The organism is Alloalcanivorax gelatiniphagus, assembly GCF_005938655.1.
Classification (GTDB): domain Bacteria; phylum Pseudomonadota; class Gammaproteobacteria; order Pseudomonadales; family Alcanivoracaceae; genus Alloalcanivorax; species Alloalcanivorax gelatiniphagus.
This window is the reverse complement of record NZ_VCQT01000036.1, coordinates 1-111,183: the sequence shown is the minus strand read 5'-3', so window position 1 is coordinate 111,183 and position 111,183 is coordinate 1. Positions and strand designations below refer to the sequence as shown.

110 protein-coding genes, 1 tRNA gene, 1 other RNA gene and 1 riboswitch (1 of these 113 only partly in view) are annotated in these 111,183 nt (G+C 65.9%); of the genes, 46 read left to right on the top strand and 66 right to left on the bottom strand.

What is annotated here, in order from left to right; translation table 11 throughout:
- The 5 genes from FGS76_RS11925 to leuS form a co-directional block, all read right to left on the bottom strand.
- Nucleotides 1-836 carry the 5' portion of a class I SAM-dependent methyltransferase gene (locus FGS76_RS11925; protein ID WP_138772868.1) on the bottom strand. 16 nt of this gene lie to the left of the window's left edge, so 836 of the gene's 852 nt are visible here — the first part of the coding sequence; its start codon is at nt 834-836; its stop codon lies beyond the left edge, outside the window.
- A 203-nt stretch (nt 837-1,039) separates the two neighbouring features.
- Nucleotides 1,040-1,351: a hypothetical protein gene (locus FGS76_RS11920; protein WP_138772867.1), complete on the bottom strand. Its 312-nt coding sequence runs from the start codon at nt 1,349-1,351 to the stop codon at nt 1,040-1,042.
- Between the two features lie 150 nt (nt 1,352-1,501).
- The gene (gene holA / locus FGS76_RS11915) at nt 1,502-2,503 is read right to left on the bottom strand and encodes a DNA polymerase III subunit delta (protein WP_138772866.1); all 1,002 of its coding nucleotides are present in this window, start codon (nt 2,501-2,503) and stop codon (nt 1,502-1,504) included.
- A 3-nt stretch (nt 2,504-2,506) separates the two neighbouring features.
- A complete protein-coding gene (locus tag FGS76_RS11910) occupies nt 2,507-3,001 on the bottom strand; it encodes an LPS-assembly lipoprotein LptE (RefSeq protein ID WP_138772865.1) in 495 nt (164 codons plus the stop codon).
- 2 nt (nt 3,002-3,003) lie between these two features.
- A complete protein-coding gene (gene leuS / locus FGS76_RS11905) occupies nt 3,004-5,454 on the bottom strand; it encodes a leucine--tRNA ligase (RefSeq protein WP_138772864.1) in 2,451 nt (816 codons plus the stop codon).
- A gap of 77 nt (nt 5,455-5,531) precedes the next feature.
- Here leuS and FGS76_RS11900 point away from each other — a divergent pair, with 77 nt between their 5' ends.
- On the top strand, nt 5,532-6,158 hold the full coding sequence (locus FGS76_RS11900) for a YdcF family protein (RefSeq protein WP_138772863.1): 627 nt from the start codon (nt 5,532-5,534) through the stop codon (nt 6,156-6,158).
- Nucleotides 6,159-6,311: 153 nt separating this feature from the next.
- Here the strand turns inward: FGS76_RS11900 and FGS76_RS11895 are convergent, their stop codons facing one another.
- The 10 genes from FGS76_RS11895 to cysW form a co-directional block, all read right to left on the bottom strand.
- Nucleotides 6,312-8,039 (bottom strand): SulP family inorganic anion transporter, encoded by a 1,728-nt coding sequence (locus FGS76_RS11895; RefSeq protein ID WP_138772862.1) that lies wholly within the window; start codon nt 8,037-8,039, stop codon nt 6,312-6,314.
- 10 nt (nt 8,040-8,049) lie between these two features.
- On the bottom strand, nt 8,050-8,391 hold the full coding sequence (locus tag FGS76_RS11890; protein WP_138772861.1) for a protein tyrosine phosphatase family protein: 342 nt from the start codon (nt 8,389-8,391) through the stop codon (nt 8,050-8,052).
- A 14-nt stretch (nt 8,392-8,405) separates the two neighbouring features.
- Nucleotides 8,406-9,299, bottom strand: a complete 894-nt coding sequence (locus FGS76_RS11885) for an MBL fold metallo-hydrolase (protein WP_138772860.1) — start codon at nt 9,297-9,299, stop codon at nt 8,406-8,408.
- 113 nt (nt 9,300-9,412) lie between these two features.
- Nucleotides 9,413-10,900 (bottom strand): apolipoprotein N-acyltransferase, encoded by a 1,488-nt coding sequence (gene lnt / locus FGS76_RS11880; RefSeq protein ID WP_138772859.1) that lies wholly within the window; start codon nt 10,898-10,900, stop codon nt 9,413-9,415.
- A gap of 117 nt (nt 10,901-11,017) precedes the next feature.
- A complete protein-coding gene (locus FGS76_RS11875) occupies nt 11,018-11,887 on the bottom strand; it encodes an HlyC/CorC family transporter (RefSeq protein WP_138772858.1) in 870 nt (289 codons plus the stop codon).
- Nucleotides 11,887-12,408 carry an rRNA maturation RNase YbeY gene (gene ybeY, locus FGS76_RS11870; protein ID WP_138772857.1) on the bottom strand — a complete coding sequence of 174 codons (522 nt, stop codon included), beginning with the start codon at nt 12,406-12,408 and terminating at the stop codon, nt 11,887-11,889. The genes FGS76_RS11875 and ybeY overlap by 1 nt, the downstream gene beginning before the upstream one ends.
- Nucleotides 12,380-13,369, bottom strand: a complete 990-nt coding sequence (locus tag FGS76_RS11865; RefSeq protein WP_138772856.1) for a PhoH family protein — start codon at nt 13,367-13,369, stop codon at nt 12,380-12,382. Before FGS76_RS11865 ends, ybeY begins: the two co-directional genes overlap by 29 nt.
- A 183-nt stretch (nt 13,370-13,552) precedes the next feature.
- Entirely contained in the window at nt 13,553-14,512 is a 960-nt protein-coding gene (locus FGS76_RS11860; RefSeq protein WP_138772855.1) for a quinone oxidoreductase family protein, read from the bottom strand.
- A 73-nt stretch (nt 14,513-14,585) separates the two neighbouring features.
- Entirely contained in the window at nt 14,586-15,680 is a 1,095-nt protein-coding gene (locus FGS76_RS11855) for a sulfate/molybdate ABC transporter ATP-binding protein (RefSeq protein WP_138772854.1), read from the bottom strand.
- Complete coding sequence (gene cysW / locus FGS76_RS11850) at nt 15,677-16,510, bottom strand: sulfate ABC transporter permease subunit CysW (protein WP_138772853.1); 834 nt, start codon at nt 16,508-16,510, stop codon at nt 15,677-15,679. The genes FGS76_RS11855 and cysW overlap by 4 nt, the downstream gene beginning before the upstream one ends.
- A gap of 452 nt (nt 16,511-16,962) precedes the next feature.
- Here cysW and FGS76_RS11845 point away from each other — a divergent pair, with 452 nt between their 5' ends.
- The 3 genes from FGS76_RS11845 (at nt 16,963) to FGS76_RS11835 (ending at nt 20,329) form a co-directional block, all read left to right on the top strand.
- The gene (locus FGS76_RS11845) at nt 16,963-18,966 is read left to right on the top strand and encodes an NHL repeat-containing protein (protein ID WP_138772852.1); all 2,004 of its coding nucleotides are present in this window, start codon (nt 16,963-16,965) and stop codon (nt 18,964-18,966) included.
- Between the two features lie 62 nt (nt 18,967-19,028).
- Nucleotides 19,029-19,655, top strand: coding sequence for an RNA polymerase sigma factor (locus FGS76_RS11840; RefSeq protein WP_138772851.1), 627 nt, complete (start codon nt 19,029-19,031; stop codon nt 19,653-19,655).
- On the top strand, nt 19,652-20,329 hold the full coding sequence (locus FGS76_RS11835) for an anti-sigma factor (RefSeq protein ID WP_138772850.1): 678 nt from the start codon (nt 19,652-19,654) through the stop codon (nt 20,327-20,329). The genes FGS76_RS11840 and FGS76_RS11835 overlap by 4 nt, the downstream gene beginning before the upstream one ends.
- A 238-nt stretch (nt 20,330-20,567) precedes the next feature.
- Here the strand turns inward: FGS76_RS11835 and cysT are convergent, their stop codons facing one another.
- The 3 genes from cysT to miaB form a co-directional block, all read right to left on the bottom strand.
- Complete coding sequence (gene cysT, locus FGS76_RS11830; protein WP_240692526.1) at nt 20,568-21,398, bottom strand: sulfate ABC transporter permease subunit CysT; 831 nt, start codon at nt 21,396-21,398, stop codon at nt 20,568-20,570.
- A gap of 6 nt (nt 21,399-21,404) precedes the next feature.
- The gene (gene cysP / locus FGS76_RS11825) at nt 21,405-22,406 is read right to left on the bottom strand and encodes a thiosulfate ABC transporter substrate-binding protein CysP (protein ID WP_138772848.1); all 1,002 of its coding nucleotides are present in this window, start codon (nt 22,404-22,406) and stop codon (nt 21,405-21,407) included.
- 270 nt (nt 22,407-22,676) lie between these two features.
- Nucleotides 22,677-24,020: a tRNA (N6-isopentenyl adenosine(37)-C2)-methylthiotransferase MiaB gene (miaB, locus tag FGS76_RS11820; protein WP_138772847.1), complete on the bottom strand. Its 1,344-nt coding sequence runs from the start codon at nt 24,018-24,020 to the stop codon at nt 22,677-22,679.
- Between the two features lie 158 nt (nt 24,021-24,178).
- Between miaB and FGS76_RS11815 the strand changes: the two genes are divergently transcribed.
- The 3 genes from FGS76_RS11815 to FGS76_RS11805 all read left to right on the top strand — a co-directional run bounded on the left by FGS76_RS11815 (nt 24,179) and on the right by FGS76_RS11805 (nt 25,729).
- Nucleotides 24,179-24,760: an SCO family protein gene (locus tag FGS76_RS11815; RefSeq protein ID WP_138772846.1), complete on the top strand. Its 582-nt coding sequence runs from the start codon at nt 24,179-24,181 to the stop codon at nt 24,758-24,760.
- Entirely contained in the window at nt 24,738-25,181 is a 444-nt protein-coding gene (locus FGS76_RS11810; RefSeq protein ID WP_138772845.1) for a copper chaperone PCu(A)C, read from the top strand. The genes FGS76_RS11815 and FGS76_RS11810 overlap by 23 nt, the downstream gene beginning before the upstream one ends.
- Before the next feature lie 101 nt (nt 25,182-25,282).
- Nucleotides 25,283-25,729, top strand: coding sequence for a copper chaperone PCu(A)C (locus FGS76_RS11805; RefSeq protein WP_138772844.1), 447 nt, complete (start codon nt 25,283-25,285; stop codon nt 25,727-25,729).
- 160 nt (nt 25,730-25,889) lie between these two features.
- Here the strand turns inward: FGS76_RS11805 and FGS76_RS11800 are convergent, their stop codons facing one another.
- The 3 genes from FGS76_RS11800 to FGS76_RS11790 form a co-directional block, all read right to left on the bottom strand.
- Entirely contained in the window at nt 25,890-26,591 is a 702-nt protein-coding gene (locus tag FGS76_RS11800) for a TorF family putative porin (RefSeq protein WP_138772843.1), read from the bottom strand.
- 243 nt (nt 26,592-26,834) lie between these two features.
- The gene (locus FGS76_RS11795) at nt 26,835-27,314 is read right to left on the bottom strand and encodes a hypothetical protein (protein ID WP_138772842.1); all 480 of its coding nucleotides are present in this window, start codon (nt 27,312-27,314) and stop codon (nt 26,835-26,837) included.
- A gap of 134 nt (nt 27,315-27,448) precedes the next feature.
- Nucleotides 27,449-28,489, bottom strand: a complete 1,041-nt coding sequence (locus tag FGS76_RS11790; RefSeq protein WP_138772841.1) for a M14 family zinc carboxypeptidase — start codon at nt 28,487-28,489, stop codon at nt 27,449-27,451.
- Between the two features lie 167 nt (nt 28,490-28,656).
- On the opposite strand from FGS76_RS11790, the gene FGS76_RS11785 reads away from it, so the two are divergent.
- Nucleotides 28,657-29,367, top strand: a complete 711-nt coding sequence (locus tag FGS76_RS11785) for a C40 family peptidase (RefSeq protein WP_138772840.1) — start codon at nt 28,657-28,659, stop codon at nt 29,365-29,367.
- Here FGS76_RS11785 and FGS76_RS11780 read toward each other — a convergent pair.
- Entirely contained in the window at nt 29,267-29,770 is a 504-nt protein-coding gene (locus FGS76_RS11780) for a methyltransferase family protein (protein WP_240692520.1), read from the bottom strand. The genes FGS76_RS11785 and FGS76_RS11780 overlap by 101 nt on opposite strands.
- Before the next feature lie 249 nt (nt 29,771-30,019).
- Here FGS76_RS11780 and FGS76_RS11775 point away from each other — a divergent pair, with 249 nt between their 5' ends.
- Nucleotides 30,020-31,477, top strand: a complete 1,458-nt coding sequence (locus tag FGS76_RS11775) for a PhoH family protein (RefSeq protein WP_138772839.1) — start codon at nt 30,020-30,022, stop codon at nt 31,475-31,477.
- 306 nt (nt 31,478-31,783) lie between these two features.
- Here the strand turns inward: FGS76_RS11775 and FGS76_RS11770 are convergent, their stop codons facing one another.
- From FGS76_RS11770 to FGS76_RS11740, 7 genes are all read right to left on the bottom strand, one after another.
- On the bottom strand, nt 31,784-32,794 hold the full coding sequence (locus FGS76_RS11770) for a hypothetical protein (protein WP_138772838.1): 1,011 nt from the start codon (nt 32,792-32,794) through the stop codon (nt 31,784-31,786).
- 95 nt (nt 32,795-32,889) lie between these two features.
- Nucleotides 32,890-33,216 (bottom strand): thiosulfate sulfurtransferase GlpE, encoded by a 327-nt coding sequence (gene glpE, locus FGS76_RS11765; RefSeq protein ID WP_138772837.1) that lies wholly within the window; start codon nt 33,214-33,216, stop codon nt 32,890-32,892.
- A gap of 11 nt (nt 33,217-33,227) precedes the next feature.
- The gene (gene rhlB / locus FGS76_RS11760) at nt 33,228-34,451 is read right to left on the bottom strand and encodes an ATP-dependent RNA helicase RhlB (RefSeq protein ID WP_138772836.1); all 1,224 of its coding nucleotides are present in this window, start codon (nt 34,449-34,451) and stop codon (nt 33,228-33,230) included.
- 130 nt (nt 34,452-34,581) lie between these two features.
- The gene (locus FGS76_RS11755) at nt 34,582-35,163 is read right to left on the bottom strand and encodes a DUF938 domain-containing protein (protein WP_138772835.1); all 582 of its coding nucleotides are present in this window, start codon (nt 35,161-35,163) and stop codon (nt 34,582-34,584) included.
- Nucleotides 35,164-35,183: 20 nt separating this feature from the next.
- Nucleotides 35,184-36,017 carry an SDR family NAD(P)-dependent oxidoreductase gene (locus tag FGS76_RS11750; protein ID WP_138772834.1) on the bottom strand — a complete coding sequence of 278 codons (834 nt, stop codon included), beginning with the start codon at nt 36,015-36,017 and terminating at the stop codon, nt 35,184-35,186.
- 105 nt (nt 36,018-36,122) lie between these two features.
- Nucleotides 36,123-36,863, bottom strand: coding sequence for a lysophospholipid acyltransferase family protein (locus FGS76_RS11745; RefSeq protein ID WP_138772833.1), 741 nt, complete (start codon nt 36,861-36,863; stop codon nt 36,123-36,125).
- 103 nt (nt 36,864-36,966) lie between these two features.
- On the bottom strand, nt 36,967-37,698 hold the full coding sequence (locus FGS76_RS11740) for an START domain-containing protein (protein WP_138772832.1): 732 nt from the start codon (nt 37,696-37,698) through the stop codon (nt 36,967-36,969).
- A 209-nt stretch (nt 37,699-37,907) separates the two neighbouring features.
- On the opposite strand from FGS76_RS11740, the gene FGS76_RS11735 reads away from it, so the two are divergent.
- Together FGS76_RS11735 and FGS76_RS11730 are read left to right on the top strand one after the other, a co-directional pair.
- Nucleotides 37,908-39,209, top strand: coding sequence for a sialidase family protein (locus FGS76_RS11735; protein WP_240692519.1), 1,302 nt, complete (start codon nt 37,908-37,910; stop codon nt 39,207-39,209).
- Complete coding sequence (locus tag FGS76_RS11730) at nt 39,206-39,832, top strand: hypothetical protein (protein WP_138772831.1); 627 nt, start codon at nt 39,206-39,208, stop codon at nt 39,830-39,832. Before FGS76_RS11735 ends, FGS76_RS11730 begins: the two co-directional genes overlap by 4 nt.
- Here FGS76_RS11730 and FGS76_RS11725 read toward each other — a convergent pair whose 3' ends face one another.
- Entirely contained in the window at nt 39,833-41,353 is a 1,521-nt protein-coding gene (locus FGS76_RS11725; RefSeq protein ID WP_138772830.1) for a sodium:solute symporter family protein, read from the bottom strand. It lies immediately after the preceding gene.
- Nucleotides 41,350-41,952 carry a cold shock domain-containing protein gene (locus FGS76_RS11720; protein ID WP_138772829.1) on the bottom strand — a complete coding sequence of 201 codons (603 nt, stop codon included), beginning with the start codon at nt 41,950-41,952 and terminating at the stop codon, nt 41,350-41,352. Before FGS76_RS11720 ends, FGS76_RS11725 begins: the two co-directional genes overlap by 4 nt.
- 205 nt (nt 41,953-42,157) lie before the next feature.
- Here FGS76_RS11720 and FGS76_RS11715 point away from each other — a divergent pair, with 205 nt between their 5' ends.
- Nucleotides 42,158-43,243 (top strand): GNAT family N-acetyltransferase, encoded by a 1,086-nt coding sequence (locus FGS76_RS11715; RefSeq protein WP_138772828.1) that lies wholly within the window; start codon nt 42,158-42,160, stop codon nt 43,241-43,243.
- Here FGS76_RS11715 and FGS76_RS11710 read toward each other — a convergent pair.
- The 7 genes from FGS76_RS11710 to FGS76_RS11680 form a co-directional block, all read right to left on the bottom strand.
- Nucleotides 43,189-43,581 carry a hypothetical protein gene (locus FGS76_RS11710; RefSeq protein ID WP_138772827.1) on the bottom strand — a complete coding sequence of 131 codons (393 nt, stop codon included), beginning with the start codon at nt 43,579-43,581 and terminating at the stop codon, nt 43,189-43,191. The two genes, FGS76_RS11715 and FGS76_RS11710, sit on opposite strands and share 55 nt — an antisense overlap.
- Nucleotides 43,582-43,665: 84 nt before the next feature.
- Nucleotides 43,666-45,453 (bottom strand): M48 family metalloprotease, encoded by a 1,788-nt coding sequence (locus FGS76_RS11705; RefSeq protein ID WP_138772826.1) that lies wholly within the window; start codon nt 45,451-45,453, stop codon nt 43,666-43,668.
- An 11-nt stretch (nt 45,454-45,464) separates the two neighbouring features.
- Nucleotides 45,465-46,052: a LemA family protein gene (locus tag FGS76_RS11700; RefSeq protein ID WP_138772825.1), complete on the bottom strand. Its 588-nt coding sequence runs from the start codon at nt 46,050-46,052 to the stop codon at nt 45,465-45,467.
- A gap of 89 nt (nt 46,053-46,141) precedes the next feature.
- Entirely contained in the window at nt 46,142-47,062 is a 921-nt protein-coding gene (gene cyoE, locus FGS76_RS11695) for a heme o synthase (protein WP_138772930.1), read from the bottom strand.
- A gap of 54 nt (nt 47,063-47,116) precedes the next feature.
- A complete protein-coding gene (locus tag FGS76_RS11690) occupies nt 47,117-48,187 on the bottom strand; it encodes a COX15/CtaA family protein (protein ID WP_205717250.1) in 1,071 nt (356 codons plus the stop codon).
- A 33-nt stretch (nt 48,188-48,220) separates the two neighbouring features.
- Nucleotides 48,221-48,832, bottom strand: a complete 612-nt coding sequence (locus FGS76_RS11685; RefSeq protein WP_138772824.1) for an SCO family protein — start codon at nt 48,830-48,832, stop codon at nt 48,221-48,223.
- Between the two features lie 6 nt (nt 48,833-48,838).
- Nucleotides 48,839-49,570, bottom strand: coding sequence for an SURF1 family protein (locus FGS76_RS11680; protein WP_138772823.1), 732 nt, complete (start codon nt 49,568-49,570; stop codon nt 48,839-48,841).
- A gap of 100 nt (nt 49,571-49,670) precedes the next feature.
- Between FGS76_RS11680 and FGS76_RS11675 the strand changes: the two genes are divergently transcribed.
- On the top strand, nt 49,671-49,922 hold the full coding sequence (locus FGS76_RS11675; protein ID WP_138772822.1) for a twin transmembrane helix small protein: 252 nt from the start codon (nt 49,671-49,673) through the stop codon (nt 49,920-49,922).
- 146 nt (nt 49,923-50,068) lie between these two features.
- Here FGS76_RS11675 and FGS76_RS11670 read toward each other — a convergent pair whose 3' ends face one another.
- The 4 genes from FGS76_RS11670 to coxB are packed head-to-tail and all read right to left on the bottom strand — an operon-like array spanning nt 50,069 to nt 54,411.
- Nucleotides 50,069-50,950: a cytochrome c oxidase subunit 3 gene (locus FGS76_RS11670; protein WP_138772821.1), complete on the bottom strand. Its 882-nt coding sequence runs from the start codon at nt 50,948-50,950 to the stop codon at nt 50,069-50,071.
- 30 nt (nt 50,951-50,980) lie between these two features.
- The gene (locus tag FGS76_RS11665) at nt 50,981-51,565 is read right to left on the bottom strand and encodes a cytochrome c oxidase assembly protein (RefSeq protein WP_138772820.1); all 585 of its coding nucleotides are present in this window, start codon (nt 51,563-51,565) and stop codon (nt 50,981-50,983) included.
- Nucleotides 51,566-51,586: 21 nt separating this feature from the next.
- The gene (gene ctaD, locus FGS76_RS11660; protein WP_138772819.1) at nt 51,587-53,188 is read right to left on the bottom strand and encodes a cytochrome c oxidase subunit I; all 1,602 of its coding nucleotides are present in this window, start codon (nt 53,186-53,188) and stop codon (nt 51,587-51,589) included.
- Nucleotides 53,189-53,202: 14 nt separating this feature from the next.
- Nucleotides 53,203-54,411 (bottom strand): cytochrome c oxidase subunit II, encoded by a 1,209-nt coding sequence (gene coxB / locus FGS76_RS11655; RefSeq protein ID WP_138772818.1) that lies wholly within the window; start codon nt 54,409-54,411, stop codon nt 53,203-53,205.
- Between the two features lie 403 nt (nt 54,412-54,814).
- On the opposite strand from coxB, the gene FGS76_RS11650 reads away from it, so the two are divergent.
- Nucleotides 54,815-55,147 (top strand): DUF1820 family protein, encoded by a 333-nt coding sequence (locus FGS76_RS11650; protein WP_138772817.1) that lies wholly within the window; start codon nt 54,815-54,817, stop codon nt 55,145-55,147.
- A 598-nt stretch (nt 55,148-55,745) separates the two neighbouring features.
- Here the strand turns inward: FGS76_RS11650 and FGS76_RS11645 are convergent.
- Nucleotides 55,746-55,940 carry a hypothetical protein gene (locus tag FGS76_RS11645; protein ID WP_138772816.1) on the bottom strand — a complete coding sequence of 65 codons (195 nt, stop codon included), beginning with the start codon at nt 55,938-55,940 and terminating at the stop codon, nt 55,746-55,748.
- A 203-nt stretch (nt 55,941-56,143) separates the two neighbouring features.
- Between FGS76_RS11645 and FGS76_RS11640 the strand changes: the two genes are divergently transcribed.
- The gene (locus FGS76_RS11640) at nt 56,144-56,875 is read left to right on the top strand and encodes a dienelactone hydrolase family protein (RefSeq protein ID WP_138772815.1); all 732 of its coding nucleotides are present in this window, start codon (nt 56,144-56,146) and stop codon (nt 56,873-56,875) included.
- Between the two features lie 51 nt (nt 56,876-56,926).
- Here the strand turns inward: FGS76_RS11640 and FGS76_RS11635 are convergent, their stop codons facing one another.
- The 3 genes from FGS76_RS11635 to FGS76_RS11625 form a co-directional block, all read right to left on the bottom strand.
- Nucleotides 56,927-57,577, bottom strand: coding sequence for an alpha/beta hydrolase (locus tag FGS76_RS11635; RefSeq protein WP_138772814.1), 651 nt, complete (start codon nt 57,575-57,577; stop codon nt 56,927-56,929).
- Nucleotides 57,578-57,600: 23 nt separating this feature from the next.
- A complete protein-coding gene (gene rapA / locus FGS76_RS11630) occupies nt 57,601-60,480 on the bottom strand; it encodes an RNA polymerase-associated protein RapA (protein ID WP_138772813.1) in 2,880 nt (959 codons plus the stop codon).
- 239 nt (nt 60,481-60,719) lie between these two features.
- Nucleotides 60,720-61,496: a helix-turn-helix domain-containing protein gene (locus FGS76_RS11625; RefSeq protein WP_138772812.1), complete on the bottom strand. Its 777-nt coding sequence runs from the start codon at nt 61,494-61,496 to the stop codon at nt 60,720-60,722.
- 270 nt (nt 61,497-61,766) lie between these two features.
- On the opposite strand from FGS76_RS11625, the gene FGS76_RS11620 reads away from it, so the two are divergent.
- The 4 genes from FGS76_RS11620 (at nt 61,767) to murI (ending at nt 63,951) form a co-directional block, all read left to right on the top strand.
- The gene (locus FGS76_RS11620) at nt 61,767-61,946 is read left to right on the top strand and encodes a hypothetical protein (RefSeq protein ID WP_138772811.1); all 180 of its coding nucleotides are present in this window, start codon (nt 61,767-61,769) and stop codon (nt 61,944-61,946) included.
- 1 nt (nt 61,947) lies between these two features.
- Nucleotides 61,948-62,139, top strand: coding sequence for a DUF1272 domain-containing protein (locus FGS76_RS11615; protein ID WP_138772810.1), 192 nt, complete (start codon nt 61,948-61,950; stop codon nt 62,137-62,139).
- Entirely contained in the window at nt 62,136-62,996 is an 861-nt protein-coding gene (locus FGS76_RS11610) for an alpha/beta hydrolase family protein (RefSeq protein ID WP_138772809.1), read from the top strand. Before FGS76_RS11615 ends, FGS76_RS11610 begins: the two co-directional genes overlap by 4 nt.
- A gap of 118 nt (nt 62,997-63,114) precedes the next feature.
- Nucleotides 63,115-63,951 (top strand): glutamate racemase, encoded by an 837-nt coding sequence (gene murI / locus FGS76_RS11605; protein ID WP_138772808.1) that lies wholly within the window; start codon nt 63,115-63,117, stop codon nt 63,949-63,951.
- A 61-nt stretch (nt 63,952-64,012) separates the two neighbouring features.
- On the opposite strand, the gene FGS76_RS11600 is transcribed toward murI, so the two are convergent.
- The 11 genes from FGS76_RS11600 to FGS76_RS11550 all read right to left on the bottom strand — a co-directional run bounded on the left by FGS76_RS11600 (nt 64,013) and on the right by FGS76_RS11550 (nt 75,574).
- Entirely contained in the window at nt 64,013-64,978 is a 966-nt protein-coding gene (locus tag FGS76_RS11600; protein WP_205717249.1) for an alpha/beta hydrolase, read from the bottom strand.
- Nucleotides 64,979-65,049: 71 nt separating this feature from the next.
- Nucleotides 65,050-68,643, bottom strand: coding sequence for an urea carboxylase (gene uca / locus FGS76_RS11595; protein WP_138772807.1), 3,594 nt, complete (start codon nt 68,641-68,643; stop codon nt 65,050-65,052).
- Between the two features lie 88 nt (nt 68,644-68,731).
- On the bottom strand, nt 68,732-69,367 hold the full coding sequence (locus FGS76_RS11590) for an urea amidolyase associated protein UAAP2 (protein ID WP_138772806.1): 636 nt from the start codon (nt 69,365-69,367) through the stop codon (nt 68,732-68,734).
- A gap of 55 nt (nt 69,368-69,422) precedes the next feature.
- Complete coding sequence (locus FGS76_RS11585; RefSeq protein WP_138772805.1) at nt 69,423-70,169, bottom strand: urea amidolyase associated protein UAAP1; 747 nt, start codon at nt 70,167-70,169, stop codon at nt 69,423-69,425.
- A gap of 36 nt (nt 70,170-70,205) precedes the next feature.
- Nucleotides 70,206-70,991, bottom strand: coding sequence for an ABC transporter ATP-binding protein (locus FGS76_RS11580; protein WP_138772804.1), 786 nt, complete (start codon nt 70,989-70,991; stop codon nt 70,206-70,208).
- Between the two features lie 10 nt (nt 70,992-71,001).
- On the bottom strand, nt 71,002-71,817 hold the full coding sequence (locus FGS76_RS11575) for an ABC transporter permease (RefSeq protein ID WP_138772803.1): 816 nt from the start codon (nt 71,815-71,817) through the stop codon (nt 71,002-71,004).
- Nucleotides 71,818-71,842: 25 nt separating this feature from the next.
- Complete coding sequence (locus FGS76_RS11570) at nt 71,843-72,913, bottom strand: putative urea ABC transporter substrate-binding protein (protein ID WP_138772802.1); 1,071 nt, start codon at nt 72,911-72,913, stop codon at nt 71,843-71,845.
- A 56-nt stretch (nt 72,914-72,969) separates the two neighbouring features.
- Nucleotides 72,970-73,069, bottom strand: a riboswitch (guanidine-I (ykkC/yxkD leader).
- Between the two features lie 198 nt (nt 73,070-73,267).
- Nucleotides 73,268-74,041 carry a dienelactone hydrolase family protein gene (locus tag FGS76_RS11565; protein WP_138772801.1) on the bottom strand — a complete coding sequence of 258 codons (774 nt, stop codon included), beginning with the start codon at nt 74,039-74,041 and terminating at the stop codon, nt 73,268-73,270.
- 60 nt (nt 74,042-74,101) lie between these two features.
- On the bottom strand, nt 74,102-74,425 hold the full coding sequence (locus FGS76_RS11560) for a hypothetical protein (protein WP_138772800.1): 324 nt from the start codon (nt 74,423-74,425) through the stop codon (nt 74,102-74,104).
- A 57-nt stretch (nt 74,426-74,482) separates the two neighbouring features.
- A complete protein-coding gene (locus tag FGS76_RS11555) occupies nt 74,483-75,043 on the bottom strand; it encodes a glutathione peroxidase (RefSeq protein ID WP_138772799.1) in 561 nt (186 codons plus the stop codon).
- Between the two features lie 117 nt (nt 75,044-75,160).
- Nucleotides 75,161-75,574, bottom strand: coding sequence for a hypothetical protein (locus FGS76_RS11550; RefSeq protein ID WP_138772798.1), 414 nt, complete (start codon nt 75,572-75,574; stop codon nt 75,161-75,163).
- 78 nt (nt 75,575-75,652) lie between these two features.
- Here FGS76_RS11550 and FGS76_RS11545 point away from each other — a divergent pair, with 78 nt between their 5' ends.
- The 8 genes from FGS76_RS11545 (at nt 75,653) to FGS76_RS11510 (ending at nt 81,211) form a co-directional block, all read left to right on the top strand.
- Nucleotides 75,653-75,976 carry a GIY-YIG nuclease family protein gene (locus tag FGS76_RS11545; RefSeq protein ID WP_240692518.1) on the top strand — a complete coding sequence of 108 codons (324 nt, stop codon included), beginning with the start codon at nt 75,653-75,655 and terminating at the stop codon, nt 75,974-75,976.
- Nucleotides 75,973-76,563, top strand: coding sequence for a LemA family protein (locus FGS76_RS11540; protein ID WP_138772797.1), 591 nt, complete (start codon nt 75,973-75,975; stop codon nt 76,561-76,563). Before FGS76_RS11545 ends, FGS76_RS11540 begins: the two co-directional genes overlap by 4 nt.
- Nucleotides 76,564-76,582: 19 nt before the next feature.
- Nucleotides 76,583-77,323, top strand: a complete 741-nt coding sequence (locus tag FGS76_RS11535) for a TPM domain-containing protein (protein WP_138772796.1) — start codon at nt 76,583-76,585, stop codon at nt 77,321-77,323.
- Nucleotides 77,324-77,935 carry a TPM domain-containing protein gene (locus FGS76_RS11530; RefSeq protein ID WP_138772795.1) on the top strand — a complete coding sequence of 204 codons (612 nt, stop codon included), beginning with the start codon at nt 77,324-77,326 and terminating at the stop codon, nt 77,933-77,935.
- A gap of 150 nt (nt 77,936-78,085) precedes the next feature.
- Nucleotides 78,086-78,571, top strand: a complete 486-nt coding sequence (locus FGS76_RS11525) for a hypothetical protein (RefSeq protein ID WP_138772794.1) — start codon at nt 78,086-78,088, stop codon at nt 78,569-78,571.
- Nucleotides 78,572-78,637: 66 nt separating this feature from the next.
- Nucleotides 78,638-79,300 carry an ion transporter gene (locus FGS76_RS11520; protein WP_138772793.1) on the top strand — a complete coding sequence of 221 codons (663 nt, stop codon included), beginning with the start codon at nt 78,638-78,640 and terminating at the stop codon, nt 79,298-79,300.
- Between the two features lie 239 nt (nt 79,301-79,539).
- Complete coding sequence (locus tag FGS76_RS11515; RefSeq protein WP_138772792.1) at nt 79,540-80,157, top strand: c-type cytochrome; 618 nt, start codon at nt 79,540-79,542, stop codon at nt 80,155-80,157.
- On the top strand, nt 80,150-81,211 hold the full coding sequence (locus FGS76_RS11510) for a c-type cytochrome (RefSeq protein WP_138772791.1): 1,062 nt from the start codon (nt 80,150-80,152) through the stop codon (nt 81,209-81,211). Before FGS76_RS11515 ends, FGS76_RS11510 begins: the two co-directional genes overlap by 8 nt.
- A gap of 149 nt (nt 81,212-81,360) precedes the next feature.
- Here the strand turns inward: FGS76_RS11510 and FGS76_RS11505 are convergent.
- Nucleotides 81,361-81,437: transfer RNA gene (locus tag FGS76_RS11505), tRNA-Met, on the bottom strand.
- Between the two features lie 194 nt (nt 81,438-81,631).
- On the opposite strand from FGS76_RS11505, the gene iscR reads away from it, so the two are divergent.
- On the top strand, nt 81,632-82,096 hold the full coding sequence (gene iscR / locus FGS76_RS11500; RefSeq protein ID WP_138772790.1) for a Fe-S cluster assembly transcriptional regulator IscR: 465 nt from the start codon (nt 81,632-81,634) through the stop codon (nt 82,094-82,096).
- Between the two features lie 22 nt (nt 82,097-82,118).
- The gene (locus tag FGS76_RS11495) at nt 82,119-83,282 is read left to right on the top strand and encodes an aminotransferase class V-fold PLP-dependent enzyme (RefSeq protein ID WP_138772789.1); all 1,164 of its coding nucleotides are present in this window, start codon (nt 82,119-82,121) and stop codon (nt 83,280-83,282) included.
- 6 nt (nt 83,283-83,288) lie between these two features.
- Here the strand turns inward: FGS76_RS11495 and FGS76_RS11490 are convergent, their stop codons facing one another.
- The 7 genes from FGS76_RS11490 to sufB all read right to left on the bottom strand — a co-directional run bounded on the left by FGS76_RS11490 (nt 83,289) and on the right by sufB (nt 89,681).
- On the bottom strand, nt 83,289-83,741 hold the full coding sequence (locus FGS76_RS11490) for a SufE family protein (protein WP_138772788.1): 453 nt from the start codon (nt 83,739-83,741) through the stop codon (nt 83,289-83,291).
- A gap of 104 nt (nt 83,742-83,845) precedes the next feature.
- Entirely contained in the window at nt 83,846-84,412 is a 567-nt protein-coding gene (sufT, locus tag FGS76_RS11485) for a putative Fe-S cluster assembly protein SufT (protein ID WP_240692517.1), read from the bottom strand.
- A gap of 1 nt (nt 84,413) precedes the next feature.
- Nucleotides 84,414-84,782, bottom strand: coding sequence for a HesB/IscA family protein (locus FGS76_RS11480; protein WP_138772787.1), 369 nt, complete (start codon nt 84,780-84,782; stop codon nt 84,414-84,416).
- Nucleotides 84,783-84,925: 143 nt separating this feature from the next.
- Nucleotides 84,926-86,140, bottom strand: a complete 1,215-nt coding sequence (locus tag FGS76_RS11475) for an aminotransferase class V-fold PLP-dependent enzyme (protein WP_138772786.1) — start codon at nt 86,138-86,140, stop codon at nt 84,926-84,928.
- Nucleotides 86,137-87,396 carry a Fe-S cluster assembly protein SufD gene (sufD, locus tag FGS76_RS11470; protein WP_138772785.1) on the bottom strand — a complete coding sequence of 420 codons (1,260 nt, stop codon included), beginning with the start codon at nt 87,394-87,396 and terminating at the stop codon, nt 86,137-86,139. Before sufD ends, FGS76_RS11475 begins: the two co-directional genes overlap by 4 nt.
- Nucleotides 87,393-88,172, bottom strand: coding sequence for a Fe-S cluster assembly ATPase SufC (gene sufC, locus FGS76_RS11465; protein ID WP_138772784.1), 780 nt, complete (start codon nt 88,170-88,172; stop codon nt 87,393-87,395). Before sufC ends, sufD begins: the two co-directional genes overlap by 4 nt.
- A gap of 51 nt (nt 88,173-88,223) precedes the next feature.
- Nucleotides 88,224-89,681: a Fe-S cluster assembly protein SufB gene (gene sufB, locus FGS76_RS11460; protein ID WP_138772783.1), complete on the bottom strand. Its 1,458-nt coding sequence runs from the start codon at nt 89,679-89,681 to the stop codon at nt 88,224-88,226.
- A gap of 217 nt (nt 89,682-89,898) precedes the next feature.
- On the opposite strand from sufB, the gene ndk reads away from it, so the two are divergent.
- From ndk to FGS76_RS11400, 12 genes are all read left to right on the top strand, one after another.
- Nucleotides 89,899-90,330 carry a nucleoside-diphosphate kinase gene (ndk, locus tag FGS76_RS11455; RefSeq protein WP_138772782.1) on the top strand — a complete coding sequence of 144 codons (432 nt, stop codon included), beginning with the start codon at nt 89,899-89,901 and terminating at the stop codon, nt 90,328-90,330.
- Between the two features lie 27 nt (nt 90,331-90,357).
- Complete coding sequence (gene rlmN / locus FGS76_RS11450; protein WP_138772781.1) at nt 90,358-91,545, top strand: dual-specificity RNA methyltransferase RlmN; 1,188 nt, start codon at nt 90,358-90,360, stop codon at nt 91,543-91,545.
- The gene (gene pilW, locus FGS76_RS11445) at nt 91,542-92,339 is read left to right on the top strand and encodes a type IV pilus biogenesis/stability protein PilW (protein ID WP_138772780.1); all 798 of its coding nucleotides are present in this window, start codon (nt 91,542-91,544) and stop codon (nt 92,337-92,339) included. The genes rlmN and pilW overlap by 4 nt, the downstream gene beginning before the upstream one ends.
- A complete protein-coding gene (locus tag FGS76_RS11440; protein ID WP_138772779.1) occupies nt 92,336-93,262 on the top strand; it encodes a RodZ domain-containing protein in 927 nt (308 codons plus the stop codon). The genes pilW and FGS76_RS11440 overlap by 4 nt, the downstream gene beginning before the upstream one ends.
- A 58-nt stretch (nt 93,263-93,320) precedes the next feature.
- Nucleotides 93,321-94,439 (top strand): flavodoxin-dependent (E)-4-hydroxy-3-methylbut-2-enyl-diphosphate synthase, encoded by a 1,119-nt coding sequence (gene ispG, locus FGS76_RS11435; RefSeq protein ID WP_138772778.1) that lies wholly within the window; start codon nt 93,321-93,323, stop codon nt 94,437-94,439.
- 100 nt (nt 94,440-94,539) lie between these two features.
- On the top strand, nt 94,540-95,817 hold the full coding sequence (hisS, locus tag FGS76_RS11430) for a histidine--tRNA ligase (RefSeq protein ID WP_138772777.1): 1,278 nt from the start codon (nt 94,540-94,542) through the stop codon (nt 95,815-95,817).
- Between the two features lie 12 nt (nt 95,818-95,829).
- Nucleotides 95,830-96,465, top strand: coding sequence for a YfgM family protein (locus FGS76_RS11425; RefSeq protein WP_138772776.1), 636 nt, complete (start codon nt 95,830-95,832; stop codon nt 96,463-96,465).
- A gap of 10 nt (nt 96,466-96,475) precedes the next feature.
- Nucleotides 96,476-97,633: an outer membrane protein assembly factor BamB gene (gene bamB / locus FGS76_RS11420; protein ID WP_240692516.1), complete on the top strand. Its 1,158-nt coding sequence runs from the start codon at nt 96,476-96,478 to the stop codon at nt 97,631-97,633.
- Between the two features lie 280 nt (nt 97,634-97,913).
- Nucleotides 97,914-99,323 (top strand): ribosome biogenesis GTPase Der, encoded by a 1,410-nt coding sequence (gene der / locus FGS76_RS11415; protein WP_138772775.1) that lies wholly within the window; start codon nt 97,914-97,916, stop codon nt 99,321-99,323.
- A gap of 105 nt (nt 99,324-99,428) precedes the next feature.
- Nucleotides 99,429-101,555 carry a TonB-dependent receptor plug domain-containing protein gene (locus tag FGS76_RS11410; protein WP_240692515.1) on the top strand — a complete coding sequence of 709 codons (2,127 nt, stop codon included), beginning with the start codon at nt 99,429-99,431 and terminating at the stop codon, nt 101,553-101,555.
- Nucleotides 101,556-101,697: 142 nt separating this feature from the next.
- Nucleotides 101,698-102,543, top strand: coding sequence for a type 1 periplasmic-binding domain-containing protein (locus FGS76_RS11405; protein ID WP_170214459.1), 846 nt, complete (start codon nt 101,698-101,700; stop codon nt 102,541-102,543).
- Between the two features lie 10 nt (nt 102,544-102,553).
- Nucleotides 102,554-104,425, top strand: coding sequence for an ATP-binding protein (locus FGS76_RS11400; protein WP_138772773.1), 1,872 nt, complete (start codon nt 102,554-102,556; stop codon nt 104,423-104,425).
- A gap of 178 nt (nt 104,426-104,603) precedes the next feature.
- On the opposite strand, the gene xseA is transcribed toward FGS76_RS11400, so the two are convergent.
- On the bottom strand, nt 104,604-105,950 hold the full coding sequence (gene xseA / locus FGS76_RS11395; protein WP_138772772.1) for an exodeoxyribonuclease VII large subunit: 1,347 nt from the start codon (nt 105,948-105,950) through the stop codon (nt 104,604-104,606).
- Between the two features lie 393 nt (nt 105,951-106,343).
- Between xseA and guaB the strand changes: the two genes are divergently transcribed.
- From guaB to FGS76_RS11370, 5 genes are all read left to right on the top strand, one after another.
- Nucleotides 106,344-107,813, top strand: coding sequence for an IMP dehydrogenase (gene guaB / locus FGS76_RS11390; RefSeq protein ID WP_138772771.1), 1,470 nt, complete (start codon nt 106,344-106,346; stop codon nt 107,811-107,813).
- Between the two features lie 182 nt (nt 107,814-107,995).
- On the top strand, nt 107,996-109,567 hold the full coding sequence (gene guaA / locus FGS76_RS11385; protein ID WP_138772770.1) for a glutamine-hydrolyzing GMP synthase: 1,572 nt from the start codon (nt 107,996-107,998) through the stop codon (nt 109,565-109,567).
- A gap of 243 nt (nt 109,568-109,810) precedes the next feature.
- Nucleotides 109,811-109,874: hammerhead ribozyme type II (locus FGS76_RS11380), an RNA gene on the top strand.
- Between the two features lie 319 nt (nt 109,875-110,193).
- Entirely contained in the window at nt 110,194-110,463 is a 270-nt protein-coding gene (locus FGS76_RS11375; protein ID WP_138772769.1) for a hypothetical protein, read from the top strand.
- 110 nt (nt 110,464-110,573) lie between these two features.
- On the top strand, nt 110,574-111,164 hold the full coding sequence (locus FGS76_RS11370; RefSeq protein ID WP_138772768.1) for a toll/interleukin-1 receptor domain-containing protein: 591 nt from the start codon (nt 110,574-110,576) through the stop codon (nt 111,162-111,164).
- Nucleotides 111,165-111,183 lie beyond the last annotated feature (19 nt).

The following is a 111,183-nucleotide window of genomic DNA, read 5'->3' as shown; positions in this document are numbered from 1 at the left end:
TCAAGAATCCGCACCATGGGCGTGCCCCGGGTGCGCGGGATCGGCAGGCTGGCGTAGTAATCCGCCGGGTCGTGCACGGTCAGGCCGCTGAAACCCAGCCCCCGGAAATGCGCCTCGGTGGCCCGGTCGGAATCGAAATGGAAGGTCACGTGGCTGCGCGACACGGCGCCGAGCAGGCCGCCCAGGGCCTTGAGCGTGCGCTGGAAGCGCATATTGGCGTAGAGCGGATAGTTGTCGGTCAGGTAGATGCCCCGGGGAAACGCTTCCAGTGCCCCCGCCAGCCGGGCCCAGAACGGGCTGAGGCTGGCCAGCTCGAAATAGTTGATCAATCCCTCGGTGACCACCGCCACCGGCCGGGCCGGATCGAGCCGGCCGAGCAGGGTGGCCACGCTCTGCTCGCCGTGCTCCGCCAGAATGTTCACCACCTCCACCCGGTGGCGCCCGTCCAGCAGCCCCAGGCCGGCCAGCAGCCGCTGCTTGCGCCGCGCCATATCCGGCAGGTCCGCCTCCACATAGGTGATGCCCGCATGGCGCCGGCACAGCCGCTGACCCCGGGGGCTCAGACCGCAGGCCAGCTCCAGGATCTGCAGATCCGGGTGGTCGGCGATCAGCGCTTCCAGGCGGGCGTCGATCAGATGGTGCCGCTGCAGCAGAAAGGTGCGGATATTGCCGCCCATCAGCCGCTTGCCGGCGGCCTCGAAGGGCGTCATGGCGCCGTACAGCAGCGCCCCCGAACGGGTGCGGAAGCCCGGCCCGGACAGGCCGTTGCGCACCCACACCTGGCCGGTATAGAGGGCGGTAAAGCTGATCGACGAGGTATCCAGACGTTGGGCCATAGGGTGCTTCGCGGGGCAGCGGGTATTCCCGCGACCCTAGCAAAGCCGCCGCCTCCGCGCGGGCCAATAAAAACGGCGAGTTTCAACCCGTGAGGGCGCGCGCTATCCGTGCTGCGACTCGGTATGGGCTCTGGAAGGTGTGTAGGAGCGACTTCAGTCGCGATGGGGGCCGGCAGCGCCGTTGATCGCGACTGAAGTCGCTCCTACTGGGGAGGGTAATGCGGCGCCAGTTCGGGGAAGTACCAGGGTTCGGCGTGCTCGGGGATGGCCCACTGTAGCGGCGAGCGGTTGTTGGTTTCACTGAGCAGTCCCTCGTCGCGGAGCTGGCTGATCAGGCGCCGGTTGTTTCGCTCGGAGTTCTGACCGGCCAGTTCCAGCGCTTCGGCGCGGTCCAGTTGGCCCTCCAGGGCGGCGGCTTGCCGGTTCAACACCAGGGCCTTATCCGCAAGCCCGCTTTGCCCCAGTTGCTGATCGCTGGGGATAAAGGGCGTGAGGTCCAGAAGGCTGCTGATCATGGGGCTATTTTGGCCGGTTTATTGGCCGGTTGGGTGGGGATCGCGGCTGAAGCCGCTCCTACGATAGCGACACCTATAATCGCGGCTGAAGCCGCTCCTACGGGGGGGGCGCTTATCTGTAGGAGCGGCTTTAGCCGCGATAGGGGGTAGCTACTTTTCCAGGATCGCGGGCAGGGGCCGGCCGCACAGGCGCAGCACCAGGCCGGACAGGTACTGCCAGGGGTCGCCGGGGCCCATGCCCTTGATCGCCTGGTCGGCGCGGATCGCCAGGGCCTGGGCGCGGTGCAGCTGGCGCGGCGGCAGTTGCCGGGCGCGGGCTTCCAGGGCGCGCAGCCGCTGGGGCGGCAGGCGCGGCGGCGGGCCGCCGGTGGCCAGGGCGTCCAGGGCGCGGATATCCCGGCCCAGGGCCCACAGCACCACCGGCGCTTCCACGCCTTCGGCGCGCAGGGTGCGCAGAATGCGCAGGGCCCGTTCCGCGTCGCCACGGCCGGTGGCATCGGTCAGGTCGAAGGGGGTGTAGCGGCTGGAGTCGCCCACCGCCTGCTGCACGGTGTCGGCGTTGACGCGGCCGTCGGTGCTGAGCAGGGCCAGCTTGTCCACTTCCTGGGCGGCCGCCAGCAGATTGCCTTCGCTGCGCTGGATCAGCAGTTCCAGGGCGTCGTCATCGATGTTCAGGCCACGGCTGGCGAGCCGGTCGCGCAGCCAGTGCTGCAGCTGTTTGCCTTCCACCGGCCAGATTTCCAGCACCGCGCCACAGGCGTCCAGCGCCTTGACCCAGGCGCTGTTCCAGTCCTTGCGGCGGTCCAGCTTGGAACAGCGGATCAGCAGCAGGGTGTCCGGGGAAGGGGGATCGAGCAGTTCGCGCAGGGTCTCGCTGCCGGCCTTGTCCGGCCGCTTTTCGCCCAGCACCACTTCCAGGATACGGCGGCCGCCGAACAGGCTCAGGCTCTGGGCCTCGTTGCGCACGGCGTTCCAGTCGATGCCGGTGTCGGCGCTGAAGCGGTGGCGTTCGTCAAAGCCCTGCTGGCGGGCGCTGGCGCGCAGGGCGTCCAGCGCTTCGTCCTGCTGCAGGGGCTCGTCGCCGGCCACCAGATAGACCGGCAGCAGCTCCCCTTGCAGGTGTTTGGCCAGATGCTCCGCGCGCAGCCGCATGGCTTAGTCCTGGATCTTGCGCGAGGCGTTGGCGAGCTGGTTGACCAGCCGGTAGCTGATGTCCTCGATCAGGTCGGTGCGCACCAGGTCCTCTTCGTCGGAGGTGGCGGTCACGTTGTCCGGCGAGTAGGCGAAGCTGCGGATCGCGGTGAGGCGGCGCGGCGGGTTGAGCATGGCGCCGGTGTCCCGGTCGATCAGCTGCCAGGTGACTTCGTAGCGCAGTTCACGCTCGGCGGCGCGGCCCCGGTCGTCCACCGCGGCGGTGCGCTGGTCCCATTCCTCGTCGATGATCTGCACCACATGAGGGGACTGGTTGTGCACCAGCACGCCATTGGGTTCGAGCAGGTCTTCCAGGGTGTAGCGCAGGCGCGCGCTGGCCCCTTGCAGGGTGATGCTCTCGAAACTGGGCACCGAGGTCTGGCCGCGCAGCTGCCAGCCGGAGCAGGAGGACAGCAGCAGGGCGGCGAGCAGCAGCGTGAGCGCGGAACGAATGGACATGATCAGTTGGCCACGATATTGACGAGTTTGCCGGGAATCACGATCACCTTGCGCACCGTCTTGTCTTCGGTGAAACGCTGCACATTGGGCTCTTCCCGGGCCAGTTGTTCCAGGGTGTCCTTATCGGCATCGGCGGGCACTTCCAGCTTGGCGCGCACCTTGCCATTCACCTGCACCACCAGTTCGAGGGTGTCTTTTACCAGGGCGCTTTCGTCCACCGCCGGCCAGGGCGCGTCGATGGCGGCCTGGTCGTGGCCCAGTGACCGCCACAAAGTGTGCGCGGCATGGGGAATGATCGGCGAGAGCAGCAGCACTGCCGCTTCCAGGGCTTCCTGCACCGCTGCCCGGCCGGCGTCGTCGGCGGGCTGGAAGCGGCTGATCTCGTTGCACAGTTCCATGGCGGCGGCGATGGCTGTGTTGAAGGTGTAGCGGCGGCTGATGTCGTCGCTCACTTTCTGGATGGTTTCGTGGGTCTTGCGGCGCAGGGCCTTGCCCGCGTCGTCCAGGGCCGCCGAGTCCAGGGCCGGCGCGGCGCCGCCCTCCACATGGTCGGCCACCAGCCGCCACAGACGCTTGATAAAGCGATGGGCGCCTTCCACGCCGGCATCGTTCCATTCCAGGGACTGTTCCGGCGGCGCCGCGAACATCATGAACAGGCGCACGGTGTCGGCGCCGTATTCCTCGATCATCGCCTGCGGGTCCACGGTGTTGCCCTTGGACTTGGACATCTTGGCGCCGTCCTTAAGCACCATGCCCTGGCACAGCAGGCGCTTGAACGGCTCGTCGGAGTTCACCAGCCCGGCGTCACGCAGCAGCTTGTGGAAGAAGCGCGAATACAGCAGATGCAGAATGGCGTGCTCGATACCGCCCACATACTGATCCACCGGCAGCCAGTAGTTGGCGCGCTCCGGGTCGAGCATGGCGGTGTCGTTGTCCGGGCAGGTAAAGCGGGCGGCGTACCAGCTGGACTCCATAAAGGTGTCGAAGGTGTCGGTTTCGCGCAGGGCGGGCTGGCCGTTGTACTCGGTTTTGGCCCACTCCGGGTCCGCCTTGATCGGCGAGGTCACGCCGTCCATTTCCACATCTTCCGGCAGCACCACCGGCAGCTGGTCCTCGGGCACCGGCACCTGGGTGCCGTCTTCCAGGGTCAGCATGGGGATCGGCGCGCCCCAGTAGCGCTGGCGGGATACACCCCAGTCGCGCAGGCGGTAGTTGACCTTCGTCTCGCCCAGGCCCCGTTCCTTCAGCCAGACGGCGATGGCATCAAAGGCTTCGGCGGAGCTGAGCCCGTCGAACTGACCGCTGTTAACCAGTTTGCCCTTGGCGGTGAAGGCCTCGCTGGCCAGGTCGATGGACTCGTCGCCGGTGGGCTCGATCACCTGCTTGATCGGCAGGTCATATTTTTGCGCGAACTCGAAGTCGCGTTGGTCATGGGCGGGCACCGCCATTACCGCGCCGGAGCCGTAGTCCATCAGCACGAAGTTGGCGATCCACACCGGCACTTGCTCGCCGCTGATCGGATGGATCGCATGGCGGCCGGTGAACACGCCTTTCTTCTCCATGGTGGCGAGATCGGCCTCGGCCACCTTGGTGTGGGCGCACTCCTCGATAAAGGCGGCGATCTCCGGGTTGCCCTCGGCGGCCTGCTGGGCCAGCGGGTGCTGGGCGGCCACCGCCACATAGCTCACCCCCATCAAGGTGTCCGGGCGGGTGGTGTAGACGCTCAGCGCCTGGTCCTGATCCTGGAGCGCGAAGTCCAGTTGCACGCCTTCGGAGCGGCCGATCCAGTTGCGCTGCATGGCCTTGACCTGTTCCGGCCAGCCGTCCAGCTGGTCCAGGTCTTCCAGCAGTTCATCCGCATAGGCGGTGATCTTCACGAACCACTGGGGGATATCCTTGCGCTCCACCAGGGCGCCGGAGCGCCAGCCCCGGCCGTCGATCACCTGCTCGTTGGCGAGCACGGTCTGGTCCACCGGGTCCCAGTTCACCGTGGACATTTTTTTGTAGACCAGGCCCTTCTCGTAGAGCTTGGTGAAGAACCACTGCTCCCAGCGATAGTACTGCGGGGTGCAGGTGGCCAGTTCCCGATCCCAGTCATAGCCAAAGCCAAGCTGCTTGAGCTGGCCCTTCATGTACTCGATGTTTTCGTAGGTCCAGGCCGCCGGGGCGCTCTTGTTCTTCACCGCCGCGTTTTCCGCCGGCAGGCCGAAGGCATCCCAGCCCATGGGCTGCAGCACGTTCTTGCCCTGCATGCGCTGGTAGCGGCTGATCACGTCGCCGATGGTGTAGTTGCGCACATGGCCCATATGCAGTCGCCCGGACGGGTACGGGAACATGCTCAGGCAGTAGAATTTCTCCTTGCCGGGCTGCTCGGTGACCTTGAAGCTACCGGATTCTTCCCAGTGCTTGCGGGCTTCATCTTCTACCTGCTTGGGCTGATACTGTGCGTCCATCGGTTCTCTATGAGTCGGGTGTGGTCAGGTGTGGAAAGCCCTATAGGATACATGAGCCAACGGCGGGCAGACAGCGGATGCGCGGAGTGTTGATCACGGTGGTGCTGGGCCTGGCACTGGCGGCGGCGACGCTGCCGGTGGTGGTGCGCCAGTTCTATCCGCCGCTGCCGGCGGCCCGGGTGGACGGCCCCGGCCCGCGGGCGGTGGTGGTGCCCGGCGCCGGCCGCCAGCGTCACGGCGATGGCTACCGCCTCACCGCCGCCGGGCTGCGGCGCCTGCACCGGGGCGTGGAGGAAGCGCGCCGGCTGGGCCTGCCGCTGCTGCTGACCGGCGGTGCCGGGGACCGCACGCCCCGGGACCCGGACGACTCCGAGGCGGCGATGATGGCGGACCAGGCCCGGCGGCTGTGGCCGGAGGCCCGGCTATGGATCGAGCCGCGCAGCCGCAGCACCTGGGAGAACGCCCTTAACAGCGCGCCCCTGCTGCGCCGCCACGGCATCCAATCGGTGCTGCTGGTCACCGACCGCGCCCACCTGCCCCGGGCCACCCTCAGCTTCCGTCGCCAGGGCCTCACCGTCACCCCGCTGGCGGTGGAGACCCTGCCCCGCGACGCCTGGCTGCCCTCCGCCGGCGCCCTGGCGGAGGTGCCGGTGATCTGGCGGGAGTGGGTGGCGTTGGTTTGGTATCGGGTTCGGTATTTCTGAGAGTCAGTTGAAAGTTAAAAGTTGAAAGCGCGGGAGGGGCCGCCTCACCTTATGGGCCGTGCCCGCGCCTTTACCTTGCAAGGATGCAAGGCCACCCTGCAAATCGCACAAACCCGGAAGATGGCGCCCCTTTTAACTTTCAACTTTCAACTTTCAACTCGCTTCCCTTGTCGTCTCCCCGTCCAACGTCTCCAACGCCTGATAGTGGCTGAGAAAAACCTCCCCCGTCAGTTGCTGGAGGAAATCGCTGCGTTGCAGTTGGTCCATCACCGGGCCTTTGACCTCCGACAGGTGCAGGGTGACGCCGGCGTCGGCGAGGCGGCGGTTGAGGGCTTGCAGGCTGTCCAGGGCGCTGGCGTCGATATGGTTGATGGCGGAGCACAGCAGCACCACGTGGCGGCGGCCGTCGCAGTGCAGGGCGCGGTCGTAGATGGCGTCCTCGGTGCGCCGGGCGTTGGCGAAGTAGAGCGATTCGTCCACCCGGATCGACAGCACCCGGGGTGAGGTGATCACCCGGTGGCGGAGCACATTGCGAAAGTGCTCGGTGCCGGGCATCTGGCCCAGTTCGGCCATGTGCGGCTGGCTGGTGCGCCATAGATGCAGGGCCACCGCCGCCACCACCCCGGCCAGCACGCCGGCCTCCACGCCGGCGCCCAGCACCCCCAGCACGGTGATCAGCATGGCGGTGAAGTCCGCCTTGGAGTAGCGCCAGGCCCGGGTCAGGGCCGGCAGGTCCACCAGGGTCAGCACCGCCACGATAATGGTGGCGGCCAGGGTGGCCTTGGGTAGGAACTGGAACCAGGGGGTGAAGAACAGCGCCACCACGGCGATGCCGGCGGCGGTGAACACCCCGGCCAGGGGCGTGCGGGCGCCGGCCTCGAAATTGACCACCGAGCGGGAGAAGCCGCCGGTGACCGGGATGCCGCCGCTGACCCCGGAGGCCAGGTTGGCGGCCCCCAGGCCGATCAGTTCGGCGTTGGAGTCGATCCGCTGGCGGCGCTTGGCGGCCAGGGTCTGACCCACCGACACGGATTCCACGAAGCCGATCAGGCTGATCAGCGCCGCCGGCAGCCACAGGGCCTGCCACAGGCCGGCGTCGAAGGGCGGCAGGGTGGGGGCCGGCAGGCCACCGGGCACCGGGCCCACCACCGCCACGCCGCGGGCGGCCAGACCGCCGGGGCCGGCGGCCAGGGTGGTGACGATCACCGCCACCACCGGCCCGGCCTTGGCCAGCAGTTCCGCCAGCCAGGGCGGCAGGGCGGTGCGCGCCAGGGCCCGTTTCAGCGGCCCCCGGGCCCACAGCAGGAACAGCACGGTGACGGCGCCGAGCAGAAGGGTAAGGCCGTGGATGCCGCCGAGCTGGCCGGCGGCGGAGAGCGCCAGCTGCCACAGGGTGTCGCCGTGCATGGGGATGCCGAGCAGATATTTGAGCTGGCTGGCGGCGATCAGAATGCCGGAGGCGGTGATAAAGCCGCTGATCACCGAGTGGCTGAGCAGGTTTGCGATCCAGCCCAGGCGCAGCACTCCCATGATCACCAGCAGCCCGCCGGACATCAGCGTCAGCGCCACCGTGGCGGCCAGATAGCGGGCGCTGTCCCCGCCGGCCACCTGACCGGCGGCGGCGGCGGTCATCAGTGACACCACCGCCACCGGGCCCACCGCCAGGGTGCGGCTGGAGCCGAACAGGGCATAGGCCACCAGCGGCAGGATGCTGGCGTACAGCCCCACCTGCGGCGGCACCCCGGCGAGCAGGGCATAGGCCAGGCTCTGGGGGATCAGCATCAGGGTGACGATCAGCGCCGCCATGCCGTCGGCGGCGGCGTCGTCACGGCGGTAGCCAGCCAGCCAATCGATGGCCGGCAGCCAGCGGCTCAGAGCCATGGGGCGGGACTCATGGGTTCAGGTTCTGGGCCCGTTCCCACAGTTTGCCGCAGCGGTTGCCGGTGCGGCAGAACGCCAGCACCGGTCCCGGTTGCTGGCGGACCAGCTCGGCGAACCGGCGGGCATCGTCGTCGTTGATCTCGCTGGCCACCACCGGCTGGTAGTGGTAGCTGAGGCCGGCCTGGCGGGCCGCCTGTTCCATCACTTGATGGTCGGGCTGGTCCTCGCCTTCGCCGTCCGGCCGGTTGTTGATGACCACCCGGAAGCCGGCTTCGGCCAGCCCGGCCATGTCCTCGGGACGCAGCTGCGGTGATACCGCCAGGTCGGGGGTCAGTTGGGTGTAGTCGGCCATGGAGCCTCCCGGAATCAGAGTACGTTAAGAGGGATTTTCAGGTACTGGGTGCCGTTGTTCTCCGCCGGCGGCAAATGCCCGGCGCGCATATTCACCTGCACCGAGGGCAGGATCAGACGCGGCATGCCCAGGGTGGCGTCACGCTTCTCGCGCATGGCCACGAACTCCGCCTCGCCGACGCCCTGGTGCACATGAATATTGTCACGGCGCTGTTCGCCCACGGTGGTCTGCCAGTGGAACTCCTGGCGGTTGTCGGGCAGGTAATCGTGGCACAGGAACATGCGGGTGTCGTCGGGCAGGGCCAGCAGCTTCTGGATCGAGCGATACAGGGTGCGGGCGTCGCCGCCGGGGAAGTCACAGCGGGCGGTGCCGTAGTCCGGCATGAACAGGGTGTCGCCCACGAACACGGCGTCGCCGATCAGATGGCTCATGCAGGCCGGGGTGTGGCCGGGGGTGTGCAGGGCGCGGCAGGTCAGCTCGCCGAGCTGGTATTGCTCGCCGTCCCGGAACAGATGGTCGAACTGGCTGCCATCCCGGGGGAAATCCGGGCCGGCGTTGAACACCGTGCCGAAGGTCTCCTGCACGGTGCGGATCTGGTCACCGATGGCCAGCTTGCCGCCCACCCGGGCCTGAATCCAGGGCGCCGCCGACAGGTGGTCGGCATGCACATGGGTTTCCAGCAACCATTCCACGGTCAACGACCGGGCCTGTACGAAGTCCACCAGACGCTGGGCGCCCTGGTGGCTGGTGCGGCCGGAGTGGGGGTCGTAATCGAGCACCGAGTCGATGATGGCGCAATGGTTGGTTTGCGGATCGATCACCACATAGCTCACCGTATTGGTGTCGGTGTCGAAGAAGCTTTCCACCTGCGGCCGGGCTTCCCGGGGATGGGACGGAGCTGTGCTCATGACGGGCCTCCTGGAATGATGGCGGCCGCGCCTGGATAGCGCCGGCCGGACTCTTGTTATAGAGCCCGGCCAGTGGAAAGTCAAATTAAGTTATAAGCATATAACCAAAAAGTCTATGGGCGCGGAAAGGTATCCAGCAAAGCCCGTGCCCGGCGGCCCCGGTTCAGTACCACCAGCGCCAGGGCCAGCAGCAGGGTGGGCCAGGCGCCGGCCACCATGAACGGGGTTTCGCCCTGGCGGGGCTGGTATTCGCTGATCAGCAGGCCGCGCTCGAACTGGGGCAGGCGGTCGCGCACCTGGCCATGTTCATCGACCACGGCGGTGATGCCGTTATTGGTGTCACGCAGCAGCCAGCGGCCGGTTTCGATGGCGCGCAGCCGGCTCATCTGAAAATGCTGATGGGGCCCGGCGGAGGTGCCGAACCAGGCGTCGTTGCTGATGGTCAGCAGCACATCGGCGCCGGCGCTGCGGGTGGCCACCAGATCCGGATAGAGAATCTCATAGCAGATAAAGGGCGCGATCTCGTGGCCCAGGGCGTGCAGGTTGGGCTGGTTGGGATCACCCGGGGTAAAGCTGGACATGGGCAGATCGAAGAACGGAATCAGCCCGCGCAGCAGGTCCTGGAACGGCACGTACTCACCGAATGGCACCAGCTTCTGCTTATGGTAGACGCCGTCGTCGTGGTCGGTGCCGACCACCGCCACGCTGTTGTGGTAGGTGGTGGGCAGGTGGCGGTCGTCGCGCCAGGGCAGGCCGCTGATCAGCGCGCCGCCACGGGCGGCCAGGGCCTCGCCTTCACCGTCCACGAAGCCGCGAATGTCCTGGTAGAACTCGATCATCGCCGACTCCGGCCAGATCACCAGGGTGTCGTCGGGCACCTGGTCGGTGAGGCCGGCGTAGATCTCGCGGGTTTCCTGGCGCATGGTGGCCAGCCACTTGAGATCCTGGGGCACATTGCCCTGGGCCAGGGCCACCTTCTGGCGCTCGCCGCTGGGATGGGTAAAGGTCATTTGGCCGCCCACCAGGGCCGCCACCACCAGCAGCGCCGACAGCACCAGCGGGCCGGTGGCGCGCCCGCGCCGGGCGATCAGGTCGATGCCGGTGGCCGACAGCAGCACCGCCGCCAGGGTCATCGCCCAGATGCCGCCCAGCGGCGCCAGCCCGGACAGCGGTGTGTCGATGGTGGCGTAGCCGGCGTACAGCCAGGGGAAGCCGGTGAACAGCCAGCCGCGCACCCAGTCCAGCAGCACCCAGACCCCGGCGAACATCAGCGCGCCGCCGCCCAGCCGCCGGGTCAGCCAGAAGGTGGCGCCGTAGAACAGGGCCATCAGGGCGGCAAAGGCGCCGGTAAAGGGAATCGCCATCCACAGCGGCATAAAGCCGTAGTCGGTCATCGACACATGCAGCCAGCTGATCCCGAAGCCGAACAGGCCCACCCCGTACAACCAGCCGTACAGCAGGGCCCGGCGCGGCGTGGGCGCGCGCACCAGGGTCAGATAACCAAGGGCCAGGCTCACCGGCAGCAAGGGCCACAGGTCATAGGGGGCGAAGGCAAGGGGAAACAGAAGCCCGGCGATCAGGGCAAGCAGCAGGTTGAGCATGGGTGTGGTCGGTCCCGGTGCTGGATGGCGAAACGGGGCGGGGCCCCGGGCTGATGACGCCACGTTATACGCAAATTCAGTCGGTCACGCCATCGGCTGGTGGCCCGGAGGCCGGCGCTAGTCCGCGCCGGCGGTGGCGTTGGCGTCCAGCGGCGTGACCCGCAGCAGCCGGATGGTGCGCCCGTCGGCGCTCAGCACGGTAAAGCGGAAGCCGCCCATTTCCACCGCCTCTTCCCGTTGCGGAAGATGGCCGAAGGCCTGCATCACCAGGCCGCCGATGGTGTCGAATTCCTCGTCGCTGAAGCCGGTTTTGAAGTGTTCGTTGAACTCGTCGATGGGGGTCAGCGCCTTGACGGTGAAGTCGTCGCCTTCCAGATCCTTGATCAGGTAATCGTCGTCCTCGATGTCGTGCTCGTCCTCGATCTCGCCGACGATTTGTTCCAGCACGTCCTCGATGGTCACCAGGCCGGCCACGCCGCCGTATTCATTGACCACGATGGCCATATGGTTCTTGGTGATGCGGAATTCCCGCAGCAGCGAGTCCAGGCGCTTGGATTCCGGCACCACCATGGCGGAGCGCACATGGTCCTTGATCGAGAAACGTTCCATCTTGGCCGGTTCCAGGATCAGGGCCAGCAGGTCCTTGGCCAGCAGGATGCCGATGATTTCGTCCGGGTCGTCGCCCAGCACCGGAAAGCGGGAGTGGGCGCAGTCGATGATGGTGGGCAGGAAGTCACGGGGATCATCCGAGGCGCGGATGCTGACCATCTGCGAGCGCGGAATCAGAATTTCCCGCACCTGCATATCGGAGACGCAGATGGCGCCTTCGATAATGCCCAGGGTGTCGCCGTCGATCACGTCGCTGTCGCGCATGGAGCGCATCAGAGCCAGCAGTTCTTCCCGGGAGCCGGGGGTGGAGGTGAAAAACTGGCCGACGCGCTCCAGCCAACTTCGGCCGGTACCGCTATCGGAATAATCGTCCGACATCAGGGATTGAGCTCCATGCTTTCTGTGGAAAGTTGATCGTTAAAGGATTGATAGGGGTCAGGATAGCCCAATTCGGCCAGGGCGCGGACTTCCAAAGCTTCCATCAGCTCCGCGTCCTGGTCGTCGATATGGTCGTAGCCCAGCAGGTGCAGCACGCCGTGGGTGACCATGTGGGCCCAGTGGGCGTCCAGGGTTTTGTTCTGCTCGGCGGCTTCGCGGCGCACCACCGGCGCGCTGATCACGATATCGCCAAGCAGCGGTTCCAGGGCGTCCTCGGGCAGGCCCTCGGGCATGTCGAACGGAAAGGACAGCACATTGGTGGGCTTGTCCTTGCCCCGGTATTCCCGGTTCAGCGTGCGGATTTCCTGGTCGTCCACCACCCGCAGGGTGATGTCGCCGACCACGCCGCCGGCCACTTCGGCCGCTTTCAGGGCCCAGGCCCGCAAATCCGCTTCTTCAGGGGTGTCATCGGCGTTGCTGGCCCATTGGACCTCAACGCTGGGTGTCGGTATCCCGCTCATGACGGTCGTAGGCCTCTACTATGCGTTGCACCAGCGGGTGGCGGACCACGTCGCGGCTGTCGAAACGAGTGACGCCGATCTCGGCCTCGCCGTCCAGAACCTCCATGGCGTTGACCAGCCCGGAGCGCTGATGGCGGGGCAGATCCACCTGGGTCACGTCACCGGTGATCACCGCCTTGGAGCCGAAGCCGATGCGCGTCAGAAACATCTTCATCTGCTCCGGCGTGGTGTTCTGCGCCTCGTCCAGGATCACGAAGCTGTTGTTCAGGGTGCGCCCGCGCATATAGGCCAGCGGCGCCACCTCGATGACCATGCGGTCCATCAGCTTGGCCACCTTCTCGAAGCCGAGCATTTCATAAAGGGCGTCATAAAGGGGGCGCAGATAGGGGTCGATTTTTTCCGCCAGGTCGCCGGGCAGGAAGCCCAGCTTCTCGCCGGCCTCCACCGCCGGGCGCACCAGCAGAATGCGCTGCACCTCGGCTTTTTCCAGGGCGTCCACGGCACAGGCCACCGCCAGCCAGGTCTTGCCGGTGCCGGCCGGGCCGATGCCGAAATTGATATCGAAGCGGCGCACCTTTTTGACGTATTCCCGCTGATGGGCGCCGCGCGGTTTGATGCGCGCGCGCTTGGTGCGGATCACCACTTCATCGCTGGGGAAGGCCACGGTGTTGTCCGCCTTTTCCGCCAGCCCGGACTGCTGCAACTGCAGGTGCACCATCTCCGGGGTCAGGTCTTCCACTTCGGCGGTCTGCTCGTAAAGGTCACTGAGCACCGAGGAGGCGGCTTCCACCGCCTGGGAATCGCCGGACAAATGGAACACATTGCCGCGGTTGCGGATGTCCACCTTGAGGCGTTCGGCGATTTGTTTGATGTGCTCGTCCAGGCGCCCACAGAGGCTGGCCAGGCGACGGGAGTCGTAAGGTTCGAGACTGACTTGCTGGGAAGCGGCTGGTGTGTCCAAGTTGGGAAAGGGGGCCCCGCGGGCTGTTGACGATGAATTTGAGCATACCCCTAAGCCAGGCCCGGGGAAAGCGCTTGGAGACCGGTGCGCCGGCCTCACTTTCACGCGCACTCTAGCCGCCCGGTCAGGTCCGGGGCAAGAGGCGCGGGCCCGGTTGTCGGACAGTGCCGGCCGGCGGCCGCCTCAGTCCGGGATCAGCGCCCGTTTCTTGCTGCTGCCGGCGTCGATCTGATGGTAGGCGTCAATGGCGTCGGAGAACCGGATTTCCTGGAATTCCAGCGGTGCCGGCACCTCGCCGCTTTCAAAAAAAGCACCGATCCGGTCCAGCATGGCGGCGCTGGCGGGCAGCTCGTGGAGCATGGAATTGATGCCCACGATACTGCCACCCCGGCGGTACAGATTAATGATCGGTGTATCCACCCGGCCGCTGGTGGGCGCCGCGATCACCGCGATGCGCCCGAACGGGGCCAGGGTTTCCACCGCCGCCGGCAGCCAGAAACCGGTGGTGTCGAGGATCACTTCCGGGGCCTCGCCCAGCAGGGCGCGCACCTCGTCGGCCAGATTGTTAGCCTGCGGCAGGGTCAGGGCGCGCAGCCCCTGGTCGCCAAAATGCTCCACCTGGTCGGCGCGCCGCGCCGCCAGGATCACCCGGGCACCCAGCGCCCGCGCCAGCCCCGCCGCCGCCCGTGCCACCGCGCCGGCGCCGATGATCAGCATCGCGGTGCCGGCCTTTACCTGGCAGCGCTCCAGGGACTCCAGGGCGGTCAGGTAGGGCACGCCGCTGACCGCCGCCTGGGCGAAGGAGAGGGCCGCCGGCTTGCGGCTGACGCCGTTCGCCGGCACCACCAGATACTCCGCGTGGCTGCCGTCCCGGGTAAAGCCCGGGCCCTTGCCGCTGCCCCACACTTCCAGGCCGATCATGTGAGCCGGGCCGGCATCGATGACGCCGGCGAAATCGCGGCCGGGAATGCGTGGGGTGGTGGTGTAGGGAAAGCGGCCGAGCACGTTTTTCACGTCACTGGGGTTAAGGCCGGCGGCGCGGACCGCCACCCGCACCTCGCCCTCGCCCGGCTCCGGGTCCGGTCGCTCGGTGAGGGTCAGGTTGCCGAGGCTGCCGGTGGCGGAAAAAATCAGTGCTCGCATGGAGACTCCTTGGGATTCAGACCGCAGTGTAACCCGTGAGGCGCCGCGCTTTTACCGATTTTACAAAGGTCGATCAGGCCGGCCGCACCCGGGGGCCCAGGTCGCCGTCGCAGGTCACCGTCTGCAGATCCCGGGGCAGCAGGAACAGCGGTTCGTCCCGTTGCGGGTCCAGGTCGCGCCAGGCTTCCCGGTCCACTTCCACTTCCAGAATGCCCTGGCCCCAGCCGCGCGGCTCCAGTTCCACGGTGACGGTGCCGCCGAACACGCTGCGGCCGGCCACCCGCACCGGCAGCGAGGCGCTGTCGCTGGGCTGGCGGGCCAGCTCCGCTTCGTGGGGACGCAGATACAGGGTCAGGTCGCCGTTGGGGCAGGCGCCCCGGGTGTCCAGACGCAGATAGGCGTCGCCGTCACGCCATTGGTGGCCGTCGTAGCGGCCTTCCAGGGCATTGATATGGCCGAGAAAGTCGAACACGAAGCGGCTGGCCGGCTGCTCGTAGACCTGCAGCGGCGTGCCCACCTGCTCGATATGGCCCTGGCTCATGACTACCACCCGGTCGGAGACCTCCATGGCCTCTTCCTGGTCGTGGGTGACGAACAGGCTGGTCACGTCGATCTGCTCGTGCAGATGGCGCAGCCAGCGGCGCAGCTCCTTGCGCACCTTGGCGTCCAGGGCGCCGAACGGTTCGTCCAGCAGCAGTACCTCGGGCTTCAGCGCCAGGGCCCGGGCCAGGGCCACCCGTTGCTTCTGGCCGCCGGACAGCTGGGCCGGATAGCGGCCGCTCATGGTGTCCATCTGCACCAGTTCCAGTAGCTCGCGGACCCGGGCGCGGATAGCGTCCCGGCCGGGGCGCTCGCCGCGGGGCAGCATGCGCAGGCCGAAGGCCACGTTGTCGGCCACGGTGAGATGGCGGAACAAGGCGTACTGCTGGAACACGAAGCCCACCCGGCGGCGGCGGGCGTCCAGGGTGGTCACGTCCCGGTCGTTGAAGAACACCCGGCCCCGGTCCGGCTGTTCCAGGCCGGCGATGATGCGCAGCAGGGTGGTCTTGCCGGACCCGGACGGGCCCAGCAGGCCCACCAGCCCGCCGTCGGAGATGTCCAGGTTGATGTCGTCCAGCGCGGTGAAGCCGCCGAAGCGTTTGCGGATCGACTCGACGCGGATACTCACGGGGTTACCTCCTGGGCGGCATCGATTTTGTGGCGCTGGCGCCATTCCAGCACGGTTTTCAGCAGCAGGGTGATCAGTGCCAGGGCGGCCAGCAGGCCGGCGGCGGTGAACGCGCCCACGGTGTTGTAGTCCTCGTTGAGCATTTGGATCAGCAACGGCAGGGTCAGGGTCTCGCCGCGAATCAGCCCGGACACCACGCTCACCGCGCCGAACTCGCCCACCGCCCGGGCATTGGTGAGCACCACGCCATAGAGCAGCGCCCAGCGGATCTTCGGCAGGGTCACGTACCAGAACGCCTGCCAGCCGGAGGCGCCCAGCAGAATCGCCGCTTCCTCCTCCTCGGTGCCCTGGGACTGCATCAGCGGAATCAGTACCCGGGCCACATAGGGGCAGGTGACGAACACGGTGACCATGATCATGCCGGGCAGGGCGAACATCAGTTGCAGGCCCAGGGTGTCGTCCAGCCACTGGCCCACCACGCTCTGGCCGCCGTAGACCACCAGATAACAAAGGCCGGCCACCACCGGCGACATGGCGAACGGAATATCGATCAGGGTGGTAAGCAGCTTGCGGCCACGGAATTCGTAGCGGGTCACGCACCAGGCCAGCAGCACGCCGAACACCAGGTTCACCGGCACCGTCACCAGCGCCACGATCAGGGTCAGCTTGATGGCGCTGATCATATCGGTGCTGGTCAGGTTCTCCGCCACCACGGTGGCGCCCTGGGAAAACGCCTGGCTGAAGATCAGCACCAGCGGCAGCACCAGCAGCACCGCCACGGCGCCGAAGGCGGCCAGGATCAGGGCCCATTGGTGCCAGTGTCGGGGCATGGGGTGGTGACTCCGTTTCGGGGGTAAAAAGCCGGGCCCCGATTCTATATTCCGTATCAGCAAAATAAAGCGCTGTTTTAGAACATCTGGGTCTTCGGTTAGATCACCGGCCACCTTTCGCTTCGTTTGCGGTTCATCGCGCGTTAACGGCAATACTGCCTGCGACGCCCTTCCGCCCCCTCTCTGTAGGAGCGACTTTAGTCGCGACAAACGACGGCGCCACCGTCATCGCGGCTAAAACGGAGTGCCGCCCAGCCGCTCCTACCCCCCAACCCACACAGATCCGCGCCCCGGATAAAAGCGTCCCGCTAAAGAGCGACGAACATTTTTTTACCCTCGGTTACATCCAAAGTCCGCCCGGCTGCGTATCACCCCGGGAACCAGAGCGGTTCCAAACGGGCGCGAAGCCCGACTTCACAGTGATGCATTCCTGGTGGAACAAGGAGAAAAGCATGAACGCGAAAGGCAAAGGTTTGGGGTGGATGACGCCCCTGGCGATGGCGGTGGCCCTGGCCGCCTGTGGCGGCAACAGCGACAGCCGGCGGGCGCCGGGGGGCGGCGACGCGGCCCCGCGCGGCACGCCCCTGCTGGTGATGCACAACGGCGGCGGCATGGTCGGCCAGGTGGACCGCCTGGACGCCAATCTGAACGTGGTCTCCACCTTCGCGGCGGACGCCAACGAAGGCATCGCCCTGGACCTGCTGGGTAACCTGTACGCCGCCAACGACAGCGGCGGCGCCCCCAGCAGCCTGCAGGTGCTGGACCGCATCGCCACGCGCGCCGACGGCGCCAGCCCCGATGCCAGCCTGGACCGTGGCATTCCGGCGGACGGCTCCATGACCCTGAAGGGCATCGCCATCGCCCACCGGGCGGGCCTGGTGATGGCCGCCAACGTGGGCGGTAACAGCCTGGAGGTATTCGGCACCGCCACCGGCGAGAACGCCGTGCCCCTGGCCAGCACCGCCTTGCCGGCCAACGCCTGGGACCTGGTCTATGACGAAGACGCGGACCGGGTGTTCCTGGCGCTGACCAACGGCACCGTGCTGGTAATCGACGACTACGTGGCCGGCGGTTTCATGGCCACCCCGTCGCGCACCATCACCCCGGACAGCGCCGGCACGCCCTCCAACATTCATGGCATCGACTACCGCGCCGCCACCGATACCCTGGTGATCACCGACGTGGGCGACGCCGCCAGCGCCGATGACGGCGCCCTGTACGTGATCGAGAACGCCTCCACCGCCAGCGGCTCGGTGACCCCGGCGCGCACCGTGGCCGGCCCGGCCACCCGCCTGGGCAACCCGGTGGATCTGGTTCTCGACGGCACCACCGCCTATATCGCGGAAAAATCCAACGACGCGGTGCTGGTCTATCGCAACGTGTTCAGCGGCGCCAGCGGCAATGTGGCCCCCAGTCTGGCGGTGGACAGCGTCAAGCCGGAATCCCTGGCGCTGATCCTGGAGCGCGATGAGCGGGCCGGCCTGTCCGACATCGACAGCACCGGCGTCACCTTCACCGGGGTCGCGGTGACCAGCAACCCGCCGGCGCTGCCCGACGACCCGGACGTGGTGATCCTGGACACCGGCCTGACCAGTGAGCTGCGCGGCTTCTCCACCGGTCAGGATCGGGAAAGTCTGGCGTTCAACCAGATGGGCGATGCCTACCTGACCTTTGATACCGGGCTGGCGGTGCTTAACCGTCTGGCCACCGACCGCGACGGCGACACCGCCAACGACAGCCGCGACCGGGCCATCCAGGGGGCCAGCACCGGTCTGGTGGCGCCCAAGGGCTTCGACGTGGCCGACGGCCGGGGTTGGGTACTGGTCACCGACCAGGGCGACCCGGCGGTGCGGGTATTCGGCGCCCAGGCCGGCGGTGACGCCGAGCCCCTGTTCGTCACCGATCTGACCGTGGCGCCCTGGGACCTGGATTACGACCCGGCGGCGGACCGCCTGTATGTGGCGCTGACCGATGGCACCGTGGCGGTGTTCGATAACTACAGCAGCGAGCGCGGAGCCTCCGGCGCCGACCGCATCATCACCCCCGCCGAGGGTGGCGTTGCCTTCGCCGCGCCCACCAACCTGCACGGCATCGTCCATGTGGCCGCCACCAACCAGCTGATCCTGTCCGACGTGGGCAGCGGCGCCAACCCCACCGACGGCAAGCTGTATGTGCTGAACGGCGCGTCCACCGCCGCCGGCATCACCAATGTGGCGGTGCGCATCGACAACGGCGACAACAACAGCGTGGGCAACACCATGCTGGGCAACCCGGTGGACATCGCCTTCGACGGGGAGCACCTGTACGTGGCCGAGAAGTCCCAGGGCAAGGTACTGCGCTTCGACAACATCCTGGACTCCGCCGGTGGCGACATCGCGCCGTCACTGAGCTATGACCAGGCGTCGCCGGAATCCGTATCCCTGATCGCCGACTACCTGGGCCGCGCGCCCGAATAAGGACCGGCGGGCCGACCCTTCCGGATCAAGGAAGGGCGGCCCGCGCTTCCGGGGGTGATGCAATGACCGCCTTGACAGTCTCTTCTCGTCTTTACCGGCACGATCACGTCAACGCCTCCCACCCGGACCCCGCCATGGATGACGGCCAGCAAGACCTGGAACACGGTAATACCCTGCTGATGGCCAGTGCCGGCGGAGATCGCGGCGCCTTCCATCGGCTCTATCTTCGAGAAGCACCGCGACTTCTGGCCCTGGCCCGCCGGTTCACCGGCGACAGCGGGGCCGCCGAGGACGCGGTGCAGGAAACCTTCGTGCAGGCCTGGAGCAATGCGGATCGCTTCCACAGCGAACGGGGCAGCGCCCGGGCCTGGCTGCACGGCATTCTGCGGCTGCGCCTGCTCAGTCAGTATCGGGGCGCGCGGCACCAGCGCCATGACGACCTGCCCGGCGACGACTGGCCCGACCCCGGGCCCTCCCCGGAGCAGTGCTCCCTGGATGAGCGCCGCGACCGGGCCCTGCGCCTGTGCCTGCGTGGCTTGCGTGGCGAACGCCGGCGGCCGATCCTGATGGCGTTCTATCTGGGCTATACCTATGAACAGATCGCCGAACACCTGGCGGTGCCCCTGGGCACCATCAAAAGCCGGATTCGCTCCGGCCTGAAGGGCCTTGAGGAGTGCCTGAGGCTATGATTCCCGACCACCCTCAAGAGCGCCGGCTGCTGATCGCCGAGTACGTGCTCGGCTTGCATCAGGGCGAGCGTGTGCAGGAAATCGAACGCTGGCTGGCGCTGGACGCGGAGGCGGCCCGGCTCGCCCAGCACTGGCGCGAAGCCTGGACCGGCGCCGCCGAATTGCTGCCGGAGGAGCGCCTGCCGCCCCATCTTTGGCGGCGGGTGGCGCGCCAGGCCGGCCTGGCCCAGCCCTGGTGGCGGGCCGGCTGGGCCAGTGCCTCGCTATGGCGCACGGTGAGTGCCGCGCTGCTGGTGGCGGTGGTGTTGCTGGCCGGGCCCCTGCGCGCCCCGGCGCCGGTCTACACCGTTGTGCTGCAGGCCCCCGGTGAGGCGGCCAATCCGGGCTGGCGCGTTACCGTCTCCGACAACGGCGACCTGCGGCTTACGCCCCTGGTGGAAGGCCAGTACGCCAGCGACCGCAGCGTGCAGTTCTGGACCCTGGAAAACAACGCCCCCGGCCCCCGCTCCCTGGGCCTGGTGCAACCGGGCCGCACCCTGGTGATCCCCGCCAGCCAGGTGGGCGGCGTGGAAAGCGGCCAACTGTTCGAACTGACCCTGGAACCGCAGGGCGGCTCGCCCAAGGATCGTCCCACCGGGCCGGTGTTGTTTATCGGGCGGGCGGTGGAGATATAGGGGAGAGCTTTAAGCTGCAGGCTTCAAGCTACAAGCAAAACACCTCCAGAGAGGCTTGACGGGCTTTTAGGGGGTGTCACGCTGTTCTGGCTTGCAGCTTGCAGCTTGCAGCTTGCAGCTTGCAGCTTGCAGCTTGCAGCTTGCAGCTTGCAGCTTGCAGCTTGCAGCTTGCAGCTTGCATCGCGGCTGAAGCCGCTCCTACGTGGATTAGCGGTTGTAGGAGCGGCTTCAGCCGCGATCAGCCCCCCTGCCAGCGCTTGATCATCCGCCCCTGCACCACCTGAATCCCGAACAACAGAACCAGCGATGCGCCGAGGATCACCGATGCCAGGGCGCTGGCGGCGGCGAAGTCGTATTCTTCCAGACGGATGTTCACCAGCAGCGAAATGATTTCGGTTTCGAACGGCATGTTGCCGGCGATAAAGATCACCGCGCCGTATTCGCCCAGGCTGCGGGTAAACGCCAGGGCGGTGCCGGTGAGCAGGGCCGGCATCAGTTGCGCCAGCACCACCTTGAAGAACGACGCCATGGGTGAGGCGCCCAGGGTGGCGGCGGCTTCTTCCACGTCCGGGGTCAGGTCTTCCAGCACCGGCTGCACCGCGCGCACCACGAACGGCAGGCTGGTGAAGCTCATGGCGATCATGATGCCCAGCGGCGTGTAGGCCACCGGAATGCCGACGGCCTCGAACCACTGGCCGAGCCAGCCGTTGGCGGCGAACAGGGCCGACAGGGTCAGGCCGGCCACGGCGGTGGGCAGGGCGAAGGGCAGGTCCACCAGGGCGTCCATGACCCGGCGGCCGGGGAAGCGGTAGCGCACCAGCACCCAGGCCAGCAGCATGCCGACCACGGCGTTGATCAGGCTGGCGCCGGCGGCGGCCAGCACCGTGACCTTGAAGCTGGCCAGACTGCGCGGGTTGCTGATCACCGACCAGTAGCGGTCCCAGCTCATATCACTGACATGCAGCACCAGCCCGGACAGCGGCACCAGGATCACCAGAGAGATAAACAACACGCTCAGCGAGAAGCTGAGCGTGAAGCCGGGCAGAACCGAATGTCGGGTGCGCAGGATCGCCAATTAACGCAGGCTCCGTGCCTTGGCCTGAAGTTTGTCGAGTTCGCCGCCGGAGGCGAAGTGGGTCTGCTGGGCGTTTTCCCAGGAACCGAAGTAATCCTCGACCTTGAGCAGCTTCACCGGCGGGAACTGGTCCTCGGTGGCCTTCACCACTTCCGGATTGTGCACCCGGTAGTTGAAGGTGGTGAGCAGCTGCTGAATGTTCTTGCTGTACAGGTATTCCAAGTACTCGGTGGCCACCTCGCGGGTACCGCGCTTGTCCACCACCTTGTCCACCACGGTGACCGGGAATTCCGCCAGCACGGACGTCTTGGGTACCACCACCTCGTAGTCGCCGGTGCCGTACTGTTTGCGGATGTTGTTGACCTCGGACTCGAAGCTGATCAGCACGTCGCCGATTTCCCGGTCGGCGAAGGTCACGGTGGCGCCCCGGCCGCCGGAGTCGAACACCGACACATTGGCCAGGAAGTGGGCCATGTAGTCGCGGATTTTTTCCTCGTCGCCGTCGAACCGTTCCTCGGCGGCCATCCAGGCGGCCAGGTAGGTGTAGCGGCCATTACCGGAGGTCTTGGGGTTGGGGAACACCACGTTCACCCCGTCCTTGGCCAGATCGGCCCAGCCCTGGATGTTCTTGGGGTTGCCCTTGCGCACCAGGAAGGCGGTGGTGGAGTAGTAGGGGCTGGAGTTGTTCGGCAGCCGGGTGTTCCAGTCCGCCGGAATCAGGTTGCCCTTGTCGTGGAGCACGTTCACGTCGGTGACCTGGTTGAAGGTCACCACGTCCGCGTCCAGACCCTGAAGGATGGCGCGGGCCTGCTTGGAGGAGCCGGCGTGGGACTGCTTGATGGTGATGTCCTCACCGGTTTTTTCCTTCCAGTGGGCCTGGAATTCCGGGTTATAGGCCTGGAACAGTTCCCGGGCGATATCGTAGGAACTGTTGAGAATGGTCTGCTGGGCACCGGCCAGGGAGGCCAGGGACAGCAAAGCGGCGGTCAGCCAAACACGCATTTGTCGGCTCCTTGCGGAAAGAGTGGAATGGACGCCAGTTTATATAACCGCCGGTTTAAATAAAGAACACGCTTAAACGAATTTGGAATTTCAATATGAGCAACGGATGCCGCCCGCCGGCGGCGACTCCCCGGGCCGGACCGCGCTGTGTAGGAGCGACTTCAGTCGCGATGGCCCGGCGCCATCTTCAGGCGGGTCGCGGCGTTCGCCACCGTTGATCGCGACTGAAGCGGAGTGCCGCCCAGTCGCTCCTACAACAATCCCAAGCCTTCAGCCGGCTTCGGAAAACGCTTTCAAGCCGCCGCGCAGGGAGTTGGGCAGCGCTTCCAGGATCTCCACGTCCACGAAATCGCCGATCAGGTCGATATCGTCACTGGTGAAGTTCACCACCCGGTTGTTCTCGGTGCGGCCCTTGAGCTGGCCCGGGTCCTTCTTGGAGAAGCCGTCCACCAGGATGCGCTGGGTGGTGCCCACCATCTTGCGGGAAATATCCAGGGCCTGCTGGTTGATGCGCTGCTGCAGAATGCGCAGGCGCTCCTTCTTGACCTCCATGGGCACGTCGTCCGGCAGGTCCGCCGCCGGGGTGCCGGGGCGCGGGCTGTAGATAAAGCTGAACGAGGCGTCGTAGCCGATGTCGGCGATCAGGTTCATGGTCGCCTCGAAATCCGCGTCGGTTTCGCCGGGGAAGCCGATGATGAAATCGGAGCTGTAGGAGATGTCCGGGCGGATGCGGCGCAGCTTGCGCAGCTTGGCCTTGTACTCCAACGCGGTGTGGTTGCGCTTCATCAGCGCCAGAATCCGGTCGGAGCCGGACTGCACCGGCAGATGCAGGTGATCCACCAGTTCCGGAATCTCCCGGTACACCTCGATCAGGGCGTCGGAGAATTCCATCGGGTGGCTGGTGGTGTAGCGGATGCGGTCGATGCCGTCGATCTGACGCACCAGCAATAACAGCTCGGCGAAATCCAGGGTCTCGCCGTTGGCGCCCCGGCCCCGGTAGGCGTTCACGTTCTGGCCCAGCAGGTTGACCTCGCGCACCCCCAGGTCGGCGAGATGGCGGATCTCGTCGAGCACCGGCTGCACCGGACGGCTCACTTCCTCGCCCCGGGTGTAGGGCACCACGCAGAAGGTGCAGTACTTGGAGCAGCCTTCCATGATCGACACGAAGGCGCTGGGGCCGTCCACGCTGGGTTCCGGCAGATTGTCGAATTTCTCGATTTCCGGGAAGGTCACGTCGATGGCCAGGGACCGGGTGCTGGCGGCCTGGGTGATCAGGCCGGGCAGGCGGTGCAGGGTCTGCGGGCCGAACACCACGTCCACATAGGGGGCGCGCTCACGGATCGCCTCGCCTTCCTGGCTGGCCACGCAGCCCCCCACGCCGATAATCAGGTCCGGGTTGCGGTCCTTCAGACGCTTCCAGCGGCCCAGCTGATGGAACACCTTCTCCTGGGCTTTCTCGCGGATCGAGCAGGTGTTGAGCAGCAACACGTCCGCCTCTTCCGGATTGTCCGTGGGCTGCAGATCGTGGCTCGACCCCAACAGATCCGCCATGCGGGTGGAGTCGTATTCGTTCATCTGGCAGCCGTGGGTCTGGATAAACAGCTTGCGGGCCATGGGGAACACCGTCGATCGCTGGAAAATGGGCGCCGATTGTACCGCCGGAGGGGGCAAACTGCGAACCCCGGCCGTGGCAAAACGCCACAGCGGCGCCCTGGGCGGGACCCGCCCGGCGCGGTATCATCCGGCGCGCCGTTCCTGATCCGGAGCCAACCATGACTTTGCTGCCCGCCCTGGCCGGCCGGCTGGGCCTGCCGGGCCTGTTACTGGCCCTGGCCGCCTGCGCCGAGCCGCCGCCGGAATTACCGGTGAACACCCGCCTGGGCGGGGATTTCACCCTCACCGACCACCGTGGCGAGCCGTTCCAACTGGCCGACCAGCGCGGCCGTGTGGTGCTGATGTTCTTCGGCTATACCCATTGCCCGGACATTTGCCCGGCGACCCTGGCCCGGGTCTCCCAGGTGTACCGCAACCTGAAGGAGGCCGGTGACGCGGAGCGGGTGCAGCCCCTGTTCATTACCTTCGACCCGCGACGGGATACCCCCGAGCACCTCAGCGAGTACGTGCCCTGGTTCAAGGCCAATGTGATCGGCCTGACCGGCGACGAGGAGCAAATCCGCGCGGTGGCGGAGCAGTATGGCGTGGTCTATCTGCAATCCGCCGACGACGGCTCGGGCTACGACTTTACCCACAGTGACTACGTTTACCTGCTGGACCAGCAGGGGCGGGTGCGCAAGCTGTACCCGTCGGACTTCGACATCGACGAGGTGATCCATGATGTACAAAGCCTTCTTTAACGCCCTCACCGGCGCGGCGCTGCTGGCCCTGGCCGGCGCCGCCGCCGCCGACGATCTGGTACTGGAAGACGCCTGGCTGCGCGCCGTGCCGCCGGTGTCGCCGACCATGGCCGGCTACTTCACCCTGCGCAACGATGGCGACCAGGCGGTGGAACTCATCGGCGCCAAAACCGACATCGCCGGCATGGCCATGCTGCACGACACCGAAACCACCGATGACGGCCAGGCGCGCATGGTGCATCTCAGTGGCATCACCCTGGAGCCCGGTGACGAGGCCACCTTCGCCCCCGGTGGCAAGCACCTGATGCTGATGAAGGTGGACACCATTCCGGAAGCCGGCGAAAGCGTGGAAATCTGCCTCACTTTCCGTGACCGCGAAGACCTCTGCGGCGACTTCCCGGTGCGCCGCGAAGCGCCCTGAGCGCCCCCTCCGCCGCGCCCGCAGGGTTGACCGCGGGCGCGGCCCTTTCTGTTAGCCTGGACCCCACTCCTACACACTCCGACTGATCAGGGAGAGGGACCATGCTGTTTGCTCCGCGCGCCTGGCGCGCCGTGCTCGCCGCCGCCGGCCTGGCGTTGGCCAGTGGCGCCAGCTCCGACGATGTCATTCTTGAAAACGCCTGGCTGCGCGCCGTGCCGCCGGTGGCCCCGGCCATGGCCGGCTATTTCGAACTGCGCAACAACGGCAACCGCTCGGTACGCCTGGAAGGCGCCGAGGCCCGTTCCGCCACTGGCGCCGCGCTGTTGGAAACGCGCACCGGCAAGGATGGCCGGCGCCGGGATCGGGCGTTGGATTCGGTGCGGCTGGACCCCGGCGACCGGCTGCGTTTCCGGCCCGGCCGGCGCTTTCTGCAATTGACCGGGCTCACCGATGTGCCGCGCGCCGGCGACCGGGTGGAGGTGTGCCTGACGTTCAGCAATCACGACGATGTGTGCGGGGACTTTCAGGTACGTCACAGCACCCCGTGAGTGGGGCGGACGGTTGCGGGAAAATCAGGGAAGGGAATTAAAAAACACCGTGGGGCCTGCTTGCGTTTCCAGCGAGGACCAGGGAGGGCCCCACGGTGTGAAAAAGGTTGGGCGGGGGGAGATGGCCCGCCCGAAGATCGTGACTTACAGAATGGCTTGCTTAGAAAGACAGCGCATAGGAGACCACGAACAGGGTGTCGTTGGCGTCGTCCATGTTGTCGTCATCGGAGTCGACAATCTTGGAGACGGTGAAGCCCAGCTCGTCGGTCATGGCATAGGTCAGGTCCACGTGGGTGTAGTCGGATGAATCCGCGTCGAAGTCGAAGTAGCCCACGTTGATGCCGAACTGATCGTAGCTGTAGCCCAGGTTGTAGTAGTTGTCCTTGTTGTCCACGGCGCTGCTGCCGTGGCCGTAGTCGCCCACGCCGATATAGGCGGCGGCGGAGAAGCCAGCCAGGCCGAAGGCGGCGACCACTTCCTGGAAGTCGGCGTCAGTGGCGTTCGGGTAGTTGTAGTCGACGAAGGACAGGTCGTAGGAGAAGTCACCCACGGCGCCGCCGTAGCCGGCGTACAGGTCATATTCCATGCCGCCGGTGCTGGCATCGCCGTCAGCGTCGCTGTCGTTCTCGGAGCTGCCCCACACACCGGCGTACAGGCCGGAAGAATGCGCGTAGTCCAAGCCACCGAAGACCTGGGCATTACCGGCGGACAGATCCTGACCACGCCACAGGTAGATGTTGGCCACACCCACGTTGCCGCTGACTTCGGCGGCGGCCATGGACGGAGCGATCAGGCCGGTGGCGGCGGTGGCTGCCACGGTGGCGGCCAAAACGGTCTTCTTCATCTTAGATACGTGTTTCATGTGCAACCCTCTTTGCAAATAACTGTTCTAAGTTGTGCGCTCCTGGCGCACGGCCTGGGAGGCTGAACGTTATTTAGCAGGGAGCGTGCCAAAAATAGAAAAGCGTGCTGTATCAGGGGGTTGGAGAAAGGCGGGAGAGAAGGGAAAGGTAAAATAACGAAAACGGGAAATGGCTTTGGCCCTGTTTTGGTGCGCGGCACCATAATGGGGCGGCACTGATGCGCGCCGCCCCGCTGGCGGGTCTCAGTCCGGGCACTGCCAGTCCACCGGCACGGCCTCGGCGCGGGCGCCGTCCTCGCCACGGATCTCCAGGCCGCAGGCGCCGGTGTCGGTGCGGGTGAAGTGGGCCTTGTAGCGTTCCCCGGCACGGGCCTGGAACTGGGCCGCCACCCGGCAGCGGTCGCGGCCACCGCCGGCGCGGGTTTCGCTGAACACCACGCCCACCCGGGCCTGTTCCGATGGCGTCACCGCCACGGTTACCGCCTCGCTTTTCTTCATGGTCTGGAACAGCTTGTCGAAGGCGTTGGTTTCCCAGGGTTTCACGGCCACCGCCTCGCGGGTGTCCTTGAAGCCCTGGCCGGGCACGCACACCGCCGGCTGCGCGGCGGCATCGCCGGTGAAGGTGACGGTGGCGGTTTGCGAGCCGGTGGGTTCCTGATAGGTGAACATCTGGCAGCCGCTGAGCAGCGCCAGCGGCAGCAGAGCGGTAGTTATTCTGATCATGTTGGTCCTCCTGAACGATTGAAACGAGTGTACGGATGCAAGAGGAGGGCCACCAGCGGGATTATGGAGGGCCACCAGCGGGATTGAGGCAAGCCACCAGCCGGATTGAGCAAAGCCACCAGCGGGTAGGGAGGTTATTCTTCGAACCAATGCCGGACCGCGTCCCGCGCCAGGGCGCGGCGGCGCTCGCCGGTGGGCAGCCAGTTGCCGGCGTTGGCGGTGGCGGCGATCAGAAAATCACACAGCGGCAGATGCTGGCGTAATACCCGGTCGTGGCGGTGGCCGATGATCGGGTTGAAGTAACCGAAGAAATCCAGCATCTGGCGGGGGTTTTTACGCACCCACAGCCAGGACCCCATTTCCAGGGTGAGCGGCAGGAAGGTGCGCTCCGGGTGCTGCTCCAGGGCCTGGTCGTACAGATAATCCCAGAGGTCGCCGTGGGTGGTGTAATTCAGCGACTGGGGTTCGATCAGGTAGGGATGATGGTGCGGGTAGGTGTTTTCCAACAGCTGCTTGAGCCGGAACACCTCGGCGAGATGCTCAATGGGTTTGTGGGTGCGCGCATAGCAGCACCAGATCCGGTCGCGGCGGCCGAAGCCGCTGTGGCAGTCCAGGCTCAGGGAAACCGGCGCATTGAGCAGCCGCTCGCGCACCACCTGGATCAGCGCCTGGGCCTCCGCCTCCATGGGCGCGCCGGCCCGGCCCCGGTACCAGGGCAGCCGCCGGCTCAGGCGCTGGCCGCCGACCAGAAACGATACCTGGCCATCGGCGTCCACCGGGGCATTGCGCATCAGGTCCACGCCGTTGGGGTTGCTGCGGGTGCGCCGCCAGATGCCGCCCGGGTTGACCATGGGCATGAACACCAGGCGCACGCTCTCCAGCCGCCGGTGCATCTGATCGTCCCATTGCAGCCGGTGAATCAGGCTGTGCAGCAGCGACAGGATCACCTGGGTACCGATCCGTTCCACCCCGTGCACGCCACCGAAGAAACCGATCACCGGCGCCCCCGGCGACTGGCTGCCCATCTCGATCACGCGCACCGGTAACGGCACCTGGTCCTGGTGCACGGTAAGCACGTCGCTGACCCGGAGATGGCGTTCGCCAAGCCGGATCAAACTGTCCAGGTGCAGCAATTCGGGAAGGTGTCGTTGCAGTAGATAAAGGCGTTCTTGCATGGCGGCAACCGGCATCGTTGCCACCATACTGGCACGGCGGGATCACGGTTTTATGACAGTGGTTCCCGGTGCGGGCCTGTCATGCAAGCGTGACCAAACTGTCAGGGCGCTGTCACCGCCGCCGGCCAGTCTGCCAGACGAGTCCCGGCTCTTCGGTGGGTATCGTCGTGACCTCTGCTTCGCTCGTTTCGTCCCTGCAAACCGGTGATCTGCTGTTGTTCGCCGGCCGTGGTCTGGTCAGTGCCACCATCCGGCTGTTCACCCGCAGCCGCTGGAGCCATATCGCCATGATCGTGCGCCTGCCCGGCGACGACCGGCCGCTGGTGCTTGAAGCCATGGGCACCAGCGAATCCGCCGACCTGCACCTGGGCCGGCCGGTGAACGGGGTGGCGCTGGTGCCCCTGGCCGACAAACTGCGTGACTACCCCGGGGTCATCGTGGTGCGCCGCCGTCTCGGCCCGCCGCTGTGCGCCCGCCGTCAGCGGCTGGTGGCGCGGCTGGTGCGGCGCCTGCTGCACCGTCCCTACAAGAACTTCCTCTGGTGCAATGCCCTGGACCTGCTGAGCGGCTATACCCGGCCGCCGGACCGGCGCGGCTGGTTCTGTTCGGAGCTGGTGGCGGAGATCTACCGGCGGCTGGGCTGGCTGCCCCGGCAGGCGCGGGTGGCCGGTTTCGTGCCCGGCGATTTCGATTCCCCCAGGTTGCGGCTGTGCGACGGCGAGCTGGCGGCGCCCGAATATCTGAAACCTCCGGTAAGCGGCGGCCAATGGGGCCGGTTCACAGCCAGCGTCGTACCCGCCGGCGATAGTCCAGCCACTGATCCCCGAAGCGCCGGGCATGAAACGCTTCTTCCGCGGCGATCACGTGAGTTTGCATGACCCACAATACCGCCAGCAGCATCAACAGCATGCCTGGGCTGGCCAGGCTCAGGGCGCAGGCCAGATGCAACAGCGCGAACGACAGATAGATCGGATTGCGGCTCAGCCGGAACACGCCACCGGTGACCAGCACCCGGGCGGCCCGGTGCGGCATCACCGTGGTGCGGTGGCGGGCCAGCTGCAGCAGCGCCGCCACCACCAGAATCGCGCCGGTCACCGCCAGCACCGTGGCCAGGGTCTGGCGGCCGGGGAAGTCCGGCAGGGTCCAGCCCAGGGCCTGGTCCAGGCCATGGCCGATCAGCAGACCGCCCAGGTGCAGCAGCGGCGGCGGCATGCGTACCTCGGGGTGTTCCGGTGCGGGCTCGCGGGTTGGCTCCCGCTGGCCGGTCGGTTCCTGGGACATGATCGGCTCTCTTGTTATCGGTCTCGTTGTCAGTTGTGAAAAGCTGGGTTATGGTAATTCACATCCCGCCCGCGCGGGAGGGATCGCGATCCGAACTGTGCCAGACCAGCCACCGCCGGTAAGCAAAACACGGCGGCAGGAGCGCGCGTCACTCTCGCGATCCGCTTGATCCGTTCGTGAGAAACCGCAAGGGACGTTCGCCCCGGTCGCCCAACCGCACCGCCAGGTGCAGACCAACAGGGGAAACGCATGGAAGAGCGCGCGGCCACTTTGCATTCCGTCTCCGCAGCCAAATCCCAACCGTCCAACGCCCGCCACGGCCAACCCGACGCCACGCCGAAAACCTACGTTCTTGATACCAATGTGTTGATCCATGATCCCAACTCGCTGCTCAACTTCGAGGAGCACCGGGTGGCGATTCCGATGACCGTTCTGGAGGAACTGGACCGTCTGAAAACCGGTAAATCCCACACCGCCTCGGACTGCCGGGCGGCGATCCGCCAGATCGACCGGGTGCTGGGCCAGGCCAGCCCGGCGGAGGTGGAAGCCGGTATCCCCATCAACCGGGGCCGCACCGACCAGGGCACCCTCACGGTGCTGATGCCGCGCGGCGGCGCCGGCGGCACCGGGCTACCGGAGCACGTCAACGACAACCGCATCATCAATGACGTGATGGCCATGAAGATGGCCGACCCGGACAGCCGCTACGTGCTGGTCACCAAGGACATCAACATGCGCCTCAAGGCGCGCGCCTGTGGCATCGACGCGGAGGACTACCAGAACGACCAGCTGGTCTCCGACATCAAGCAACTGACCCGGGGTTTCTTCGAAGTGCCGGGCTCGTTCTGGGACAAGGTCACCGAGGTGGACACCGTGCAGGAAGGCGCGGAAACCCTGCACCATCTGCCCCACGGCCTGGTGGTAGGGGACATCCTCGGCGAAGAGGTCTATCCCAACCAATTCATTCTCGACGAGCAGGGCTTCGTGGGCCGCATCGTCAGCGTGCGCGACGGCGTGGTGACCCTGCGGCACCATAAGGCCGAAACGCTGATGGATCAGGAGGCCTGGGGCCTCAAGCCGATGAACATCCAGCAGGCGGTGGCGCTGCACTTACTGCTCGACCCGGACATCCACCTGGTCACCCTGACCGGCGCCGCCGGCTCCGGCAAAACAATCCTGGCCCTGGCGGCGGCCATCGAAATGACCGTGGAGCAGCGCCGCTTCAACAAGATTATCGCCACCCGCTCCACGCCGCCGCTGGCCGAGGAGCACGGCTTTCTGCCGGGCACCGAGGAAGAAAAGATGGACCCCTGGCTGGGCGCCATCAACGACAACATCGAGGCGCTGCACCTCAACGACGAGAATCCCCAGGGCAGCATTCAGTACGTCAAGGAGCGCGCCAACATTCAGTTCAAGGCGCTCAACTACATCCGTGGCCGCAGCTTCCAGAAATCCCTGATCCTGATCGACGAAAGCCAGAACCTGACCCCCCACCAGATGAAGGCGATCATCACCCGGGCCGGGGAGGGCTCCAAGGTGGTGTGCCTCGGCAACCTGGCGCAGATCGATACCCCCTACCTGTCGCCGATCAGCTCCGGCCTCACCTACATGACCGAACGCTTCAAAGGCTTCGAACACGGCGGCTCGGTGCAATTGATGGGAGTGCCCAGGTCGTTGCTGGCGGAGTACGCGGAAACCTGGCTCTGATGATCGCGGCTGAAGCCGCTCCTACAGCAGCGGGGTTGGGGGTGTTGTAGGAGCGGCTTCAGCCGCGATAGACGCGGAGTCGAAAGTTAAAAGTTAAAAGTTAAAACGCGGACACGGCCCCGCCACCCACCAGGCCGTGCCCGCGCTCAACAGGAAATCCTAGCTCTAATAGTATTTCCCCGACTTCACGGCCGAAGGCCGCGGGAACACGTCCCCGCCCCCGCCCCTTTCAACTTTTAACTTTAAACTTTCAACTGGCCGTTCCGTGCCACGGCCCGCCTGCCGCTTGCAACTTGAAGCCTGCAGCTATCCCCCGAGAGCCTCCTCCAAAACCCCCCGACAAGCCTCACTGTCGTAGAAATCCCCCAAAGCATTCTCGATCCAAGGCGTGAGCACGCCCTGTTCGTCGAGTACCCGGGCGCCGGTGGCGAGGGCGGGGGCGAGGACTTTGCTGCGTTGTTTCGGGGTGGTGCCCATGGCCTTGAGCAGGCCGGGCAGGTCCTGTTCCAGCAGGGCCTGGACGGCGGCGTGGACGCCGGCGTTCACCAGGGCGCGGCTGTAGTCCAGGCGGGAGGCTTCGTCGGCCACCACCACCGCGTGGGGCACGGTTTGCGCCATCAGGTCGTCCGGTGACTGGCGGATGGCGTCGGCGGGGCGCAGCGGCGCCAGCCGGCGGTAGCCGTCGCGGGCCAGTTCGGCGATGCGGCGGTCGGTGAGCTGGGCATTGAGCCATTGTTCACCGGTGCGCAGGGTGGCGCGGATATTGTTGCGCAGGTAATCGCGGATGGTGTCTTCCAGGCCGCCCATGGCGCGGCCCACGCTCTTGCGGCCCAGCTTCATCATGCTGCTGACGCCGGGCAGCTTGGCCAGGGCGTTTTCCTCGAGCAGAAAGTTCTTGATGCCGGTGTAGAGCATCTCGCTGACCATGTCGCTGACCAGTGGATGGTTGAGGCAGGCATGGATGGCTTTTTCGCGCAGGCTTTTCAGACGCAGGGCCTGGGCCAGAATCGCCTCGAAATGCTGCTCCTCGAGCAGCTCACCCACGGTGGCCGGTTCGTCGGCGGCCCGTTTTCGCACCGCTTCCGCCACTTGCAGGATCACCGGTTCCAGCCCGCGCACGGTGTGCACCTGCTTGAGCCAGTCGTCGATCACGGCGGCCAGGGTGTCGGCGTCCACCAGGGCGCCCACGGGGGTTTTGCCCAGGGCTTTGACGCCGTCATCCAGCTGCGTTTGCCAGTAGTTTTTTTGCTGCAGACGCTCACGGGCGTGAGCGACGTGGGCCGCGCGTAACGCGTCGGCCAGATCGGCTGCGTTCATCCGCTTCCTCATTGTTTTTCAGGGAACGGCGCCATCATGCGGCAAAAGCGGGGCCGACCGCGCAGCCATCGCGCCGGGCCGGCCGGGCGCTGGCGCTAACCGGCGGGGCCCGGTTCCACCTGGTCCGGGTAGGCCTGGCGCCAGTATTCAAAGCCGCCGTCCAGGCTGACCACCGATTGAAAGCCCTGTTCATTCAGGTAATCGCTGGCCGCCTGGCTGGAATGGCCATGGTAGCAGTACACCACCAGCGGATGGGCGCGGTCGGTGGTGGCCAGAAACGCCTCCAGGCCGGCCTGGTTGAGGGGCAGGGCGCCGGGAATGCGTGCCTGCTGGTGGCTTTCCGGGTCGCGCACATCGATAAACAAGGTGCCGCCGGCTTGCAGGAGCTCCAGCCCCTGCTCGGGGCCGATACGTTCCGCCATGAAAAACTCCGTTACCGGTCGGCGACCAGGGTCGCGTCCGGGTGTTCACAATTGAGTTTCATGCCGATGGCTTCTTCCAGCTGCGGCAACAGAAAGGCGTCGTCCTCGCAGGCGAAGCTGATCGACACGCCGCTGGCGCCGGCACGGCCGGTGCGGCCGATGCGGTGCACGTAATCCTCCGGGTCTTCCGGCAGGTTGTAATTGATCACATGGGACACCCCTTCGATATGGATGCCCCGGCCGGCCACGTCGGTGGCGATCAGCACCTGCAGGTCACCGGCCCGGAACCGCTCCAGGGTCTTCATGCGCTGGTTCTGCGGCACGTCGCCGGAAATCAGCGACACCTTCAGGCCCTTCTTGTGCAGCCGGTCGTTAAGGCGGCGGGTAATGTCACGGCGGTTGGCGAACACGATCACCTTGTCCATGTTTTCCATGGTGATCAGGTTGTAGAGCAGGTTGAATTTGTCGTTGGTGGCGGTGATGTAGACCTTCTGATCGACGGTTTCGGTGGTCACCTGGGTGGGCTCGATCTCGACCACCGCGGCGTCCTCGGTCCAGCGCTGGGAGAGCGCCATGACATCGTCGTTGAAGGTGGCGGAGAACAGCTGGGTTTGCCGGTAGCGGCTCTGCGGCGTCATGCGCACGATGCGTTTCACGTCCGGGATAAAACCCATGTCCAGCATCCGGTCCGCTTCGTCCAGCACCAGGGATTCCACCCGGTCCAGCCACAGGTCACGGCGCTTGGCGAAATCCAGCAGCCGCCCCGGGGTGGCCACCAGAATATCGATCAGCCGGGTTTGCAGGCGTTCCTGCTGGCGGTTGAAGTTCATGCCACCGACCACGCTCATCACCTGCAGGTCGGTGTGGGCGGACAATTGTTTGGCGTCCTTTTCGATCTGCATGGCCAGTTCCCGGGTGGGCGCCACGATCAGCGCCCGGGGTTCGCCGGCGAAGCGCTGCACGGTGATCGGATTGCGCAGCAGATCATTGATCATGGTGATCAGGAAGGCGGCGGTCTTGCCGGTGCCGGTCTGGGCGCGGCCAATGGCGTCGGCGCCGGCCAGGGTGTGCTTGAGAACGGTGGCCTGAATCGGCGTGCAGTATTGAAAGCCCGCGTCGGCGATGCCGCGCATCAATGCCGGTTCCAGGTCGAAATCATGAAACCGGGTTTCCCCCTCTTTTTCCGGCACCTGGAATTGCTCCAGGGTCCAGTCTTGCGTGGTCTCGTTTTGCATTGAATCGCTCGGTTAGGAAAGCCGGAAACGGCGGTATTCGGCTCTTTCGGCCGGCCTTCGCCGGGCGCCGCCGGGTGGTTGTCCACCGGTCGGCGGCGTGGTCAGGGGAGACAGTGTATAAAAAGCAGGCTCACGCGAATACCAAAACCCGGTTATTGGCGGGCATGGCGTGGTCGCCGAGCAGGGCGCGGCGGTGTTCGGCGAAGCGCGCCACCACCCATTCCTGATCGCGGATGCCCATGGCCGGGTCGCGGGCTTTCAGGCTTTCGTCGAACTGGCGGTTGCTGTCGCTGGTGGGGCGGCCCTGGTAGTGGAAGGGCCCATAGACCAGGAAGCGGCCCTGCCCGGTCAGGCGCTGACAGGCCTGCTCGATGCACAGCGCCACCTGCTCGGCGGACATGATGTGGAAGGTGTTGGCGGTGAAGATGTACTCAAAGGGCCCCAGCGGCCAGGCGTCCTGCACCCGCAGGGGAATCGCCGGGCGCAGGTTGGCGGCGGGCTCGCCGCCCAGGCGCTGGTTCAGGGCCTGCAGATTCTCCGGCTGCTCGGAAGGCGTCCAGCCGATCTCCGGGAATTGTGGCGCCAGCCACTGGGCGTGCTGGCCGGTGCCGGCGCCGATTTCCAGCAGGTTGCCGGGGCGGGTGAGGTACTCTTGCAGGACCTGAAGAATCGGGCCCTTGTTGTTTTCCGCCGCCTGGGAAAAGGGGAGCATAGGTGGTCCTGTTCAGGGACTCACTTCCTGACCATCTTCTGGCCGGCCACCATGATGCGCTGGTACGCGGTGGGCATGAGCCGTTGCATGCTGTCGATGGCGCGCGCATCGGAGCCGATCAGCACGCGCCGCTTGTTGCCGCGCACTCCCTTGAGGATGGTGCGGGCGGCTTCCTCCGGCGTGGTGCGGAACATCTTCTCGAAGTCCCGGCGGGCCTTTTCCGGATCGCCGGTGATGCGCTCCATGCCGTCGGCCATGCGCGCGTTACGGGCGATGTTGGTCTTGATGCCGCCGGGATGAACGGTGGTGCAGGACACCTGGCCGCCTTCGATTTCCAGTTCCTGGCGCAGGGATTCGGTGAAACCGCGCACCGCGAACTTGGCGGCGTTATAGGCGGACTGGGTGGGCACGCCGATCAGGCCGAACACGCTGGAGACGTTCACGATATGCCCTTCCTGGGCGCGCTTCAAATGGGGCAGGAATGCCTTGGTGCCGTACACCACGCCCCAGAAGTTGATGCCCATGAGCCATTCGAAGTCCTCGTAGCTCACGTCTTCCACGGTGGCGCCCAGGGCCACGCCGGCATTGTTGATGACCAGATGAACGGCGCCGAAATGGCCGGCCACCCGTTCGGCGAAGGCGTAGACCGCGTCCCGGTCGGCCACGTCGAAGGCTTCGGTGATCAGCCGGTCCTTGCCCAGCCCCAGGTCGCGGGCGGTGTCGCGCAGGGCGGTTTCGTTGATGTCGGAGAGGGCCAGGCGGGCGCCGGCGGCGGCCAGCTGTTGCGCCAGGGCGCGGCCGATCCCGGAGCCGGCGCCGGTGACCACGGCCACCTTATCGTTGAAATCTTTCATTGCGAGTTCATCCGTTGCGATGGAATGGCCGGAGTGTAGCGATTCCACACATTCCAAAGGGGCCAATCATCCGGTGAGCGATGACCCTGACGCCGTGGCGCGGTGTCAGGTCGGCTCCAGGCAACCTTCGGCGGCGACCCCGGCAATGGCCGAACGGCAGCGTTCCACGGCCTGATCCAGGGCCGCCTCGTCGTCGCCGTCCACGGTCACCGGCGCGTGCAGGGTCAGGGCCACGGTGCCCGGGTGCATGCGCAGGCTGTCCGGCGGCAGGATTTCCCGGGTGCCGGTGAGGGTCACCGGCAGCAGCGGCAGGTCCAGATCCCGGGCCATGCGGAAGGCGCCTTTCTTGAAGCGGCGCAGTTCGCCGTCGCGGCTGCGGGTGCCTTCCGGAAAGAACAGAATACTGGTGCCGTCCACCAGCCGGGCCTTGGCGCTTTCCAGGCTGGCCTGGGCGGCGCGGGAGTCGCCACGGTCGATAAAGATGTGCCCGAGCAGGGCGCAGCAGGGACCGATGACCGGCACCTTGCGCAGCTCCTGCTTCATGACCCAGCGGAAGTCCTTGTTCAGGTGCCCGTAGAGCACCCAGATATCGAACTGGCTGAGGTGGTTGGCGACGATCACATAGCTTTGTTTGGGATCGAGATGCTCCAGGCCGTGCAAGCGCACCTGCACGCCGCTGAGCAGCAGGCCCAGCCGCGACCAGGGCACGGCGGTGAGACGGCCGGCCCGGCGTGGGCCGAGGAACGGCACCAGAACAAAGCAGAGCAGCCCGGCCAGCAGGGTGGCGGCCAGCATCAGGGGCGCGAAAACGAACCAGGAATATACGAAGAAGAGCGCGTTCACCATGCCTGTCGACCCCGTCCGGACGGCGAAAAGGGGCTGTCCCTTATGGTTGGTGGGGAGATGTGAGCCACATTATGTTAGCGGAGATGGCCGAATATGACAGGCGTTATTGGGGTTTTGTTACGTTTTCGACGCCCGGCGGACGGCCGGGGCCGCGCAGATCCAGGCTGCTGTAGTAGTGCCCCTGATAGCGGGGTTGGCGCACGGATTCGCCCAGGCGGCGCAGGGTGAAATGGGCGGCATCGCGCAGCAGCAGCCGGGCCAGCCAGTCCGGGATGGCGCCACCGGGGTCCAGATGCAGCCGGTAGTCCACCCGCACCTGCCCGGGCTCGGCCCGTTGGAAGGTGAGGCTGCCGCGCAGATGCGGCACCCGCACATAGCGCGGGTCCGGGGGCAGCAGGTCCGGGCGGTTGGTGAGCGCCACCGTGACCCGGCCCGGCGGCGGAGTGGGCGTTTGCACCACCCGGCTCTCCAGCAGTGCCTCGCGGTCGTGCAGCGGCCACGGCAGGCGGGTGACCAGACGCAGGTTACGGGCGCCGTCCTCGGCGGGCTTGAGCGCCTGCACCGAGGTCACGAAGTGCAGCCAGCCCGGGTAGGCCGGGTAGTCATCCAGCAGCGCCACCAGGGCGTATTCGTCGGGCAGGGGGAAGCGGGTGGTGGCATGAATGGCGAAGCCGCTTTCGCCGCCGCCTTGCTGGAATACCTGGATCTGTTGCCGGTCACTGACCAGCACCCAGTTGCGTCTGGTGTCGTCCGGGAGAGGCTTCGCCCCATCGGCGGCGCCGGCCAGCAGAGGCAGCAACAGCACCATGGGTAATCGGAGGCCGCGTTTTTGCATATTGTCTAATCCGAACGTCTTAGGGCTTTCGCGGCCATGATAGGCCCAGCATGCGCTCAAGGCTGGGCCGTTGGTCCGGTTTTCAGGCCCGCCGGGCGGCCGATGATGGAGTAAAGGTAGTACGCCGGTGTTAGACTCGGCGCTTTCGTTGGTAGTAACAAACCTTCTTATCGACAAAGCAATGACAACGCAACCATGAGACGCCGTGTATGACCAAGCGTTTCCCGCTCCGATGGACGCATCGGTGGCTGCATTGGCTGGTAGGGGGCATGGTGGTGGCGGCCTTCGTGGTGACGCTGCCGGAACATGAGGATCGGGTCGACCGGCCCGCCTTCCGCACCCATTTCGTGAACAGCCACGACAATCTGGACGGCCGCTGGCAGATGCGGTTCGCCTCCGATGCGGAAACGCCCCTGGTGCACGCCGCTTCCATGGTGGAGCTGCCCGATGGCCGGCTGCGTGCCTTCTGGTTCGCCGGCACCGCCGAGGGGGCCGAGGATGTGGGCATCCACTCCGCGGTGTTTGACCCGCGCCGTTCCCAATGGAGCGACGAGGAGCGGGTGGTGACCCGCGAGCAGATCCGCCGCCAGTGGGGCCGCCATGTGCGCAAGCTGGGCAACGCGGTGCCGGTGCTCGATGACGACGGCCGCATGCGGCTGTTCGTGGTGGCGGTGAGTTTTGGCGGCTGGGCGGCGAGCCGCCTGGTGGTGATGGATTCCCATGATCTGGGCGCCACCTGGACCTTCGACGAAGCGCTCACCGCCAGTCCCTTCCTGAATATCAGCACCCTGGTGAAGACCCCGCCGATTCATTATCAGGACGGCACCGTCGGCCTGCCGGTCTACCACGAGATGGTGGGCAAGTTCGGCGAAATCCTGCGCCTGGACCGCAACAATCATATCGTCGACAAGGAACGCATCGGCCACGGCCGCAAGGCGATCCAGCCGCTGATCCTGGTGGACGGGCCGAAGCGCGCCACCGCCCTGCTGCGCAACGAAAGCGAGGACGATCAGGGCCGCCTGTACCGCAGTGATACCGCCGATGGCGGCAACGACTGGAGCCCGCTGTACAGCTCCAAGCTGACTAATCCGTCGGCGGCGGTGGGCGGCGTGGTGCTGTCGTCCGGGCACTGGCTGGTGGTGGCCAACTGCAACGCCTACGAGCGCGACGATCTCTGTGTGCACGAAAGCAAGGACAGCGGCCAGACCTGGACCGAGCGGCTGTTTTTCCACAACCGGGAGGCCTGGCGCGATGGCCGGGTGGAGGAGGCCGCGTTTCTGCGCATGATCGACGAGGAAGTGGCCGACACGCTGAACGCCGAGGACCCGGCCCTGCTGCGCAGCCGGGTGGATCACAACAAATGCGCCCGGGACGGCTGTGAGTTCCAGTACGACTATCCCTATGTGCTGCAGGCCCGTAACGGCGACGTGCACATCCTCTACACCTGGAACAAGACCGCCATTCGCCACGCCTGGCTGCCCGCCGACGAGACCCCGGGGGAAAGCGGATGATGGTGCCGGAACTGATTTGCGCGCTGGTGCTGATGGCGGTGGCCCTGCGCCTGGGCGCGCGCCTGCCACGGCCGGCCCGGGCGGCGCTGGCCGGGGTCACCCTGGTGGCGGCGCTGCTGCCGTTTCCCTATGGCCTGTCCGGCTGGGTGCTCAGCTATTTGAGCCACTTCAGCCTGTCCTCCGGGCTGCTGGCCCTGGTGGCCATTCAACACCGCCTCACCGGGCATTACTGGTTGCCGGTGCGCGAACTGCGCGCCGTCTGTCTGCTGCTGGTGGGGCTGGCGCTGTGGTTCTATCCCATGAGCCTGGGCTCCAGCTACGCGGACCCCTACGCGCTGGGCTTTGGTGATACCCTGTTCAGCGTGGTGCTGCTGCTGGTGGGACTGTTCGCCTGGCTGAACCGGGCCTACGCCAGTTGCGCGGTGCTGGTGGTGGCGCAGCTCGCCTATGGCGCCAATCTGCTGCACTCCGACAATCTGTGGGATTACCTGATCGACCCCTGGCTGGTGTTCTGGGCCATCGGCTGGCTGGTGCGGGACCGGTTGCTGGTGCGCCGCGCCCAGCGCGTGCCGGTGGAAAGCCCGGCCCCGGCGGCGGCGCCGGCGGGCATCGTCGAGCGCTGATCAGACCCGGCGGCGTGGCCACAGCAGGGCGGCGCCGTAGCCCACCATGAACATCACCAGATTGCCGATCAGCCCGGTGTAATAGAGATCGAACGGCGCGCTCAGCGCCGCCGGCAGCGCCCCCTTATTGGTGAGCACCGTCCAGGAGGTGAACAGCAGGGTGGCGACAATCCCCCACCAGGCCGCCCGGCCGTCACCGCGCCGGCTCAGAAACCCGAGCAGATACAGCCCCAGCATGCCGCCGCCGAACAGCGACACCAGGATGGTGGAGGTGTCCTGCAGGGTGTGGGTGTGGGCACCGTTGAGCCAGAGGGCGCCGAGAATCATCAGCGCGGTGACGGCGGTGGCCACGTAGCGGGCCACGCGCAGATAGTGGCGGTCGTCCAGGCCGGTGCGCAGATGGCGCCGGTAGAGGTCGACGATGGACACCGTGGTCACCGAGTTGATGCTGGAATCCAGCGAACTCATGGCCGCCGCCAGGGCCGCCGCCACCACCAGACCGGCCACGCCGGCGGGCAGGTACTCGGTGATGAACCAGGGCAGGATGGTCTCCGCTTTCTCGGTGCCGGCCAGCACCGCGCTGGCCATCGGGTCCGGATGGTGCTGGAAGAACACCCACAGGGCGGTGCCCAGCAGCATATAGAACGCCCACACCGGCAACGCGGTGAACAGATACACCCACAGGCCCCGGCGCGCTTCCCGGGTGGAACGGGAGGCGCAGTAGCGCTGCACCGTGTTCTGGTTGCTGGAGTATTCGGTGAGCCAGTTGGTTAGGCCGATAAACAGCATCATGGTGGCGGTCTTCTCGCTCAACGACAGTCCCCAGCGCACCGGTTGGGGCTCGCCGTCGCGCCATTCCGCCAGGGCGAACTTGCCGGCGGCCCCCGCCTCCCGGAACACCTGACCCAGTCCGCCGGGCAGCGCTTCCACCACCACCCACAGGCACAGCAGGCCGCCGATCAGCAACACCAGGGTCTGCAGCACATCGGTCCAGATCACCGCGTCGATGCCGCCGATCACGGTATAGAGCCCGACGAACAGACCGGCGGCGATGATCGCCGTGGTCGGCGACACCTCAACCAGCTGCAGGATCAGCACCGACAGCAGCCACAGGATCATGGCCAGGCGCACCAGCTGGGCGACAATAAAGGCCACCGCCCCGTAGACCCGCACGCTGGGGCCGAAGCGCAGTTCCAGAAACTCGTAGGCGCTGGTCATATTGCCGCGCCGGAAGAACGGCAGAAACACCCGTGCCGCCACCACCAGCGCCAGGGGCAGGGCCAGATTGGGCAGGTAACGCAGCCAGCCGGTTTTGAAGGCGTCGGCGGGGTAGGCCAGAAAGGTGACCGAACTGATCGAGGTGCCCACCAGGGACAGGCCGATCACCCAGCCGCGAAAGCGGCGCCCGCCGACGAAGTACTCCTCGGTACTGGTGTTGCGGCGCGCGAACCCGAAGCCGATCAGCAGAATCACGGCCAGGTAGGCGAGCAGCACCGCCCAGTCCAGGGGCGCCAGGGTCATTCCAGAATTTCCACCTGGTCGGCCTGTTCACCCCGTTCCGAATGCCGGGTCACGAAGCGCACCGGCGTGCCCGCCCGCAGACTGCGGCGGCCACCGTCGCGCACCGCCTTGAAATGGACGAACACTTCCTCGCCATTGTCGGCCAGGATAAAGCCGAATCCCTTCTTGGGATTGAACCATTTCACCTCGCCCCGGCGGCGACCGTCGTTGCCCGCCGCGGCCGGCATCCGGGGCGCGGGCAGACGACCCCAGGGCAGCAGGGCCAGGGCGTACAGCAGCACCGGAACCCACAGCCAGGCGGCGGCACCGAAAGCGGCGTCACCGTGGCTGGCCACCAGACCGGCCAGGTACACCAGAACCGCCGCGTGCAACGGCCGGCGGGTGGGGCCGCCGGCCAGACACACCAGATTGACCGCCGCCGCCAGCAGCAGGCCCAGGCCGGTCTGTTGCGACAGCAGCGGGGAGATCACCAGCACCTGCTCGCCGCCATGGGCGAACAGCACGAAGGAATCGGGGGCGAACAGCAACCCGGCGCCGGGCAACGCCAGTAACAGGACGGCCAGAGCGTACACGGCCGCCAAGGGTTTGGAGACTTTCATGGAATCGGCGTACCTTTTTTCGAAGCAAATGTGTGGTGGGGCCCGGGTCAAAAGGGGCCCTCTGTCGGAAGACTCATATCCGTGGATACCGGAGGCTGTAGTAAGGCGCCTCTCTGCTTATCGCCGCGCATTGTAACCAAGCGGCGGCGCAATCTCATGCCCCGTGGCGCTCGCCGCCGCGCCCCACGGCCAGTATCATGCGGGCATGCGCTTTCCCTTTCTCACCGACGCCTTTCTGGGCGCGCTGGAGGCCACCGGTGCCGCCACCCCGGCGCGCGGTTGGAGCCCCTGCCACCTGCGCCACGGCGACGCTTTTTTGCCGCTCTATGCCCGCGACGGCTCCCGGGGCGAGTATGTGTTCGACTTCGCCTGGGCCGATGCCTACCAACGCCACGGGCTGCCCTATTACCCCAAGCTGGTCACCGCCATTCCGTTTACCCCGGTGGTGGGGCCCCGCTGGCGCGGTGAATGGCGGGCCGACGAGCTGTGGCGGCAGGTGCGCGAGCGGGCCCGGGAGCAGGGCGCCAGTGGCTGGCATCTGCTGTTCCCGGACCGCCCCGCCCGGGAGGCCCTGGCGGAGCTGCCGCTGATCGAGCGCCAGGCCTGCCATTTCCGCTGGTTCAACCGGGGCTACCAAGACTTCGAAGCCTTTCTGGCCACCTTCAATTCCCGTAAACGCAAGAGCGTGCGCCGGGAGCGCCGGCGGGTGGCGGAGCAGGGGCTCACCGTGGAACGGCTCACCGGCGCCGACATCGGCCCGGACAGCTGGCGGTTCTTTTACCAGTGCTACGCCAACACCTATCTGGTGCGCGGCCAGTTGCCCTACCTTGGCGAGGCGTTCTTTCACCGGCTGGCGGCGGAACTGGGCGACCAGCTGCTGCTGGTGCTGGCCCGCCACGGCGAGGAGCCGGTGGCGGCGGGGCTCTACCTGTTCGACCAGGGGGCACTGTACGGCCGCTATTGGGGGGCGGTGCGGGAGTACGACGGCCTGCATTTCGAGGTCTGTTACTACCAGGGTATCGAGTTCGCCATCGAACGGGGTCTGCGGGAGTTCGACCCGGGGGTGCAGGGCGAGCACAAGATTCTGCGCGGCTTCGAGCCGGTGCTGACCTATTCGCTGCACTGGCTGGCGGAGCCGGCGTTTCATGACGCGGTGGCGGATTTCTGCCAGCGCGAGGCGCGCCAGGTGCTGGCCTACCGGGATGAGGCGCGCACCCTGTTGCCGTTCCGGGCGGATCAGGCGATGGCCGGTTCCGGCAGCGGTTCCGCCGACGGCGCCAGCCCGCGCTGAATCATCAGCGCCATGGTCACCGGGTCGCGGGGATCGGTACGGGGGTGGGTCGGGCATTTCGGGCCCAGGGCGGCGGTCACGTCGTCCAGGGTGTCGTCGCTGCTGTCGTCCAGGTTCACCAGGTACTCCAATACCCGCCCGCCGCCGTCCACCAGGGTGCCGGTGTACATGCGCTCGTCGCAGCGGCACACCAGGGCGAACACGCTGTCGTTGACGGCCACTCCCCGGGCGGCCAACCAGGCGGTCAGGGCGGGGTCGAGCACGCCCTTGCGAACCAGGTGGGTACATTCGCATACCGCCTGCCAGGTATTGCGGTGACTGATTTTGGACAGTTGCATCGCGTGGTTTCCCCTCACCCCGATGATTGATTCCCCGAATATTTTGTGAACAGTATCACAAAAAAGTGCCTGGTCAAATATTGCTCAGCGGGTCCGGAAGAGCGGCGGCATGGGACAGTCCAGCAGCGCGCACAGGGCCCGCAGCAGCTCCGCCTCGGCCACCTGCACCCGGCCATCGGCGAGCACCAGGTCGGCGGCGGCGTCGATCAGCGGTGCCTTCAACAGCGGGGTAAGGCGGTTGAGCCGGTCCACGGCGGTGCGCAGCCGGGCCGGGCTGCAGTTGTTCGGCGGCAGCAGCAGGCGGCCCGGCGGCAGCAGCCCGTGGGTGGCGCGCAGGAAGGCGTCCAGGGCGGTGGTGCGGACGGAATCGCCGGCCCAGGCCAGCAGTGAGAACACCACCTGGATTTCATTGGCCACCGCGCTCAGACGCCGGATCTCCATGCCCGGCAGCGCCCGGGGGGCGGGCGTCAGCGCCTGCCGGGCGATGGCCGCCAGGGCCCGGCACAGCAGGTCATCCCCGCCCCGATGGCGGGTGATCGCCTGCAACTGGGCGATGATCACCGGCCGTCGCCGCTCCGGCGCCTGGCGCAGGGTGGCCACCGCCAGGTCCAGCAGCGGCAGGCGCAGCCGGGTGCCCTGGGCGCGCACCTGTTCCACCAGCGCCCGCCGGCGGCCGGCGCGCAACGCCGGCGGCGGCTCCACCGGGCCCAGCACCAGGGCGTACAGCACGCACTCGGCGCCCTCCTGGGTGTGCAGCGCCCGCCGCAAATCCTCGGGAATGCTGGCCAGCAGCGAGCGGGCATAGCCCAGATTGGCCCGGTCAAGCTGTCCCACCTGGTGGGACGCGCCGGGCCGGTGGCCGGCCGGCCGTTGCTGCCGCCGGCCGCGCACCCGGGCCCGCGCCGGCCAGTCCGGCCCCAGTGCCAGCAGACGCTGGTCGAGGCTGGGATGGCTGGCCAGCAGACGCCGCCAGCGGATTGCCAGGGTGTCGGCGAAGGCCATATGGCTCAGGTCTTCCGCGTGCAGGCTGCGCAGGTGGGAGCCGTGGTCACGGATCTTGATCAGGGCGCCGGCCAGGCCCGCCGGCTGGCGGGTGAACTGCACCGCGCTGGCATCGGCCAGCCGTTCCCGCTGGCGGGCGATGGCGGCTTTGATCAGGCGCCCGAAGAACAGGCCGGCGTAGCCGATCACCATCAGCACCAGACCGCCCAGGGCGAACAGCGGCAGGCCCCGCCGGCGCCCCTCGCCGGCGGCGCCGTGCAGCATGAATTCGCCCACCTTACCGATCGCCAGCACCCCGGCCAGGGCGGCCAGCAGGCGCAGATTCAGGCGCATATCCGCGTTCAGGATATGGCTGAACTCATGGGCCACCACGCCCTGCAGCTCGTCCCGGTCGAGCCGTTCCAGGGCGCCCCGGGTGACCACCAGCACGGTGGTGGAGGGCGTCAGCCCGGCCACCAGGGCATTGATGCCGCCCTCGTCGGGCAGCACGAAGATGCGCGGCGGCAAGGTGCCGGCGGCGATGCTGATCTCCTCGACCACGTTGAGCAGCCGGCGCTGGGCCGGGTCGCGGGGGTTGGCGGGCAGCTCATGGGCGTGCAGCAGGCGGGCCAGGGCCGGGCCGCCTTCGCGCAGCTGCCAGGCTTTGCGCAGGGAGCCGCCCACCAGCACCGCCAGGGTGGTGGCGGTGACCGCCAGGCCGATGTTACTGGTCAGCCATTGGCCCAGGGACGGCCCGGGGAACAGCCAGCGGCTGACCAGCCAGGCGCAGAGGTCCACGGCGGCGGCCACCGCCCCCAGCGCGCACAGGAAATAGAACACCAGCAGCGCGGAGCGCCGCCTTGCCTGCGCCTGATGATCGAAGAAGTCCATGGCGGGGAGGGTCAGAACGAGACGTTGACCGCCCGGCGCGCTTCCGGGTTCTCGATATCCAGCAAGGAGGCTTCCTTGAAGGGACCGAACAGGCCGCTGACCGCGTTATTGGGGAACTGCTCCCGGTAGGTGTTGTATCTCATCACCGCGTCGTTGAAGGCTTGCCGGGCGAAGCCGATGCGGTTCTCGGTGGCGGTCAGTTCCTCGGTCAGCGCCTGCATGGTCTGGTCGGCCTTCAGGTCCGGGTAGTTCTCGCTCACCGCCAGTAGCCGGGACAGGCTGCCGGAGAGGATCGATTCCGCCCGGCCCAGGCGGCCCACGGCGGCGCCGTCGTCCGGTTCGGCGGCGGCTTCGCGGCGGGCGCCCTCGGCCTGATTGCGCGCCTCGGTGACCCGGGTCAGGGTCTCCCGTTCATGCTCCAGGTAGGCCTTGGCGGTGGTCACCAGGTTGGGAATCAGGTCGTGGCGGCGCTGCAGCTGCACGTCGATTTGCGCGAAAGCGTTCTTTAAACGGTTGCGAAGGCTGACCAGGCGGTTGTAGATCACCACCAGATAAATCAGCCCCGCCAGTATCACGGCGAAGAACAGCCAGGTCCCCATCTTTCCCCCTCTCCCTGCCGAGTTGTTATGACCGTGCATAACGTTACTGCAAGCGAGAGGTTCTGGCTATTGGCGTGATGGCGACCGTGTCACGATTGCAGTGGGTGCAGTGGCAGGTAGTGGTCCACCAGCAGGGCGGTGAACAACACGAACAGGTAAACAATGGAGTAGCCGAACGTTTTCATCGGCAGTTTCGGGTCCTGGCTGAAACGCAGACGGATGGCGTGCACCAGGAAAATACCGCTGAGGATCACCGCGCTGACCAGATAGATCAGCCCGCTCATGCCGGTCAGGTAGGGCAGCAGCGAACAGATGAACAGCAGAATGGTGTAGTAGAGCACCGATTCCCGGGTAAAGGGGATGCCGTGGGTCACCGGCAGCATCGGCACGTCCGCCTTGGCGTATTCATCGGCGCGGTGGATCGCCAGCGCCCAGAAGTGCGGCGGCGTCCATACGAAGATGATCAGCACCAGCAGCCAGGCATAGGGGTCCAGGGAATTGGTCACCGCCGCCCAGCCGAGCAGCGGCGGAATGGCGCCGGCGATGCCGCCGATCACGATGTTCTGCGGCGTGGCGCGCTTCAAATAGAGGGTATAGACGAAGGCGTAGCCGACGAAGCCGAACAGGGTCAGGCCGGCGGTCAGCGGATTGACCAGGAAATAGAGCATGGCCATGGAGGCCAGCGCCAGGGCCACGGCGAACGCCACCGCCGCCTTCGGGGAGATCACCCCGGCCACCAGCGGGCGCTTCTCGGTGCGCTTCATGATGGCGTCGATCTTCTGGTCCATGATCTGGTTGATCGCCGCCGACGCCATCATCGCCAGGGACAGCCCCACGAAGGCGGGGATAAAGATGTGCAGGGGCACCATGCCCGGTGGATCGGTGGCCAGGAACATGCCGGCCACGGCGGTGACCATCAGTAGCATCACCACGCCGGGCTTGGTCAGCGCCAGATAGTCCCGCCAGCCGGCGGCGGGGCGGCTGTGCTGCTCGGGCTGATTGGCGCCCATTGCCTTATCGTTCGCGCTCATGGTGACTCCCTCTCGACCTGTTCTCGGTGCCCCTCAGGGCTGCCCGTCCGGGCGCGGGTGGCGGGCCGCGCATTTTACGTTGATGGCGCGGATAAAGAGTACCAGCGATATCAACAGAAGCACGGCCACGAAGTTGTGCGATACCGCCACCCACAACGGCACCGAGAACACCACGTTACTGATGCCCAGGCTGATCTGCACGGCCAGAAGGCCCAGGATCACCAGGCCGAAATTGCGGAAGAACCGGCTGCGGGCCCGGGTCAGAATACGGGCCACCAGCAGCAACACCATCACCGTGACCAGCAGGGCGCCGAAGCGGTGCATCACATGGATGGTGGTGCGGGCGTCGTTCTGCAGCACGCCGAACTCGTAGTCCGGCCGGTCGTGCTCATGGCCCCAGAAGACGAAGGCGTCCTCGAAGTTGATGTGGTCCACCCAGCCGTCCTCGCAGACCGGCAGCTCGGTGCACACCACGGCGGCGTAGTTGGCGGTGGTCCAGCCGCCCAGGGCGATCTGCAACACCACCGCGACCAGCGCCAGGCCGCCCAGGGTTCTGAGGCTGCGCACATCGCAATCGTTGAGAAAGCGCGGCCAGCGATACAGGCGGGCGGTGAGCAGCGCCAGCAGGGTGAGGGTGGTGAAGCCGCCCAGCAGATGCAACATGACGATGGTGGGCTGCAGGCCCATGGTCACCGTCCACATGCCCAGCAGGCCCTGGAAAATCACCAGCGCCACCAGGAACAGGGGCAGCTTCACCGGCTGCTTCTCGCGCTTGCGGTTGACCAGGCTGAGGGCGGCGATGATCAGGATCAGCAGGCCCAGGGTGGAGGCGAAATAGCGGTGCACCATCTCCGGCACGGTCTTGTGCGCTTCGCGCAGCTGGCCGGGGCTGGTGGCGTTCTGTTCATTGACGTGCTCAATGGCCTTGCGCACGTCCAGGTGGCCATAGCAGCCGGGCCAGTCCGGGCAGCCCAGGCCGGCGTCGGAGAGCCGGGTCCAGGCGCCGAGAATGATCACGCCGGCGGCCAGGATCAGCGCCAGCACGGCCACGCGGCGCAGCCACAGTTGCGAGGAAGTGAGAGGTTGCCGGGGTTCGGGATGCATGTGTCGAAACCTGTAGGGATAGCGGGCGCCGCTTCAGATCAGCGAGCCCTTCAAGGTACGTTCAAGATCCAGGCGGATGTTTTCCGCCTCCTCCAGGGTGGCGTCCATGTCCTCGTGGGTGGGGTAGCGCAGAAAGATCTGCCCGTCCGGGCTGACCACGAATATATCGCCCAGCGCGTCCCCGCCGGTTTCTTCATAGGCCGGCGCCAGCGCCGCTTTCACGGTGCCGGCATCGCCGTGCGTTTCCACCATGCCGGCCACCTGATCGTCCAGGAAGCCGCGCAGATCGTCGGACGCCGGCGCGGTGAGTACCACCACCCGGCGCAGCCGATCCATGTTCTCGCCCAGGGTGCGCTGCACCTGGCGCACCTGGTAATAAAGGCCGTTCTTGCAGGCCCGGTCGCAGTCGGCGCCGGCCACGTACATCAGGCTCCAGCGTCCGCTGGTGTCGGCGTCGTCGTAGGGTTCGCCGTCGCTGTCGCGCAGGTCCAGGGCCTCGAGCTGCACATGGGGAATGAGCAACTGGCCCTGGTTCTGCCGGGGCAGCGACCAGGGGTCGACGAAATAGCGCCCGGCGATAAAGAACAGGACAAAGGGGCTGACGATGGCCAACAGGGTCAGTCGGTTTTTGAGACGTGGCGACATGATGTTTCAGTGATCCGGTCGGGGGCGCCGGCGGAATCGGGCGACCAGGTACATGATCAGGGCGGCCAGCCCCAGCCCCAGCCACTGCAGCGCATAGGCCTGGTGGCGTTCCGGGCTGATCGCCGCCGTGATGTCCTGCCAGGGCCTTGGCAGCACGGGGGCGTCACCCAGGGACTGTTCGGGCGGCACCCGAATCTCGAAGGGCGCCAATTCTACCCCAAGTCGGCGCCCGATGGCTGCAAAATCCACCTTTTGCACCCGCAATGGCCATTGGTGCTCCGCCAGGGGCGTGCTTTTCAGCACCAGGGCGCGGGTGTCGGGTTCATACACCTGCCCGGTAACGGTCACCGGGCCGGATATCGGGGCCACGTCCGGCAGCCGGGCGCGGTCGGCGCCCCGGGGCAGCCAGCCCCGGTTCACCAGCACCCAGCGGCCATCGTCGGCGTGCAGCGGGCTGAGCAGGTAGTAGCCGGCCACGCCCTGGTAGGTGCGGTTGTCGAGCAGCACCGGGTGGTCGTTGTCGACGGTGCCGCGCACCCGCACCGGCAGGTGCTGGCGGTCGTCGCGGCCCAGCGCCTGGTCCAGGCTCACCGGCGCGGCCTGGGCCTTGGCGGTCTGGTCGGCCAGCCAGGCACGCTTTTCACCGGCCCGCTGCCATTGCCACCAGGACAGGCTCAGGCACGCCGCGACCACCGTGAGGGTGAGCAGCAGGCCTAGGGGGGAAAAGCGCCTATTCATCTTTCACTCGCTGGGGTGGCGGCTACAATGGGCGCGTATTGTACCCGACCGGGTTCGCACGTCGAGGCAATGCCGCCCGGCGTTGGCTAAGGAGAAGTGTATGTGGTGGGTGAAGCTGATCGTCATCGTGCTGTTGATCGCGGCGGTGGTGGCGCTGGGCAAGGCGTTGATGTCGCTGGTGCGTGGCCAGGGCAAGGACGGCAAGACCATGCGCGCCCTGGCCTGGCGGGTCGGTTTCTCGGTGGCGGTGTTCCTGTTCATCCTGCTGAGCATGATGATGGGCTGGATTGAGCCCCACGGCGTCAACCCGGCGGCCAGCCCGGACGCGCCCATGGAGCAGTCGGCGGAATAAGCGTTTGTTGATCGCGGTTGAAACCGCTCCTACAGCACCCGATCAAACAGGGTAGCAGCGGTTTCAACCGCGATCCTCCCCACACCGAAAAACAAAAAGCCCCGGCTTGTGACCGGGGCCTTTTGTTTCCAGGGTGGTCGGCGGGGTTACAGCCAGTACACCACCACGAAAAGGAACAGCCAGACCACGTCCACGAAGTGCCAGTACCAGGCCCCCGCTTCCCAGGCGAAATTGTTTTCCGCGTCGAAGTGGCCCTTGATCACACGCAGCAGCGTGACGAACAGGAAGATGGTGCCGATGGTCACGTGAACACCGTGGAAACCGGTCAGCATGAAGAACAGGCTGCCATAGATGCCGGCGTGCAGGGTCAGACCCATTTCCTCGTAGGCGTGATGGTATTCCCAGGCCTGAAGGCACAGGAAGATGGCGCCCAGCACCACGGTTACAGCCTGGAAGCCGATCAGCTTGCCGCGCTTGCCTTGCAGCAGGGCGTGGTGAGCGATGGTCAGGGTCACCGAGCTGGTCAGCAGGATGGCGGTGTTGATCGCCGGCAGGCCCCAGGCGCCCATGGCCTGGGTGACGGTGCCGTCCGGGGTTTTCACCAGCGGCCACATGGCCTGGAAGCTCGGCCACAGCAGCTCGTGGGTCATGGCGTTGTTACCGGCGCCGCCCAGCCACGGCACGATCAGCCAGCGGGTGTAGAACAGGGCGCCGAAGAAGGCACCGAAGAACATCACCTCGGAGAAAATGAACCACAGCATGCCCTGGCGGTAGGAAATGCCCAGCTGCTTGCTGTGCAGGCCGCCCACGGATTCCTTGATGGTGTCGCGCCACCAGATGGCGATCACCAGCCACAGGGTGGCCAGGCCGAAGAAGAACAGCGGCATCCCCCAGCTACCCTGGAACTTGTCCGGGGCGGTGCTCTGCTGGATAAAGTGGGCCCCGCCCACGGCGGTCATGAACAGCCCTACCGAAGCCGCCAGGGGCCAGGGGCTGCTCTCGGGTACGTAATACTTCTCAGTAGCCATTTTGAAAAAGTCTCCTGTACAACCGGGCCGTTACCGGGCGACCGCATTGTTGTTGATAACGGTGTTTTTGGTAGCGGCGACCCGGTCGGTCACGTCGAATATCGTGTACGACAGTGTCAGCGTGGTGATGTGCGGCGGCAGCTCCGGATCGAGATAGAAGATCATCGGCATTTCCTTGCGCTCCCCGGCCCCCAGGGTCTGCTGATCAAAGCAGAAGCACTGGGTCTTGTGCAGGTAGCGCGCCGCTTCCCCCGGGGTCACGGACGGAATGCTCTGGGTGACGATGTCACTGCTCTTCGGGTTGCTGGCGTAGAAGTTCACCAGCGTGATCTCACCCGGATGCACCTTTACCCGGCGGGTGGCGGACATGAAGTCTCCGTTCACGCCCTTGCCCCGCTGGGTGATGAATTCCACGGTCACGGTGCGGTCTTCCACGGTCCGTGACGGGCCTTCGGTGCTCGCCGTCGACGACGTCTTGCCGTTCAATCCGGTGATGTCGCAGATCACGTTGTAGAACGGCACCATGGCGAACGCGAAGCCGAACATCGCCAGCGCCCAGATCAGGAGCTTGCGCAGGGTGCGCTTATTGCGATGTTCGAGGCTTTCTTGGCTCATGGCACCGTTATCCGCGATTCTTTATTTCACCACCGGGGGTGTTTCAAAGGTATGGAACGGGGCCGGTGAGGGCACTTCCCATTCCAGGCCTTCCGCGCCTTCCCACGGCTTGGCCGGGGCCTTCTCGCCTTTCTTCAGGGCGCACAGCACGCACACCGCCAGGAACAGCAGCTGCGACAGGCCAAACCAGAAGCCGCCGATGGAAATCCAGAAGTTATAGTCGGCGAACTGCAGGGCATAGTCCGCGTAACGACGCGGCATGCCCGCCAGGCCCACGAAGTGCATCGGGAAGAACAGCAGGTTCACGGAGATCAGGGAACTCCAGAAGTGCAGCTCGCCGAGCAGCTTGTTGGGCATCACGCCAGACCACTTGGGCAGCCAGTAGTAGGCGGCGGCGAACATGGTGAACACGGCGCCGGATACCAGCACGTAGTGGAAGTGCGCCACCACGAAGTAGGTATCGTGGTACTGGAAGTCCACCGGCGTGATCGCCAGCATCAGACCGGACAGGCCGCCACAGGTGAACAGGATCACGAAGGCGATGGCCCACTTCATGGGCAGCTCGAAGGTCAGTGAGCCGCGCCACATGGTGGCCACCCAGTTGAACACCTTCACGCCGGTGGGCACCGAGATCAGCATGGTCATGTACATGAAGAACAGAGTACCGGCCAGGGGCATGCCCACGGTGAACATATGGTGTGCCCAGACCACGAAACTGAGCAGCGCGATGGACGCGGTGGCGTAGACCATGGAGGCGTAGCCGAACAGCTGCTTGCGCGCGAAGGTGGGGATGATCGCCGACACGATACCGAACGCCGGCAGAATCATGATGTACACCTCGGGGTGCCCGAAGAACCAGAACACGTGCTGGAACAGGACCGGGTCACCGCCGCCGGCGGCGCTGAAGAAGCTGGTGCCGAAGTGACGGTCGGTGAGCATCATGGTCACCGCGCCGGCCAGTACCGGCATTACCGCGATCAGCAGGAAGGCGGTGATCAGCCAGGTCCATACGAACAGCGGCATTTTCATCAGGGTCATGCCCGGCGCGCGCAGGTTGAACACGGTGACGATCACGTTGATCGCGCCCATGATCGAGGAGATACCCATCATGTGCACGGACAGGATGAACAGGTCGGTGGAAGCCGGGCCGTACTCGGTGGAGAGCGGCGCGTAGAAGGTCCAGCCGAAGTTCGGCGCGCTCGGATGCCCGGCGCCGAAAGCGCTCATGAACATGGAGCTGAGCAGGATCAGGAAGGCGAACGGCAGAATCCAGAACGACCAGTTGTTCATGCGCGGCAACGCCATGTCCGGCGCGCCGATCATCAGCGGAATCATCCAGTTGGCCAGCCCGACGAAGCCGGGCATCACGGCGCCGAATACCATGGCGAGACCGTGAAGGGTGGTCAGCTGGTTGAAGAATTCCGGGTCCACGAACTGCATGCCCGGTTCCAGCAACTCGGTACGAATCACCATCGCCAGCAGGCCACCGACCATGAACATGGCGAAGCTGAACCACAGGTACAGGGTGCCGATGTCCTTGTGGTTGGTGCTGAACAGCCAGCGTTTCAGGCCGGTCGGGGCGTGGTGATGATGGTCATCGTGTGCGGTGGCAGCGGTACTCATCGATCTCCCCTCCCTTACTCTTGTTCGTAGACGTCTTCGGGTTGAATCAGGTCACCGGTCTCGTTACCCCAGGCGTTACGCTCGTAGGTAATGACGGAGGCGATCTGGCGCGGTGACAACTGGGCGGCGAAAGCGGGCATGGCGCCACGGCCTTCGATCAGCACATGGATGTGCTCTTCCAGATGTTCTTTCTTGGTGGCGAAGTCGCTGCCCGCGAACGGCAGGCCGACACCGCCTTCACCATTGTTGCCATGACACACGGCGCAGTTGCCGGCGTAGGTCTGCTTGCCCAGCTCCATGGCTTCGTCCAGGTTGGCGAACGGCGTCAGGTCCGGGGCCGCGGCGGCCTCTTCCTTCTTCTGCGCCAGCCAGTCGGCGAACTCGGCCTGGCTCACCACCTTGGCCTCGATGGGCATGAAGGCGTGGTTCTTGCCACACAGTTCCGCGCACTGACCATAGTAGGTGCCTTCCTGGCCTTCGGGAACCTTGGCCCAGGTTTCGTTGACAAAGCCTGGGATGGCGTCCTTCTTGCCGCCGAAGTCCGGCACCCAGAAGGAGTGGATCACGTCCGCTGAGGTGACCAGGAAACGGACCTTCTGGCCGGACGGCAGCACCAGCGGGTTGTCCACTTCCAGGTTGTAGTTGGCGTCCTTCGCGGGGAACTCCTTGCCCACGGCGTCCTTGGCGGTGCCGTAGGGGAACAGGCCGCCGGACAGTACCGGGTTGTTGATCTGTTCCGGAGGGGTGGCGATGTTGGACATATAGGAGACGCCGATATTGTTGTCGTCCCCGTAGGTGAGATACTCGTATTCCCACTTCCAACGATGGCCGGTGACCTTCACGGTGAGTTCCGCGTCGGAGGTGTCATCCAACTGGATCAGCACACGGGTGGCGGGCACCGCCATGGCGATCAGGATGACGAACGGAATTACCGTCCACAGCACTTCCAGGAACACGTTCTCATGGAAGGTGGCCGGGTTCGGATGGCGGGAACGGCGGTGACGGATCATGGAGATCAGAATCAGGCCGAACACCAGCAAGCCGATGATGGTGACGATCCACAGAATCGTGGTGTGAAGGTCGTACACTTCCTGGCTGACCGCGGTGACCCCGGGCCGCAGGTTATGGTCGGAACGTTCAGTCCAGTCGCTGGCCATGGCCATGCCGCTGATCATCAGCGAAACGAGGCCGACCGCCGCGCGGTGGAACAGAGTTGACTGCATGCGTTTGCTCCCTGTTTTCCCCAGCGAGTCCCCCCCGGAACAAGGGGGCACGCCTTTTCTATTGCCGTCACCGGCACCTGGAAAGCGAGTTTCAGGATAATGATGCTGTGGAGCCCTGCCGGGTCCCTGCCCGGAGGGCGGGGGCGGCCAAGGGGGTGGCCAAAAACCCGCCTTATTATTGAGAAAATCGCCCCAAAACAATCACTTACAAGAAGTGAGGGAAAAGAAGGCGACGTCCCAGGGTGCGGCAAAATGCCCCACGGCATTGTGGGCCGTAACTCTAGTCATTCAAAGGGGCAAAGTCCAGCCGCCAAGCCCGCGAAACAGAGGCTTGCGGGGGATGCCGCACCGGCAATCTGTGCTAGACTGCGCGCCCTTTTCAGGCACTCACACAGCCCCCATCATGTCGAAAAGCCGCCAAATCTATCGGGTTATTTTCCTTAACCAGGGCCAGATCTACGAAATCTACGTAGGCCAGATCTACGCCAGCGACCTTTATGGCTTCATCGAAGTGGAGGAATTCCTGTTCGGTGAGCGGGCGCAGATGGTGGTGGACCCCTCCGAGGAGAAGCTCAAGAACCAGTTCGCCGGGGTGCAGCGTTCCTTTATTCCCATGCATGCGGTGATCCGCATCGATGAGGTGGAAAAGGAAGGCGTGGGCAAGATCACCGAGGCGGGCAGCAACGTGACCGCCTTTCCGCTGCCCTTCGGCCCCGGCGGCGGCAAGAAGACCTGATCCCGCACCAGGTCATGTAGGAGCGACTTCAGTCGCGATTGACCCGGAGTTGAAAGTTAAAAGTGAAAAGTTGAAACGCGGGCTGGTGCGGGGCGGGCGAGAGGCCGTGCCCGCGCTTCGGAGACTCCTGGCTCCGCCCGACCGATCCCGGCCCAAGGCCGCTGATGGACCGTTCGGCCAGGACCTTTTAACTTTGAACTTTGAACTGGGACGGGTGTGCGATTCCCGGTGGCTGATCGCGGCTGAAGCCGCTCCTACGGGGCATTTGGGGAGAAGGTGCCCCAAAAAAAGAAGGGCGCCAGCTTTGCTGTGCGCCCGGAGGGTTGCCTGATTATATTGGGAGACTCATTGGGTTAGTGCACATCCAGCGGGAATAAGTTCCCGATTTTGCTTACCCGTCCCGAGAAATTTTCGAATCAGCGCTTCGATTCGGTCCGCCGACGCCGGCTGAGCGCTCGCATCCTTGCTCCCTGGCCCTCCTTGCTGGCCTCGCGCCCACCAACAATGACGCCGTCGGTACGCAATCAGAGGCCGCCGCGCGGCGGGTGTTCCCGCCCCCGCGCGGAAGTGTGAACGGCCGCACGCCGGTTTTTCGGATTTAACCTTTTTCCCGCTGATCCCGGCCGGCCACCGGCAGCAACAGCACCGGGCTGTTCTCGGCGGCGTCGTCGGTCAGGGTACGGGTTTCGCCGGCGCTGTCGCCGTCCCAGGCCGCCCGGGTCAGGTCGGCCTGGGCGGGCAACCAGAGGGCGGAAGTGATGGCAATCAAACCCTGGATGGCCAGTTTGTTCATGGCGAGCGCTCCTGGAAGGCAATGATTTCCATTTTTGAGCGGGCCAGCCCGGTTCGGTTCCGTGAATTTCTCGTGGAGAGGCGCCGCCGCCGTCGGTTCGGTCCGAAAATGTCCATGCCGGTGCGGGTGGCGCCCGGCGGGCGGTTTGCGGGTGCAAGGTGACGAAGTGTTTAATGGCGGGCGTTTTTATCGGGAGACAAGCAATGAGCGATATCGTCAATCAAGCCATCGACTATCAAGTGAACGGCCGCACTTTCCGGGGGCACCTGCTGTACCTGCGCGGCGCCAGCCCCAGCCGTGGCCTGCTGATGGCCCCCAACTTTTTCGGCATCAGCGATGCCGCCATTGCCCAGGCGGAGCGGTGCCTGGACAACAGCCGGGCGATTTTCGTGCTCGACCCGTTCGGCGCGGAGGTGCGCCCGGCGAACCCGGATGAGGCCATGGAAGCCATGGGCGAAGCGCGGGCCGACAACGACGCTCTGCGGGCACGGCTGCGGGGTGCCCTGGAGGTGCTGGAGCAGCAGGCCGACAAGCTGGGCATCGCCCGGGACCGGCTGGCCATGTTCGGTTTCTGTTTCGGCGGCGCCTGTGCCCTGGAACTGGCCCGGGACGGCGCCGACCTGCGCGCCTTTGTCAGCTTCCACGGATTGCTGGATACGCCGTCGCCGGCCGCCGGGGCGGTGAAGGGCAGTGTGCTGGTGCTGAATGGCGCCGACGACCCGATGGTCAGTGAGGACTCACTAAAGGCGTTCAAGGCGGAAATGGACGGCGCCGGGGCGGACTGGCAGCTCACCCATTTCGGTGGGGCGGTGCATTCGTTCACCGATCCGGGGGCCAATATCCCGGGGCGCTCGGTGTACGACCCCAAGGTGGCGCGGCGCGCCTTCGCGGCCATGGATGATTTGTTTGATGAGGTGTTTGGCGCTCGCGGCTGAAGCCGCTCCTACAAAGTGAACCTGTAGGAGCGGCTTCAGCCGCGATGGGTGTTAATCAAACACCCGCGCCAAAAAGCCGGCAATGTCCTGAATCTCTTCCAGGCACACCGCGTGCTCCATCGGGTAGGTCTTGTACTCGGTGGGGTAACCCTTGGCGCTCAGGGTGTCCGCCGCCCGGCGGCCGCCCTGTTCCGGCACCATCGGGTCGAAGGTGCCGTGGGCGATGAACACCGGCAGGCCGGCGTTGGCCTCGCTGAACGCCACGCTGTCGGCGGTGGCGAAGTAGGTGGACAGCGCCATCAGCCCGGCCAGCCGTTTCGGATGGCGCAGGGCCGCTTCATAGGCCACCGCGCCGCCCTGGGAGAAGCCCGCCACCAGGATCCGCTCGGCGGGCACGCCACGCTCGATTTCCCGCTCGATCAGCGCATCCAGCTGGGCCGCGGAACGGCGAATGCCTTCCTCGTCCACGGCGCCGTTGCCGCCCAGGCTGACGATGTCATACCAGGCCGGCATCACCATGCCGCCGTTCACCGTCACCGGGATCTGTGGGGCATGGGGAAACACGAAGCGGGTGCTCTTGCGGCCCAGCTCCGGCACCACCGGCTCGAAGTCGTGGCCACTGGCGCCCAGGCCGTGCAGCCAGATCACGCTGGAGTCGGCGGGTTGTCGCGGGTCCAGTTCCACGCAGGGCAGATAATCCATGCTGTTCTCCTTTGCTTGCCGGTTCAGTTGCCGGCGACGATGACGCGCACCGCCTCCAGCCGGAAGCGGGCATCGCCGATGCGCTCTTCCAGGGCCTCGGTCTGCCGTTCCAGGTAGGTGATTTCCTCCTCCCGGACCAGCGGGTTCTTGTCACGCAGGGCGCGCAGCCGGCGCAGCGCCTGGTCCTGGCTGTCGCGCATGGTGGCCAGGGCGCCGTCGATCACCGCCCGGGCCTGCCCGGCGGCGTTCCGTTCGTCGTCCTTGAGCAGCTGTTCCAGCAGCGCCTTCTGGCTGGCCACGATCTTGCGCGCCAGGGGCTTTTCCAGCTTGTGGCATTGCTTGCAGAGCGCGTCGTGGGTGATCGCCGAGGACAGATCGCGGCCATTGGCGTCCAGCAGCCGGCGCACCGTGGTCACCGGCAGGAAGCGGTCCGCTTGCAGATGGCGGGGGGCCACCGGCTCCACCGTATAGACCGCCTCCACCAGCAGGGTGCCGGCCTTGATCTTGGGATTCTTGAGCAGGCTCACCGATGCCTTGCCCCGGTGCTCATCGAGAATCAGGTCCAGGGCGCCGCCCACCAGCGGATGCTCCCAGGTGAGAAACTGCATGTCGTCCCGGGCGATGGCGGTGCCGCGCTGGTCGGTGACGGTGACCCCTTCTTCCGGCAGATGCGGGAACGGTTCGCGCAGATGCGGGCCCGGTTTGAGAATCCAGGCGTCCTCGGAATGTTCTTCCTGGTCCACGCCATAGTGGTCGAACACCCGGGTCATGAACGGCCAGGGGCTGTCCGCGTCCGCCGTGGCCAGGGTTTCCTTGAGGGTGTCGGCGCGCTCCGGATCGCAGGAGGCCAGTTCCAGCAGCCGGTCGCGGCCCTGCTCCAGGCGCTGGCGCAGCGCGTCCGCCTCGCGGCGGGTAACCTCCACCAGCGCTGCCAGGGCGGCGCCGTCGTCGGGCCGGGTCAGGGCCTGTTCCAGGGGCGCGGCGGTGCGCTGGCGGATTTCATGGCCGGCCGGGTTGGTGTGCTCGAAGGCGTTCATGCCCTGGTGGTACCACTGGAACAGCACCTCCTGGGCGTGGCCCTGGAAGTAGGGCACGTGAATCTTCACTTCCTCGCTCTGGCCGATGCGGTCCAGGCGGCCGATGCGCTGTTCCAGCAGGTCCGGGTCCAGGGGCAGGTCCATCAGCACCAGATGGTGGGCGAACTGGAAGTTACGGCCCTCGGAGCCGATTTCCGAGCAGATCAGTGCCTGGGCGCCGTCTTCGTGGTCGGCGAAATAGGCCGCCGCCCGGTCCCGCTCGATCAGGTCCATGCCTTCATGGAACACGGCCAGATTCATGCCCAGCTTGTAGCCGCAGTGGGCGTGCAGGTCGATGGCGGTGTCGCGGCGCGCGCAGATCACCAGCACCTTGTCGCCACGGTGCTCCTTGAGAAAACGCTCCAGCCAGGCCACCCGCGGGTCCTCGCCGCACCAGCGGTCGTCGCCGAAGCCGGCTTCCGGGTACAGGCGCAGGGCCAGCTCTTCGTCCTCGTCCACCCGGTAGTTGTCGGGCAGCGGCAGCGGTTCGCCGTGCACCCGCCGGGCCGGGAAGCCGGCCACATTGTGGCGGGTGTTGCGGAACATCACCCGGCCCGGGCCGAACCGGTCCAGCAGTTCGGCGAGCACCGCCTGGCGGTGGGTTTCGTCCACGGTTTCGTCGGGCAGCAGCTCGGCGGCGCGCTGCTTCAGGTCCGCCGGCCAGCTCTCCTGGTCGTGCAGTTCGCCGACCAGATCCGCCACCTCCCGGTAGCGTTCCTGCTCCGCCACGAAGGCGTCCAGGTCCGGGTAGCGGTCCGGGTCCAGCAGGCGCAGGCGGGCGAAGTGACTCTCCAGGCCGAGCTGTTCCGGGGTGGCGGTGAGCAGCAGCAGGCCCCGGCTGGCGGCGGCCAGTTGCTCCACCCGGCGGTAGGCCTCGGACGGCGCCTCCGGGGTCCAGTGCAGATGGTGGGCCTCGTCGACGATCACCAGGTCCCAGTCGGCGGCGGCCAGGCTGTCGATGTCGCAGCCTTCCAGGAAGGCGGTGCTGCACAGCACCAGCTGCTCGGAGAGGAAGGGGTTGTCGTCGATCTCCGGCGCGTCGCCTTCGCCCTCCGACTCGGCGAACAGGTCCGCCAGCATTTCCTTGACGTCATCCACGCTGGGGCGGGACAGGGCGGTGAGCCGTTCTTCATCGAAAATGGAAAAGCGCAGATTGAAGCGGCGGGCCATTTCCACGAACCACTGATGCACCAGGGCATCGGGCACCACGATCAGGGCGCGGCGGGCGCGGCCGGTTTCCAATTGCTGATGCAGGATCAGACCCGCTTCGATGGTTTTGCCCAGGCCCACTTCGTCGGCCAGCAGCACCCGGGGGGCGTAACGGCGGGCCACCTGGTCGGCGATGTACAACTGGTGGCCGATCAGGTCGATGCGCGGGCCGCGCAGCCCCTGGATCGGTGAACCTTCCCGGTGGGCGCGGGCGTCCAGCGCCGCCACCCGCAGCTCGAACCAGCGGTTGGACGACAGCTGATTGGTGAGCAGCCGGTCCAGGGCGTTGCTCAGGCGCAGTCGATGGCCGAGCAGGGATTCCGGCACCGGCTGCACATTGTCCGGCTCGTCGGCGGGGTGGGCGTGGTAGACCATCAGGCCGTTGTGGTCCTCCACGTCCTTGACCACCAGATCCAGACCGTCGCCGGTGGTCAGGGTGTCGCCCACGTCGAAGGTAATGCGCGACAGCGGCGCGTTGCTCTTCGCGTAGGTCCGTTCTTCTTCCACGGCCGGGTAGCTGACCGTCACCAGACGGTAGTCCACCTCCTTGATCAGGCCGAGCCCCAGTTCGGTCTCGGATTCGCTGAGCCAGCGCTGGCCGGGAGTAAATTCGGTCATGGCTATCCTGTGGCCGGTGGATTCGGGAGCGGGATTATACGGGTTCGGCCGCGTCGGTGCGATGAAAGCGCCCGGCGGGCGGGTTAAAAGTTGAAAGTTGAAAGTTCAAAGCGCGCGGCACAGCCCGTGCCGGCGGATGTTTTATCGCCGCGCGACTGTCACTCCCATGCCACTTCGCGTACCGGTCGGCGGACGTCACGATCGCTTCATGCGCGCCTTCAACTTTTAACTTTCAACTTTCAACCGGCCTCTTCGAAGAACGCTCGGGTTGCGTCATCAGCGGGAAAATAATGCTCAATACGCAGCTCCTCCATCACCACATCCATGGCGGTGCCGAAGCTGGCCAGGGTGGAGAAGGTGGTCAGGCGCCGGCCGCCGACCATCATCTGCAAGGTCAGCATGGGGTCCACGCTGGTGGGCGTGGCGCCGAGCAGGGCGGGCAGGTCCGCCAGGTCCTCCAGGCGCCGGTACAGCCGTTGCAGCCGCGGGTCCGGGCGCAGGTCCAGGTCCCGGCGCAGGCGCCGCAGCAGCGCCGAGGCGACCAGATCCCAGTTGAGGATAAAGGGTTTGAAGCCGTCCGGATGAAACACCAGCTCGAGGATATTGCCGGTGTCCGGCAGCGGGCCGCCCTCGGCGACCATGGCCTGGATCAGCCCCTGCAGGGCGGTATTGGCCAGCAGCAGGTTCCAGTGGGCGTCGAGCACGCCGGCCGGGTAGGGCTGGTGGTTGTCGAGCATCACTTCCAGGGCCTGGCGCACCGGCGCCATGGCCGGCTCGTCCAGGCGGGTCTCGCCGTAGACCGGTGCGTGGCCGGCGGCCACCAGCAGCTCATTGGTGTCGCGGCAGTTCAGGTCCAGCGCCGCCGCCAGACGCCGCAGCAGGCCGGCGCTGGCGCGGGCCCGGCCGGTTTCCACGAAACTCAGGTGGCGGCTCGACACCGCCGCCCGGGCGGCCAGCTCCAACTGGCTGAGCCGGCGGGTCTTGCGCCACTCGGAAAGCAACTTGCCCGGTTCCATCGCCGCGCTCCCTTATCCTGTTCTCTACCCGTCCATTACCCACCAGGTAATTGTTTTACTTCCCTGGCGCGACGACGCTGACTCTACCAGAAACGAGGAGGAGAAAGACCAGGCCCGGGCAATCCCTGACCGACACCGGCGTGCTCAACGCCGCCGGCACCGTCCGGCCGGCGGAATGGCCCCTTGTGGCGCTGCCGCTGACCTCCCTTTGACACCGGCGCCCGCCGGTTGGGGTATTCTGTGGGCGGTTTATTCCGACGAGGTGATGCGATGGGTGAGGTTGTCCCGTTCAAGAAGCCGGCCCGCAAGAAGCCCAAGAAGGGGCTGTGCCAGCACGGCTTTCACAAGTGGAAGGTGGTCAAAAGTACCCGCTTCGACAGCCAGAAAGGCAAGCTGGTGACCCGCTATCAATGCGAACGCTGCGGTAAACGAAAAGTGGAGGCGCACTGACATGCTGGAGATGAAGAGCCACTGCGAGCATTGCGAGCAGACCCTGGCGACGGAAGGCGAGGCCTATATCTGTTCCTACGAGTGCACGTTCTGCGTGGATTGCTGCACCGCCCTGAGCACCACCTGCCCCAATTGCAGCGGCGAGCTGGTGCGGCGGCCGCGCCGGGTGCCGCCGGTGGACGCTGGCGCATGAGCGCCGGCCAGCCGTTCAGCGTCGATAACGGCCATGGTTACCGGGTCCCGCTGAGCTGGTACCCGGCCGCCGCCGGCGCGCCCATCGTGCTGCTGATGCCGGCCCTGGGCGTATCCGTGCGCTTTTACGGCAAGCTGGCCGAGGCCCTGGCCGGGCGCGGCTTCAGCGTGGCGCTGATGGAACAGCGCGGCCATGGCGACAGTGCCCTGCGCCCGTCACGGCGCAGCGATTGGGGCTTCGCCCAGGTTCTCGGGCAGGACCTGCCGTCGGTACTGGAATGGCTGCGCGCCCACCATCCGGAGGCGCCGGTGTATCTGATGGGCCACAGCCTGGGCGGGCATTTCGCCGCGATCAGTGCCGGCAGGCTGGCCGAGCGGGTGGACGGGGTGGTGCTGGTGGCCACCGGCAGCCCCTGGGTGCGGGCCTTCACCGGTGCCATGGCCGGCAAGGTGCGGCTGCTGACCCGGCTGATTCCGCTCGGCAATCTGATGTTCGGCTATTACCCCGGTGACCGCATCGGCTTCGGTGGCCGGGAGGCGCGCACCCTGATGGCGGACTGGCGTGAGCTGGCGCTGACCAATCTCTACCGGGCCCGGGGCCTGGACGAGGATCTGGACGCCGCCGTGGCCGCCTACACCGGCCCGGTGCTGGCGATCCGCCTGGCCGACGATGAGCTGGCCCCGGCGGATTCGGTGCACGCGGTCACCGACAAGTTCCGCGCCGCCGGTCTGATCGAGGAAACCCTGGACGCCAACCAGATCGGCGACAAGGCGGACCACTTCCGCTGGGCCCGCCAGGCCGACAGCGTGGCGGAACGGGTGCGCATCTGGCACGGCTTGCCCGGCCCGGTCCACTGAGCCGGCCTTTGTTCCCGGACGCCGGTGGCGGTACTCTTAGCGGCTAGCGGCCAAGCGAACAGAACCCGTTGGCCGCCGCCATCGTCAACGGCTTGCTGGAGCACCGTCCGGAAACCCCATGCCCTCATCCACCCCGTCGCCCGAGCCTTGCACCGCCGCCCCCGTGCTGATCTTTGATTCCGGCGTGGGCGGGCTGTCGGTGGTGCGCGCCCTGCGCGCGCAACTGCCCGGGGTGCCGCTGGCCTATGTGTGCGACAACGCGGCGATGCCCTACGGCACCAAGCCGGACCACTGGCTGGTGCAACGGATCGTCGCGGTTTGCCTGGCGGCGGTGGCGGCCAGCGGCGCCCGCGCCCTGGTGGTGGCCTGCAATACCGCCAGTACCCTGGCGCTGGACGCTCTGCGCGCGGCCCTGTCGATCCCGGTGGTGGGCACCGTGCCCGCCATCAAGCCCGCCGCCGCCCTCAGCGGCAGCGGCGTGATCGGCCTGCTGGCCACCTCCGCCACCGTTACCCGCCCGTACACGGACAAATTGATCAACGACTTCGCCGGCCACTGCACCGTGGTGCGGGTGGCCGCCGATGGTCTGGTGGAGCAAGCCGAGCGGCTGCTGGCCGGTGAGCCCCTGGACGACCGGGGGCTGGACCAGGGCCTGGCGCCGCTGTGGCGCGACGCGGGGCTGGACACCGTGGTGCTCGGCTGCACCCATTTCCCGCTGCTGCGCGACCGGTTCGACGCCCGCGCCCCGCGCCCGGTGCAATGGGTGGACTCCGGCGCGGCCATCGCCCGCCGGGTGGCGCAGGTGCTGGACACCCTCCCGCCGGCCGTAAACACCACCGGCGACTCGGCCTGGGCCACCGGGCCGGTGTCCCCGGGCCTGATACGCGGCTTCGCCGGCTTCGGTTTTGGCGAGCCCCGACCGTTGCCCTTGCCGGCCCCGTCCCCCACCCCGTAGGAGCGGCTTCAGCCGCGATTACGCACTTTCGACCCCGCGCCAATCGCGGCTGAAGCCGCTCCTACGGGGTGTTTTGCCGGGGGGTGTCCAGCCATGCCTGGATGGCCTGGCGGGTTTCGGGGCGCTTGATGATTTCCAGGTGGCCGACACCGTCCAGCACTTTGACCTCGGCCTGATCGGTGTGCTCGTGGAACAGCGGCGCGTAGGCGTCGCTGTTAAAGCTGCTGTCGGCGCTGCCGGCCAGCACCAGAGTGGGCGTGGTCAGCGCCGCCAGGTCCGCGCCGTAGTCGTCGCGGGGGTGCATGGAGGTCTGCAGGCGGTAGCTGTAGGCCAGGGTTTCGGTGCCGTTGCGCACCGCTTCCGGCATAGTGAATGCGATCACGGTGAGGTGGTTCAGGCCGGTAATGCCGACGCCATTCAACAGGCCCAGCAGGATCAGTCGCGGCACTTTCGGGCTGGCCCAATCCGCGTTGCTCTCCGCGCTGGTGGGCGCGCTGTGATGGATGTAGGGCGCCAGCAGAATATAACCGTCCACGGACACCTTCGGGTCGCCGCCGGCGTAGCGGATCGCCAGGCCGCCGCCGCTGGAATGGCCGGCCAGCAACAACGACGCCCGCGGGTGGGCCTGTTGCACCCGACCCAGGAAGTCGTCCAGATCGTCCTCGAGCTGGCCGATATAATCCACATCGCCCCGGCGCGCCGGGGCCGGGCCGTGGCCGCGCAGGTCTGGCGTATAAACGCGGACGCCGCCGTGCTCGGCAAGGCCGGCGGCGAGCGGTTGCAGATAGGCGCTGTGATAGCCGGAGCCGTGCAGCAGCACGATCACCTGTTCCGGCTCACCGTCGCCGTATTCCCGGTAGTGCAGGGTGGTGCCGTCCCGGGCCGGATAAGGCTGCAACGCCGGCGCTGCCGGACCACCGATCACGTGTTCGAAATCCATACTGTTGTCCCGTTGGCTCCAGGCCGGTGTGGCGAGCAGCGTCAGCAGCGCACCGATCACGCCCAGCCGGTATCCGGTGTGTCCCATAAACCCCCCGTTTCTTTTCGATCAGGGCGCACTGTGCGGTGCCCGCGTCCTGGTGGCAACAGCCAGCGTGGTCAGCCGAGAATCATCACCGCCTGGCCGGCATTGATTTGCTGGCCCTCCTGGCGGGCGATGTGCACCACCTTGCCGGCTTCCGGGGCGGTCACTTCGATTTCCATCTTCATGGACTCCAGCACCGCCACCACCTGACCCTGTTCCACCGTGTCGCCCTCGGCCACGTTGAGCTTCCAGATGTTGCCGGCGGTGGGGGATTCCACCGGGGTGCCCTCGGGCAGGCTGTCCGCTTCGTCCGCGTTCAGGTCCTGCTGGGATTCGAAATTGATCTGGCCGCTTTCCACCCAGCGTTGCAGCTCCTCGTCGAAGGCCCGGTTGCGGGCGTCGGTGAAGGCGCGGATCGAAGCGTTGTTGTCTTCCAGGAAGCGCTGGTATTCGCCCAGGTTGAAGGTGGTTTCCTCCACCCGGAACGGGTAGCGGCCCTTGGGGAAGTCACGGCGGATTTGTTGCAGCTCCTCGGCGCTCACTTCGTAGAAGCGGATCTGGTCGAAGAAGCGCAGCAGCCAGGGCTGGGTAAAGGCGTCGGTTTTATGGAAGCGGTTCCACATCTGGAAGGTGCGGCCCACGAACTGGTAGCCGCCGGGGCCTTCCATGCCGTACACGCACAGGTAGGAGCCGCCGATGCCCACCGAGTTTTCGGCGGTCCAGGTGCGGGCCGGGTTGTACTTGGTGGTCACCAGCCGGTGGCGCGGGTCGTAGGGGGTGGCCACCGGCGCGCCAAGATACACATCGCCCAGGCCCATCACCACATAGCTGGCCTCGAACAGGATTTTCTTTACCTCGTCGATACTGTCCAGGCCGTTGATGCGGCGGATGAACTCGATGTTGCTGGGGCACCAGGGCGCATCCTTGCGCACCGACTGGGTGTATTTCTCGATGGCCAGGCGGCAGGCCTCGTCGTCCCAGCTCAGCGGCAGGTGGACGATGCGCGAAGGCACTTCCAGATCGTCCTGCTTGTCCAGGGTCAGCTCCGCCCGTTTCAGGGTCTCCAGCAGTGCCTGGCGCGGCAGCACCGACGGCTCGAAATGCACCTGCAGGGAGCGGATGCCCGGGGTCAGTTCGAGAATGCCGTCGAACTGTTGTTGTTCCAGCCACAGCATCAGCGCGTGGGCGCGGAAGCGCAGCCGCAGGTCCAGTTCCAGGGGGCCGTATTCCACCAGCAGGTAGCGGTCGCCGGCGGCGCGGTAGACCACCTCCGGCCCGTCTGCCTGTTCTTCCAGGCGGTCGAGGATGGGCGTGGTCACGGTGGCCGGCGCCGGGTCCAGGGCCGGGGCGCTCAGCCCGGCCAGGCAGGCGTCCTGTTCCGCCGCCAGCCGGTCGGCGTCCTCCAGGCTCAGCGGCACGAAGCGGATGCGGTCGCCGGCCTTGAGCTGGCCCAGCTTCCAGCGGTCCGCGGCGATCACCGTGGCCGGGCACACGAAGCCGCCCAGGGACGGGCCGTCCGGCCCCAGGATCACCGGCATGTCGCCGGTGAAATCCACGGTGCCCACGGCGTAGGCGTTGTCGTGAATGTTGGACGGGTGCATGCCGGCTTCGCCGCCGTCGCTGCGCGCCCATTGCGGTTTCGGGCCCACCAGGCGGATGCCGGTGCGGCTGGAGTTGTAGTGCACCTGCCAGTGGGCGCTGAAGAAGGTGCCCATATCGTCGTCGGTGAAAAAGTCCGGGGCGCCGTGGGGGCCGTAGATCACACGCAGTTCCCAGTTGTCGCCCAGCGACGGTTTAAGGCTGTCGGGCACCGTCACCGGGGCGGTGTCCGCCGCCGGGTCCGGGTCGAAGTGCAGCACGTCGCCGGTGCGGATAGCGCGGCCGCCGTGGCCGCCGAATTGCCCCAAAGTGAAGGTGCTGCGCGAGCCCAGGTAGGGCTGGCACTGCAAGCCGCCGGCGATGGTCAGATAGGCGCGGGCGCCGTCGCCTTGTACCTTGCCGAGCTTGAGGGTCTGGCCGGCGGCCACCGGGACCGCCTGGTAGTTGGCCACCGGCTGGCCGTCCAGGGTGGCGCCCATGTCCGCGCCGGTGAGGGCGATGCGGGTGCCATGGTTGAAGCGCAGGGTCGGGCCGTTAAGGGTGAATTCCAGGCCGGCGGCGTCTTCCGCGTTGCCCAGCAGGCGGTTGCCCAGGCGGAAGCTGAGCGCGTCGAAGGGGCCGGACGGCGGTACGCCGATCGGCCAGTAGCCGCGCCGGCCCGGGTAATCCTGCACCGTGGTCAGGGTGCCGCCGGCGAGCACGTCCAGGGTGGTGGGGTGGTAGTCGAAACCGTTCAGGTAGCGGGTGGTCATCTCGCCGTTCTGGAACACGCTGTCGGCGAGGATCGCCAGCACATAGTCGCGGTTGGTTTCGATGCCCTCCACGCAGGTCCGTTCCAGGGTGCGTTGCAGGGCGGCCAACGCGCTTTCCCGGTCCGCTTCGAACACGATCAGCTTGGCCAGCATCGGGTCGTACAGCGGCGACACGGTCAGGCCCGGTTCGATCCAGTGGTCGATGCGCAGGGCCTGGCCGTCCGCTTCCGGGAACTCGGCGGTGGTCAGCAGGCCGGCGTTGGGCTGGAAATCCTTGTTCGGGTCTTCCGCGTACAGGCGCGCCTGCAGCGCATGGCCGCGCGGCTGTAGCCCTTCGCCCAGGGTCGCCAGGGGCGGCAGCTCGCCGGCGGCCAGTTCTACCATCCAGCGCACCAGGTCGATGCCGAATACCTGCTCGGTGACGCCGTGTTCCACCTGCAGGCGGGTGTTCACTTCGAGAAAGTAGAAGCGGTTGCTGTCCTGGTCGAGGATAAATTCCACCGTGCCGGCGTTGCGGTAATCCACCGCCGCCACCAGGCGACGGGCGGTGTCGTGCAGGGTGGCGCGCACGTCGTCCGGCAGGTTGGGGGCCGGGGTTTCTTCCAGCACTTTTTGGTGGCGGCGCTGGGCGGAGCAATCGCGCTCGCCCAGGGCCAGGGCGCCGCCGGCGCCGTCGCCGAATACCTGCACTTCGATGTGGCGGGCGCGCTCGATGTATTTTTCCAGGAACACGCCGTCGTTGGAGAAGTTGTTGGCGCTCAGCCGGCGCACGCTGTCCCAGGCCTTTTCCAGGCCGGCGCGGTCGTGGCAGATCTGCATGCCGATACCGCCGCCGCCGGCGGTGCTCTTGAGCATCACCGGGTAGCCGATCTCTTCGGCGGCTTTGAGCGCGGCGGCGGGGTCGTCCAGCAGGTCGGTGCCGGGCAGCAGGGGGACCTCGTTGGCTTCCGCCAGAGCGCGGGCGGTGTGTTTCAGGCCGAAGTCGCGCATCTGCTGCGCGGTGGGGCCGATAAAAGCGATGCCGTTCTGTTCGCATCGCTCCACGAATTCCGGATTTTCACTGAGAAAGCCGTAGCCGGGGTGCACCGCGTCGATGCCGTGCTCGGCCATCAGCGCGAACAACTTGTCCTGGTTCAGATAGGTTTGCGCGGCGTTGCCGTCGCCGAGATACAGCGCCTGGTCCGCCAGGGCCACGTGCCGGGATTCGGTGTCCGCGTCGGCGTACACCGCCACACTGGTAACGCCCAATGCCTTGAGGGTGCGGATGATGCGGGTGGCGATGGCGCCGCGGTTGGCGATCAAAACCTTGTTGAACATGAGGTCGGCTCTCTTGCCTGGGCGGGCCGTCCCGCCGTTGTGTTTCCTTGCGCCGGGGTCGTCCCCGGGGGCGTGGTGGAAAACGCTGTTACCAGATCAGCACTTCAATGGGTGTGGGGTTATAGCCGTTGCAGGGGTTGTTGAGCTGCGGGCAGTTGGAAATCAGCACGGTGGTGTTGATCAGCGCTTTCATTTCCACGTACTTGCCCGGCGCGGAAATACCGTCCTCGAAGGTGAGCCCGCCCTCGGCGGTGACCGGTACGTTCATGAAGAAATTGATGTTGTGGGCGATGTCGCGCTTGCTCAGCCCGTACTCTTCGTGCTCGTTGATCGCCAGCATCCAGCTGTCGCGGCAGGCGTGCATGCAGCGTTTTTCCAGGTCGTAGCGCACGGTGTTGCTTTCCGTGGCGCAGGCGCCGCCCAGGGTGTCGTGGCGGCCGCAGGTGTCGGCGGTGATTTCCAGCATCGGCTGGTTGCGGTTAGAGCGCAGCACGGTGCCGGCGGTCAGGTAGACGTTGCCCTGCTCGCGGATGGTGTCCACGGCACTGTAGCGTTCGGCCGGGTCGTCGGCGTTGAAAAACAGGGTGTCGGCGGCCTGGTTGCCTTCCAGATCGAGTATCCGCACGGTCTCGCCTTTCTTCACCACTTTCAGGAAATAGTCGCCGGCCGGCACGGTTTCCCGGAAAGCGGCGTCTTCGGGTTTTAGTGAACTTTCTTTGATCATCTTGTCCTCCTCAGGGGCTACAAGCCTCAAGCTGCAAGCAGGTGAGTGCCGTTTTTCAGCTTGTCGCTTGCGGCTTGAAGCCTGCAGCCGGTTCCAGATAGTAAAGCCGGTTGTTTTCGAAGGCGCGGCCGTTCTCCGGGCGGAAGTTCAGGCAGTAGTCGTCCGGCTGTACCGGGTCCGCCTTGAGCATTTCCACGTGCACCGGTTTTTTCGGGTATTCGCTGGCCGGGTTGAGCGGGTGCGGGCAGGTGTGCATCACCACCAGGGTTTCCATTTCGAAGCGCAAGGTGACTTGCGCGCCGGCTTTCGCCGCCGAGGGGTCGAAGAACATCTTGCCGTCGTCGTCGGTAGCCACCTTGCTGAACAGATTCAGGTTGGCGGCCAGGTCCCGTTCGGTGAGGCCGTACTTGGCCAGTTCGGTGAGGAAGCTGGTGTGGCCGCTCAGGTACCAGTCGTTATGGTGGTCCTGGTAGCGGTGCTCGCCGTACTTTTCCTTCACCTGTTGCGGATGCAGGTTGCCGCACACGGTGTCGTGCCAGCCGAAGCTGTCCTCGACGATGGACGCGAACACCCGGCCCATGTCCGAGTACAGGCAGTTGCCTTTGGTGAGTTTGAAGGTGTGCTGGCCCTTGAGGCTGTCCGGGGCGTTGTAGCGCTCCAGTTTTTCCTCCGGGTTATAGAACAGCATGCCCACGTTGGCGCCGCCTTCCAGGTCGGTGAGACGCAGGGCGGTGCCACGGCGCATGCGGAAGGACCAGTGCGCGCCGCCGGGCAGGGTGTATTGGTAGAGCGGGGTTTGCATGGTGAGTTCCTCGTGCTCTGGTTGCGGGAATCAGTGTCAGGCGCTCAGCACGCGGGCGGTGGAGTCCACGCTCTGGGAGATCGATTGCAGGGTGCCTTTGTCGCTGTTGCCCACCGGCAGGTCGTAGGTGATACGGGCGCCGTAGCTGCCGGGGGTTTGCGGGTCGAGCCGTTCCTTGTCGAACACCCACATGCGGGTGCCGAGGAAGAAGCCCTCCGCCAGGTCGTGGGTGATCATGAACACGGTCAGGTCCTGTTCGCGCCACAGGTCCAGCACCAGCTCGTGCATGTCACGGCGGATGCCCGGGTCCAGGGCGCCGAAGGGCTCGTCCAGCAGCAGAATGCGCGGCTTCTTGATCAGCGCCTGGGCCAGCGCCAGCCGTTGCTGCATGCCGCCGGACAGTTCGTGGGGGTATTTGCGCAGCGCCTGATCCAGCCCCACGGAGGCGAGCATTTCCTCGGCCTGCTCACGCAGCGCGCGCCGTTTGGCGCCGAACACCCGGCCCAGCCAGGGGCTGCTTTCCAGTTCGCCGGCCAGCATCACGTTTTCCACCGCGGTAAGGTGGGGCAGAACCGAATAGCGCTGGAACACAATGCCCCGGGTTTCATCCGGTTCGTCGGGTATCGGTTTGCCGTCCAGCAGCAGTTCGCCCCGGGTCGGGCTTTCGGTGCCCAGCATCATTTTCAGGAAGGTGGTCTTGCCGCAGCCGGAGGCGCCCACCACGGTGACGAACTCGCCCTCCTCGACGCTGGCGTTAAGACGCTCCAGGACCACGTCCTGGCCGTATTCTTTCCAAAGATTCTTGATCTCGATGGCAGCCATATCGGTCTCCTTATTGCGTGCCGTGGAACCAGGGGTAGCGCCACTGGGAGTAACGTTTGAGCGCGAAGTCGATGGCGAATGCCAGGAAGGTGATCCAGGCCACGTAGGGCAGGATCACATCCATGGCCAGGTAGCGGCGCACCAGGAAGATGCGGTAGCCCAGCCCTTCGGTGGCGGCGATGGCCTCGGCGGCGATCAGGAACAGCCAGGCGGAGCCCAGCGACAGGCGCACCGCGCTGATCAGTCGCGGCATCACCTGGGGCCATATCAGGCGGGCAATGATCTGCCAGGTATTGGCGCCCAGGGTCTGCATCTTGATGATCTGTTCGGTGGGAACTTCCTCCGCCCGTTGCTGCAGATCACGGATCAGAAAGGGGGTGATGCCGATGATGATCAGCATCACCTTGGCGAGCTCGCCGAGACCGAACACGATGAACAGGATCGGCAGCACCGCCAGCGGTGGCACCAGCGACAGGCCGGTGACCAGCGGCGAGATGCCGGCGCGGAACAGGGGCAGGGCACCGGTGGCGATGCCCACCACCAGGCCGATGCCGGCGCTGATCACCACGCCCAGGGCCAGCCGCCCCAGGCTCGCCAGGGTGTCCTGCCAGAGCAGGTATTCGCCGGTGCGCTTGCTGGGCTCGAAGGCCATGCGCTGGATCGCATCGACGAAGCTGGCCATATCCGGCAGCAGCTTGTCGTTGGGGTTGACCGCCAGGCGGGCATCGGAGGCCACCAGGTAGAGCACCACCAGCACCACGAAGGGCAGCAGTCCCAGGGCCCAACGGCCCACCGGGCCAGCTTCACGGTTGATCAGCTTCTTCATGACGGCTCCCGGCCGGCCAGGTGAATCAAAGCTCGCCGTCGGCGGCCATTTGCATGTAGGTCGGGTCGAAGCGCAGCTTCACGTTGCTCTCGCTGCCGAACACGCCGGAGGGGGTTTGCACGCCCACGAAGCCGGCGTCCGGGGCGCCTTCGCCCAGCAGACCGTGGTCGAAGGAGAACTCCGCCACCCGTTGCATGGTGGTTTTCACGTCCGGGCTGTTGACGAATTTCACCGCGTCGGCGGGCTTATAGAACATGCGGGTGGCTTCCAACTGTGCCTCGAAGCCGGCCCGGTCGGTGCCGGCGATCTCACCCATGGCGGCGCGGGCCTGCTTGCCGGTTTCACCGTCGTCGGCCATATGCGCGGTGATTTCGTACCAGGCGCCGGCCAGGGCCTTGCCCAGTTTCGGGTTGGCTTTCAGGGTGTCGGTATTGACCACCATCAGGTCGATGACCTCACCGGGGATGTCCGAGGAGTCGAACACGGTATGGGCGCCGGGTTGTTCGGCGATGGCGCTGAGCAGGGGGTTCCAGGTGACCACCGAGGTCACGTCCTTGGTTTGGTAGGCGGCCACCAGGTCGGCGTCGGAGGTGTTCACCACGGTCACGTCGCGCTCGCTCATGCCCACGGTTTCCAGGGCCCGGGCCAGCAGATAGTGGGAAACGGACAGCTCCACCAGGTTGACGTTCTGGCCCTTGATGTCGGCCAGCTTGGTTTTGTCCTTGAGGATGATGCCGTCGTTGCCATCGGAGAAGTCGCCGACGATCAGGGCGGTGGTGTCCACGCCGCCGGCGGCGGGGATGGTGAGGGCGTCCATGTTGGTCATGGTGCAGCCGTCATATTGGCCGGCGGTGTATTGGTTGATGGACTCGATGTAGTCGTTGATCTGCACCACTTCGATGTTGATGCCGTACTTGTCGGCCCATTTGTCGACGATGCCCTGGGCATTGCCGTACTCCCAGGGAATCCAGCCCACGTAGATGGACCAGCAGACTTTGAAATCGTCGCGTTCGGTGGCGGCCAGGGCCGGTTTGGGGAGGGCGGAGAGCGCCAGCAGCGCGGCCGCGGAAAGGCAAGCAGTCAGAATACGGGTCATGTCGACCTCCTTCAGGCTATGACGGTGAGGAATCCAATGACACGGTCGTCATGGTGTCCTCCCGGGCTTTTGTCCCGCCGTGTAACCTTGCTAGAAGGTCGATCGCTCTCGGACCAGTCGTGGGCGCAGCCCACCGGAACCCTAGCGATCCATTTTTCCAAATTGTCCGAGTCGTGATGGCGACTGTGCCATTCGATTCCTGGATGGAACTACGCAAGTCCGGTGCCAGGGTGGGCAAGCCGCTGATTTGCAAGGAGGAAGCCGGGTAAGGCGGGGGCGGAGTGGGCCGCGATGGGGCCGGAGGGAGGTCCGTTGTGGTGCGCCGCGCCCCGGGGCGGGGCACGGCGGGTCGGGTCAGGGGGTGTCGATAAAGTCCTTCAGCGCGCCCCAGCTGATGTCGTCCGCATGGCGGTCGTAGGCCAGCGGCAATTCAAAACGCCGGCCCAGCCGGTCCGCCCGCGGGTTGGTGAAGCCGTGTTGGACGCCGGGGAAACTGAGCAGCTGAAAGGCCACGCCGGCGGCGGTCATTTCATCCACCAGAGCGGAGACCTGTTCGGCGGGCACCATGGGATCGGCCTGGCCGGTGGCCACCAGCACCTTGCCGTTGAAGATTCCGGCCTGCAGCGGGTGCTCGGTGCCGAGGGGGCCGTGGAAACTGGCCACGCCGGCCAGATCACTGCCCTGGCGGGCCTGTTCCAGCACCACGCCGCCGCCGAAGCAGTAACCCACCGCGAAGATGCGGTCATTGTCCACGTACTGCTGCTCGCGCAGCAGTTTCCTGGCGGCGTCGATGCGGCGGGTGGTGCGCTCCGGATGGGCCTGGGCCTGCTCCATGAACGCCTTGGCGTCCTTCGGATGGCTGGCCACCTGGCCCTGCTCGTAGAGGTTCACGGCCAGGGCCACATAGCCCTCGCTGGCCAGCAGCCGGGCGCGGTTGCGGGCGTAGTCGTTCAGACCCCACCACTCATGCACCACAATGACGCCGGCGGTGGTGCGGTCCAGGTCGTCGTCCATGAACAGAACACCGTCGCCGGCGCCGCCGGGCAGCTTGATGTCCTGCTCGATCACCTTGGCGGTGGCGCCGCCGGCGCACAGCAAAAGACAAAGGAAGGCGGTCAGGCGTTTCATGGTGGAGCTCCTAGGGGCAAGGTAAATAATACGGGCAAGGTGATAAAACCAACGGGGGATTCAGTCTTCCCAGACCCAGCGGATCGGTTCGCCGAAATCATCGTACACCAGCTTGCGGCGCGGGCCGCCCCGCTTGGCCGCCGGGCGCCGGGCGCGGCGCGCCTTCTTGCGTGCGTCGATGGTGGCCGCCACCTTGGACAGGTCGGTGCGGGTGGCCGGCGGGCCCTGGGTAAAGGGAAAGGAGCGGCGATCCCCGGGCTGGTCCGGAGCATTGCCGCTGGTGCCGCTGGGGACTTTCTTGATGCGGCCGCCGCCCGAGAGAAACCGCTCCATGTCCTCACGCAGGCGCTGGCGTTGCTGTTCCTTACTGTTGCGCACTTTCATCGGATCTTTTGGGGCGGTGGGCGAGCCTTCAACCATAGCAAGGCCGCGCCCGGCGGGCTAGTTCAGTGCCGCGCCCACCGCCTCTTCCAGTTCGCCGCCCAGCGGTTTGGCCGAAGAGGGGTAATGCTTGATCACGGTGCCGTCCCGGCCCACCAGGTACTTGTTGAAGTTCCAGCGCGGTTCCCCGGCGTCCTTATTCAGGGTTTGGAACAGGGGGTTGGCGTCGTCGCCGCGCACCGGCGAGGTGGCCATCATCGGGAAGGTGACACCGTAGTTGATATAGCAGACCTTGGCGGTGGCGCCCTCATCGTCCAGTTCCTGGCGGAAGTCGTCGGAGGGGAAGCCCAGCACCACCAGGCCCTGATCCCGGTATTTGTTGTAGAGCGCTTCCAGCCCCTCGAACTGGGGCGTGAAGCCGCACTGGCTGGCGGTGTTGACCACCAGCACCACCTTGCCGGCGGTGGCCGCGCACAGGTCCAGGTCCTGCTTGCTGTGCAGCTTGCGCACCTGCATATCGAAACGGGCGGCGCACTCGTCGGCGCGGGCCTTGGTGCCCAGGGCCAGGCTGAACACGCTGAGCAGAAGAACCAGCGCGAAGCACCATCGTAAATGGATCATCGGATTTTCCTCGGGGAAGCTGCCAACCGCTACTATGCGGCGCCGCCGGTCAAGGCGGCGCCAAGGTGTTCAAGGCCGGCTCCGTGGCCGGCGGGTCTTTTCACGGCGGGGGGCGTGTCACAGCGGAGTGCGCGGGCCGTCCGGAATGGCCATGCCGGTGCCGCCGCCGTTACCGGCGCGCAGGGGGTTACAGTTCTTGATCACCACCTGGCCTTCCAGCAGATTGCCCCGGGAGTACTCACGGAACACGCAGCGGTTGGTTTCCGGGTCGTAGTTCTCGATCCACAGATTGTCGCCCTTCCAGGTGGCGGCAATGTGCTGCTGGCCCTGGGGCACTTCCAGGTTCATGGTGCCGCCCAGGCGTTTGACGAAAATCTGTTCCAGCCAGAAATAGTAGAGCAGGGTGCCCGCCAGCCAGATGATCACGGCGATGATCAGCGCCGGTTTCCACTTCCCCATGCGCACGCCAACCCCGAACAACACCAGAAAGATGGCGGCCGCCAAAACAAACCAATACAAATAGGTGATCATGCGAAACTCCCTGTTTCAGGATATCGTTATAGGTTGCCACCCGATCATAGCAACTTGATCGCAAGGAGATGTAAAACCGTGAAACAGGACACGGGCTGGTGGGTTTACATGCTGCGCTGCGCCGACGGCTCGCTGTACACCGGCGTCACCACCGATGTGCTGCGGCGCTGGAAGGAGCACAATGGCGGACCCCGGGGCGCCCGCTATACCCGGGTGCGGCGACCGGTGACCCTGGTGCTGTGCGTGGAGGTGCCCGACCGCGCCCGCGCCGGCCGCCTGGAAGCGCGGCTCAAGGGGCTCACCCGGGCGCGCAAGGAGCGCCTGATCCGCGCGGTCACGGTTGCCAACGGCGCCGGGACTTGCTTGACTGCCGACACTTCTCAACTCAGGACACCCTTATGAACCTTTGGCGTGCGTTCGTGCTGGCCTGGCTGGCCATGACCCTGGCCGGCTGTGGCATCAACAACATCCCCACCTACGACGAGCAGGTCAAAGCGGCCTGGTCCCAGGTGGAAAACCAGTATCAGCGCCGTGCCGACCTGGTGCCCAACCTGGTCAACACGGTGAAAGGCTTCGCCGCCCAGGAGCGTGACGTGCTGGTGGCGGTCACCGAGGCGCGCGCCAAGGTGGGCTCCATCCAGGCCGGTGAGGACATCCTCAACAACCCGGAGAAGTTCAAGCAGTTCGAGCAGGCGCAGAGCCAGCTCGGCTCCGCCCTGCAGCGGCTGATGGTGGTGGTGGAGCGCTACCCGGAGCTGAAATCCAATCAGAACTTCCTGGCCCTGCAATCCCAGCTGGAAGGCACCGAGAACCGCATCGCCGTGGCCCGCCGGGACTACATCGAGGCGGTGCGGCAGTACAACACCGAGATTCGCACCTTCCCGGGCCGCATCTGGCACAGCCTGCTCTACAGTGAGCTGGAGCCCCGCGAGAACTTTGAAGCCACCACGGAGAACGCCGAGCAGGCCCCCTCCGTCAACTTTGAGTGAACCGGATCGTGAGTAAATCATGACACTGACTCGAAACGGACTGGCCCTGCTGCTCGGGCTGCTGCTCACGGCGGCGGCCTGGGCGGCACCGGACTTTCCCGCCCTCACCGGCCGGGTGGTGGACAACGCCAACCTGCTGACCCCGGCCCAGCGACAGGCGCTCACCGAAAAGCTGGCCGCCGAGGAACAGGCCACCTCCAACCAGGTGGTGGTGGTGACAGTGCCGGACCTGCAGGGCTATGCCATCGAGGAATACGGCTACCAGCTCGGCCGCGAGTGGGGCATCGGCCAGGAAGGCAAGGACAACGGCGTGCTGCTGATCATCGCCCCCAACGAGCGCAAGATCCGCATCGAGGTGGGGTATGGCCTGGAGGGGGCGCTTACCGACGCGCTCTCCTCGGTGATCATTCAGCGGGAAATCCGCCCCGCCTTCCGCACCGGTGATTTCGCCGCCGGCATCAATGCCGGGGTGGACGCCATCCGCGCGGCCATCGCCGGTGAGTACAAGGCGGAACCGGTCAAAAAAGGCAATGGGCAGCTCGGCAGCGTGCTGGTCTATTTGCTGGTGCTGGTATTCATCACCATTTTCCTCGCACTCGGCGCCCTTGGCGGCGGCGGTGGTCGGGGGGGCCGTGGTGGCGGCGCCTTCGTCCCCATGGGCGGTGGCTTCGGCGGCGGCGGTGGTGGCGGTTTTGGCGGCGGCGGCTTCGGCGGCGGCGGCGGTGGATTCGGGGGCGGTGGCGCCTCGGGAGGCTGGTAGATGTTATTGAACGACGAGAACCAGAAACGGGTGGCCCGGGCGATTGCCGCCATCGAAAGAGACACCGACGCGGAACTGGTCACGGTGCTGGCTCGCCAGGCCGACGACTACCGCTATATCCCACTGCTGTGGGCGGCGCTGTTGTCGCTGCTGGTGCCGTTGGTGCTGGCGTTTCTGCCGATCTGGCTGAGCGCCCTGGAAACCCTGCTGGCGCAATGGACCGTGCTGGTGCTGCTGGCCCTGCTGTTTCGCTGGCCGCCGCTGATGATGGCTCTGGTGCCGCGCCGGGTGAAGCAATGGCGCGCCGCCAACCTGGCCCGCCGCACCTTTCTCGACCAGGGGCTGCACCACACCAGTGGTGGCACCGGCCTGCTGATCTTTGTCAGCGAAGCTGAGCACTACGTGGAGATCCTGGCCGACCGGGGCATCGCCGCCAAGGTCCCGGACGAACGCTGGAAATCCATCGTCGACACCTTCACGGGCCATGTGAAACAGGGTGAGGTGCTGAACGGCTTCCTGGAGTGCATCGCCTCCTGCGGCGATGAACTGATCCTCAAGATCCCCGCCACCGAACAGAAGAACGAACTGCCCAACCATCTGGTCCTGCTCTGAGCCAAGGCCAGCCCGGCGGAAACCCCCTTCCGCCGGGCCTGGAGCCACTCCTGTCCCGGTATGGCATTTGCTGTGATTGCTGTTCACGGACGGAGCGGCGATAGTTAGGGTTATTCAAAGAATAACTAACCAGGGACTGAGGGGGATTAAGTGTTTAGAGCAATCTTTTTTCTGGTTATGGTCATCGGTTTGTCCGGCTGTGCAATGACCTATTCCATGCAGGGCGCGAAGGAGGTGGCCGACGACGATGTGGCCATTCTGGTAACCACTGTTTCCTCGTGGTCGCCCTACGTCTATGTATCCGATATCGATGGCGTGAGTCGGGGCATGGGGTCCTTCAAAGCGTACCGCCTTCTCCCCGGTGAGCGTCACGTTACTGTGCATGGGAACTCCCACGCTGGCTTTTATACCGATCCCAAGGTCGTTGTTTTTGTCGCGGAGCGAGGGCATCGCTATGAACTGGTGGTCTCGGACAGGCAACAAGGGCCGTACTGGACGGCCGGTATCGCGGACACGGCAACCGGGGAGCGGGTGGATACGAGAATCTATCGACCTGAATGCACAGATCATCCCTGGCGTGGGCTTCGTTGTACCATCCAGAGAGACACTGATCCCGCTGGTTCATCAGAGCCGTGAGCGGACAACGACGGTGACTTTCATTGCTCGATTGTCCTGACGTTCGCTGCAAAGGTATCGCTGACCATGCAGGAACGGGGGAATGCGGTTTATCAGGCGTTCATGCTGGCACTGAGTATTTACGTGCTGGCGGCGCTGATTCTGGAAGCTTTCCTGGTCAAGGATGACGCTATCGCCGATGTACTCAGGTACATGGACCTGGTGGTCTGTCTGTTTTTCCTCCTGGATTTTTTCTTCAATCTGATCACGGCACCGAGCAAGCGGGCTTACCTGAAGTGGGGCTGGATCGACTTCGTGTCTTCCATTCCCGCGTTGGACACACTCCGATGGGGGCGACTTTCCCGCGTTATTCGGATTGTCCGCTTTTTCCGATCATTGCGATCCCTTCGTCAAATTTACACGGCGTTTCGGGAAGATCGGATACAGAGTCTGACGCTGATAGTCGTGTTGCTTACTTTCCTTTCATATAGCATCTGCGCGAGTTTGATTCTCTATTTCGAGCGGGGCCTGAATCCTGAGTTGGATACCGCTGGCGATGCTCTCTGGTGGGCGCTGCTAAATGTCATGAACGCGAAAATTACCATCGCGTCAGTTGTGACGCGGGAGGGGCAGGTGATGACCATGGTTCTGAACAAGATAGGGCTTCTGCTTTTTGCTTACTTCAATGCTTTGATTGTGGCCTGGCTGGTGAACAAACGAAGGGAAGGGGCTGGTCGTTCCTCGGCGTGAGTCGTGGGCAGCTCTCTTGAAGAACGGTAGCACGGGGGTGGATTCGAATGAGGCGGCTGCCCTGAGCCGGCCCCGCTGGCCTGGTGGGCCTTGCTGGTCCTGCTCTAGTTGCCCCGGGACGGTATCCGCACTGGTAGTGCGGGTACCGGCGGTGCTAGGCTTTTTACCCTCCGCCGTGGAAAAGCCGGCATAGAACCGGCATTGACCCGGCCCAGCCTGGCATTGAAGAGGAAGCCGGTATGGCACGTTTGTCCGTGACCCTGGGATTGTGTTTGCTTTTCTCCTGCGCTTTCGCACAGCAGCCCCCGCCGCCTGCCGCCGGCAGCTGCGCGGCCTGCCACGGCCAGGAGGGGCAGGGCACCGCGGCCTTCCCCCATCTGGCCGGCCTGGGCGAAGCCTATATCCGCCGCCAGTTGGACGCCTTCGCCAGTGGCGAGCGCGCCAACGCCACCATGAAACCGGTCGCGTCCGGTCTGTCCGAAACGCAACGGCAGGCGGTGGCCGCCTACTTCAGCAGCCTGAAAATGGCGCCGGCGGATTCCGCCAGCGCCGAGCCGCCCGACGGTCCCGGCCGGGAGTTGGCGGTGCACGGCCGCTGGGACCAGGAACTGCCGGCCTGTGTGCAATGCCATGGCCCGGACGGGCGCGGCATCGGCGAGGATTTTCCGCCCCTGGCCGGCCAACCCGCCGGCTATCTTGAAGACCAGCTTAAAGCTTGGCGTGCCGGCCAGCGTCCGGCGGGGCCCCAGGGGTTGATGGGACACATCGCCGAACGGCTCGACGCCGACGACCTGAAGGCGGTGGCCCAGTACTTCGCCGCCCTGCCGGCGGCACCGAAGGAGAGCGGCCATGAATAAATCCGTATTGATGGTGGTGGCGGGCTGCGCCGTACTGGGCAGCGCCGCCTGGCTGTTCGCCATGGGGCTTACCGGGGGGCCGGAGGACTACGCCGAGCGCTATGCCGGCCAGTCCGCGCCGCCGGCCCAGACCGCCGGCAAGTCGGCCGGGGAGGCCGGGAAAGCCGGGGAAGCGGCGTCACAGCCGTCCCCGGCGGCCAAGGACGCACCCGCCAAGCCGGCGGCGCCGGTGGCCACGTCGGCGCCGCCGCGCAGCGCCATTCCGGATAATGAATTCGGCAAGCTGGTGCGCCAGGGCGAACAGATCTTCGCCAACCCGGGCCAGTTCGCCAGCGACTGGGTGGGCAACGACCTGAGCTGCCAGAACTGCCACTTCGACGCCGGCCGCTATGACCAGACCGCCTCGCTGCGCAGCGCCTGGCCCATGTACCCGGCCTATCGCGGCAAGAACAAACACGTCAACGATTTCGCCGAGCGCCTGCAGGGCTGCTTCACCTACAGCATGAACGGCAAGGCGCCGCCCAGGGACGGGGAAGTGATCCAGGCCCTGCAGGCCTACGCGTTCTGGCTGGCCAAGGGCATGCCCACCGGCGAGCAACCGGAGGTGCGCGGCTACCCGAAAGTGGCCGATCCCGCCGAGCCACCGTCCTACGCCCGTGGCGAAACCGTGTTCCAGGAGCACTGCGCCCTCTGCCACGGTGATGACGGCCAGGGCCAGAAAGCCGCCGGCGGCGCCCCGGGCTTCCCGCCGCTGTGGGGCGCCGGCTCCTACAACTGGGGCGCCGGCATGCACCGGGTGAACACCGCGGCGGCCTTTATCAAAGCGGCCATGCCGCTGGGCAAACCGGACCTCACCGACCAGCAGGCCTGGGACGTGGCGCTGTTCATCAACAGCCACGAACGGCCCCAGGACCCGCGCTTCAACGGCTCCGTCAAAGAGACCGCCGAGCGTTTCCACCAGCACCAGGGCGAATACGGCAAAACCGTCAACGGCCAGGTCCTCGGCGAGCATTCCCCGCCCTCCGGCACCGTACCCCGCTCCCCGTCGCCGTAGGAGCGGCTTTAGCCGCGATGGTTCATCGCCAAGCCCATCGCGGCTGAAGCCGCTCCTACAGAGGCGGAGTGAGCGCGGGGTCGGCCGTATTAAATGCGAAAGCGGTTCAGAAACAGAAAAGCCGCCCAATGGGCGGCTTCTGGGAAGAGTGGTAGCAAGGGGCGGACTTGAACCGCCGACCCCAGCATTATGAGTGCTGTGCTCTAACCAGCTGAGCTACCTTGCCACAGAGGTCGCGAATTGTCCGCGAGCGTCCCGCGCCTGTCAAGACGGGGAACCCCTGGCGGGGTTCGGGCGTCCATTTCTTGTACATTCCTGTTTTACTTGATAATGATTATCAATTATTGTGTCGGTAATACTTGACTGATTTAGTTGGTTTTCACTAATCTATCGCGTTAATCACGTACCAAAGGTGTGGGTATGCGTCTGACCACCAAGGGCCGCTATGCGGTGACCGCGATGCTGGATCTGGCTCTGCACGCGGAAGCCGGTCCCGTTTCCCTGGCCGATATCTCCGAGCGCCAGGGTATTTCCATCTCCTATCTGGAGCAGCTGTTCGCCAAGCTGCGCCGTCGTGAGCTGGTGAGCAGCGTACGCGGCCCCGGCGGCGGCTACCGGTTGAGTCGGGACAGCGACGATATCGACGTGGCGGCGGTGATCGCCGCCGTGGACGAGTCCGTGGACGCCACCCGCTGTGGTGGCCAGGGCGACTGCCAGGAGGGCAATACCTGCCTGACCCATCATCTGTGGTGCGACCTCTCCGACCAGATCCAGGATTTTCTGGCCGGCATCACCCTGGGTGAACTGGTGGCGCGCCACGAAGTGCGTTCGGTGGCCCAGCGGCAGGATGCCCACCAGAACCGGGTCCCGGTGAGCACTCTCTAACCCGCAACGAAGTCTTCCCATCATGTCGCAAGCGGTATATCTGGATTACGCCGCCACCACCCCGGTGGCCCCCCGGGTGGTGGCGGCGATGACGGCCTGTCTGGGGCCGGACGCTAACTTCGGCAACCCGGCCTCGCGCAGCCATCTGTACGGCTGGCTGGCGGAGGAGGCGGTGGAAAACGCCCGCCGTCAGGTGGCCGATGCCCTAAACGCCGACCCCCGCGAAATCGTCTGGACCAGCGGCGCCACCGAGGCCAATAACCTGGCCCTCAAGGGCGTGCTGGAGCAAAAGGGCGGCGGCCATATCATCACCTCCGCCACCGAGCACAAGGCGGTGCTGGACCCCTGTGCCTGGCTGGAACGGAAAGGGCTGGCCACGGTGACCTGGCTGAAGCCCGGCGCGGATGGCCGCATCGACCCGGCGCAGGTGGCCGGCGCGTTGCGGGAAGACACCGTGCTGGTGTCGATCATGCACGCCAACAACGAAACCGGGGTGATCAACGATATCGCCGCCATCGGCGCCCTGTGCCGGGAGCACGGCGCCCTGTTCCACACCGATGCGGCGCAGAGCGCCGGCAAGCTGCCGCTGGACGTGCGCGAGCTGCCGGTGGATCTGGTGTCGCTGTGCGCCCACAAGATCTATGGGCCCAAGGGTATTGGCGCGCTGTACGTGCGCCGCCACCCGGACGTGCGGGTGGTGTCGCAGATCCACGGCGGCGGCCACGAACGCAATATGCGCTCCGGTACTCTGCCCACCCACCAGATCGTCGGCCTGGGCGAAGCCCTGGCGCTGGCGATGGCGGATCGGGAGGCGGAGCAGGCGCGCATCGGCGGTCTGCGGGATCGGCTGTGGGAGCATCTGAGCGCGCTGCCCGGGGTGCACCTGAATGGGGGCGCCGCGCCGCGCCTGCCCGGCCATCTCAATGTGGCGTTCGAGGGCGTGGATGGCGAGATGCTGCTCACCGCCCTTACCGAGGCGGCGGTGTCCACCGGCTCCGCCTGCACCTCCGCCTCCCTGGAGCCGTCCTATGTGCTCAAGGCCATGGGGCTCAGTGATGCGCTGGCGCAGAGCGCGCTGCGGTTTTCCGTGGGGCGCTTCACCGACGAGGCCGGCATCGACCGGGCCGGCCGGGATGTGGTGGCGGTGGTGACGCGATTGCGCGACGCGGCACGCAGCCGCGCCTGAGGGCTTTCAGGCCGCCAGGGCGGCGGCCTCCTGCTTGACGCGGCCGACCATGGACAGCAGGCCATTGCCCCGGGTGGGGCTCAGGTGGCGCAGCAGGTCGATGCGCTCGAAGAAGGCGTCCATGTCGTAGTCCGCCACTTCCCCGGGCGTCTTGCCGTTGAGCGCGGTGACGACGATGGCGCCCAGGCCGCGCACGATCAGGGCGTCGGATTCCACCGCCAGATACAGGGTGTTGCTGTCCGCGTCGTAGTCGGTGACCAGCCACACCTGGCTCTGGCAGCCGCGCACGAAACGGTCCTCGGTGCGCAGCTCCTCCGGCATCGGCGGCAGTTGCTTGCCCAGGTCGATGATATAGCGATAGCGCTCTTCCCAGTCGTCCAGGAATTCCAGGTCCTCGCACACCGTCTCGGCGGTCACGTCGCGGCCCAGTTTGATGTCGCGGATATCAAAATCAGACAATGTGCGGCTCCTTCGGAGCCGCAAGCTACAAGCCGCAAACTACAAGCTTCAAGCCGCGCTCGGCGGTTCTTCAAAGCTTGCAGCTTGTAGCTTGAAGCTTGCAGCTAAAATAATCCCAGTTCGAGCTGGGCTTCCTCGGTCATCATGTCGCGGCTCCAGGGCGGATCGAAGATCAACGCCACTTCCACCGCGTCCACGTTCGGTACCTTGGCCAGCCGGTCTTCCACGTCGCCCACCAGCACCGGGCCCATGCCGCAGTTAGGGGCGGTGAGGGTCATGCGTACCTGCACCACGTTGTTGTCATCGCGGCGGATCACGTCGCAGCCGTACACCAGGCCCAGATCGACGATGTTCACCGGAATTTCCGGGTCGTAGATGGTGGCCAGGGTTTTCCAGAGCTCGTCGTCGCGCACCGAGCCGTCTTCCGCCGGCGGCTCGAAGTCCAGCTCCAGCGGAGTCTGGCCGATGGCGTCGGCGTCGGTGCCGTCGATGCGCGCCATGTTGCCGTTCAGGGTCACCGTGTAGGTGCCGCCCAGGGCCTGGCGCAGATTGACGAAGCTGTTCTTGTTGATGGTGATGCGGGTGCCGTCGGGCACCAGGCGCGCGGGCACGTCGCGGCTCACCACCACGGTGCGCTGTTCAGTGGCGCGGCCGCCGGCAGGGATGTTCAAATCAAACCTCGTCCACGTCTTCGACGGTGAAGCTCTCGCCGCACCCGCACTCGCCGGTGGCGTTGGGGTTGCGGAACTTGAACAGGCTGTTGACGCCTTCCTTCACGTAGTCGATTTCCAGGCCATTAAGCATGGTCAGCCACTTTTCCGGCACGTACAGCGCCACGCCATCCACCTCGAAACGGCGGTCGCCGTCCTCCGGGGCCTGGACGAAATTAAGCTCGTACATATAGCCGGAGCAACCGGATTCATCCAGATCCAGGCGGATGCCGTCGGCGCCGGCGCGCTCGATCTCCCGGCGGGCCTGGGCGCGCGCCGCCTCGGTCATGTGAATCTCGGCCTGGCCGGGCACGAATGTCTGTACGGTCATAGCATCACCTTGCGAAGGGCAAGTTGAAAGTTAAAAGTTAAAAGTGACAACGCGGTTCGGCGGCATTGCCAGCCGGGCAGGCAGGGCGCCGCGCTTCCCGGGTGGCCTTTCAACTTTTAACTTGTAACTTTCAACTGCTTTTTTCAAAGAAAAGTCCGGACCTTTTCCAGCGCCTGGAACAGGCGGTCCACCTCTTCCAGGGTATTGTAGATCGAGAACGAGGCGCGCACGGTGCCGGGAATGCCCAGGCCGTCCATCAGCGGCATGCAGCAGTGATGGCCGGTGCGTACCGCCACGCCCTGCTGGTCGAGCAGGGTACCCACGTCCGCCGGGTGGGCGCCGTCCAGCAAAAACGACAATACGCCCACCTTGGTGGCGGCGTCGCCGATGATTTTCAAGCCGTCGAAGGCCCGTGCCTGCTCGGTGGCGGAGGCCAGCAAGGCGTCCTCGTGGGCGGCCAGAGCGGCGCGGTCCTGCTGGTTCAGCCAGTCCACCGCCGCTCCCAGGCCGATCACCCCGGCGATATTGGGGGTGCCCGGCTCGAATTTATAGGGCAGCTGATTCCAGGTGCTTTTTTCGAAGCTCACCGTCTCGATCATTTCGCCGCCGGTCTGGTAGGGCGGCATGGCGTCGAGCAGTTCGCGGCGGCCATAGAGGACGCCGATGCCGGTGGGCCCGAACAGCTTGTGGCCGGAGCAGGCGTAGAAATCGCAGCCCAGCTCGCGCACATCCACCGGGAAGTGGGCCACCGCCTGGGCGCCGTCCACCAGGGTCACGGCGCCGGCATCGCGGGCGGCCTTCAGCCACTGGTCCAGCGGGTTCACCGTGCCCAGGCTGTTGGAGACGTGGGACAGGGCGACGATGCGGGTGCGCTCACCGAGCAGCCGGTAAAAGGCATCGCCATCGACGCTGCCGTCCTCACGCAGGGGCACCACCTTGAGGGTGGCGCCGGTGCGCTCGCAGGCCTGCTGCCAGGGCACGATATTGGCGTGGTGTTCCAGGGCGGTGATCAGCACCTCGTCGCCGGGCCGCAGCCGCTCGCGGCCGTAGCTTTGCGCCACCAGATTGATGCTCTCGGTGGTGCCCTTGGTCCAGATGATCTCTTCCCGGTCGGCGTTGAGGAACCCGGCCACGGTGGCACGGGCCGCCTCGAACGCGGCGGTGGCCTTGTCGCTCAGGTAGTGGGCGCCACGGTGCACATTGCTGTTCACGCCTTGGTAGTAGGCGCTCACCGCGTCGATCACCGCCCGCGGCTTCTGGGTGGTGGCGGCGTTGTCCAGATACACCAGCGGCTTGCCGTTCACCGTCTGTTCGAGGATCGGGAACTGTTCGCGCAGGGCCCGCACATCGAAGCTCATGCGGCCTCCCCGTCGGCCACCGGGCGCTCGCCCAGTTCAGCGGCGATCCAGGGTTGCGCCCAATCGGCCACCGCCTGATCCGGCAGACCCATGATCAGTTCGTTGACGAAGCCCAGGCTGAGCATGCGCTTGGCCTCGGCGGCGCTGATGCCACGGGACTGCAGATAAAACTGCTGCATGGCGTCGAGCTGGCCGACGGTGGCGCCGTGGGCGCACTTCACGTCGTCGTTGTAGATTTCCAGCTCCGGCTTGGTGTCGATCTCGGCGCCGGCATTGAGCAGCAGGTTCTTGTTGCTCAGCTCCGCCAGGGTGCCCTTGGCGCCCGGGTGGATATGGATGCGGCCGTTCAGCACCGCCCGGCCTTTTTCGCCGGCCAGGCCCCGGTACACCTGATTGGAGGTGCAGTCGGGCACCCGGTGCTCCACGCACAGCTGATTGTCGATATGGCTGCGCTCGCGGGCCACGAACACGCCGTGCATGTTCAGTTCGGCGCCGCTCTTGTCCAGGAAGGCGCGCACGTCGTTGCGGCGCAGCCGGTTGCCGGCCATCAGCTGGTAGCTGTCGATGCGGCTGACACCGGTCTGCTGGAGCAGCAGGGTGCCGATGTGCAGGCTGTCGCCGCCGTCCGCCTGCAGCCGGTAATGGGTCAGGTGGGCATTGTCGGCGGCGCGGATCGCGGTGACCGCATTGGTCAGCACCGGGCCCCGGGCCAGGTACTGCTCGATCAGGGTCAGGCGGCTGCCGCTGCCCAGGTTCACTTCCAGGCGCACATTGCAGTGGCTGGGGGCGTCGCCGGCGGCCACGTGCAGCACCTGCACCGGCGCCGCCACATCGGCGTTGGCGGCCACCTCCAGGGTCACCGCATCGTCCAGCGCGGCACCGTTATAGAAGGCGAAGGGCGTGGTCAGCCCGTCCAGGTGGCGCGCCGCCCGGCCCAGGGTCACGCCCTCCGGCAGGGCGGTGTGGGTTTCGTCCAGGCGGCCGTTGACGATCACCAGCCGGTATTCGCTCAGCACCGGCAGGTCCGCCGGCGCGGCGCCCTCGGCGCGGGCCGCCAGGTGGCCGTCGGTGAGCGCGTACAGGGAGGTGTATTTCCAGGCCTCGGTCTTGCGACCGGGAAAGGCGGCGGCTTCCAGGGCGGCCAGCGCGTCCGCGCGCAGCGGCGCCAGCGCTTCCGCCGGCGTGGCCTGGCGGGCATTTTGCAGAGCCCGGGCCTTCAGGTCCTCGGGCAGGTTCAGGGCGTTCTCCCCGCTCATGCCGTCTGGTCCTCTTTGTCGTTGCCGCCGTTCTGGCCACCGGTGAGCCAGCCGTAGCCGTGCTGCTCCAGCTCCAGGGCCAGTTCCTTGCCGCCGGATTTGATGATTTTGCCGCCGGACAGCACGTGCACATAGTCCGGCACGATGTAGTCCAGCAGCCGCTGGTAGTGGGTCACCAGCACGATGCCGCGCTCCGGGCTGCGCAGGGAGTTAACGCCCTTGGCCACGGTTTGCAGGGCATCGATGTCCAGGCCGGAGTCGGTTTCATCGAGCAGCGCCAGCTTCGGCTCCATCAGCATCATCTGCATGATTTCGTTGCGTTTTTTCTCGCCGCCGGAGAACCCTTCGTTGACCCCGCGCTTGAGGAACTGGGCGTCCAGGTCCACCTGCTTGCAGGCCTCCCGGGCCTTGCGCAGCAGGGTCACGGAATCCCACTCTTCCTTGCCCTGGGCGGCGCGGGTGGCTTCCAGGGCCGCCTTCAGGAATTCCATATTGGACACGCCGGGGATCTCCACCGGGTACTGGAACGCCAGGAACAGCCCCAGCCGGGCCCGGTCTTCCGGTTCCATGTCGGCCAGGCTTTTGCCGTCGAACAGGGCCTCGCCGCCGGTGATTTCATAGTTGTCGCGGCCGGCCAGCACATTGGCCAGGGTGGACTTGCCGGAGCCGTTGGGGCCCATGATGGCGTGCACCTCGCCGGGCTTCACGGTGAGGTTGAGGCCCTTGAGGATCGGTTGGCCGGCCACGGAGGCGTGCAGATCGCGAATTTCCAGCATTAATCGACTTCCAGACAATTCATTCGGATTCAAATCGGGTTGGACGGTGGCTCAGCCCACCGCCCCTTCCAGGCTCACTTCCAGCAACTTGCCGGCTTCCACCGCGAACTCCATGGGCAGTTCCTTGAACACTTCCTTGCAGAAGCCGTTGACGATCATTGAGATCGCTTTTTCCGGCTCGATGCCGCGCTGGCGGCACAGGAACAACTGGTCGTCGCTGACCCTGGAGGTGGTGGCCTCGTGCTCGATGGTGGCGCTGGGGTGCTTGGATTCAATATAGGGGAAGGTGTGCGCGCCGCAGCGGTCGCCCAGCAGCAGCGAATCGCACTGGGTAAAGTTGCGCGCGTTCTCCGCCCGCGGCCCCATGCGCACCAGGCCCCGGTAGGCGTTGGAACTCTTGCCCGCCGAGATGCCCTTGGAAACGATGGTGCTCTTGGTGTTGCGGCCCAGGTGGATCATCTTGGTGCCGGTGTCCGCCTGCTGGGCGTGGCGGGTCAGCGCCACCGAGTAGAACTCGCCCACGGAATGGTCGCCGCGCAGCACCACGGACGGGTACTTCCAGGTGATCGCGGAGCCGGTTTCCACCTGGGTCCAGCTGATCTTGGCGTGGTCGTGGGCGACGCCGCGCTTGGTCACGAAGTTGTAGATGCCGCCCTTGCCGTCCTTGTCGCCGGGGTACCAGTTCTGCACCGTGGAATACTTGATCTCGGCGCCGGGCAGGGCCACCAGCTCGACCACCGCCGCGTGCAGCTGGTTCTCGTCGCGCTGGGGCGCGGTGCAGCCTTCCAGGTAGCTCACGTAGCTGCCTTCATCGGCGACGATCAGGGTGCGCTCGAACTGGCCGGTGTTGGCCTCGTTGATGCGGAAGTAGGTGGACAGCTCCATGGGGCAGCGCACGCCCTTGGGGATGTAAACAAAAGAGCCGTCGGTGAACACCGCCGAGTTGAGGCCGGCGAAATAGTTGTCGCCCTTGGGCACCACGGAACCCAGATACTTGCGCACCAGCTCCGGGTGCTCCTGCACCGCCTCGGAGATCGAGCAGAAGATCACCCCGGCCTCGGCCAGTTTCGCCTTGAAAGTGGTGCCCACGGACACCGAGTCGAACACCGCGTCCACCGCCACCCCGGCGAGCATTTCCTGCTCGTGCAGGGGAATGCCCAGCTTCTTATAGGTGTCGAGCAGTTCCGGGTCCACCTCATCCAGGCTCTGCGGGCGATCTTCCATGCTTTTCGGCGCTGAATAGTAGGAGATCGCGTTCAGATCCACCGGCGGGTAGCTCACATGGGCCCAGTCCGGTTCCTGCATGGTTTGCCAGTGGCGGTAGGCTTCCAGACGCCACTCCAGCAGCCACTCGGGCTCGTCCTTCTTGGCGGAAATAACGCGGATGACGTCCTCGTTGAGACCCGGGGGCAGGGTGTCTGACTCCACCAGGGTGGTGAACCCCGCCTCGTACTCGGAACGGATGACTCTGTCCAGTTCGGAATTGTCGAGTTCGGCTTGGCTGCTCATAGTTCACGGGCTCGTCTATATGGAATGCCGGTCTTCACGGGCGGAATACCAGAGTAAATTACTCGGGTATTATAGAGGATAAGGCGCGGAGGGGGAATCCGGCCGTCATCACCGGCCATAAGGGGCGCCAACGGTATCATAATTCGCCCCGCGTGCGTATAATCCGCCGGTTTCAGTGACCCCCAAAGACCTATGCAATTCTGGAGTGATCAGACAGATGGCTGTTGAGCGTACCCTCTCTATTATCAAGCCTGATGCCGTGGCCAAGAACGCGATCGGCGAGATCCTGGGCCGTTTCGAAAAAGCGGGCCTCAAGGTCGTAGCCCTTAAGATGCTGCACCTGAGCCGCGAACAGGCCGAAGGCTTCTATGCCGAACACAAAGAGCGTCCGTTCTTTGGCGATCTGGTGGCCTTTATGACCAGCGGCCCGGTAACCGTGCAAGTGCTGGAAGGCGAGGACGCGGTGAAGAAAAACCGTGATCTGATGGGCGCCACCAACCCCAAGGACGCGGAAGCCGGTACCATTCGCGCGGATTTCGCGGAAACCATCGACGAAAACGCTGTCCATGGTTCCGACTCCGCCGAATCCGCCGCCCGCGAGGTGGACTACTTCTTCGCCGACGAGGAACTTTGCCCGCGCACTCGCTGAGTGCCCGGCATCCCTGGAGGTAAGCCAATGACTGCCCACGAGGTCGACCGCGATTCCCAAGTCGGGGATGCGGTGCAAACCGAAAAGGTCAATCTGCTCGGACTCACCCGGCCGCAAATGGAAGAATTCTTCCTGGCCATGGGTGAGAAGAAGTTCCGTGCCCAGCAGGTGCTCAAGTGGATCCACCATCATCAGGCGGACGACTTCGAGCAAATGACCGATGTGGGCAAGGCATTGCGCGAGAAGCTTGCCCGGGTGGCGGAGATCCGTGGTCCCAAGGTGCTCCATGAGGGCATTTCCCGGGACGGCACCCGCAAGTGGGTGTTTGAAGCGGATAACGGCGGCGCCGTGGAGACCGTGTTTATTCCCGACGGTCGCCGCGGCACCCTGTGCGTCTCCTCCCAGGTGGGCTGCGCGGTGGACTGCAGTTTCTGTTCCACCGGCAAACAGGGCTTTCAGCGCGACATGACCAGCGCCGAGATCATCGGCCAGGTGTGGCAGGCCAGCCGCGCCTTCGGTCCGCGCAAGAATCTGGGCGAGCACCCGATCACCAACGTGGTGATGATGGGCATGGGCGAGCCGATGCTGAACTACGAGCCGGTGCTCTCGGCCATGCGCATCATGCGCGATGACCTGGGCTACGGCATCAGCAAGCGCCGTATCACCCTGTCCACCTCCGGCGTGGTGCCCAAGATCGACCAGCTCAGCCGCGACCTGGACGTGTCCCTGGCGGTGAGCCTGCACGCTCCCAACGACGAGCTGCGCAACCAACTGGTGCCGCTTAACCGCAAGTACCCGCTGGCCGACCTGATGGCCGCCTGCAAGCGCTACAGCGACGCCATTACCCATCGCCACAACACCATCACCATGGAATACGTGATGCTGCGCGATGTGAACGACAAACCGGAACACGCCCGCCAGCTGGTCAAGCTGCTCAAGGGCATCCCGGTGAAGGTGAACCTGATTCCCTTCAACCCGTTTCCCCATGCCGGCTATGAACGCTCCCGCAAGGCGGACATCCTGGCATTCCACAAATTCCTGAACGACAATGGCGTGCTCACCACGGTGCGCACCACCCGCGGCGACGACATCGACGCCGCCTGCGGCCAGCTGGTGGGCGAGGTCAAGGACCGCACCCGCCGCAGTGAACGCTGGCAAGCGTCCATCTTTCATCGCGCCGAGCAACCGGACAGCAACGCAGCGCCCGCGCAATGAGCCCTACGCTTCGACAGTTCGCCCTCACCGTCAGCCTGGCGGCCCTGCTCGGCCTGCTGGGTGGTTGCATGACGGCCACCGAAGGGGGCCAACGCAACGAAGTGAAGGTGGACGAGGCGGTGGCCACCCGGGTGGCGGCCGGCATGAAGTACCTGCAGATGGGCAACCCTTCCGAGGCGCGCCGCCACTTCTCCCGGGCCCTGTCGCTCAACGACGACAGCGCCCAGGCGCACAACGCCATGGCGCTGCTGTACAACTACGAGCGCGACTCCAAGCAGGAAGAACACCACTACCGCAAGGCGTTGTCCGCCGACCGTGACTACGCCCCGGCCCTGAACAACTACGGCACCTTGCTGTTTTCCCAGGGGCGCTATGACGAGGCCCTGGAGAAGTTCAAGCGCGCCGCCAACGACCCCAAATACGAAGGCCGGGCCAGCGCCTTCAATAACATGGGCGCCACCTACAAGGCCCTGGGCGAACTGGACCGGGCCCGCGAGGCCTATATCCGTTCGCTGCGCCTGAGCCCGGGCAACAGCCAGCTGCTGCTGGAGCTGGCGCGGCTGTATTACCAGGACGGCCGGGCCAGTCTCGGCTGGGATTACTACCGTGATTACGAGCGGCGCGTGCGACCGCAGAGCGCCGAGGCCCTGTGGGTGGGCATCCGCCTGGCCGCGGACCTCGGCAAACGTGACCAGCAGGCCAGCTACGAGCTGGCGCTGCAGAATCTCTACCCGGAAAGCCGTGAGTACCGCCTCTGGCGGGCCTGGCGCGCCGGGCAGGAGGGAGACGAATGAGCGAGGACGACGCAGCCATGCTGCCCGGTGAACGTTTGCGCCGGGCCCGCGAAGAGCAGGGCCTGAGCCAGGAAGAAGTCTCCAAACAATTGCGCCTGTCGCTGTCTTATCTGAAGGCGCTGGAGGACGACGACTACAGCCGTCTGCCCGAGCCCACCTTCATCAAGGGCTACCTGCGCAACTACGCACGCCTGATGGGCCTGCCCACCGAAGAACTGGCGCGCCGCTTCCAGCAGGAGATGGACTCCCAGCGGGATGCGGAACACGAACGGGAGCAGCAGGCGGCGGAGCACGCGCCGCGCCGCCACGAGTGGCGGGTGCCGCTGGTGGTGATCCTGGTGGTGGTGCTGGCGGTGGCCGTGGGCTGGTGGCTGTGGCCGCGCGGCGAGGTGGCGCCGGCGCCGGTGGACTCGCCCTCGGACCTGTCGCCGCGCAGCGAGCAGCTGGGCGACCCGGCTCCGGATAACCCGGACCCGGCGCTGCCCGACGACACCGAACCGATGGCGCCGGCGGACGAATCCATGGCGCCGTCGGCGGACGAGGGCGCCGGCCCGGCGTCCGGCGCGGACAACCCGGCGGCACCGGAGGCCGGCCAACCCGCCGGAGCGCCCCGGACGCCCGCCCGGGACGGCGGCGAGTCCGCCGTCGCCGACGCCGCCGGCAACACACCGGCAGCCACCGAAAACGACAGCCTCAGCCTGTCGTTTTCTCGGTTATGCTGGGTGCGCGTGGTGGACGCCACCGGCGCCACCCTCAGCCAGGGCCAGCGCAACGCCGGTGACCGGCTGGATCTGCAAGGCCAGGCGCCGTTTCGCCTGACCGTGGGTGACGCCGCCGCGGTGTCCTCCGTGTCTCTCAATGGCGAGGCGGTCTCCCTGCCCAGCCAGCGCTCCGGCGATGTGGTGCGCGTCACCCTGCCCTAGGTTCTGATAGCACGGCGCCCCATACTTCACTCGGCTCGAACGTTTCAGGAAGCAGGTTATGGAACCGGAACTGTCCATTCAGCGTCGCAAATCACGCCAGATCCATGTCGGCAAGGTGCCGGTGGGTGGTGATGCGCCGATCTCGGTGCAAAGCATGACCAACACCGATACCTGTGACGTGGACGCCACCGTGGGCCAGATTCGCCGGCTGGAAGAGGTGGGCGCGGACATCGTGCGGGTGTCGGTGCCGACCATGGAAGCCGCCGAGGCGTTCGGCCGGATCAAGCGTCAGGTGGACGTGCCCCTGGTGGCGGATATCCATTACGACCACAAGATCGCCCTGCGGGTGGCGGACGAGGGCGCCGACTGCCTGCGCATCAACCCGGGCAACATCGGCCGCGAGGACCGGGTGCGGGCGGTGATCGAATCCGCCCGGGACCACGGCGTGCCGATCCGCATCGGGGTCAACGCCGGCTCCCTGGAAAAGGAACTGCAGCGCAAATACGGCGAACCCACCAGCGATGCCCTGGTGGAATCCGCCCTGCGCCACGCGGAGATCCTGGACCGCTACGACTTCCAGGACTTCAAGATCAGCGTCAAGGCCTCCAACGTCTTTATGACCCTGCAGGCCTACCGCAAGCTGGCCAGCCAGATTGAGCAGCCCCTGCACCTGGGCGTCACCGAGGCGGGCACGTTCCGCTCCGGCACGGTGAAATCCGCCGTCGCCCTGGGGGGCCTGCTGATGGAAGGCATTGGCGACACCATCCGCATTTCCCTGGCCACCGATCCGGTGGAGGAAATCCGCGTCGGCTTCGACATCCTCAAGAGCCTCAACCTGCGCAAGAAAGGCGTGAACATCATCGCCTGCCCGAGCTGCTCCCGGCAGAACTTCAACGTGATCGACACGGTCAACGAGCTGGAAGCGCGCCTGGAGGACATCAACGAGTCGGTGGACCTGGCGGTGATCGGCTGCCTGGTGAACGGCCCCGGCGAAGCCCGCGAGGCGGACATCGGCCTCACCGGCGGCACCCCCAACAACCTGTCCTACTCGGACGGGCAGAAAAGCCACCACATCACGTCCGAGAACCTGGTGGACGAGTTGGAGCGCATGGTGCGCGCCAAGGTGGAGAAAATGCGCGAGGACGAGGCGCGAGGTATCATCGCGCGCAGCGAGTAATCGAATCATGGCGCTTGATCGCGGCTGAAGCCGCTCCTACCACGTCTCCGTGGGAGCGGCTTCAGCCGCGATCAGGCGCAATCCAGAACAAGGAGCACCGGTGAGTAAGAAGATCGCGTCGGTACGCGGCATGAACGATGTATTGCCCGAGCAGACCCCGCTCTGGCAATGGCTGGAACAACGGGCCCGCGCGGTGCTTTCCGCCTACGGGTACCGGGAAATCCGCGTGCCCATCGTGGAGCGCACCGAGCTGTTCGCCCGCGGCATCGGTGAGGTCACCGACATCGTCGAGAAGGAGATGTACACCTTCGAGGACCGTGGCGGCGACAGCCTGACCCTGCGCCCGGAAGGCACCGCCGGCTGCGTGCGCGCCGCCGAGGAGCACGGGCTGCTGTATAACCAGACCCAGCGGCTCTGGTACACCGGCCCCATGTTCCGCTACGAGCGCCCCCAGGCCGGCCGCTACCGCCAGTTCCATCAGATCGGCGCGGAAACCTTCGGCATGGAAGGCCCGGACATCGACGCCGAGGTGATCCTGCTCACCGCCCGCCTGTGGAAGGCCCTGGGCCTGGCGGATATCGTCACCCTGGAACTCAATACCCTGGGCGACCCGGACGACCGGGCCCGTTACCGGGATGCTCTGGTGGCTTTCCTGCGCGAGCACCGCGAGCGCCTGGACGAGGACTCCAAGAACCGCCTGGAGCGTAACCCCCTGCGGGTGCTGGACAGCAAGGACCCGGGTACCCGCGAGGTGCTTCAGGACGCGCCGCGGCTGGCGGACCACCTGGGCGACGCCGCCCGTGACCACTTCGAACAGCTAAAAGCGCTGTTGGACGCCGCCGGCATCGAGTACCTGATCAACCCGAACCTGGTGCGCGGGCTGGATTACTACGGGCGAACCGTGTTTGAGTGGACCACCGACGCGCTGGGCGCCCAGGGCACGGTGTGCGCCGGCGGCCGCTACGATGGCCTGGTGGCGCAGCTGGGCGGTAAACCGACCCCGGCGGTGGGCTTTGGCATGGGCCTGGAACGGCTGGTGCTACTGCTGGAAAAACAAGGCCAGGAACTGCCGGGCCCGGTGGCGATCTATATAACCGCCATGGGCAACGTGCAGCCCCAGGCACTGGCCCTGGCCGAGCGTCTGCGCGATGCCCTGCCGGGCGTCGGCATCCAATGCCACTGCGGTGGCGGCGGCTTCAAGAGTCAGATGAAGAAAGCGGACCGCAGCGGCGCCCGTTACGCCCTGATCCTGGGCGAGGACGAAGTGGCGGCCGGGCAGGTCACGGTAAAACCGTTGCGCGAGCAACACGAGCAACAGCAACTCAACGAGAATGAGGTGGCCGAATGGTTGGCCGCCCGTTTGCACGAAGGGCATTAAGGAGAATCTGGGGTGGTCGATTACATTCGTGACGAAGAAGAACAGGCCGAACGCATCAAGGAGTGGTGGCAGAAATACGGCATCGCCGCGGTGATCGTGATCGTGCTGGCGGTGGGGTCGTTGCTGGGCTGGCGCCAATGGCAGGAACACAGCGCCGGCGAGTCCGGTAAGGCCTCGGTGCACTATGAAACCATGACCCAGGCCATGGCCGCCGGCAACGACGACCAACTGCGCAGCGCCGCCAACACCCTGATCGAGGACTACGACGGCAGCGCCTACGCCGACATCGCGCGCCTGGCCCTGGCCCGGCTGGCGGTGCTCGACGGTGACCTGAACTCCGCCGCCGAGCTGCTTGGCACGGTGGCTGACGACCCGGCGGTCCGTGAACTGGAATACACCGCCCGCCTGCGCCTGGCGCGGGTGCAGGTGGGGCTGGGGGATCTGGATGCCGCGAACGAGCAGATTTCGCGCACCTTCCCGAAGGCCTGGCAAGGCCAGGCGCTGGAGCTGAAGGGGGACATCGCCAGCGCCCGGGAAAACTGGGACGCGGCCCGCGCCGCCTACGGCGACGCTCTGGAGGCCCTGGATGAAGGCGCTTCCCGGGACCGCGTACAAATGAAACTCGACGACCTGAAGTCGCAATCGTGAGCCCGTATTCGTGAAATATTCCTTCTCCACCCCCGCGGTCGCCGTACTGCTGTGCGTGATGGCGCTGGCCGGTTGCGCCAGCAACCCCAACGCCATCGAACCCAACCCGCTGCCGGACTTCGACAAGCGCTTCAACGTGGACCGGCTGTGGCGCTCCGGCGCCGGTGACGGCGTGGACGAAAGCGCCATGAAACTGCGCCCGGCGGTCACCGCCCAGCGCGTGTTCGCCGCCGATGTCCACGGCCGGGTCTACGCCTTTAACCGGGAAAACGGCAAGCGCCAATGGCGCAGCAAAACCAAGGACCGCATCTCCGGTGGCCTGTACGCCGGTTACGGCCAGGTGCTGTACGGCACCCGCGAAGGCGAGGCGGTGGCCCTGGACGCGGAAACCGGCGACGAGCTGTGGCGCGCCCGGGTCAGCAGTGAAGTGCTGGCGCCGCCCACCAGCGACGGCCTGCTGACGATCTTCCAGACCATCGACGGCCATGTGCTGGCCCTGGACGCGGAAACCGGCGAGCAGCGCTGGGACTACGAAACCACGGTGCCCAACCTGACCCTGCTGGGCGGCACCCAGCCGGTGATCGAAAGCGGCCGGGTCTATGCCGGCTTCGCCAGCGGCAAGGTGGCCGCCATCGAGCTGGACACCGGCGCGCCGCTGTGGGAACGGCGGGTGGCGGAACCCACCGGCCGTTCGGAACTGGACCGTCTGGTGGACGTGGACTCCAGCCTGCTGGTGGAAAACGGCGGCGTGTTCACCGCCACCTTCCAGGGCAAACTGGCGGTGCTCGACTGGGACAACGGCCGTCCCTACTGGGCCAAGGACATCTCCACCCACCAGGAAATCAGCTCCTACCTGTCCACCGTGTTCGTGGCTGACAGCGAAGGCCTGGTGCGCGGCGCCGAGCAGCGCAGCGGCACCTTCCTGTGGCAGCAGGACAAGCTCTACGGCCGCCGCCTCACCGGCACCGCCGTGCAGGACGGCCTGGTGGTGGTCGGCGATTACGAGGGCTACCTGCACTGGATGGACAGTGAGACCGGCGAACTGGTGGCCCGTTACCGGGACAACCGCAGCGGTTTCGCCGACACCCCGGTGGTCTACGACGACGTCCTCTACGCCCTAAGCGCCGACGGCAAGCTGGCCGCCTACAAGGTCGAAGCGAGGGACTAGCCCCAAGCTACAAGCCTCAAGCTGCAAGCAGGCCGTGCTTGCAGCGTCCCCTTTTTTTGTAGGAGCGGCTTCAGCCGCGATAACCCCCCTCGACCGCCCATCGCCGTTTTGTAGGAGCGGCTTTAGCCGCGATAACCCCCCCCCCCGACCGCCCATCGCGGCTAAAGCCGCTCCTACCGCCGCGTTGTTCGACGCGTCGGCGGCTTGCAGCTTGTAGCTAGAATCCCCCCACGCCTGTATCCTGCCCGGTAATCACCATTGCCACCCTGATCGAGCCCCAATGAAACCCGTGATCGCCCTGGTGGGCCGCCCCAACGTGGGCAAATCCACCCTGTTCAACCGCCTGACCCGTACCCGCAACGCCATCGTGGCGGATTTCCCTGGCCTGACCCGGGACCGCCAGTATGGCGACGGCAAGCTGGGTGAGCGCCCCTATACGGTGGTGGACACCGGCGGCATCGGCGAGAGCGAGGAGGGCATCGACCGGCCGATGACCGACCAGGCCCTGCAGGCGGTGGGCGAGGCCGACGCGGTGCTGTTCCTGGTGGACGGCCGCGCCGGCCTCACCGCCGCCGACCAACAGGTGGCCTCTGAGCTGCGCAAACTGCCCAAGCCGGTGTTCCTGGCGGTCAACAAGACCGACGGCCTGGAACCGGAAACCGCCATGGCGGACTTCTACGCCCTCGGCCTCAGCGACCTGTTCCCGATCGCCGCCGCCCACGGCCGTGGCGTGCGCGCCATGATGGACGCGGTGCTCACCGCCTTCCCCGAGGCGGAACCCGAGGAAGACGCGGTCGATAACCCGGACACGGTGCGGGTGGCGGTGCTGGGCCGGCCCAATGTGGGCAAATCCACCCTGATCAACCGCATCCTCGGCGAGGAGCGGGTCATCGTCTATGACCACGCCGGCACCACCCGCGACAGCATCGAGGTGCCGTTCACCCGCCAGCCCCGGGACGGTGGCGAGCCCCGCGACTACGTGCTGATCGACACCGCCGGCATCCGCCGCCGGGGCAAGGTCCACGAGACCGTGGAAAAATTCTCCGTGATCAAGGCCCTGCAGGCGGTGGATGCGGCCCAGGTGGTGGTGCTGGTGGTGGACGCCCAGGACGGCATCACCGAACAGGACCTGCATCTGATCGGCTACACCATCGAAGCCGGCCGCGCCCTGGTGGTGGCGGTGAATAAATGGGATAACCTGGAAAGCGACCACAAGGACTGGGTCAAGCGCGAAGTCGGGCGGCGCCTGCATTTCGCCCCCTGGGTGAAGGTGCATTACATCTCGGCGCTGCACGGCACCGGCGTGGGCGACCTGTTCGCCTTCGTGGAACGGGCCTGGGACTCCGCCTTCATCAAGCTGGGCAGCAACGCCCTGACCCGCATGCTGGAGGACATCACCGGCTCCCACCCGCCGCCGCGCAACGGCCGCTTCCGGGCCAAGCTGCGCTACGCTCACCTGGGGGGCTCCAACCCGCCCACGGTGGTGATCCACGGCAACCGCACCGAGTCGTTACCAAACAGCTACCAGCGTTATCTGGAAAACCGCTTCCGGGAACTGCTAAAAATTGAAGGGTCGCCGATTCGCCTGGAGCTGAAATCCGGCGACAACCCGTTCGAGGGACGCAAGAACACGCTCACCGAGCGGCAAATCAAACGCAAACGGCGCATGATGAAGCACGTAAAAAAATAGTATGTTGCCCAAGTAGGAGCGGCTTCAGCCGCGATAACGGCCGAGCCGGGACGCTTCGGTGGTCGCGGCTGAAGCCGCTCCTGCGGTGGGAACGGGGGACGAATCGTGAGACGCATCGGGGGATGCGCGCTGCTGGTCTTGGGTTTGTGGGCGGCGCCGGTCTGGGCACAGTTCGAAGAGACGCAGGGGGCGGTGCCCCGGGTGCTGACCCCGGCGCGCCTGGATCAACCCGTGTCGGAGGTGCCCGCCAGCGTCACCGTCATCGACCGCGAACTGATCCACGCCAGCGGCGCCCGCGAACTCTATGAAGTGATGCGCCTGGTGCCGGGCATGAGCGTGGCCAAGACCGATGGCAACCTGCCGTCGGTGGCCTACCACGGCACCCAGGCCCGCGATCAGCGCCGCATGCTGGTGCTGCTGGACGGCCGCAGCGTCTACCAGCCGGGCTTCGCCCGGGTCAACTGGAACGCCATCCCGGTGGCCCTGGAGGACGTGGAGCGCATCGAGGTGACCCGCGGCCCGGCCTCCGCCGCCTACGGCGCCAACGCCTTCGTCGGCGTCATCAACATCATCACCCGCGACCCCCGCGACGTGGGTGGCCAGCAGGCCCGCCTGCGGCTGGGCAACAACGGCATCCGCGACGCCCGGGTGGCCGCCAGCCAGCAATTTGATCAGGGTGCCTGGCGGCTCAGCGTCAACGACCAGCGCGACGACGGCTACGACGCCGGCCTCGCGCCGCTGGACACCGGCGACAGCAAGCGCACCACCACGGTCAACGGCCGGGCGGTCTGGGAGCCGGGCTACCGGGATACCCTGACCCTGCACGCCGGCGGCAGCCGCACCCGCCTGGACCGGCCCTATGAGCGCGGCCTGCAGGACATCGCCGAGTACACCGACGAAAGCGTGGAGCGCGCCGACCGGCTTTTCCTGGGTCTGGACTGGCAGCGCCAGTTCTCCTCCAGCCACCAGCTCAAGGTCAGCGTCTACGCCCAGCACAACGACGAAGAAACCAACCTGGACCTGTGCTTCAACGACCCGCTCACCGGTAATGGCGGGCCCGGTGGCGGGCTGTTCTTCTCCAAGGAACTGCGGGACCTCTATCTGGCCAACGGCGGCGACCTGGACCAGACCCTGGCCAGCGCCCCCGCCGACCCGGCGGTGCAGAACCGCTACGCCACCCTGCTGGCCAACGGCGGCGAGCCGTTCTGCGGCACCGGCTGGCTGGACGTGAGCGAGACCCGCTACGACCTGGAAATCCAGGATACCCTGCAGTTCAGCGAGTGGGCGCGGCTGGTGGCCGGCATCAATGTGCGCCACGACCGGGGCGAATCCCGGGCCTATCTGTCCGGTACCGCCGAAAACGTGAGCCACCGGCTGTTCGCCAACCTGGCGGTGAATCCGCTGGCCCCGGTGACCGTGAGCCTGGGCGGGTTCTGGGAACACGACGACATCAGCGGCGAGCTGTTCAGCCCCCGGGCCGGCATCAACTGGGAGGTGCTGCCCGGCCACACCCTGCGCGCGGTCTACGCCCGTGCCGTGCGCACCCCGGACATCTACGAGGACCAGGCCAACATCAACCTGGAGATCCGTGACCTGCCGCCGTCCTACGCGGACCGGCAGGCCCTGCTGGGCTGGGCGCCGGCCTATTTCTTCGTCAATCAGCAAAGCCCCGGCACCGTGCAGCCGGAACGCATCCGCTCCCGGGAGCTGGGCTACTACGGCCGCTTCACCGCCGGCGCCCTGGGGGCCATGGAGCTGGACCTGCGCTATTTCCAGGAGGAGCTCTGGGACCTGGTGAGTGGCCAGCTCAACCCGTTCAACTTCGAGCCGGAAAACGACGGTAAGGTGCGCCACCGTGGCACCGAAGCCCAATTGAGCTGGCGGCCGACGGCGAGCCACCTGCTCCGCCTCACCGGCGCCCGTATTCACACCGAGGCCAACCAGGGCGCCGAACAGCGCTTCGCCGCCCGCGACAGCGCCGGCGCCCTCTGGTATTGGCGGCTGGGCGGCGGCTGGTGGTGGTCCACCGCCTACCATCTGGCGCGGGATTACAACGATTACCCCTTCGAACGGATCGATGCGCAGATCGGCCGGCGGCAGCGCCTGGGGCCCACGGAGCTGGAATGGAGCCTGCTGTTGCAGCAACCTCTTAATGATGAACCCGTGGTATTTGATGAAAACCGGTATCAGGACGACCAACGTTATTGGCTCACGGTCACCGTGAACTTCTGACAGACAGCCTGGGCAAGGTGCCCGGCAGGGACCCGGCATGAAGGACGCGACAGCCAGCAAAGGAGGACGCTTGAGCCGGGCCCGACCGCGGCCCGGCCCGCCATTATGGCGGGCACCGGCGGGCCGGTGCTCGCTGTCGCTGATGCTGGCGGCGTGGCTGCTGGTCTGGGGGCTGGCCGGGGAGGCCGCGGCGCAAACGCCGGCGCCGGCGGTGACGGCGCGCCTGCTGGCCGCTTCCCCGGAGGCGGCCACCCACTTCGCCGACCGCTTGCGCGCCCTCGGCGACGGCGCCGTGCGGGTGGTGGAGCGGGACGCGGAGCTGACCCTGGCCCTGGGCGATGAGGCCTTCCGCATGGCCCTGTCGGCGCCGGGTCACGGGCCGGTGCTGGGGGTGGGCGTGACCACCGACCGGGTGCGCGAGCAGGTCACCGCCGGCTGCCGCTGTTCGGCGATTCGCGCCGGGGCGTCCCTGGCGGCGCAGTTGGCGGTGCTCAGCGAGTTGATGCCCGCCGCCCGCCGTATCGGCGTGATGCTTGGGCCGCACAGTGCCTGGCAGGCACCGCTGGTGGCACCGCCGGGCCTGATACTGGATGTGATCGCGGTGGACCCGCCCCAGCGTCTCGGGCCGCTGTTGCGGCGCCAACTGCCGGATTGGGACGCCTTGCTGCTGCCCACGGACCCGATCCTGTTCGGCCCCGGCACCGCCCGGCTGGTGCTGCTCACCAGCTACCGCCAGCGGGTGCCGGTATTCGGCCCGGACGCCGACTATGTGCACGCCGGCAGCGTCGCCAGCGCGGTGCCCAACAGCGACGACCTGGTCCGCGCGGTGCGGCGCTGGGTGGCGCAATGGCGCGCCACCGGCCGCTGGCAGGAGCCGGGCTTCGCCGGCCACTATCACCTGGTGATCAACGACCACGTGGCCCGGGCCTACGACCTCAGTGTCACCCCGGGAATCCGCCTGGAACGCACCCTGGAGAACACGCCATGAGCCTTCCCTCATGAGGACCCACAACGGCATTCGCCGCCAGCTGCAGTGGCTGGGCGTGATTCCGGCGCTGATCATGCTGGTGCTGGTACTGGTGGCGCTCACCTGGCAGCGCTTTCAGGACGTGGACAAGGAAGTGCGCCAACTGGGCGGCTTTCTGGCCCAGCAACTGGCCGCCAGCGCCGAGTACGGCGTGCTGTCCGGCAACGCCTCGGATCTGAGCCGCCAGGCGCGCATGGTGCTGGAGCGCCCGGACGTGCGCCGGGTGAAATTCCTGGATGAAAACGGCCAGCTGCTGCTCAGTGCCGGGGAGGGCGCCGGTGACGGCGCGGTGCTGGAGTTCCGCGCCGGCATCTACCGCCAGCCGGTGCTGTTCACCGGTGATACCGCCAATGGCGCCGCTCCGGACCGCATCGGCGAGGTCGTGTTGGGGCTGTCCCGGGGCCGGATTCTGGCCCGCCAGAAGGAAATCCTGTTGGCCAGCCTGCTGCCGGCCCTGTTCGCGGTGCTGGTGGGGCTGCTCAGCGCCCGCTATCTGGCCCGTGCCATCGCCGAGCCGCTGGTGCACCTGACCCGGCTGGTGCGGGTGATTCGCGGCGGCGACTATGAGGCCCGGGGCGACCGCCGGCTGGACGGCGAACTGGCCGACCTGCAAACCAACATCAACGACCTGGCGGACGGCCTGGAGCGGGCCCGCACCAACCAGCGCAAGGCGATCGCCGACCTGCGCGACGCCCACCGCCAGGCGGAGCAGGCCAGCCAGGCGAAAAGCGACTTCCTGGCGATGATGAGCCACGAGCTGCGCACCCCCATGAACGGCGTGCTGGGCATGCTGCAACTGCTGGAAACCACCCCGCAAAACGACGAACAGCGCGAATACACCCAGGCCGCCCTGGAATCCACCGGCCACCTGCTGGAAGTGATCAACGACATCCTCGACTTCTCGCGCATCGAAGCCGGCCGCATGGAAGTGGAGCAAACCTTCTTCGACCCGCTGCCGGTGCTCAACAACTGCGTCAATACCTTCCGTTACCTGGCCCGGGAAAAGGGGCTCTACCTGAACCTGGAGGGCGCCGACTGCCTGGCGGACCTGGAGGTATGTTCCGACCCGGTGCGCCTGCGGCAGATTCTCAGCAACCTGATTTCCAACGCGGTGAAGTTCACCGACCAGGGCGGCATCCGCGTGCAGGTCAGCGTTATGTACCAGCAGGAGCACACCATCGACCTGGCCATCGACGTGCGCGACACCGGCGTGGGCATCGCCGAGGCGGAGCGGGGCAAGCTGTTCCAGGCGTTCTCGCAGCTGGACTCGTCGCCGTCGCGACGCCACGGCGGCACCGGCCTGGGCCTGGTGATCGCCCGGCGGCTGGCGCAGATTCTCGGCGGCGACCTGACCCTGATCAGCGAGCAGGGGCAGGGCAGCTGTTTTACCCTCAGCCTGCGCCTGCGCACCCGGCCCACCCTGCACGCCGGCGCCCCGGCGCTGTCGGTCACCGTGGGCCAGTTGAGTGGCCGGGTGCTGCTGGTGGAAGACAACGAGGTGAACCGGCTGGTGGCCCGGCGCATGCTCGAGCACCTGGGCCTGGAGGTGGTCACCGCCGGCGACGGCGCCAGCGCCCTGGCGATGGCCTCGGAACAGCGCTTCGACTGCATCCTTATGGACGTGCAGATGCCGGTCATGGACGGCCTGGAAGCCACCCGCGCCCTGCGCCGCCGGGAACGGGAAGGCAGCCGCGACCCGGTGCCCATCGTGGCGCTCACCGCCAACGCCATGTTCGAAGAGCGCCAACGCTGCCTCGCCGCCGGCATGGACGCCCACCTCGCCAAACCGTTCCGCCGCCACCTGCTCGCCAACCTCCTCAGCCGCTTCCTCCCCGCCGCCTGAGCCCCCCGGCTCACCGGCGCCCTGGCACCCTGGCACCCTGTAGGAGCGACTTCAGTCGCGAGCACCTAAAGCCAACCAAAACCCCCGGTAGGAGCGACTTCAGTCGCGATAGGGTCTGAAAGCAAAGACCAACCGCCGTAATCGCGACTGAAGTCGCTCCTACAGGGGGGGATTCGAATTACTTCGGGGGTTTAACGCGGGTGACGGTGGCCTCGAAGGACCCCTTGGCCAGCCGCGTCTCCACGGTCTGGCCTTCCTGGAGGCCCTCCACCGACCGCAGCGGCTCGCCGGCCACCAACGTCAAGGAATAGCCCCGGTCCAGGGTGGCCAGGGGGCTGGCGGTATTGAGGCGATGGCCCAGGCCGGAGAGGCGCTGGGCCAGATGGCGTTGCTGATGGGACAGCGGCACCGGCAGCCGCCGGCGCAACTCCGCCAGCCGCTGGGCCTGGCGGGTCACCTGCTGGGCCGGCGACTGCTGGCGCAGGCGCACGTCCAGGGGCCGCCAGCGGCTCTGCAACAACGTCAGCTTATGGCTCAGGGCCCGGGCCATGCGGACCTGCTGCTCGTCCACCAGCTGCCGGGTCTGTTCCAGTTGCCGCTCCGGGTGGCGCACCTGCAGCCGCCGGGCCAGCCCGTCCAACCGCTGGCGCTGGCTCTTCAAAGCAACGTCCATGCCGTGCCGCTGGCGGCGCGCCAGCACCCGCAGGCGCTGCAACAGCGCCTCGCCGTCCGGGCTGATCAGCTCCGCCGCCGCCGATGGCGTGGGTGCCCGCACGTCCGCCGCGAAATCGGTGAGCGCCACGTCCACCTCATGGCCCACGGCGCTGACCACCGGCACCGGACTGGCCGCCACCGCCCGCACCAGGGCCTCGTCATTGAACGCCCACAGATCCTCCAGACTGCCGCCGCCGCGTCCCAGCACCAGCACATCGCAATCGCCCCGGGCGGTGGCCCGCTCCAGGGCGGCGCGGATCTGCGCCGGCGCTTCGGCGCCCTGCACCGGGGTGGGGAAAATCAGCACCGGAATCGACGGCGCCCGGCGCTGCAGCACGTGCAGAATATCCCGGACCGCCGCCCCGCTGGGGCTGGTGATCACCCCGATTTGCCTGGGCCAGGCGGGAAGTGGGCGCTTACGCTCCTGGGCGAACAGCCCCTCCGCCTCCAGCTTCGCCTTGAGCGCCTCGAACTGCGCCCGCAGAGCGCCTTCACCGGCCTCTTCCATATGCTCGACGATGATCTGGAAACCACCCCGGGGCACATACAGGGTGATGCGCGCCCGCACCAGCACCTGCTGCCCATCCCGGGGCTGGAACCGCAGCAGGCTGTTACGATTTCGAAACATGGCCCCGCTAACCTGGGCCCGATCGTCCTTGAGGCTGAAATACAGGTGCCCGGAACGGGGCCGCGCCAGATTGGACAGCTCCCCCTGAAGCCAGATCAAGGGGAAGGTGCCCTCCAGCAGGCCCTGGGCTTCCAGGTTCAAGCGGCTGACGGAATACGGTTGGCTGCGCGATGAAGGATCCATGGCGCGCAATGTACGGCGGCGTGGCGCTGGCGGCAAGCCGGGCGCTGCGGGAGGGCCGAGTTACAAGTTGAAAGTTAAAAGTTGAAAGGTCGCAGCAGCATCGCATGCCCCGCGGCCTTTGGCCGGGAGCGTGCCTTGCCTGAGCGCGGGCATGGCCGGGCTGACCACTGGCGACCGGTCCGCGCTTCAACTTTTAACTTTCAACTTGTAACTCCTGCCCCACGGCCGTCGGACATTGCCGCTAAGGCCCCTGTTGCTTTATAATGTCCGGCTTAATTTAACGGAGCCCCTGGTTCGCCCTTGCGCCGGCTCCTCCCTGCCCGACCCGGCTTCCCGGCCGGCGACAGCCCGGCGCACCGGGGTCCAGACTCCCCCAGTTGTATACGGTGCAAAATGCTCAGAATCGCGCAAGAGGCACTCACGTTCGACGACGTTCTGCTCCTGCCCGCCCACTCCGATGTGCTGCCCAACGCGGTCTCGCTGAAGACCCGGCTGACCCGCAACATCGAGTTGAACGTTCCGCTGATCTCGGCGGCCATGGACACCGTCACCGAACATCGCCTGGCCATCACCATGGCCCAGGAAGGCGGCATCGGCATCCTGCACAAAAGCATGCCGGTGGACGACCAGGCCCGGCAGGTGCGCGCGGTCAAGAAGTTCGAATCCGGCGTGGTCAAGGACCCGATCACCATCAGCCCCAATGCCACCGTCCGTGAGCTGATCCACCTCACCGACGCCAACAACATCTCCGGCGTGCCGGTGGTGGAAGGCGAGCAGGTGGTGGGCATCGTCACCAGCCGTGACACCCGCTTCATCACCGACTACGACCAGTCCGTGGCCGACATCATGACCGGCCGCGACCGCCTGGTGACGGTGGGCGAGGGCGCCGACGCCAGCGAAGTGCAGACCCTGCTGCACAAGCACCGCATCGAGAAAATCCTGGTGGTCAATGAATCCGGCGCCCTGCGCGGCATGATCACCGTGAAGGACATCGAAAAAGCCACCCGCTACCCCAACGCCTGCAAGGACGCCCAGGGCCGCCTGCGCGTGGGCGCGGCGGTGGGCACCGGCGGCGGCACCGAGGAACGCGTGGCCGCCCTGGTGGAAGCCGGCGTGGACGTGATCGTGGTGGACACCGCCCACGGCCACTCCCAGGGCGTGCTCAACCGGGTTGCCTGGGTCAAGAAGCACTTCCCCGAGGTGGACGTGATCGGCGGCAACATCGCCACCGCCGAAGCCGCCAAGGCGCTGATGGAAGCCGGCGCCGACGGCGTCAAGGTGGGCATCGGCCCGGGCTCCATCTGCACTACCCGCATCGTCGCCGGCATCGGCGTACCGCAGATCACCGCCGTCTCCGAAGTGGCCGCCGCCCTCAAGGGCACCGACGTGCCGCTGATCTCCGACGGTGGCATCCGCTTCTCCGGTGACATCGCCAAGGCCGTCGCCGCCGGCGCCCACGCCATCATGATCGGCTCCCTGCTGGCCGGCACCGAAGAAGCCCCCGGCGAAGTGGAACTGTTCCAGGGCGGCTACTACAAAGCCTACCGGGGCATGGGCTCCCTGGGCGCCATGTCCGGCAAAACCGGCTCCTCGGACCGATACTTCCAGGACGCCGCCGCCGGCATCGAAAAACTGGTGCCCGAAGGCATCGAAGGCCGGGTGCCCTACAAAGGCCCGATGAGCGCCATCGTCCACCAACTGATGGGCGGCCTGCGCGCCTCCATGGGCTACACCGGCTGCGCCAACATCGAAGAAATGCGCACCAAGCCCTACTTCGTGAAGGTCACCAACGCGGGCATGAAGGAATCCCACGTCCACGACGTGACGATTACGAAAGAAGCGCCGAACTATCCCGTGGGGTAACGGCCCCGTGATAACGCTGTAGGAGCGACTTCAGTCGCGATCAACCGAGGCAATGATCGTGGCTCCCATCGCGGCTAAAGCCGCTCCTACATCAAGACCAAACAAACCAAAACGGCCGGCTCACCCGCCGGCCTTTGCATTTAAAACCGGCCCACAACCGCCGGCCTAACCGGAAACGGACCATGCAAGATATCCACGCCCAGCGCATCCTGATCCTCGACTTCGGCTCCCAGTACACCCAGCTGATCGCCCGCCGCGTCCGTGAAATCGGCGTCTACTGCGAAATCCGCGCCTTCGACGCCACCGCCGAAGACATCGCCGACTTCGACCCCAAGGGCATCATCCTCTCCGGCGGCCCGGAATCCGTCACCGCCGCCGAGACCCCGCGGGCCCCGCAAGCGGTGTTCGAACAGGGCGTGCCGGTGCTGGGCATCTGCTACGGCATGCAAACCATGGCCGAGCAACTGGGCGGCTCCGTGGTCGCCGGTGAAAAACACGAATTCGGCTACGCCCGCGTCGCCAAGGCCGACGGCAGCGACCTGCTCAACGGCATCATCGACCACGAAGAAGCCGGCACCGAATACCTGGACGTATGGATGAGCCACGGCGACCGCGTCGGCTCCATCCCGGACGGCTTTGTCGTCACCGCCACCACCGACAGCTGCCCCATCGCCGCCATGGCCAACGATGACAAACGCTTCTACGGCATCCAGTTCCACCCGGAAGTCACCCACACCCTCCAGGGCGGCCGCATCCTCGAACGCTTTATCCGCGACATCTGCGCCTGCGACGCCCTCTGGACCCCGGCCAAGATCATCGACGACGCCATCGCCACCATCCAGGAACAGGTCGGCACCGACGAAGTCATCCTCGGCCTCTCCGGCGGCGTCGACTCCTCCGTGGTCGCCGCGCTCCTGCACAAAGCCATCGGTGACCAGCTCACCTGCGTCTTCGTCGACAACGGCCTCCTCCGCCACGGCGAAGGCGACCAGGTCATGGAAATGTTCGCCGAACACATGGGTGTCCGCGTCATCCGCGTCGACGCCGAAGACCACTTCCTCTCCCGCCTCGCCGGCGAAGCCGACCCGGAGAAGAAGCGCAAAATCATCGGCAACACCTTCATCGACATCTTCGACGCCGAAGCCGGCAAACTGAAAAACGCCAACTGGCTCGCCCAAGGCACCATCTACCCGGACGTGATCGAATCCGCCGCCTCCAAAACCGGCGGCGCCCACGTCATCAAATCCCACCACAACGTGGGCGGCCTCCCCGAGCACATGAAGCTCAAACTCGTCGAACCCCTGCGCGAACTCTTCAAAGACGAAGTCCGCAAAATCGGCCTCGAGCTCGGCCTGCCGTATGACATGGTCTACCGCCACCCCTTCCCCGGCCCCGGCCTGGGCGTGCGCATCCTCGGCGAAGTCAAAAAGGACTACGCCGACACCCTGCGCCTCGCGGACCACATCTTTATCGAAGAACTCAAAGCAGACGGCCTCTACCACAAAACCAGCCAGGCCTTCGCCGTCTTCCTCCCGGTCAAATCCGTCGGCGTCGTCGGCGACGCCCGCCGCTACGAATACGTAGTAGCGCTGCGCGCCGTCGAAACCATCGACTTCATGACCGCCCGCTGGGCGCACCTGCCCTACGAGTTTCTGGAGAAGGTCTCCAGCCGGATCATTAACGAGATTCCAGGGATCAGCCGGGTGACGTATGACATCTCGTCCAAGCCGCCGGCTACGATTGAGTGGGAATGATCTGATTTAGGCTGCTAGTAAGGGCTTACTTGGAAGGCCGCCGGCGCGGGAGCGTCGGCGGCCTTTTTTGCGTCTTGGGGAAAGTGTTGGTCAAGATATCAGGAGTGGGCAGCCCGCTCAGTTTGTAAGCGGCTGATTTTTCTGCTTTTATTCCAAGTCATGGGAAATCAAGAAAAGGGATGTGACGCCGGCGCGTTCATTGGATATTCGAGCTGGCGTCCTAATTCCTGTTATATTCAAAAAAGTCGAAACGCTTACGTAGCGTCTCTCAGAGGTGGCCTCCTGAGACTGATGATGACAGGCTTAATTTTTGTATTGCTCGATCCATCCAGTTTCTGGGGGATGTTCGTGCTTTCTGAAATTGTCGGTTATCTATCAACTCAACCTAAGGAGGGTTTGCTTATGGTTATTAAGGTTCTAAGAGAAGCTAAGTCATTTGTGAACAAGCAGTTCAAGCGTGTCGTCCCGTCTTGGGAGCTCCACCTCCCTTACAGGCTTAACCTGCTGATGATCCGGTGAAACTCCGGTGAAAAGGGAGAGAAATATAACCAGTATCTTTACCGGACGCGGCTATCGTCGCGCCGATAAGCATGGCGTTATGTTGCTGCTAGGAGTTGAGATTTGACATGGATTTCTTGAATAAGGTTGGAGAATTCCTCTCGGACATGACCAACGCTGGAATGGTCTTCGAGGCTATCGGAATATTCCTGGTGGCAAAATATGGTATTCCTCGAAATAGTGATGCCAGTCCTCACGATATCGTTGTAATCAGTAAAACCGGTGAAGATCTGAATGCGGCCATGAGAATGCTTAAGACTTTTACTCGTCGTGAGCGACTTGGCTTCACTCTAATGGGGCTTGGCATAATCTTGATGCTTCTGGATCGGAACCTGTAGTGAAACAACATAACCAAGCCAGGCACGGCGACGCCTTTTACGTTGCGGCTTCGCCTTCACTACAAAGCCGCGCATGCTAGCAGCGTTAGCTCAACAAGAAGAAAGACCTTATGGAAGAACCAAAAGTATTTATCTCATATAGCTGGACAGATCCGTCACATCAAGAGCTGGTAAAGCATTGGGCTGATAGGCTTATTGCCGATGGTGTCGATGTCATTTTGGATATCTATGATTTGAAGGAAGGTGATGACAAGTACGTTTTTATGGAGAGCATGGTAACTGATCCAAAAGTCACGCATGTATTAGTTATATGCGACCGAGCGTATGCAGAAAAAGCTGATGCAAGGAAAGCCGGTGTTGGTACTGAGTCGCAGATTATATCTGGCGAGGTTTACGCAAAAGTAAAACAATCAAAATTTATTCCCATAGTGTGTGAGTTTGGTGATGACGGTGAGCCTTTCTTGCCTACCTTTATGAAGGCAAGGATGTGGGTAAACTTTTCAAGCTCAGAGGCAGAAAATGAAAACTGGGAGCAATTGGTTCGCCTACTTTATGGAAAGCCTCAGCATGTAAAGCCGAAAAAAGGGAAGGCTCCAACTTTCATTACAAGCGAAACCCCAATTCCTACTGGTGAGGTATTTGCAAAGTACAACTCTCTCAAGCAAGCAGTTTTACAAGAGAAAAAGGGAATAAAGCATTGAACCGCCCCGGGTATCGAGG

Excerpts from the sequence above, each read along its gene's own strand:
- FGS76_RS11920 (WP_138772867.1), bottom strand. The coding sequence starts at position 1,351 with ATGATCAGCAGCCTTCTGGACCTCACGCCCTTTATCCCCAGCGATCAG.
- holA (WP_138772866.1), bottom strand. The coding sequence starts at position 2,503 with ATGCGGCTGCGCGCGGAGCATCTGGCCAAACACCTGCAAGGGGAGCTG.
- FGS76_RS11910 (WP_138772865.1), bottom strand. The coding sequence starts at position 3,001 with ATGTCCATTCGTTCCGCGCTCACGCTGCTGCTCGCCGCCCTGCTGCTG.
- leuS (WP_138772864.1), bottom strand. The coding sequence starts at position 5,454 with ATGGACGCACAGTATCAGCCCAAGCAGGTAGAAGATGAAGCCCGCAAG.
- FGS76_RS11900 (WP_138772863.1), top strand. The coding sequence starts at position 5,532 with ATGCGCGGAGTGTTGATCACGGTGGTGCTGGGCCTGGCACTGGCGGCG.
- FGS76_RS11895 (WP_138772862.1), bottom strand. The coding sequence starts at position 8,039 with ATGGCTCTGAGCCGCTGGCTGCCGGCCATCGATTGGCTGGCTGGCTAC.
- FGS76_RS11890 (WP_138772861.1), bottom strand. The coding sequence starts at position 8,391 with ATGGCCGACTACACCCAACTGACCCCCGACCTGGCGGTATCACCGCAG.
- FGS76_RS11885 (WP_138772860.1), bottom strand. The coding sequence starts at position 9,299 with ATGAGCACAGCTCCGTCCCATCCCCGGGAAGCCCGGCCGCAGGTGGAA.
- lnt (WP_138772859.1), bottom strand. The coding sequence starts at position 10,900 with ATGCTCAACCTGCTGCTTGCCCTGATCGCCGGGCTTCTGTTTCCCCTT.
- FGS76_RS11875 (WP_138772858.1), bottom strand. The coding sequence starts at position 11,887 with ATGTCGGACGATTATTCCGATAGCGGTACCGGCCGAAGTTGGCTGGAG.
- ybeY (WP_138772857.1), bottom strand. The coding sequence starts at position 12,408 with ATGAGCGGGATACCGACACCCAGCGTTGAGGTCCAATGGGCCAGCAAC.
- FGS76_RS11860 (WP_138772855.1), bottom strand. The coding sequence starts at position 14,512 with ATGCGAGCACTGATTTTTTCCGCCACCGGCAGCCTCGGCAACCTGACC.
- cysW (WP_138772853.1), bottom strand. The coding sequence starts at position 16,510 with ATGCCCCGACACTGGCACCAATGGGCCCTGATCCTGGCCGCCTTCGGC.
- FGS76_RS11845 (WP_138772852.1), top strand. The coding sequence starts at position 16,963 with ATGAACGCGAAAGGCAAAGGTTTGGGGTGGATGACGCCCCTGGCGATG.
- FGS76_RS11840 (WP_138772851.1), top strand. The coding sequence starts at position 19,029 with ATGACCGCCTTGACAGTCTCTTCTCGTCTTTACCGGCACGATCACGTC.
- FGS76_RS11835 (WP_138772850.1), top strand. The coding sequence starts at position 19,652 with ATGATTCCCGACCACCCTCAAGAGCGCCGGCTGCTGATCGCCGAGTAC.
- cysP (WP_138772848.1), bottom strand. The coding sequence starts at position 22,406 with ATGCGTGTTTGGCTGACCGCCGCTTTGCTGTCCCTGGCCTCCCTGGCC.
- miaB (WP_138772847.1), bottom strand. The coding sequence starts at position 24,020 with ATGGCCCGCAAGCTGTTTATCCAGACCCACGGCTGCCAGATGAACGAA.
- FGS76_RS11815 (WP_138772846.1), top strand. The coding sequence starts at position 24,179 with ATGACTTTGCTGCCCGCCCTGGCCGGCCGGCTGGGCCTGCCGGGCCTG.
- FGS76_RS11810 (WP_138772845.1), top strand. The coding sequence starts at position 24,738 with ATGATGTACAAAGCCTTCTTTAACGCCCTCACCGGCGCGGCGCTGCTG.
- FGS76_RS11805 (WP_138772844.1), top strand. The coding sequence starts at position 25,283 with ATGCTGTTTGCTCCGCGCGCCTGGCGCGCCGTGCTCGCCGCCGCCGGC.
- FGS76_RS11800 (WP_138772843.1), bottom strand. The coding sequence starts at position 26,591 with ATGAAACACGTATCTAAGATGAAGAAGACCGTTTTGGCCGCCACCGTG.
- FGS76_RS11795 (WP_138772842.1), bottom strand. The coding sequence starts at position 27,314 with ATGATCAGAATAACTACCGCTCTGCTGCCGCTGGCGCTGCTCAGCGGC.
- FGS76_RS11790 (WP_138772841.1), bottom strand. The coding sequence starts at position 28,489 with ATGCAAGAACGCCTTTATCTACTGCAACGACACCTTCCCGAATTGCTG.
- FGS76_RS11780 (WP_240692520.1), bottom strand. The coding sequence starts at position 29,770 with ATGTCCCAGGAACCGACCGGCCAGCGGGAGCCAACCCGCGAGCCCGCA.
- FGS76_RS11775 (WP_138772839.1), top strand. The coding sequence starts at position 30,020 with ATGGAAGAGCGCGCGGCCACTTTGCATTCCGTCTCCGCAGCCAAATCC.
- FGS76_RS11770 (WP_138772838.1), bottom strand. The coding sequence starts at position 32,794 with ATGAACGCAGCCGATCTGGCCGACGCGTTACGCGCGGCCCACGTCGCT.
- glpE (WP_138772837.1), bottom strand. The coding sequence starts at position 33,216 with ATGGCGGAACGTATCGGCCCCGAGCAGGGGCTGGAGCTCCTGCAAGCC.
- rhlB (WP_138772836.1), bottom strand. The coding sequence starts at position 34,451 with ATGCAAAACGAGACCACGCAAGACTGGACCCTGGAGCAATTCCAGGTG.
- FGS76_RS11755 (WP_138772835.1), bottom strand. The coding sequence starts at position 35,163 with ATGCTCCCCTTTTCCCAGGCGGCGGAAAACAACAAGGGCCCGATTCTT.
- FGS76_RS11750 (WP_138772834.1), bottom strand. The coding sequence starts at position 36,017 with ATGAAAGATTTCAACGATAAGGTGGCCGTGGTCACCGGCGCCGGCTCC.
- FGS76_RS11745 (WP_138772833.1), bottom strand. The coding sequence starts at position 36,863 with ATGGTGAACGCGCTCTTCTTCGTATATTCCTGGTTCGTTTTCGCGCCC.
- FGS76_RS11740 (WP_138772832.1), bottom strand. The coding sequence starts at position 37,698 with ATGCAAAAACGCGGCCTCCGATTACCCATGGTGCTGTTGCTGCCTCTG.
- FGS76_RS11735 (WP_240692519.1), top strand. The coding sequence starts at position 37,908 with ATGACCAAGCGTTTCCCGCTCCGATGGACGCATCGGTGGCTGCATTGG.
- FGS76_RS11730 (WP_138772831.1), top strand. The coding sequence starts at position 39,206 with ATGATGGTGCCGGAACTGATTTGCGCGCTGGTGCTGATGGCGGTGGCC.
- FGS76_RS11725 (WP_138772830.1), bottom strand. The coding sequence starts at position 41,353 with ATGACCCTGGCGCCCCTGGACTGGGCGGTGCTGCTCGCCTACCTGGCC.
- FGS76_RS11720 (WP_138772829.1), bottom strand. The coding sequence starts at position 41,952 with ATGAAAGTCTCCAAACCCTTGGCGGCCGTGTACGCTCTGGCCGTCCTG.
- FGS76_RS11715 (WP_138772828.1), top strand. The coding sequence starts at position 42,158 with ATGCGCTTTCCCTTTCTCACCGACGCCTTTCTGGGCGCGCTGGAGGCC.
- FGS76_RS11710 (WP_138772827.1), bottom strand. The coding sequence starts at position 43,581 with ATGCAACTGTCCAAAATCAGTCACCGCAATACCTGGCAGGCGGTATGC.
- FGS76_RS11705 (WP_138772826.1), bottom strand. The coding sequence starts at position 45,453 with ATGGACTTCTTCGATCATCAGGCGCAGGCAAGGCGGCGCTCCGCGCTG.
- FGS76_RS11700 (WP_138772825.1), bottom strand. The coding sequence starts at position 46,052 with ATGGGGACCTGGCTGTTCTTCGCCGTGATACTGGCGGGGCTGATTTAT.
- cyoE (WP_138772930.1), bottom strand. The coding sequence starts at position 47,062 with ATGGGCGCCAATCAGCCCGAGCAGCACAGCCGCCCCGCCGCCGGCTGG.
- FGS76_RS11690 (WP_205717250.1), bottom strand. The coding sequence starts at position 48,187 with ATGCATCCCGAACCCCGGCAACCTCTCACTTCCTCGCAACTGTGGCTG.
- FGS76_RS11685 (WP_138772824.1), bottom strand. The coding sequence starts at position 48,832 with ATGTCGCCACGTCTCAAAAACCGACTGACCCTGTTGGCCATCGTCAGC.
- FGS76_RS11680 (WP_138772823.1), bottom strand. The coding sequence starts at position 49,570 with ATGAATAGGCGCTTTTCCCCCCTAGGCCTGCTGCTCACCCTCACGGTG.
- FGS76_RS11675 (WP_138772822.1), top strand. The coding sequence starts at position 49,671 with ATGTGGTGGGTGAAGCTGATCGTCATCGTGCTGTTGATCGCGGCGGTG.
- FGS76_RS11670 (WP_138772821.1), bottom strand. The coding sequence starts at position 50,950 with ATGGCTACTGAGAAGTATTACGTACCCGAGAGCAGCCCCTGGCCCCTG.
- FGS76_RS11665 (WP_138772820.1), bottom strand. The coding sequence starts at position 51,565 with ATGAGCCAAGAAAGCCTCGAACATCGCAATAAGCGCACCCTGCGCAAG.
- ctaD (WP_138772819.1), bottom strand. The coding sequence starts at position 53,188 with ATGAGTACCGCTGCCACCGCACACGATGACCATCATCACCACGCCCCG.
- coxB (WP_138772818.1), bottom strand. The coding sequence starts at position 54,411 with ATGCAGTCAACTCTGTTCCACCGCGCGGCGGTCGGCCTCGTTTCGCTG.
- FGS76_RS11650 (WP_138772817.1), top strand. The coding sequence starts at position 54,815 with ATGTCGAAAAGCCGCCAAATCTATCGGGTTATTTTCCTTAACCAGGGC.
- FGS76_RS11645 (WP_138772816.1), bottom strand. The coding sequence starts at position 55,940 with ATGAACAAACTGGCCATCCAGGGTTTGATTGCCATCACTTCCGCCCTC.
- FGS76_RS11640 (WP_138772815.1), top strand. The coding sequence starts at position 56,144 with ATGAGCGATATCGTCAATCAAGCCATCGACTATCAAGTGAACGGCCGC.
- FGS76_RS11635 (WP_138772814.1), bottom strand. The coding sequence starts at position 57,577 with ATGGATTATCTGCCCTGCGTGGAACTGGACCCGCGACAACCCGCCGAC.
- rapA (WP_138772813.1), bottom strand. The coding sequence starts at position 60,480 with ATGACCGAATTTACTCCCGGCCAGCGCTGGCTCAGCGAATCCGAGACC.
- FGS76_RS11625 (WP_138772812.1), bottom strand. The coding sequence starts at position 61,496 with ATGGAACCGGGCAAGTTGCTTTCCGAGTGGCGCAAGACCCGCCGGCTC.
- FGS76_RS11620 (WP_138772811.1), top strand. The coding sequence starts at position 61,767 with ATGGGTGAGGTTGTCCCGTTCAAGAAGCCGGCCCGCAAGAAGCCCAAG.
- FGS76_RS11615 (WP_138772810.1), top strand. The coding sequence starts at position 61,948 with ATGCTGGAGATGAAGAGCCACTGCGAGCATTGCGAGCAGACCCTGGCG.
- FGS76_RS11610 (WP_138772809.1), top strand. The coding sequence starts at position 62,136 with ATGAGCGCCGGCCAGCCGTTCAGCGTCGATAACGGCCATGGTTACCGG.
- murI (WP_138772808.1), top strand. The coding sequence starts at position 63,115 with ATGCCCTCATCCACCCCGTCGCCCGAGCCTTGCACCGCCGCCCCCGTG.
- FGS76_RS11600 (WP_205717249.1), bottom strand. The coding sequence starts at position 64,978 with ATGGGACACACCGGATACCGGCTGGGCGTGATCGGTGCGCTGCTGACG.
- uca (WP_138772807.1), bottom strand. The coding sequence starts at position 68,643 with ATGTTCAACAAGGTTTTGATCGCCAACCGCGGCGCCATCGCCACCCGC.
- FGS76_RS11590 (WP_138772806.1), bottom strand. The coding sequence starts at position 69,367 with ATGATCAAAGAAAGTTCACTAAAACCCGAAGACGCCGCTTTCCGGGAA.
- FGS76_RS11585 (WP_138772805.1), bottom strand. The coding sequence starts at position 70,169 with ATGCAAACCCCGCTCTACCAATACACCCTGCCCGGCGGCGCGCACTGG.
- FGS76_RS11580 (WP_138772804.1), bottom strand. The coding sequence starts at position 70,991 with ATGGCTGCCATCGAGATCAAGAATCTTTGGAAAGAATACGGCCAGGAC.
- FGS76_RS11575 (WP_138772803.1), bottom strand. The coding sequence starts at position 71,817 with ATGAAGAAGCTGATCAACCGTGAAGCTGGCCCGGTGGGCCGTTGGGCC.
- FGS76_RS11570 (WP_138772802.1), bottom strand. The coding sequence starts at position 72,913 with ATGACCCGTATTCTGACTGCTTGCCTTTCCGCGGCCGCGCTGCTGGCG.
- FGS76_RS11565 (WP_138772801.1), bottom strand. The coding sequence starts at position 74,041 with ATGAAACGCCTGACCGCCTTCCTTTGTCTTTTGCTGTGCGCCGGCGGC.
- FGS76_RS11560 (WP_138772800.1), bottom strand. The coding sequence starts at position 74,425 with ATGAAAGTGCGCAACAGTAAGGAACAGCAACGCCAGCGCCTGCGTGAG.
- FGS76_RS11555 (WP_138772799.1), bottom strand. The coding sequence starts at position 75,043 with ATGATCCATTTACGATGGTGCTTCGCGCTGGTTCTTCTGCTCAGCGTG.
- FGS76_RS11550 (WP_138772798.1), bottom strand. The coding sequence starts at position 75,574 with ATGATCACCTATTTGTATTGGTTTGTTTTGGCGGCCGCCATCTTTCTG.
- FGS76_RS11540 (WP_138772797.1), top strand. The coding sequence starts at position 75,973 with ATGAACCTTTGGCGTGCGTTCGTGCTGGCCTGGCTGGCCATGACCCTG.
- FGS76_RS11535 (WP_138772796.1), top strand. The coding sequence starts at position 76,583 with ATGACACTGACTCGAAACGGACTGGCCCTGCTGCTCGGGCTGCTGCTC.
- FGS76_RS11530 (WP_138772795.1), top strand. The coding sequence starts at position 77,324 with ATGTTATTGAACGACGAGAACCAGAAACGGGTGGCCCGGGCGATTGCC.
- FGS76_RS11520 (WP_138772793.1), top strand. The coding sequence starts at position 78,638 with ATGCAGGAACGGGGGAATGCGGTTTATCAGGCGTTCATGCTGGCACTG.
- FGS76_RS11515 (WP_138772792.1), top strand. The coding sequence starts at position 79,540 with ATGGCACGTTTGTCCGTGACCCTGGGATTGTGTTTGCTTTTCTCCTGC.
- FGS76_RS11510 (WP_138772791.1), top strand. The coding sequence starts at position 80,150 with ATGAATAAATCCGTATTGATGGTGGTGGCGGGCTGCGCCGTACTGGGC.
- iscR (WP_138772790.1), top strand. The coding sequence starts at position 81,632 with ATGCGTCTGACCACCAAGGGCCGCTATGCGGTGACCGCGATGCTGGAT.
- FGS76_RS11495 (WP_138772789.1), top strand. The coding sequence starts at position 82,119 with ATGTCGCAAGCGGTATATCTGGATTACGCCGCCACCACCCCGGTGGCC.
- FGS76_RS11480 (WP_138772787.1), bottom strand. The coding sequence starts at position 84,782 with ATGACCGTACAGACATTCGTGCCCGGCCAGGCCGAGATTCACATGACC.
- FGS76_RS11475 (WP_138772786.1), bottom strand. The coding sequence starts at position 86,140 with ATGAGCTTCGATGTGCGGGCCCTGCGCGAACAGTTCCCGATCCTCGAA.
- sufD (WP_138772785.1), bottom strand. The coding sequence starts at position 87,396 with ATGAGCGGGGAGAACGCCCTGAACCTGCCCGAGGACCTGAAGGCCCGG.
- sufC (WP_138772784.1), bottom strand. The coding sequence starts at position 88,172 with ATGCTGGAAATTCGCGATCTGCACGCCTCCGTGGCCGGCCAACCGATC.
- sufB (WP_138772783.1), bottom strand. The coding sequence starts at position 89,681 with ATGAGCAGCCAAGCCGAACTCGACAATTCCGAACTGGACAGAGTCATC.
- ndk (WP_138772782.1), top strand. The coding sequence starts at position 89,899 with ATGGCTGTTGAGCGTACCCTCTCTATTATCAAGCCTGATGCCGTGGCC.
- rlmN (WP_138772781.1), top strand. The coding sequence starts at position 90,358 with ATGACTGCCCACGAGGTCGACCGCGATTCCCAAGTCGGGGATGCGGTG.
- pilW (WP_138772780.1), top strand. The coding sequence starts at position 91,542 with ATGAGCCCTACGCTTCGACAGTTCGCCCTCACCGTCAGCCTGGCGGCC.
- FGS76_RS11440 (WP_138772779.1), top strand. The coding sequence starts at position 92,336 with ATGAGCGAGGACGACGCAGCCATGCTGCCCGGTGAACGTTTGCGCCGG.
- ispG (WP_138772778.1), top strand. The coding sequence starts at position 93,321 with ATGGAACCGGAACTGTCCATTCAGCGTCGCAAATCACGCCAGATCCAT.
- der (WP_138772775.1), top strand. The coding sequence starts at position 97,914 with ATGAAACCCGTGATCGCCCTGGTGGGCCGCCCCAACGTGGGCAAATCC.
- FGS76_RS11405 (WP_170214459.1), top strand. The coding sequence starts at position 101,698 with ATGCTGGCGGCGTGGCTGCTGGTCTGGGGGCTGGCCGGGGAGGCCGCG.
- FGS76_RS11400 (WP_138772773.1), top strand. The coding sequence starts at position 102,554 with ATGAGGACCCACAACGGCATTCGCCGCCAGCTGCAGTGGCTGGGCGTG.
- xseA (WP_138772772.1), bottom strand. The coding sequence starts at position 105,950 with ATGGATCCTTCATCGCGCAGCCAACCGTATTCCGTCAGCCGCTTGAAC.
- guaB (WP_138772771.1), top strand. The coding sequence starts at position 106,344 with ATGCTCAGAATCGCGCAAGAGGCACTCACGTTCGACGACGTTCTGCTC.
- guaA (WP_138772770.1), top strand. The coding sequence starts at position 107,996 with ATGCAAGATATCCACGCCCAGCGCATCCTGATCCTCGACTTCGGCTCC.
- FGS76_RS11375 (WP_138772769.1), top strand. The coding sequence starts at position 110,194 with ATGGATTTCTTGAATAAGGTTGGAGAATTCCTCTCGGACATGACCAAC.
- FGS76_RS11370 (WP_138772768.1), top strand. The coding sequence starts at position 110,574 with ATGGAAGAACCAAAAGTATTTATCTCATATAGCTGGACAGATCCGTCA.